Annotated in this window: 91 protein-coding genes and 1 tRNA gene (2 of these 92 only partly in view); 44 read left to right on the top strand and 48 right to left on the bottom strand. The window is 62.8% G+C overall.

Annotated features, from left to right (window positions below; genetic code table 11):
- The 6 genes from FHS49_RS09620 to FHS49_RS09595 all read left to right on the top strand — a co-directional run.
- A protein-coding gene (locus FHS49_RS09620) for a tannase/feruloyl esterase family alpha/beta hydrolase (protein WP_184017837.1) crosses the window boundary here: on the top strand, positions 1 to 548 show its 3' portion. Its footprint begins 1,120 nt before the window's first position; 548 of the gene's 1,668 nt are visible here — the last part of the coding sequence; the start codon falls outside the window, past its left edge; it ends in the stop codon at positions 546 to 548.
- A 28-nt stretch (positions 549 to 576) separates the two neighbouring features.
- Positions 577 to 1,542 carry an alpha/beta hydrolase gene (locus FHS49_RS09615; RefSeq protein WP_246350547.1) on the top strand — a complete coding sequence of 322 codons (966 nt, stop codon included), beginning with the start codon at positions 577 to 579 and terminating at the stop codon, positions 1,540 to 1,542.
- Between the two features lie 54 nt (positions 1,543 to 1,596).
- Positions 1,597 to 3,219, top strand: a complete 1,623-nt coding sequence (locus FHS49_RS09610) for a GH35 family beta-galactosidase (protein ID WP_246350546.1) — start codon at positions 1,597 to 1,599, stop codon at positions 3,217 to 3,219.
- A gap of 71 nt (positions 3,220 to 3,290) precedes the next feature.
- On the top strand, positions 3,291 to 3,791 hold the full coding sequence (locus tag FHS49_RS09605; protein WP_184017834.1) for a nuclear transport factor 2 family protein: 501 nt from the start codon (positions 3,291 to 3,293) through the stop codon (positions 3,789 to 3,791).
- Between the two features lie 105 nt (positions 3,792 to 3,896).
- Positions 3,897 to 4,685, top strand: a complete 789-nt coding sequence (locus FHS49_RS09600) for a FadR/GntR family transcriptional regulator (protein WP_184017832.1) — start codon at positions 3,897 to 3,899, stop codon at positions 4,683 to 4,685.
- A gap of 338 nt (positions 4,686 to 5,023) precedes the next feature.
- A complete protein-coding gene (locus FHS49_RS09595; protein ID WP_343052952.1) occupies positions 5,024 to 5,860 on the top strand; it encodes a LytTR family DNA-binding domain-containing protein in 837 nt (278 codons plus the stop codon).
- A gap of 245 nt (positions 5,861 to 6,105) precedes the next feature.
- Here the strand turns inward: FHS49_RS09595 and FHS49_RS09590 are convergent, their stop codons facing one another.
- The 5 genes from FHS49_RS09590 to FHS49_RS09570 form a co-directional block, all read right to left on the bottom strand.
- Complete coding sequence (locus tag FHS49_RS09590; RefSeq protein ID WP_184017831.1) at positions 6,106 to 6,429, bottom strand: hypothetical protein; 324 nt, start codon at positions 6,427 to 6,429, stop codon at positions 6,106 to 6,108.
- 237 nt (positions 6,430 to 6,666) lie between these two features.
- Positions 6,667 to 9,498, bottom strand: coding sequence for a xanthine dehydrogenase family protein molybdopterin-binding subunit (locus FHS49_RS09585; RefSeq protein WP_184017828.1), 2,832 nt, complete (start codon positions 9,496 to 9,498; stop codon positions 6,667 to 6,669).
- Positions 9,495 to 9,968 (bottom strand): (2Fe-2S)-binding protein, encoded by a 474-nt coding sequence (locus tag FHS49_RS09580; protein ID WP_184017826.1) that lies wholly within the window; start codon positions 9,966 to 9,968, stop codon positions 9,495 to 9,497. Before FHS49_RS09580 ends, FHS49_RS09585 begins: the two co-directional genes overlap by 4 nt.
- A complete protein-coding gene (locus FHS49_RS09575) occupies positions 9,965 to 10,834 on the bottom strand; it encodes an FAD binding domain-containing protein (protein ID WP_184017824.1) in 870 nt (289 codons plus the stop codon). The genes FHS49_RS09580 and FHS49_RS09575 overlap by 4 nt, the downstream gene beginning before the upstream one ends.
- On the bottom strand, positions 10,831 to 11,589 hold the full coding sequence (locus FHS49_RS09570) for an SRPBCC family protein (RefSeq protein ID WP_184017822.1): 759 nt from the start codon (positions 11,587 to 11,589) through the stop codon (positions 10,831 to 10,833). The genes FHS49_RS09575 and FHS49_RS09570 overlap by 4 nt, the downstream gene beginning before the upstream one ends.
- A 437-nt stretch (positions 11,590 to 12,026) precedes the next feature.
- Between FHS49_RS09570 and FHS49_RS09565 the strand changes: the two genes are divergently transcribed.
- From FHS49_RS09565 to FHS49_RS09555, 3 genes are read left to right on the top strand one after another with little or no spacing between them, the layout of a single operon-like run.
- The gene (locus FHS49_RS09565) at positions 12,027 to 12,680 is read left to right on the top strand and encodes a carboxymuconolactone decarboxylase family protein (protein WP_184017820.1); all 654 of its coding nucleotides are present in this window, start codon (positions 12,027 to 12,029) and stop codon (positions 12,678 to 12,680) included.
- A gap of 47 nt (positions 12,681 to 12,727) precedes the next feature.
- Positions 12,728 to 13,294, top strand: coding sequence for a nuclear transport factor 2 family protein (locus tag FHS49_RS09560; RefSeq protein WP_184017818.1), 567 nt, complete (start codon positions 12,728 to 12,730; stop codon positions 13,292 to 13,294).
- A complete protein-coding gene (locus tag FHS49_RS09555) occupies positions 13,291 to 14,073 on the top strand; it encodes a FadR/GntR family transcriptional regulator (protein WP_343052951.1) in 783 nt (260 codons plus the stop codon). Before FHS49_RS09560 ends, FHS49_RS09555 begins: the two co-directional genes overlap by 4 nt.
- Positions 14,074 to 14,131: 58 nt before the next feature.
- On the opposite strand, the gene FHS49_RS09550 is transcribed toward FHS49_RS09555, so the two are convergent.
- Positions 14,132 to 16,285 carry a PQQ-dependent dehydrogenase, methanol/ethanol family gene (locus FHS49_RS09550; protein ID WP_246350544.1) on the bottom strand — a complete coding sequence of 718 codons (2,154 nt, stop codon included), beginning with the start codon at positions 16,283 to 16,285 and terminating at the stop codon, positions 14,132 to 14,134.
- Between the two features lie 79 nt (positions 16,286 to 16,364).
- On the opposite strand from FHS49_RS09550, the gene FHS49_RS09545 reads away from it, so the two are divergent.
- Complete coding sequence (locus FHS49_RS09545; RefSeq protein WP_184017815.1) at positions 16,365 to 17,000, top strand: TetR/AcrR family transcriptional regulator; 636 nt, start codon at positions 16,365 to 16,367, stop codon at positions 16,998 to 17,000.
- Positions 17,001 to 17,048: 48 nt separating this feature from the next.
- On the opposite strand, the gene FHS49_RS09540 is transcribed toward FHS49_RS09545, so the two are convergent.
- On the bottom strand, positions 17,049 to 18,074 hold the full coding sequence (locus FHS49_RS09540) for an NAD(P)H-dependent amine dehydrogenase family protein (RefSeq protein ID WP_184017813.1): 1,026 nt from the start codon (positions 18,072 to 18,074) through the stop codon (positions 17,049 to 17,051).
- A gap of 164 nt (positions 18,075 to 18,238) precedes the next feature.
- Here FHS49_RS09540 and FHS49_RS09535 point away from each other — a divergent pair, with 164 nt between their 5' ends.
- Together FHS49_RS09535 and FHS49_RS09530 are read left to right on the top strand one after the other, a co-directional pair.
- A complete protein-coding gene (locus FHS49_RS09535; RefSeq protein ID WP_184017811.1) occupies positions 18,239 to 19,102 on the top strand; it encodes an SDR family NAD(P)-dependent oxidoreductase in 864 nt (287 codons plus the stop codon).
- A 321-nt stretch (positions 19,103 to 19,423) separates the two neighbouring features.
- Positions 19,424 to 20,533, top strand: coding sequence for a DUF1838 family protein (locus FHS49_RS09530; protein ID WP_184017809.1), 1,110 nt, complete (start codon positions 19,424 to 19,426; stop codon positions 20,531 to 20,533).
- 32 nt (positions 20,534 to 20,565) lie between these two features.
- On the opposite strand, the gene FHS49_RS09525 is transcribed toward FHS49_RS09530, so the two are convergent.
- Together FHS49_RS09525 and FHS49_RS09520 are read right to left on the bottom strand one after the other, a co-directional pair.
- A complete protein-coding gene (locus FHS49_RS09525) occupies positions 20,566 to 21,684 on the bottom strand; it encodes an NADH:flavin oxidoreductase/NADH oxidase (RefSeq protein ID WP_184017807.1) in 1,119 nt (372 codons plus the stop codon).
- Between the two features lie 51 nt (positions 21,685 to 21,735).
- The gene (locus tag FHS49_RS09520) at positions 21,736 to 22,236 is read right to left on the bottom strand and encodes a lactoylglutathione lyase family protein (protein ID WP_184017805.1); all 501 of its coding nucleotides are present in this window, start codon (positions 22,234 to 22,236) and stop codon (positions 21,736 to 21,738) included.
- A 92-nt stretch (positions 22,237 to 22,328) separates the two neighbouring features.
- Between FHS49_RS09520 and FHS49_RS09515 the strand changes: the two genes are divergently transcribed.
- A complete protein-coding gene (locus FHS49_RS09515; RefSeq protein WP_184017802.1) occupies positions 22,329 to 23,219 on the top strand; it encodes a LysR family transcriptional regulator in 891 nt (296 codons plus the stop codon).
- 25 nt (positions 23,220 to 23,244) lie between these two features.
- Here FHS49_RS09515 and FHS49_RS09510 read toward each other — a convergent pair whose 3' ends face one another.
- The 7 genes from FHS49_RS09510 to FHS49_RS09480 are packed head-to-tail and all read right to left on the bottom strand — an operon-like array spanning position 23,245 to position 29,144.
- Positions 23,245 to 23,631 (bottom strand): limonene-1,2-epoxide hydrolase family protein, encoded by a 387-nt coding sequence (locus tag FHS49_RS09510; RefSeq protein ID WP_184017800.1) that lies wholly within the window; start codon positions 23,629 to 23,631, stop codon positions 23,245 to 23,247.
- 8 nt (positions 23,632 to 23,639) lie between these two features.
- Positions 23,640 to 24,659, bottom strand: a complete 1,020-nt coding sequence (locus FHS49_RS09505; protein WP_184017797.1) for a zinc-dependent alcohol dehydrogenase family protein — start codon at positions 24,657 to 24,659, stop codon at positions 23,640 to 23,642.
- Positions 24,656 to 25,498, bottom strand: a complete 843-nt coding sequence (gene budC, locus FHS49_RS09500) for a meso-2,3-butanediol dehydrogenase (protein WP_184017795.1) — start codon at positions 25,496 to 25,498, stop codon at positions 24,656 to 24,658. Before budC (FHS49_RS09500) ends, FHS49_RS09505 begins: the two co-directional genes overlap by 4 nt.
- Positions 25,495 to 26,268 carry an SDR family NAD(P)-dependent oxidoreductase gene (locus tag FHS49_RS09495; RefSeq protein ID WP_184017793.1) on the bottom strand — a complete coding sequence of 258 codons (774 nt, stop codon included), beginning with the start codon at positions 26,266 to 26,268 and terminating at the stop codon, positions 25,495 to 25,497. Before FHS49_RS09495 ends, budC (FHS49_RS09500) begins: the two co-directional genes overlap by 4 nt.
- Positions 26,265 to 26,624 (bottom strand): nuclear transport factor 2 family protein, encoded by a 360-nt coding sequence (locus tag FHS49_RS09490; RefSeq protein WP_184017791.1) that lies wholly within the window; start codon positions 26,622 to 26,624, stop codon positions 26,265 to 26,267. Before FHS49_RS09490 ends, FHS49_RS09495 begins: the two co-directional genes overlap by 4 nt.
- A gap of 2 nt (positions 26,625 to 26,626) precedes the next feature.
- A complete protein-coding gene (locus tag FHS49_RS09485) occupies positions 26,627 to 28,045 on the bottom strand; it encodes an aldehyde dehydrogenase family protein (protein WP_184017789.1) in 1,419 nt (472 codons plus the stop codon).
- Between the two features lie 4 nt (positions 28,046 to 28,049).
- The gene (locus FHS49_RS09480) at positions 28,050 to 29,144 is read right to left on the bottom strand and encodes a phosphotransferase (protein ID WP_184017787.1); all 1,095 of its coding nucleotides are present in this window, start codon (positions 29,142 to 29,144) and stop codon (positions 28,050 to 28,052) included.
- Positions 29,145 to 29,334: 190 nt separating this feature from the next.
- On the opposite strand from FHS49_RS09480, the gene FHS49_RS09475 reads away from it, so the two are divergent.
- Positions 29,335 to 29,709 (top strand): nuclear transport factor 2 family protein, encoded by a 375-nt coding sequence (locus FHS49_RS09475; RefSeq protein ID WP_184017785.1) that lies wholly within the window; start codon positions 29,335 to 29,337, stop codon positions 29,707 to 29,709.
- A gap of 57 nt (positions 29,710 to 29,766) precedes the next feature.
- Here FHS49_RS09475 and FHS49_RS09470 read toward each other — a convergent pair whose 3' ends face one another.
- Positions 29,767 to 30,801: a LysR family transcriptional regulator gene (locus FHS49_RS09470; protein ID WP_184017783.1), complete on the bottom strand. Its 1,035-nt coding sequence runs from the start codon at positions 30,799 to 30,801 to the stop codon at positions 29,767 to 29,769.
- A gap of 141 nt (positions 30,802 to 30,942) precedes the next feature.
- On the opposite strand from FHS49_RS09470, the gene FHS49_RS09465 reads away from it, so the two are divergent.
- The 8 genes from FHS49_RS09465 to FHS49_RS09430 all read left to right on the top strand — a co-directional run bounded on the left by FHS49_RS09465 (position 30,943) and on the right by FHS49_RS09430 (position 41,531).
- Complete coding sequence (locus FHS49_RS09465; protein WP_184017781.1) at positions 30,943 to 32,190, top strand: cytochrome P450; 1,248 nt, start codon at positions 30,943 to 30,945, stop codon at positions 32,188 to 32,190.
- 13 nt (positions 32,191 to 32,203) lie between these two features.
- Positions 32,204 to 33,709 carry an acyl-CoA synthetase gene (locus FHS49_RS09460; protein ID WP_184017779.1) on the top strand — a complete coding sequence of 502 codons (1,506 nt, stop codon included), beginning with the start codon at positions 32,204 to 32,206 and terminating at the stop codon, positions 33,707 to 33,709.
- Between the two features lie 154 nt (positions 33,710 to 33,863).
- Positions 33,864 to 35,411 carry a hypothetical protein gene (locus FHS49_RS09455; protein WP_184017777.1) on the top strand — a complete coding sequence of 516 codons (1,548 nt, stop codon included), beginning with the start codon at positions 33,864 to 33,866 and terminating at the stop codon, positions 35,409 to 35,411.
- Positions 35,408 to 35,917 (top strand): acetyl-CoA carboxylase biotin carboxyl carrier protein, encoded by a 510-nt coding sequence (locus FHS49_RS09450; protein WP_343052950.1) that lies wholly within the window; start codon positions 35,408 to 35,410, stop codon positions 35,915 to 35,917. The genes FHS49_RS09455 and FHS49_RS09450 overlap by 4 nt, the downstream gene beginning before the upstream one ends.
- A gap of 4 nt (positions 35,918 to 35,921) precedes the next feature.
- Positions 35,922 to 37,289 carry an acetyl-CoA carboxylase biotin carboxylase subunit gene (locus FHS49_RS09445; RefSeq protein ID WP_184017775.1) on the top strand — a complete coding sequence of 456 codons (1,368 nt, stop codon included), beginning with the start codon at positions 35,922 to 35,924 and terminating at the stop codon, positions 37,287 to 37,289.
- 4 nt (positions 37,290 to 37,293) lie between these two features.
- Positions 37,294 to 38,751: a pyruvate carboxylase gene (locus tag FHS49_RS09440; RefSeq protein ID WP_184017773.1), complete on the top strand. Its 1,458-nt coding sequence runs from the start codon at positions 37,294 to 37,296 to the stop codon at positions 38,749 to 38,751.
- Positions 38,752 to 38,754: 3 nt separating this feature from the next.
- Positions 38,755 to 40,305 (top strand): class I adenylate-forming enzyme family protein, encoded by a 1,551-nt coding sequence (locus tag FHS49_RS09435; RefSeq protein WP_184017771.1) that lies wholly within the window; start codon positions 38,755 to 38,757, stop codon positions 40,303 to 40,305.
- Entirely contained in the window at positions 40,305 to 41,531 is a 1,227-nt protein-coding gene (locus FHS49_RS09430; protein WP_184017769.1) for a thiolase family protein, read from the top strand. The genes FHS49_RS09435 and FHS49_RS09430 overlap by 1 nt, the downstream gene beginning before the upstream one ends.
- A 124-nt stretch (positions 41,532 to 41,655) precedes the next feature.
- Here the strand turns inward: FHS49_RS09430 and surE are convergent, their stop codons facing one another.
- Positions 41,656 to 42,438, bottom strand: a complete 783-nt coding sequence (surE, locus tag FHS49_RS09425; protein ID WP_184017767.1) for a 5'/3'-nucleotidase SurE — start codon at positions 42,436 to 42,438, stop codon at positions 41,656 to 41,658.
- Between the two features lie 154 nt (positions 42,439 to 42,592).
- Between surE and FHS49_RS09420 the strand changes: the two genes are divergently transcribed.
- The 4 genes from FHS49_RS09420 to FHS49_RS09405 are packed head-to-tail and all read left to right on the top strand — an operon-like array spanning position 42,593 to position 46,083.
- The gene (locus tag FHS49_RS09420; RefSeq protein ID WP_184017765.1) at positions 42,593 to 43,348 is read left to right on the top strand and encodes a PEP-utilizing enzyme; all 756 of its coding nucleotides are present in this window, start codon (positions 42,593 to 42,595) and stop codon (positions 43,346 to 43,348) included.
- Entirely contained in the window at positions 43,345 to 43,950 is a 606-nt protein-coding gene (locus FHS49_RS09415) for a hypothetical protein (protein WP_184017763.1), read from the top strand. Before FHS49_RS09420 ends, FHS49_RS09415 begins: the two co-directional genes overlap by 4 nt.
- A 4-nt stretch (positions 43,951 to 43,954) precedes the next feature.
- Complete coding sequence (locus FHS49_RS09410) at positions 43,955 to 45,673, top strand: pyruvate, phosphate dikinase (RefSeq protein WP_184017761.1); 1,719 nt, start codon at positions 43,955 to 43,957, stop codon at positions 45,671 to 45,673.
- Positions 45,670 to 46,083, top strand: a complete 414-nt coding sequence (locus FHS49_RS09405; RefSeq protein ID WP_184017759.1) for a biotin/lipoyl-containing protein — start codon at positions 45,670 to 45,672, stop codon at positions 46,081 to 46,083. The genes FHS49_RS09410 and FHS49_RS09405 overlap by 4 nt, the downstream gene beginning before the upstream one ends.
- Before the next feature lie 154 nt (positions 46,084 to 46,237).
- On the opposite strand, the gene FHS49_RS09400 is transcribed toward FHS49_RS09405, so the two are convergent.
- From FHS49_RS09400 to FHS49_RS09385, 4 genes are all read right to left on the bottom strand, one after another.
- Positions 46,238 to 47,221, bottom strand: a complete 984-nt coding sequence (locus FHS49_RS09400; protein WP_184017757.1) for a phosphotransferase family protein — start codon at positions 47,219 to 47,221, stop codon at positions 46,238 to 46,240.
- A gap of 12 nt (positions 47,222 to 47,233) precedes the next feature.
- On the bottom strand, positions 47,234 to 48,418 hold the full coding sequence (locus FHS49_RS09395; RefSeq protein ID WP_221240457.1) for an Rv3169 family protein: 1,185 nt from the start codon (positions 48,416 to 48,418) through the stop codon (positions 47,234 to 47,236).
- A 17-nt stretch (positions 48,419 to 48,435) separates the two neighbouring features.
- Complete coding sequence (locus FHS49_RS09390) at positions 48,436 to 48,756, bottom strand: EthD family reductase (RefSeq protein WP_184017755.1); 321 nt, start codon at positions 48,754 to 48,756, stop codon at positions 48,436 to 48,438.
- A 100-nt stretch (positions 48,757 to 48,856) separates the two neighbouring features.
- Entirely contained in the window at positions 48,857 to 49,597 is a 741-nt protein-coding gene (locus tag FHS49_RS09385; protein WP_184017753.1) for a GntR family transcriptional regulator, read from the bottom strand.
- Between the two features lie 285 nt (positions 49,598 to 49,882).
- Here FHS49_RS09385 and FHS49_RS09380 point away from each other — a divergent pair, with 285 nt between their 5' ends.
- From FHS49_RS09380 to FHS49_RS09345, 8 genes are all read left to right on the top strand, one after another.
- Positions 49,883 to 52,120 carry a TonB-dependent receptor gene (locus tag FHS49_RS09380; RefSeq protein ID WP_184017751.1) on the top strand — a complete coding sequence of 746 codons (2,238 nt, stop codon included), beginning with the start codon at positions 49,883 to 49,885 and terminating at the stop codon, positions 52,118 to 52,120.
- 257 nt (positions 52,121 to 52,377) lie between these two features.
- Positions 52,378 to 54,639: a TonB-dependent receptor gene (locus tag FHS49_RS09375; RefSeq protein WP_184017749.1), complete on the top strand. Its 2,262-nt coding sequence runs from the start codon at positions 52,378 to 52,380 to the stop codon at positions 54,637 to 54,639.
- Positions 54,640 to 54,725: 86 nt separating this feature from the next.
- Positions 54,726 to 55,142 carry a GFA family protein gene (locus FHS49_RS09370; protein ID WP_184017747.1) on the top strand — a complete coding sequence of 139 codons (417 nt, stop codon included), beginning with the start codon at positions 54,726 to 54,728 and terminating at the stop codon, positions 55,140 to 55,142.
- Positions 55,142 to 55,936, top strand: a complete 795-nt coding sequence (locus FHS49_RS09365; RefSeq protein ID WP_184017745.1) for an SDR family NAD(P)-dependent oxidoreductase — start codon at positions 55,142 to 55,144, stop codon at positions 55,934 to 55,936. The genes FHS49_RS09370 and FHS49_RS09365 overlap by 1 nt, the downstream gene beginning before the upstream one ends.
- 23 nt (positions 55,937 to 55,959) lie before the next feature.
- A complete protein-coding gene (locus FHS49_RS09360; protein ID WP_184017743.1) occupies positions 55,960 to 57,063 on the top strand; it encodes an NAD(P)-dependent alcohol dehydrogenase in 1,104 nt (367 codons plus the stop codon).
- A 39-nt stretch (positions 57,064 to 57,102) separates the two neighbouring features.
- Positions 57,103 to 58,287, top strand: coding sequence for an acyl-CoA dehydrogenase family protein (locus FHS49_RS09355; RefSeq protein WP_184017742.1), 1,185 nt, complete (start codon positions 57,103 to 57,105; stop codon positions 58,285 to 58,287).
- Entirely contained in the window at positions 58,284 to 59,363 is a 1,080-nt protein-coding gene (locus FHS49_RS09350) for a phosphotransferase (RefSeq protein WP_246350542.1), read from the top strand. The genes FHS49_RS09355 and FHS49_RS09350 overlap by 4 nt, the downstream gene beginning before the upstream one ends.
- On the top strand, positions 59,354 to 60,154 hold the full coding sequence (locus FHS49_RS09345; protein WP_184017738.1) for an enoyl-CoA hydratase/isomerase family protein: 801 nt from the start codon (positions 59,354 to 59,356) through the stop codon (positions 60,152 to 60,154). Before FHS49_RS09350 ends, FHS49_RS09345 begins: the two co-directional genes overlap by 10 nt.
- A 57-nt stretch (positions 60,155 to 60,211) precedes the next feature.
- Here FHS49_RS09345 and budC (FHS49_RS09340) read toward each other — a convergent pair whose 3' ends face one another.
- The 10 genes from budC (FHS49_RS09340) to FHS49_RS09295 form a co-directional block, all read right to left on the bottom strand.
- Positions 60,212 to 60,997 (bottom strand): meso-2,3-butanediol dehydrogenase, encoded by a 786-nt coding sequence (gene budC, locus FHS49_RS09340; RefSeq protein WP_184017736.1) that lies wholly within the window; start codon positions 60,995 to 60,997, stop codon positions 60,212 to 60,214.
- Between the two features lie 2 nt (positions 60,998 to 60,999).
- Positions 61,000 to 62,121: an Rv3169 family protein gene (locus tag FHS49_RS09335; protein WP_184017734.1), complete on the bottom strand. Its 1,122-nt coding sequence runs from the start codon at positions 62,119 to 62,121 to the stop codon at positions 61,000 to 61,002.
- An 18-nt stretch (positions 62,122 to 62,139) separates the two neighbouring features.
- Positions 62,140 to 62,547 (bottom strand): hypothetical protein, encoded by a 408-nt coding sequence (locus FHS49_RS09330; RefSeq protein ID WP_184017732.1) that lies wholly within the window; start codon positions 62,545 to 62,547, stop codon positions 62,140 to 62,142.
- A complete protein-coding gene (locus FHS49_RS09325; protein WP_184017730.1) occupies positions 62,544 to 63,569 on the bottom strand; it encodes a phosphotransferase family protein in 1,026 nt (341 codons plus the stop codon). The genes FHS49_RS09330 and FHS49_RS09325 overlap by 4 nt, the downstream gene beginning before the upstream one ends.
- A gap of 43 nt (positions 63,570 to 63,612) precedes the next feature.
- Positions 63,613 to 64,674, bottom strand: a complete 1,062-nt coding sequence (locus FHS49_RS09320) for a zinc-binding dehydrogenase (protein ID WP_184017728.1) — start codon at positions 64,672 to 64,674, stop codon at positions 63,613 to 63,615.
- A gap of 106 nt (positions 64,675 to 64,780) precedes the next feature.
- Complete coding sequence (locus FHS49_RS09315; RefSeq protein ID WP_184017726.1) at positions 64,781 to 65,530, bottom strand: helix-turn-helix transcriptional regulator; 750 nt, start codon at positions 65,528 to 65,530, stop codon at positions 64,781 to 64,783.
- A gap of 213 nt (positions 65,531 to 65,743) precedes the next feature.
- Positions 65,744 to 66,154, bottom strand: coding sequence for a PRC-barrel domain-containing protein (locus tag FHS49_RS09310; protein WP_184017724.1), 411 nt, complete (start codon positions 66,152 to 66,154; stop codon positions 65,744 to 65,746).
- Between the two features lie 138 nt (positions 66,155 to 66,292).
- A complete protein-coding gene (locus FHS49_RS09305; RefSeq protein ID WP_246350540.1) occupies positions 66,293 to 68,914 on the bottom strand; it encodes a DUF3857 domain-containing protein in 2,622 nt (873 codons plus the stop codon).
- A gap of 482 nt (positions 68,915 to 69,396) precedes the next feature.
- Positions 69,397 to 69,759 (bottom strand): PRC-barrel domain-containing protein, encoded by a 363-nt coding sequence (locus FHS49_RS09300; protein ID WP_184017721.1) that lies wholly within the window; start codon positions 69,757 to 69,759, stop codon positions 69,397 to 69,399.
- Positions 69,760 to 69,840: 81 nt separating this feature from the next.
- A complete protein-coding gene (locus FHS49_RS09295) occupies positions 69,841 to 70,011 on the bottom strand; it encodes a hypothetical protein (protein ID WP_184017719.1) in 171 nt (56 codons plus the stop codon).
- 216 nt (positions 70,012 to 70,227) lie between these two features.
- Between FHS49_RS09295 and FHS49_RS09290 the strand changes: the two genes are divergently transcribed.
- Positions 70,228 to 72,663, top strand: coding sequence for a TonB-dependent receptor (locus FHS49_RS09290; RefSeq protein WP_184017717.1), 2,436 nt, complete (start codon positions 70,228 to 70,230; stop codon positions 72,661 to 72,663).
- Between the two features lie 140 nt (positions 72,664 to 72,803).
- On the opposite strand, the gene FHS49_RS09285 is transcribed toward FHS49_RS09290, so the two are convergent.
- On the bottom strand, positions 72,804 to 74,177 hold the full coding sequence (locus FHS49_RS09285) for a class II 3-deoxy-7-phosphoheptulonate synthase (RefSeq protein ID WP_184017715.1): 1,374 nt from the start codon (positions 74,175 to 74,177) through the stop codon (positions 72,804 to 72,806).
- A gap of 99 nt (positions 74,178 to 74,276) precedes the next feature.
- Positions 74,277 to 75,236: a tetratricopeptide repeat protein gene (locus FHS49_RS09280; RefSeq protein ID WP_184017713.1), complete on the bottom strand. Its 960-nt coding sequence runs from the start codon at positions 75,234 to 75,236 to the stop codon at positions 74,277 to 74,279.
- Between the two features lie 154 nt (positions 75,237 to 75,390).
- Between FHS49_RS09280 and FHS49_RS09275 the strand changes: the two genes are divergently transcribed.
- From FHS49_RS09275 to FHS49_RS09260, 4 genes are all read left to right on the top strand, one after another.
- Positions 75,391 to 77,892, top strand: coding sequence for a cyclic nucleotide-binding domain-containing protein (locus FHS49_RS09275; protein ID WP_184017711.1), 2,502 nt, complete (start codon positions 75,391 to 75,393; stop codon positions 77,890 to 77,892).
- A 169-nt stretch (positions 77,893 to 78,061) separates the two neighbouring features.
- Positions 78,062 to 78,943, top strand: coding sequence for a hypothetical protein (locus FHS49_RS09270; protein ID WP_184017709.1), 882 nt, complete (start codon positions 78,062 to 78,064; stop codon positions 78,941 to 78,943).
- A 7-nt stretch (positions 78,944 to 78,950) separates the two neighbouring features.
- Positions 78,951 to 80,792 carry a cytochrome c3 family protein gene (locus FHS49_RS09265; protein WP_184017707.1) on the top strand — a complete coding sequence of 614 codons (1,842 nt, stop codon included), beginning with the start codon at positions 78,951 to 78,953 and terminating at the stop codon, positions 80,790 to 80,792.
- Between the two features lie 20 nt (positions 80,793 to 80,812).
- Positions 80,813 to 81,661: a phosphodiesterase gene (locus FHS49_RS09260; RefSeq protein ID WP_184017705.1), complete on the top strand. Its 849-nt coding sequence runs from the start codon at positions 80,813 to 80,815 to the stop codon at positions 81,659 to 81,661.
- Positions 81,662 to 81,764: 103 nt separating this feature from the next.
- Here the strand turns inward: FHS49_RS09260 and FHS49_RS09255 are convergent, their stop codons facing one another.
- The 5 genes from FHS49_RS09255 to FHS49_RS09235 all read right to left on the bottom strand — a co-directional run bounded on the left by FHS49_RS09255 (position 81,765) and on the right by FHS49_RS09235 (position 91,838).
- Positions 81,765 to 81,893: an entericidin EcnA/B family protein gene (locus FHS49_RS09255; protein WP_221240456.1), complete on the bottom strand. Its 129-nt coding sequence runs from the start codon at positions 81,891 to 81,893 to the stop codon at positions 81,765 to 81,767.
- 177 nt (positions 81,894 to 82,070) lie between these two features.
- Positions 82,071 to 86,177 carry an LVIVD repeat-containing protein gene (locus FHS49_RS09250; RefSeq protein WP_425502679.1) on the bottom strand — a complete coding sequence of 1,369 codons (4,107 nt, stop codon included), beginning with the start codon at positions 86,175 to 86,177 and terminating at the stop codon, positions 82,071 to 82,073.
- Between the two features lie 128 nt (positions 86,178 to 86,305).
- Positions 86,306 to 88,264 (bottom strand): hypothetical protein, encoded by a 1,959-nt coding sequence (locus FHS49_RS09245; protein ID WP_184018571.1) that lies wholly within the window; start codon positions 88,262 to 88,264, stop codon positions 86,306 to 86,308.
- A 137-nt stretch (positions 88,265 to 88,401) separates the two neighbouring features.
- On the bottom strand, positions 88,402 to 90,318 hold the full coding sequence (locus FHS49_RS09240; RefSeq protein ID WP_425502686.1) for a heme-binding protein: 1,917 nt from the start codon (positions 90,316 to 90,318) through the stop codon (positions 88,402 to 88,404).
- 140 nt (positions 90,319 to 90,458) lie between these two features.
- The gene (locus tag FHS49_RS09235) at positions 90,459 to 91,838 is read right to left on the bottom strand and encodes a multiheme c-type cytochrome (RefSeq protein ID WP_184017701.1); all 1,380 of its coding nucleotides are present in this window, start codon (positions 91,836 to 91,838) and stop codon (positions 90,459 to 90,461) included.
- 285 nt (positions 91,839 to 92,123) lie between these two features.
- Here FHS49_RS09235 and FHS49_RS09230 point away from each other — a divergent pair, with 285 nt between their 5' ends.
- Positions 92,124 to 92,810, top strand: coding sequence for a Crp/Fnr family transcriptional regulator (locus FHS49_RS09230; protein ID WP_184017699.1), 687 nt, complete (start codon positions 92,124 to 92,126; stop codon positions 92,808 to 92,810).
- A gap of 215 nt (positions 92,811 to 93,025) precedes the next feature.
- Here FHS49_RS09230 and FHS49_RS09225 read toward each other — a convergent pair whose 3' ends face one another.
- The 9 genes from FHS49_RS09225 to FHS49_RS09185 all read right to left on the bottom strand — a co-directional run bounded on the left by FHS49_RS09225 (position 93,026) and on the right by FHS49_RS09185 (position 112,151).
- Positions 93,026 to 94,459, bottom strand: a complete 1,434-nt coding sequence (locus FHS49_RS09225; protein WP_184017697.1) for an aldehyde dehydrogenase family protein — start codon at positions 94,457 to 94,459, stop codon at positions 93,026 to 93,028.
- A 122-nt stretch (positions 94,460 to 94,581) separates the two neighbouring features.
- Positions 94,582 to 96,228: an acetolactate synthase large subunit gene (locus FHS49_RS09220; RefSeq protein ID WP_184017695.1), complete on the bottom strand. Its 1,647-nt coding sequence runs from the start codon at positions 96,226 to 96,228 to the stop codon at positions 94,582 to 94,584.
- A 163-nt stretch (positions 96,229 to 96,391) separates the two neighbouring features.
- Positions 96,392 to 97,921, bottom strand: coding sequence for a cysteine--tRNA ligase (gene cysS, locus FHS49_RS09215; protein WP_184017693.1), 1,530 nt, complete (start codon positions 97,919 to 97,921; stop codon positions 96,392 to 96,394).
- 55 nt (positions 97,922 to 97,976) lie between these two features.
- Positions 97,977 to 103,952, bottom strand: a complete 5,976-nt coding sequence (locus tag FHS49_RS09210; RefSeq protein WP_184017691.1) for a hypothetical protein — start codon at positions 103,950 to 103,952, stop codon at positions 97,977 to 97,979.
- The gene (locus FHS49_RS09205; RefSeq protein ID WP_184017689.1) at positions 103,952 to 105,727 is read right to left on the bottom strand and encodes a ShlB/FhaC/HecB family hemolysin secretion/activation protein; all 1,776 of its coding nucleotides are present in this window, start codon (positions 105,725 to 105,727) and stop codon (positions 103,952 to 103,954) included. The genes FHS49_RS09210 and FHS49_RS09205 overlap by 1 nt, the downstream gene beginning before the upstream one ends.
- A 280-nt stretch (positions 105,728 to 106,007) precedes the next feature.
- Positions 106,008 to 106,751 (bottom strand): hypothetical protein, encoded by a 744-nt coding sequence (locus FHS49_RS09200; RefSeq protein ID WP_184017687.1) that lies wholly within the window; start codon positions 106,749 to 106,751, stop codon positions 106,008 to 106,010.
- Positions 106,738 to 108,738, bottom strand: a complete 2,001-nt coding sequence (locus tag FHS49_RS09195) for a CHASE2 domain-containing protein (RefSeq protein ID WP_184018567.1) — start codon at positions 108,736 to 108,738, stop codon at positions 106,738 to 106,740. Before FHS49_RS09195 ends, FHS49_RS09200 begins: the two co-directional genes overlap by 14 nt.
- A gap of 28 nt (positions 108,739 to 108,766) precedes the next feature.
- Entirely contained in the window at positions 108,767 to 111,874 is a 3,108-nt protein-coding gene (locus FHS49_RS09190; RefSeq protein ID WP_343052946.1) for a CHAT domain-containing protein, read from the bottom strand.
- A gap of 203 nt (positions 111,875 to 112,077) precedes the next feature.
- Positions 112,078 to 112,151, bottom strand: a tRNA-Cys gene (locus FHS49_RS09185).
- A gap of 156 nt (positions 112,152 to 112,307) precedes the next feature.
- Here FHS49_RS09185 and FHS49_RS09180 point away from each other — a divergent pair.
- The 4 genes in view from FHS49_RS09180 to FHS49_RS09165 are tightly spaced (at most 50 nt apart) and all read left to right on the top strand, a layout consistent with a single transcriptional unit that may run on beyond the window.
- A complete protein-coding gene (locus FHS49_RS09180) occupies positions 112,308 to 112,964 on the top strand; it encodes a protein-L-isoaspartate O-methyltransferase family protein (protein ID WP_343052944.1) in 657 nt (218 codons plus the stop codon).
- A gap of 50 nt (positions 112,965 to 113,014) precedes the next feature.
- The gene (locus tag FHS49_RS09175) at positions 113,015 to 114,436 is read left to right on the top strand and encodes a TolC family outer membrane protein (protein WP_184018561.1); all 1,422 of its coding nucleotides are present in this window, start codon (positions 113,015 to 113,017) and stop codon (positions 114,434 to 114,436) included.
- An 11-nt stretch (positions 114,437 to 114,447) separates the two neighbouring features.
- Positions 114,448 to 114,903 carry a DUF2497 domain-containing protein gene (locus FHS49_RS09170; protein ID WP_184017685.1) on the top strand — a complete coding sequence of 152 codons (456 nt, stop codon included), beginning with the start codon at positions 114,448 to 114,450 and terminating at the stop codon, positions 114,901 to 114,903.
- Positions 114,904 to 114,943: 40 nt separating this feature from the next.
- On the top strand, positions 114,944 to 115,343 hold the 5' portion of the coding sequence (locus FHS49_RS09165) for an alpha/beta hydrolase family protein (protein WP_184017683.1). 1,658 nt of this gene lie beyond the right edge of the window; 400 of the gene's 2,058 nt are visible here — the first part of the coding sequence; it begins with the start codon at positions 114,944 to 114,946; the stop codon falls past the right edge of the window.

The following is a 115,343-nucleotide window of genomic DNA, read 5'->3' as shown; positions in this document are numbered from 1 at the left end:
GCGATCTGGTGCAGCGGCCTTTCGCGACGCCCGAAACCTTCGATTTCAACACGGATCCCGCGCGGTTGAGAGCGGCCTTGTCGGGCGATCTCGATACCCCGCCCAACCTGCGCCGCTATTTCGCCCGCGGCGGCAAACTCATCCTGTGGCACGGCTGGGCGGATGCAGCGATTCCGCCCGAGGCGACGATCCAGTATCGCGATGCGGTGCTGCGCGAATCCGGGGCTGCGGCGAAAGATTCGATGAGCCTGTTCATGGTGCCGGGTGTGCAGCATTGCATGGGTGGCACGGGCGCGGGTTCCTTCGGTCAGCTTCATCCGCCCCAGGCTGACGACACGCCGCAGCGCCATATCGTCGCAGCGTTGCAGCAATGGGTCGAAAAGGGCGCGGCACCCCAAGCGCTTGTCGGATCGCGCGGATTTGGCGGGCTGATGGGTATGCCGTTGAGCAAGCCGGACCGCCAGCGCCTGCTTTGCGCCTTTCCCAAGCGCAGCGTTCTGCAGCCCGGTGGCGACCCCGATCAGGCCGCCAGCTATGTCTGCCGTTGAAATTCGCCATCTTTGAAAGGGACATGACATGATAACCCGAATGCTGATCCTCTCGGCACTTGTTCTCACTCCGGTCCCTGTCGTCGCGCAATCGAGCGCTGCGCCGGCTGTGGATCCTGCGGAAGCCTATGCGCGTTCGGTGCCGCTGCCGAAGATCATTCCGGCTCCCGCCGATCCCGGTGCGATCCCGCTTTATGGCAACGGCACGCCGGGCAAGGCATCCACCGAGATTTGGACGCAGGACGGCGAGAATGTCATCGTGCGCAACGTCACCAGGCCGACATTGACCCCGGTGCTGCCGGATCCGGCCAAAGCCACGGGGGCGGCCGTCATCATCGCGCCCGGCGGCGGCTTCACGGCGCTCTCGATGGAGACCGAGGGCTTTCAGGTGGCGCGTGCGCTGGCGAGCCGTGGCATCGCCGCGTTCGTCCTCAAATACCGTCTGGTGGCCACCCCGGTCGATGAATATGAGTCCCGACTGTTCTCGATCCGGCGGCTGATGGCCGCGCTGGCCGCTCCCGCCTCGGGCGGGGAAGCGCTCCGCAATCGGGAATCGATGGAGGATGGACTGGCGGCGCTCAAGCTGGTTCGGAGCCAGGCGGCAAAGTGGGGACTGGATCCCGCCCGCGTGGGCATGATGGGCTTTTCGGCCGGTGCGATGACGTCGCTCGCCACGGGGCTCGCGCCTGATCCGGCGACGCGACCCGCGTTCATCGGATTTATATATGGGCCGCAAGTCGCCGTTTCGGTGCCTGCCGATGCACCGCCCTTGTTCAACGCCATCGCGCTGGATGATGAGATCTTCCGGTCCAACGGCTTCGCCATGGTCGAGGGCTGGCAACAAGCAAAACGCCCCGTGGAGCTTCATGCTTATGGCCGCGGTGGCCACGGCTTCGGCCTCGGCAAAGCCGGGACAACGCCGGCCTTGCTGATCGAGGAGTTCGTCGCCTGGCTTTCGATGCAAGGCTTTCTGAGCGCGCCTGCCGCGAAATGATCCCGGGTCGTTCATGAACTGCCCACACCGCCGCCTTTTGAAGGAAAGAATGCTATGAAGCCGGGCCGCATATTATTGGGCATATTGGCAGGGCTGTCGCTGCAGGCCGCATCCGCACGCGCACAGCGGGACCTTCCCTATCTGGAACCGCGCGGGGAGGCGGTGCAACTGATCGTGGATGGCGCGCCCTATCTCGCGCTCGCAGGGGAATTGCACAATTCCAGCCCCTCGAGCCCGGCCTATATGGCACCGATCTGGGATCGGCTGGCGAAAAATAACGTCAAGACGGTGATCGGTGCCGCAAGCTGGGAATTGGTCGAGCCCGAAGAGGGCCGTTATGATTTCACCGCGGTAGACGATCAGATCAAGCAGGCGCGGGCGCGGGGCATCCGCCTGGTGATGATCTGGTTCGGTGCCTATAAGAATGCGGAATCGAAATATGCGCCCTCCTGGGTGCGACGGGATGAGACCCGTTTTCCGCGGGCGGCGCGCACCGGTTCAAACGCGATGGGCGCTTTCTTCACCACGATGCTCAGCGCCTTTAACGATCGGCTGGCAGAGGCCGATGCCCGCGCCTTTGCAGCGCTGATGCGGCACATCAAGAAGGTCGATCGGGATCAGACGATCATCATGATGCAGGTGGAGAATGAGGTCGGCTTGCTGGGGGACAGTCGCGATCGCTCTGCGCAAGCCAATGCGGCCTGGAGCCAGCAGGTGCCGGCCGAATTGATGGCCTACCTGCGCACGCACCGCAATATGCTGAAACCATCGTTGGTGGAATTATGGGGCCGGCAGGGATTTCGCGAGACCGGAAGCTGGGCGGAGGTCTTCGGATCGGATCCGCTGGCGGAGGAGGTGTTCATGGCATGGGGCTTCGGCCGTTATGTGGACCGCGTCGCGAAGGCCGGCGCTGCGGAATATGCGCTGCCGATGTTTGCCAATGCGTGGCTCGGCCCGCAGCCGGGCGCACTGGTGCCCGGCCAATATCCCAGCGGCGGCCCCGTCGCGCGGATGATGGATGTTTGGAAGGCGGCCGCGCCGTCGCTGGCCCTGCTCGCGCCCGACATCTATGTGAAAGAGTTTGATGAGACGCTGGCGCTTTATCGCCGCGCCGACAATCCGATCTTCGTTCCGGAAGCCAAGCTGGACGCCGGCAATCTGTTCATCGCGCTGGGCAAGCACGCTGCCATCGGCTTTTCGCCCTTCGGCATCGAAGATGCGCCCGATGGGCATGATGTGTTCAACGCCTATCGCACGCTGAACGGCATGACCGGGCCGATCGCACGCGCGCAGGCCGAGGGCCGGATCCGCGGTTTCAAGCTGCCCGTGGGCGGCAAATGGGAAGAGCGGCTTGGCGGCTATGATATCAGCATCACCGGGCCTGGCAGCACGCTGGGCGCGTTTGGCGCGGGGACCGGGGCGGAGGCCGTGAAGACCAGCGGTTATGGCCTGATCATCCAGCAAAGCGACGATGAATATCTCGTCGTGGGCCGCGGCATCGCCATCAAATTCGCTGCGCCTGATCGTGAAGTCGAGATCGATTCCGCGCAGGAAGGCACATTCGAAAATGGCCGGTGGATCGCAGGCCGCACGCTGAATGGCGATGAGCGCTACGCCCTGTTTCCCACGGATGATCTGCGGATCGTTAGGATGAAATTGTTGCGCCGCAGATTGTAACGCGGTCGCGTCCGTTTCATACCGTGCGCATAAGCTGTCTAACCGGATCATGACCGAGCGAGAGAATGTCCATGCCTGATACCCTGTCTACAGACTATGCCATTCGCCAGCTTCATGCGCGTTTTGTCGATGCGGTGTGGCGCAAGGATGCGAACAGCTTCGCGCATTGCTTCGCCGAGGCTGGCACTTGGAAGATCGCCGGTATGCAGATCGGCGGGCGCACCGAGATCGAAACGCAATTTGTGCGGCTTCTCGGCGCTTGCGAGCGCGTTCAGCTCATCCTCGGCCCACCGCTGCTCGATCTGGGAGAGGGCACAGCCACCGGCAGAATTCAGGTGACGGAATTGGCGAAGATGGCGGATGGCAGTTCAGCCATGACATTGGGGGTCTATTTCGATCGTTATATCGAAGAAGGCGGGCAATGGTATTTCGCCTGGCGGCATTGGGCGCTGCATTATCGGGGGCCGACCGATCTGTCCGCGGCGTTCGTCGAATGCCCTGATTATGGTCCGCCGCCGCACCTGCCCGACGCCGCCGCGCCGACCTTCACGCGCAGGGTAATCGCCGATTGATGCCCTGTGCTTGACTAAGAAGGCGTCCGCCTTACCGTGCTAGCCTGACCAGTCACGGTCGGGTTTTCGGTTTTAATGCGGGCGCGCGATAGGGCATTTCGAAAAATGGAAGTTGGCGTTCGATCCCAAAATGCGCGGACAGCGCAGCCGGACAGTCACAGTCGCCTTTACAAGCAGCTTGCACGCCATCTGTTCGATGACATCGTGTCCGGGAAATATGGCGTGGGGGATCGATTGCCGGCGGAGCGCGAGCTGGCTGCGGAGCATAATGTCAGCCGGCCGACTGTGCGCGAAGCGATCATCGCGCTTGAGGTTCAGGGGCTGATCGAGGTGCGCGTGGGGTCGGGTGCCTATGTCTGCGAAAAGCCCGGATATGCCGATGCTCCCGGCTTCAACGTCACGGCGTTCGAATTGATCGAAGCGCGCCGGCTGATCGAGGCGGAAGCCGCCGCGCTCGCCGCAACCCAGATCACGGATGAGGAACTGGATCAGCTCGATGCGCTGGTCAAGCAGATCGCCGCGGAAAATAGTGCCGAGGGCGGCACCGAAGAGGCAGACCGCGCTTTCCATCTTCTTATCGCGCGCGCCACGCGCAACGCCGCGATCGTGGACGTGATCGAACATCTCTGGCGGATGCGGGCCTCTTCACCGGATATCGCGCTGTTGCTGGCCAAGGCGCGCGCTGCGCAGGTCAAGCCGGTGGTTCACGAGCATGAGATCATCGCCGCCGCCCTGCGTCGCCGCAATCCCGACGAGGCTCGCGCGGCGATGCGGGTTCATCTTGCCGCGGTGCTCGATCACCTTCTCTTCGCCACCGAGGAAGCGGCCGTCGAGCAGGTGCGCAACGCGGCGCGGGACAAGCGTGAGCGTTTCGCGGCCTTGCGTGCCGGTTGACGTCTTGATCGGTCCCGCATCCATGAGCCTTGTTCCCTTGCCGGCGTCCCTGTGATCCAGCGCGTTCGCCTCAAGGCTGAAGCGCCAGGGAAATCAGCGCGACATGGGTTGCCAAAGCGCAAGTCGCCGCGAACAGGATTTCCTTATAGTTCAGATAATGCGTCATCATTCTATCTCCAAAACCGCCCCGTCGTCGATCGACCGGATCAGGTGATTGTTGAATTAGGCCGTCGCGATTGGCGGGCAATGGCGATTACGTTACCCGTCGACAGCGCCGGTTTAGCCGCGGAAAACCGCGGATTTTGCGGTTCGCGCTTCGTGAATGGGCAGGCGTTTGCGTGAAACGGCTGCGGCGGCTCCTGCTGGAATTCTGGGCCATGGTGATGGTGGCTGGCGTGGTCGGCTTTCTCGGTCCCTTCGGCACCTATCTCGGAGGCGCTTTCCTCTCGCGATTCGCAACATGGGGAATCTTTTTCGGGGGCGCCTATCTTCTGGTTCGCCCCACGATTCAATTATTGCGCTGGATCGCGAAGGTGACCGGTCTTCCCAAGGGGGCTCTGGTATTCTGGGGCGTCATGCTGACCAGCCTTCCCATGGCCTTGATCTGGCGCTTGATGGGGGGCGAAGAGGTGCGTTTGCTGGGCGGATATCCCGGTATGCTTCCCTTCACCGTGCTGAGCGCGCTCGCGATCATGGCGGTGGTGTCCTGGGCCGAACGGGCGGACGCGCATTTGCTGCATTATTACGATGCCAGCCGCATTGGACAGTTCGGGTCCGGATATCCCGTCTACCCGGTGGCCGGGCAGGGCGAGGGGCGGTCATCGACCTTGACGGCGGACCCAGAGACCAAATCGCTGCGACCGCGCCTCCATCAGCGGCTCAGTCCGGCCTTTATCGGCGATATTCTCGCGCTTGAAAGCGAAGACCATTATGTCCGCGTCCATGGTGCCGATCGGAGCGAGCTGGTCTTTCTGAGGCTGCGCGATGCCATCGCCGAAATGGAGGGGCGTCCGGGCGCGCAGACGCATCGCAGTTGGTGGGTGGCGCAGGATGCCGTGGCGGAGGTGATCGGCAATGGTCGTCACAGGGAGGTGCGGCTGGTCAACGGCCTGCGGTCTCCGGTCGCGCGCGATTCGGTGGACAGGCTCAGACGGGCTGGTTTCCTGCCCGATTAAGGCATGATGACATGAGACGGACGCGTCGTTGCGAGAAGCGCGGCGACGCGGCAATCCACGGTGGCATCAACCGCTCCGGATGGCTTCGCTACGCTCGCAATCAGGGTGGTGGATCGACCCGAAGGCAAGCCGTGCGCCGTGCGGTCCAGGCCATGGCGCTGTTTCGACGCGGGCTGATGCCTCATCGCGAAAACAGAAAGCGCTGGAGACGTCACAGTGCGCGATCGTCTCCAGCACCGATCTTCTTATTTCTTGGCTGGCACCTTCGCCAGATCGGCATCGATCTTGGCCAGCACGTCGTCGGTCAGCGTCTCAGCGGAATATTGCTGAAGAGTCTTCAGCGTCATGCCGCGCGCCATGTCGATCTGCTCGTTGCTGATCATGGCCGCGATATATTTGTTGAGCACGGCTTTGGTGTCCGGATTATCAAGCAGCGTGCCGAGATCGGTTTCGCCGGTGGTGTAAGCCGGCGTGGCAGGTGCCGTCGCAGCAGCGGGCGCTGCCTGCGCGAACGCCGCGACGGGCGAAACGGCCACCAGAGCGGCGGCGAAATATTTCACATAACGCATCAGAATATCCTCATCCCATGGGTCTCGATTGTTCCGTTCGAATTGGGCTTCGAACGCCATACGCCTAAACGCACTGATCAGTTCTATAATGGTCTCCAGCCGCGATGCCACGAAAAAAGTGAACGGCTTTCCGCCGCAACGATCCCGTGGCTGCGGGATACATACCGCAACCCTGTTTTCGCATGAGCTGACTGAACACGCCGTTTCAAGGCATGTTTCCGGCCCGCCCGTGCGCCGCTATTCCGCCCGGCTTCCCTTAAGTTTAGCGGTCCCGAACAGCCCCATTTTCACCTTGCCCGCCAGCACGTCGCCCTCGATCGCAATGTCGTATTTCAGGGTGATTTTCATGGGTTTGGTCACTTTCAGATCGAATTTGATCTGATTGCCAAGCGCAATGCCGGTGAATTCGGCCGTGCCGTCGGGGCTGCTGGTGTATCCGGTCACGGCGTCGCCCTCGATATCGAAATGCAGCTTCATCGTTTGCGGCCCCATCGGCGTGGACATGACGCAATCCCAATCGCCTGCCGGGCTCGATGGTGGCGCTGCCTCCGTCGCTGATCCATCGGCGTGGACCTCGCTTTCGGTGCTTTCGGCTTCCAGCGCCGCGGCATCCGCGCCACCGGGCAGCATCGCGGCCGCCATGGGGGGCAGCCCTTCGCCATGGCTGCCGATGTGCACCTCCTTTTCGGCCACGGCCTTGGCGGCAGCAGCAGCGGCGGCGGCATCCGATTTCACCTGTCGCTGGGCCGCGCGGGAGATATCCTTGCCTTCCATAAGCTGCAGGATCTTGGACGGCGTCAGCGGGAGATCAAGGCACCGCGCGTTGAAGGGCGAAAGTGCATCGGCAATGGCATTGACCAGGGTCGGCGGGCCGATGATGCACCCGCCTTCGCCCACGCCGCGAAATCCGCCTTCCGCCTGGGAGGGTGTGTTGGCATGGACGAATTCGAAATCCGGGACGTCCGAAATCGCGGGCAGCATATAATCCTTGAAGGTCACGGTGGTGGGATTGCCGCGATCGTCATAGCCGAATTCTTCCAGCAACACCGTGCCGATGGCCTGCGCCAGCCCACCCGAAATCTGGCCCTCGACGATTGCGGGATTGATCATCACCCCGCAATCCTCGCTGGACACCCATCGCTTGATCTTCACGAAACCCGTCTCGGCATCGATCTCCACGATGCAGGCATGAGCGGCGCTGGTGAAGGTCATCGGCGGCGGATTGTAGCGATATTGCGCCTCCAATCCCGATTCCATGCCGGGTGGAAGGCGGTCGGGCTCGCCATAAGCGATCTCCGCGATCTGGCGCAGGCTGCGCGTCATTTCCTCGGCCCCCCGCACCCGGACCATGCCGCCTTCGATCGTGACATCGTCGGGATTGGCGTTGAGCAGATGCGCCGCCACCTTCTTGATCTTGTCCCGCAGCAACCCCGCCGCCTTGATGGACGCGCCGCCGCCGATGACGCCCTGGCGGCTGCCCGCCGCGCCCGGGCTAAAGCCACCGCGCGAGCTGTCGCCCTCATGCACGGTCACGTCTTCAAAGGGCACGCCGAGTTCTTCGGCGAAGATCTGCGCCATGGTGGTCTGCGTGCCATGGCCTTGCGAATGCGTGCTCATGATCGCTGTGACCTTGCCGGTCGGCTCGATCTGCACATGCGCCAGTTCGCCCGTCATCACGTTGATGCTGCCCGCCGCACCGGTCGGCTCGATATAGGTGGCAAAGCCGATGCCCAGATAGCGGCCTTCCTTGCGGGCGGCTTCCTGCTCGATGCGAAAGGCGGCCACGTCGACTACTTCGAGCAGCTTGTCGAGGCATTCCATCGGGCTGATATCGTCGATCGGAATGCCCATGGATGCCACCATCGGCTGATCGGCTCTGGTGATCAAATTGCGCCGGCGGATTTCGATCGGATCGATTCCGATCTTGCGGGCGGCCTCGTCCAGCAGCACTTCGCGCGCCAGCGTCTCGATCGCCCAGGGGCCGCGATAGGCCGCAAGCCCGGCGGTATTGGAGAACCATCCCTGCGTCTGAAAGCTGAATTCGGGTATCTTATAGGCCGACCAGAGGAACATCACGACCGCGATGTTGCAATCCGCGCCATGCGGATAGGCACCGTTGTTGAGGTGATAATCGGCGTGGGATGCCAGCAATTTTCCGTCATTGTCGAAGGCGATGCGAAGCGTCATTTCCTGCTCGCGCGCCTGATTGGCACCGGTCAAATTCTCCCAGCGGTCTTCGATCCATTTCAGCGGACGTCCCAGAAGGATGCCCGCCGCGATGACCGCCATCTCTTCCTTCCACGGCTGGTTCTTCAGGCCGAAGGATCCGCCGACATCCTTGGCGATCACGCGGAAATTGGTGTTCGGCAGATTGAACGCCATGCTCAGATTGCGTGCGATCAGATGCGGACTCGCGCAGGTGATATAGACGATGATCTCCTCGCTCCCCTGCGGCGAGACGATCACGCCGCGTGTTTCCATCGGGGATTGGGCGATGCGCTGATGAGTGATGGTGCCGCTGATCAGATGCGGTGCGTCGCGGAGCAGGGCTTCCAGCGGCTCGTTGATCTCGTCCTCGCCCATGGCGGCCGCCACGTTCGAATCCATGCCGGGGTGCACGGGCGCGCCCGTCCTGGCGTCGTCGATCGTGACGACGGGGTCTTCCTCGTCATAGTCGATCTCGATCAGGCTGGTGGCGTCCTCTGCCACATAGCGATCCACGGCGATGACCATGACGACGGGTTCGCCGACATAAGCCACGCGCCCGTCCGCCAGCGGCGTGATGGCGATCTCGGCCGGCGCGAGAAAGAAACTCAGCATGTCGATCTTGAGTGCCGAAAGGTCGGCCGCGGTGAGGATCGCATGGACGCCCGGCATCGCGCGCGCTGCGGCGGTGTCGAAGGACAGGATCCGCCCGCGCGCAATGGGGCTGCGCAGAAAGGCGACGTGCAACATGCCCGCCACGACGACATCGTCCACGAAGGTGCCGCGTCCCGTCAGCAGGCGGTGATCTTCCTTGCGCGGCACTCGCTGGCCAATGAAGCGGGCGGCGTTGATGGTCGGGTTCATACGTCTTCTCCCGCCAGCGCGCGCGCGGCTTTCCTGATGCCCTGATAGCCCGTGCAGCGGCAGATATGGCCGGACATCGCACCGAGCAGCGTCTCCGCGCCGGGCTTCTTTTCGTCGCTGGTGAGAGCGGCCAGGGTCATCACGATTCCTGGTGTGCAGAAACCGCATTGCAGGCCATGCGCGTCGCGCAAAGCCTGCTGCACGGGATGGAGCGTTCCGTCCGGCGCGGCCAGGCCTTCGACGGTCGTTACTGCAGCGCCATCCGCCTGCACGGCCAGCATCAGGCACGATCGCACCGCGCGCCCGTCCACGATCACGGTGCACGCACCGCATACGCCATGTTCGCAACCGACGTGAACGCCGGTATAGCCCGCGTCGATGCGCAGGAAATCGCTCAGCGTGCGGCGTCCTTCGACCGTGGCCGAACGCGTCTGCCCATTTACCGTCAATTCGATCCGATGGTCGCTCATGCTGCCTGCCTTATGCCGAGCGCTTCGCTCAGCGTTCGCGTGAAAATGCGTTGACCGACCGTGCGGCGATAATCGGCCGTCGCATGGTGATCGTCGAACGGATCGGTTTCGGCGATCGCCAGTTCCGCGATCAATGCCGGCTGGAGCGAGTCCGGAGACTGGCCGATCAGGGCGTCCTCGGCGCGCCGGGCCTTGATGGGGGTCGCCCCCATGCCGAACCAAGCGAGGCTGGCGCGCGCGATCTTGCCGCTTTCGAGGACGATCGAACCGATCAGCCCGACCAGAGCGAAATCGCCCGGTCGCAAGGCCACTTCCCGAAAGAGCGGCACCGAATCCGCAGGCCAGTCCGGCACGTCGATCGCGGTCAGCAACTCATCGGGCTCGATCACGGTGGCATAGGGGCCGAGATAGAATTCGTCCGCGGGCACCGTGCGCACGCCGCGGACCGAACGCAGCTCCAGCGTTGCGCCCAGCGCCACAGCGGCCGCCGGTGATTCCGCGGCGGGTTCCCCAAAGGCGATCGAGCCGCCGATGGTGCCGCGGTTGCGGGTCTGATGATGCCCGACATGGCGGAGCGCCTGGACCAGCAGCGGCAGGCGGCTTTGCAACGTCGCATCGGCGATCGCATCATTCTGCGTGGTCATCGGCCCGATCCGCGTCGCTTCCGCGATGCGGGTCACGCCGCGCAAGGCGGTGATGCGGCTGAGATCGACCAGGATGAACGGCTGGCTCATCCGCAGCGCCAGCAGCGGCATGAGCGTCTGTCCTCCCGCGATCACGGTCGCGCCGCCGCCGGCTTCCGCCAATATGGCACAGGCCTCTTCGATCGTGTCAGGCCGCATATAGTCAAAGGGCGCAGGTTTCATGGCCGGCGTCCGCCGGCCAGCCGCGCCAGCACGGCGTCATCCAGCATCACTATAGGCGCAGCGCTGCGCCGACCGAATTCGAAGCCCGCCGCGGCGACGATGATGACGAGCAGCCCGATCGCCAGCCCCATCCAGTCGGAGCCGTTGCCGCCGTCTCCGCGACCCACCAGGAAGCCGGTTAAGGCGGCCACCGCGAGCGCGAGGATCCAGGCGATCGGCAGCCCACGCTGGTCGCGGGGCGCGAAGGCCGGGGCAGGGCGTAACTCCGTCACGCCAGCCGCATTCGTGGGCTGCGTTTCCGACACGTCTGCTTTCGCGCCGGTGATCACTTCTTCGAACTTGCGGAAGAATTTGGCGGCGAGCTGCTTGGCCGTAGCGTCGATGATCGGGCCACCCAATTGGGCAAGGCGGCCGCCCACCTGCGCTTCGACCGTGTAGCTCAAAATGGTGGCACCATTGTCATCCGCCAGGGCAACCTTGGCATTGCCCTTGGCCGATCCCGCCATGCCGCCGCTGCCTTCGCCGACGATCGTATAGCCTTGCGGCGGATTGAGATCGGTGAGCGTGACGGCACCGGTGAAGCGGGCGCCGATGGGGCCGATCTTGATTTCCACCGTCGCCTTGAAGCGTTCCGCGCCATCCTGTTCGAGCGACTGGCAGCCGGGGATACATTGCCGCAGCACTTGCGGGTCGTTCAGCGCACGCCACACATCTTCGCGGCTTGCGGCAATCCTCTGTTTTCCGGCCATTTCCATCGCTTACTCTCCTATTGTCTCATGGCGACGCGCAGCCGTTCAGGCCGCGAGCGTCACCCTGTTTGATATGCCGGACCCGCGTGCCGCAGGGGCCGCCGGGGGGTAGTTCCTTTCACGAACGATGATCGCAGTGGCGTTATCTTCACATCTCATGAATATCCCAACCCGATATCGTGACGATCCTGGCCTTTTCGCGGGTTTCTGTCCCGGTCGATCGCCCTTGCTGATGCGTAAATCGGGCCATCAGGTCCAATCCCCTCCCGGATTCTTGTGTCTCTCGTTCACGGTAAACCGTGCAAAACTGGCCTAGCCGATTGCGCCGGACGGATTAAGGCGGCGGTTGCTAACGCTTGTAAGAGGATATAGCCCGGTTTGGAAAGATGTGGCCGGACCAATTTCGGATCATCAGACGAGAGCGATGCTGGAGCGATGCAATTATGACGACCGAAGTGACGATTCCCGAGGCGACGCTGGCGCACATTCAGGAGCGGGAGGGCGCGATCCTGGGCCATCCGCCCCGCATGGCAGCGCTGGATCGGGAATCGGTCGCGGAGCAGGTCCAAGCTACCACGAAAAAGCTTCGCGGCGCGATGTATGCCGATGCGCCGCCGTTGCCGCTGGAGATAATCCCCGAAATCATGTTCGTCTTGTGCAAGCATCAGGCCTTGTGGGACGCTGTGATGGCGCTTTCGATGGAGCTTTTCCAGAATGGCACGTTGCCGGTGCGCGATTGTGAACTCGCCGTGTTACGCACGGGATGGCTTCTGGGGGCACCCTATGAGTTTGGCGAACATGTGGCGCGTGCAAAAAAGGCAGGGGTGACCGCGCAGGAGATTGATCGGCTCGTGGAAGAGGGATCGGCCTGGGATGGCTGGAGCGTGCATGACCGCGCGATCCTGAAGGCGAGCGAGGAATTGCGCGCTGATGTGATGATCACCGACGAGACCTGGGCGGTGCTGGCGCAGAGCTATACCGAAGATCAGCTTTTCGAATTGTGCGTGCTGGTCGGTCAGTTCACCAATGTGGCCTATTTTCAGAATGCACTGAGATTGCGCCTTGAGCCACGCAACCCCGGCCTCTCGGCGCGTTGATCCGATAGACACGATTTGGTTTAGATATCAGACAAGGAGACAAAGACATGGATACTGTGGAAGCGCGCCTGGCGGCTATGGAGCAGCAAATCCGGTATCTGAGCGATCGCCAGGCGATCGAGGATGTCGTTCACAGCCATGCCCGTGGCCATGACCGCTTTGATTCCGATCTGATGACCGCCTGTTATCATCCGGACGGAATTGACGAACACGGAAGCTGGGCAGTGAATGCAGGGCCGGACTATGCGGATTGGGCCAATAAAGCGCATGATGGCGGATCGATCATGTCTATGCACAATATCACGACGCACACGTGCGAGATCGATGGCGACGAGGCCCATGCCGAAAGCTATGTGATCGGTGCGATGCTCAACAAGGACGGAGAGACCTGCCGGTTTCTCAACGGCCGCTATCTTGACCGGCTCGAAAAGCGGGATGGCGTCTGGCGGATCGCGCTTCGCCGCTGCACGGTGGACGTGGTGCTGAAGGGCGATTCTTCGATCATGAAGACCGAAGCCTTCCAGCGCTTCGGGATGATCAAGGGCACGAGAGACTCATCCGATCCTTCCTATAATCGCCCGCTGACGATGGACGATCCGGTCGATCGCTGGTGACCGGCCGGGCGGTGATCGATGGTGCCAGGCCCGATCAACCCGTGCGCCTTTACAAGAAGGTCGCGCGCCAGATCATCGAAGACATTCAGGCCGGCAAATATGCGGTGGGCGATCGGTTGCCGGCGGAACGCGATCTCGCCGCAACGCACGGCGTCAGCCGGCCGGCGATCCGGGAGGCGATATTGGCGCTCGAAGTGAGCGGTCTGGTCGAAGTCCGGATCGGATCGGGTGCCTATGTCGTGCGTGTTCCCGGCGACGATGCTGCCGAGCCGCAATTTGCGATCAGCGCTTTCGAGGCGATCGAGGCCCGGCTGTTGATCGATAGCGAGGCGGCCGCGCTTGCGGCCCTGCAAATCACCGATGGCGAGATTGCCGAGCTGGACCATCTGGTAAGCGTGATGGCCGCGGGCAATCAGCGGGGTGGCAGCGCCGAAGAAGCGGAGTCCGCGTTCAGCCTGGTGATCGCACGGGCCACGAGAAATGCCGCGATTGAAATGATGCACGCCGAACTCTGGAAACTGCGTTCCTCTTCGCCCGATTGCGCGCTGATCATGAAAAAGGCGCGATCGGCCAATATCCGGCCGGTGATCGAAGAATATAGCGCTATCGTGACGGCGCTGCGGGAGCGCAATCCCGCCAAGGCCCGCGAAGCCACGCGCGTGCATCTGACGGCGGTTATCGATCATCTCCTCTTCGCCATCGAAGAGGAGGCGGTCGCAGCCGCCAGGCAGTCGGTGCAGACGACCCGCAAGCGCTACGCCCAGATCGTCAGCCTTTAATCCCGAGCCGATCCGCCAATCGCAAGGCAGGGCACATGGCCCCGCCCTGCGACGCGGGTCACATGCCTTTGCTCGTTGCAGCAGACGGCGCGCCTGCCTGAGCGCCTGCCGGGCCAGCCGCCGCCTGCTTCGCCATGGCGCGCAGATAATAGCGGATGTCCTCAAGCTGCTGGTCGGTCACCTGCGGAAATGCCGGCATTCCGTTCAGCTTGAGTGCGCCATCCTTCACGATCGCCTTCATGGCATTTTGGTCCATGATCATCGGCGAATAGCGAAGATCCGGTGCGGCACCCCCGCCGATGGCATTCATGCCATGGCAGACGATGCACGCGTTCATCGCAAAGGCCATGCCGCCAGCCTGCGCCTTGGCCGCGTCAGGCCGGAAATCGGGATCGTCGACAGGCACGCGATCGGTCATGGTATAGCGCGGGAGCGGATCCTTGCCGCCGATGGCAAAGGTCAACACCTGGCGCGGAAGCGCATAATCGGTGCGGAACGCCGCATTGCCGGAGGCGAGAATGCCGCCCCCCTGCGATCCGCTGCCCGTCAGGACCGTGATATATTGCTTGCCCTTGACCCGATATGAAATCGGCGGCGCCACGATGGGTGAGGCGGTTTTATACGACCACACCTGTTTCCCGGTCTTTGCATCGTAAGCCACCAACTGGCCATCGATCCGGCCCTGGAAGATCAGATCGCCAGCCGTCGCCAGAACGCCGCCAGGCCATACGCCGGGCAATTCGATTTGCCAGGCGGCCTTTTGCTTGATCGGATCCCAGGCTTTGAGGAAGCTGCGACGGCTGCCCTTCAGCGGCGCGTCTGCCACGAGCATGGCACCCATGCCCGAGCCGATGCCGGTCATGCCCGCCGGGGCAGGGCCGATCAGCGCCCCCATCTCGATCACTGGAATATAGACCAGGCCGGTGCGCGGGCTATAGGCTTGGGGCAGCCAGCTATGCGCGCCCTGGGGGCCGGGCCACAATTCGAACATGCCGGGGCGATCCTGATAGCGGATGCCGGGATTTTCCACCGGGCGTCCGGTCTTCATGTCGATGCGATCCGCCCATGTGGCCTTGGCGAATTTTTCGGCCGACAGGAGCTCGCCGGTCTTGCGGTCTATCACGTAGAAAAAGCCGTTCTTGGGCGCTTGCATCAGCACCTGGCGCAGCTTGCCGTCGATCGTGATGTCCGCCAGCGTCATGTCCATTGTGGCGGTGCAATCCCAGCCTTCCTGTGGGCAGACCTGATAATGCCAGACATAGGCACCCGTATCGGCATTGACCGCCACGATCGAGGCGAGGAACAGATTGTCGCCGCCGCCCGGACTGCGCAATTTGGGGTTATAGGGAAAGCCGTTGCCCACGCCGATATACATCAGATTGAGCTTGGGATCGTAGCTGAAGGAATTCCATGCGGTGCCGCCGCCGCCCTTGCCAAACCAATCGCCCTTCCAGGTCGGCCGGCTGACCTGTTCGGCCTTGGTATCGGCGGGCTTGGATGGATCGCCCGGCACCGTGTAGAAACGCCACAGGCGCTTTCCGGTCATCGCGTCATAAGCGGTGACATAGCCGCGGATCGGGCTGATATCGGCGCCGCCGTGCCCGATGATCAGCTTGCCGCCGAAGATGCGGGGCGGGCCATTGGTATTGCGCATCTCGTCAAGGCTGTATTCGCGCTGCTCCCATACCGGCTTGCCATTATTGGCATCGAGCGCGATGACACGGCCATCGGTAGTCACCAGAAAAACCCGGCCTTTCCAATAAGCGATGCCCTTATTGCCGTAGTTCATCTGGAGCGGGCCTTTGGCCAACTCGCGCGTCTTGGCATCAAACTCCCACAGCAGCTTGCCCGTCACGGCATCGAAACCGCGGATATATGAATTGCCTGTGGTCGTGAACAATTTGCCATCGGCGGCGACAGGAGCAGAGACCGTAAATCCGGGCTCGAGATCAAAATGCCAGGCGAGCGAAAGCTGGCCGATATTCTCGGCAGTCACCTCGTTCAGGGGGCTGTAATGCTGCTCGCTGCCGGTGCGGCCATAATTGGGCCAGTCGCCGTCTTCGACGCTCGTATCGCTGTCAGTGATGCTCGGTGTCAGATTGCACGCGGCAACCGGCAGGAGTAGCGCCGCCAGAAGAAGCACCGGAAAATTAGTCAGTTTTTTCATCGCCTCGATCACGTCACGCCTCCCCGCGTTGGTCTGCCATGTCATCGTCCGCCCTTGTCAATCTCATGCGGCGATGATTATCTACCAACCATTCAGTAACACCGCTTATGCCTAAGGAAAGTGTATGAACGTGTCCAGCCGCATTCGCGTTCGCGAAGATCCGGTCGTCCGCCGCGCGCAGATCATCGAAGAAGGCATCCGGCTGATCGGCCTGCATGGCTATAACGGCTTCACGGTGCAGGCGCTGGCCACCCGCTGCGGCATATCGAATGCCGGTCTGCTCTATTATTTTGGTTCCAAGGATGCGCTGCTGTTGGCGTTTCTGGCCGAGCTGGAGCGGCAGGATCGCGAATTGCTGGAGCCGCTGGTCGCGCGTGCGATCGGGCGGGGGGATGCGCCATCCTCGCGGACGGTGGTGATCGCTCTGCTTCGCACCGTGGCGTCCCGATTCACCGAAAGCCCCGCTCTTGGTCGCTTCGCGGTGATGCTGCAGTGCGAATCGATCGATCCCTCGCATCCCGCGCATGACTGGTTTCTCAGCCGGGAGACCATGGCATTCGACATGTTCGTCTCGCTGGTCACCGGGCTGACACCCGATCCGCAATCCACCGCGCGGCAGCTTGTCGCCTTGATGAACGGCCTCGCGCAGCAATGGCTCCGGGCTGATCGGCCGTTCGATCTGGAGATCGAGTGGGAAAAGGCGGTCACTGCGATCCTGCCGGCGCTGTTCGAGGATGAGTCGGACAGCAACCGGATTTGAGCGCGCCGCTGCCGATGCCTTTGCTGCGATGGGCATGATAAGCGCGTCCTATCCCGCGCGTTTCACCGAGCGCGCGGTCACCAGCGGCAGATCGGCGATGGTCACAAGCCCCGGCTTGGCGGCGACAACCGCTTTGATGGCGTTCACAGGCGGATTGGCGGTGTGCGCGTCGAAATCATTGCGGTCTTCGGGATATTCAAGTTCGTAACGCAGCTTGACGTTGGGGATGCCGCGCACCTCCATCACATAGCCTTCGGTGATCGGCCAATCGGGTTCCATAGACTGGCCCAGGCGCCACAAGAGGCCGATCTCGATGAGCGGACGCCCCTCGAAAATGCCCTGCCACAGGCATTTGATGCCGCAGACCATGCCCTTGGGGATGTCCATATAGCCGAGGTGCAGATCCTGGGTGGCGGTGCCGAATTCGGTGGTGAAACGGACCTCCTCCAGCGTGACCGACAGGGCGTCCGCCATCATCTCCACCGCATCCTGAAAAACCAGTTGCCGCGATTTAGCGGCGTCGGCGATTCCCGGCGCATCGGGCGGCCCGCCAAAGCCCAGGGCGCGCCAGGTTTCGGCCGATTCATAGGAAGTCGAATCCGCGGCTTCATGGATCGTTATCCGCTCGATCTGCCGGCAGGCCGCCGCCGCGGTGAGCGCCATGGCGCTGGCCTGGCCCGGATTGACGCCCGATCCATAAAGCGAGGCACCGCCGCGCATGGCCGCGTCGATCAGCCGCTTTTGCTCGTCCTCGCCATAAGAGCGACCTGTGATGAAATTGGCGGTCGAGATCACATTGATGCCCGCCTCCAGCAGCCGGACCATATCATCCACGCTCCAGATAAGCGGCATATAAAGCACGACATCGGGGGCCAGGCGGAGGATATGCTCGATATCATTGGTGGCGTTGATGCCGAGGGGCGGCAGGTTGCAAAGCGTGCCGATATCCTGCCCCGCCTTGTCCGCGCTCCACACATGGCATCCCACCAGCTCTAGATCGGGCTGCGCGAGCACCCCGCGCACGGCGGCGCGGGCCACCCCGCCGCTCGTCCACTGCACAACCCGTATCGCCATGGTCTCTCTCCTTATTGGTCTGACCGATTCTATTTTATTATGCGTTCATCGCTAGCACGATTGGTAATGCCATTGCATTAGCGAAGATCGGGACGCACACCGATGGGCAACATTAGTATATCCGGCTTCCAAGCTGGAGTTGCAGTGAATTGGGAGATTTCAGGATGCAGGACAGGCCACCCGTCATATTGGTCACCGGTGCCAGCCGCGGCGCTGGTCGGGGGGTCGCGATCGGCTTGGGCAGTCATGGCTGCACGGTCTATGTGACCGGTCGCTCCGAAAAAGCCGGCGACACCAGCCTGCCGGGCACCATCTATGAAACGGCGGAGGCGGTGACGGCCGCGGGCGGCAAAGGCATCGCGGTCCGCTGCGATCATGCCAAGGATGACGATGTCGAAGCGCTGTTTGATCAGATCCGGCGTGAACAGGGGCGGCTCGATCTTTTGGTGAACAATGCGGCCGCCATTTATGACGAGCTCACCGCCGCGGGCAATTTCTGGGAAAAGCCGCTCAAGCTGGCCGATATCATCAACGTCGGGATTCGCAGCTCCTATGTGGCAAGCTGGTTTGCGGCCCCGTTGATGGTGGAGCAGGGCAAGGGGCTGATCGTCTTCACATCGGGTTCCGGTGCCGTCCATTATGTCTATGGCCCGGGCTATGGCGCTCACAAGGCCGGGGTGGACAAGCTCGCGGCGGATATGGCGGTCGATTTCAGGGGGACCGGCGTGAACACGCTGTCGGTCTGGATGGGTGCGTTGCTCACCGATCGGCTCAAGATGGTCATCGCATCCGATGTTGAGAAATATGGCTATCTGAACGACAGCGCCGAGACGCCCGAATTTACCGGCCACATCATCTGGGCCGCGCTCAATGATCCCGATATCGCGGCGCTCTCGGGCCAGACTCTGATCGGCGCGGAGATGGCGGTGACTTACGGATTGCTCGACGAGGGCGGTCGGCAGCCACCATCCTACCGGGACACCGCAGGCGTGGAGCCTCGGGTCCAATATCCCCGGATCATCCGCTGACCTGCTAGCGGCGCGGTCACGGCTTCGCAGCCCATCGCACACACCCGTCCTTTCCGGGCAGTCTGCGCGGGGGTGCCACTCCGGCTGCGCGCTACTTTAGGTCGATCCGACCGGTCATTGCGAGCGTAGCGAACCCATCCAGAGCGGTTTCGCCAGCTTGGATTGCCGCGTCGCTGCGCTCCTCGCAATGACGGAGCCATGTAATGGCATCACGCTCTAGGCGGGCGATCGCGCGGATGACCGACTGGCGAGCAGTTCGGCCAAGGCGGACGATGTTGAATCGGTTTTCCATAAGCTGCCGGCGCTAACAGGGGAAATCGGATGCAGTCTTTTCTGGTCAACGACATGATGATGGGGCGCCGGTCGTTCATGGCCGGCAGTGCCGCCCTGGCAGGAAGCGCGGCGCTGGCGGCAAATCCGGGGCGGGCGGCGGCCCCGGCCTTGAAAGGCGGCAACGGTATCGTGACGCCGCGCAAAGGCGGGCTGGATTTCCAGGATCCGTGGGACAATCTGTATATGTTCGGCAAGATCTGGTCGGGCTATGACGCGCCGGTTGTCGGTGCGTTTCACGGGATCATGTTTGCCCGTTTCCCGCAGCAGCGGATGGTGCCCTGTTTCAACTTCGTCGGCATCGGCGTGATGCAGGCGATGATCGACAAGGATGGCTATCTCCGCATGAAATCCCGCGAGGTGGGGCTGTTTACCGATTTGCGGACGGGCGACGTGCTGGAAACCTGGGACAATCCGTTTACCGGCGAAAAGAACGAGGTCTATCATTTCTACAATGTCGGCGGCGGCGGCCGGATCGGGCCGGAGATTCCGCAATTCGTGATCCCCGGCAATCCCGATACGCCCACGCGCATGAACGAAGGCTCGGTGTTTCCCGATGAAAACGGCAAATACCCCTTCATCCTGCCGTTCGAACAATATGGCGCAGATGATATGCTGCTGGCCTGGGACTATACCCATTATCACAAGAACCCGGTGACGCCGGCTGGCTGGCCCAAATCCTCCACCGGCGATTATGTGAGCCCGGCCGAGCATTTCACCTTCCGGGTGTCTCGCGACGAGCTGGAAGATCGCTCTCTGCCCGCGGTCCGCATGTATTCCGGCTTCTCGCGGTCTTCGCAATTCTGGCCGTTCATGCAGATGGGGGGCACACCCTATGCGGATGGCGTGCTGTCTGGCCGGCTCCATAGCCACAAGGGATTGAAGGGGTATGACGAGGTGCCGCGAAAGGCGCTCGACTATCTCGAGAAACATGCACCGGAATATCTGACGATCCACGACGGCTGGCCCACGTCCAGCCCGCGCCTCGACACCTGGACCGTCTATTCACAGGATATCGAGCCTGAGACGGCGGGCTATGCCTGGACGCCCTCAGATCCGGCCCTGCGCCCACTCACCGGCAAGGGGCGCGTTCGCCCATAGGATATGAAGTGGGTGGCACGAGGCCACCGCACTCAATCGATGGATTCGCCGTTTTGCGGGCCGGGATAGCGCGAAAGCCAATAGGCATATTGCTCGGGCAGCAAGGACGAGGATTTCGGCAGGTCCAACGCGCGCGCCGTGCGAAAGGGATAATGCGGATCGGCGAGATGGCCCCGGCCCACCATGACGATATCGAGCTGATCCTCGGCGATCGCACGTTCGGCATCGGCGGGGTCGTCCATGCCCCAGGCGGTGGCCACCGGGATGCCGCCTTCGCGCCGGACGCGTTCCGCGATCGGCACCATGAACGCAGGCGTCCAGGGAATATTCGCCGTCATGGTCGAAAAGCCCATGCTGACGCTCAGAAGATCGAGGCCAGTCTCACGGAATTTGCGCGTGAGCGCAATCGCCTCGTCCAGGGTTTCCTCGTCGCGACCATCGAATTCGATCACGCCGAACCGCGCGGTCAGCGGCAGATGCTCCGGCCAGATGGCGCGCACCGCCTGCAGCGTTTCGATCAGGAAACGACCGCGGTGTTCTGCATCGCCACCATATGCGTCGGTGCGGTGATTGGCGTGAACCGAGAAGAAGCTTTGCGCGAGATAGCCGTGCGCGAAATGCAGCTCCAGCCACTCGAACCCGGCATCGCGCGCGCGGATCGCTGCCGAGACGAAATCGGCCTTCACGCGGGCGATGTCGGCCGGCGTCATTTCAGCGGGGATCTGTGGCAGATTGGCACCGAAGGCGATCGCGGAGGGCGAGAGGGTTGGCCAGCCGCGCGGATCGCCATCAGCCATATGGTCGTCGCCTTCCCACGGCCTGTTGGCGCTCGCCTTGCGACCGGCATGGCCGATCTGAATTCCAGGGACAGCGCCAGCGCTTTTGATGGCGGCGGCCACGCGGGCCATGCCTTCGGCCTGCATGTCGTTCCAGAGGCCGGTACAGCCCGGCGTGATGCGCCCTTCCGGCGAAACGGCGGTCGCCTCCACGATCACCAGCCCGGCACCGCCGCGCGCCATCCCCAGATAATGGGGAAGATGCCAATCCGTGATGGCACCATCGACGGCGCTATATTGGCACATGGGAGGCACCGCGATGCGATTGCGCAGGGTGATACTTTTCAACGTGAAGGGCGTGAACAAGGCTGGCATGAAGGATCTCGATTCAACAGGATTTTGAAAAGCGGTCGGCGCGGTCGGTCGTCAGGAATAGGCTCCGGCCGAATAGGTCAGTTCGTAGCTGTGGCTGTAGATTTCGAGGATGTTGCCGAAAGGATCCTCCATATAGACCATCCGATACGGCTTTTCGCCCGGAAAATATTCGCGCACGGGCATCCGCTGCTTGCCGCCGGCCGCCACGATTTTGGCGGCCAGACCCTCGACATCAGGATCCTGCACGCAAAAGTGGAAGATGCCCGATTTCCAATATTCGAAATTATTCTCGCGTTTTTCGGCGTTGCGGAACTGGAACATCTCGACGCCGACCCGATCCGCAGTCGACATATGGGCGATCCGGAACGATGCCCAGCCCGGCCCGAAGACATCCGAACACATCACGCCGATTGCGCTGTCATCCTCCTCGATCAGTGTTGGCGGCATGATCAGATACCAGCCGAGCACCTCTGTGTAGAAGGAGACGGCGGCGTCCAGATCGGTGACCGACAGGCCGATATGGGAAAAGCTGCGCGGATAGGGCGATGACATGGCTGGGATCCTTCCAAAATATAGCGTGACGCTACCCCCGGAATGCTATAAGATAAAGGCGATGAAAATTATCAGATATATAAAATTCTGTTATGATTAATCCGCAATGGATCCGGTCCTTCGGCGTGCTGGCCGAACTCGGCAGCTTCACACGCGCGGCCGATCAACTGGGTGTGACCCAGGCGGCGGTAAGCCAGCATATCCGGCAGCTCGAACAGCGTCTCGGCTTGCTCCTGATCCGGCGATCGCGCGGGATCGAACTGACGCCGGCCGGCCGCGCGCTGCTCGATTACGGCACCGAAATTGATCAGGCGGATCGGCGGCTGAGAGCGCGTCTGGATGGAGCGGATGCCAAGGGCGGCGAGGTTGGGATCATTACGCCCGGCAGCCTCGGCCTGCTGCTTTATCCGCTGCTGCTCGATTTGCAGGAAGCCGATCGCGGGTTGGTGATCCGGCACCGCTTCGCGCCCGACCATGAGGTGCTCGACGCGATTTTGAAAACGCGCTTCGAACTGGGCATCGTCACCCTCAAGCCGGACGATCCGCGGATCACGGCCAGTCCGTTCACGCGGGAACCGCTCGAACTCGTCGTGCCTGCGGGCGAGGAAGTCAAACATTGGAGCGATCTGGAAAGGCTGGGATTCATTGACCATCCCGACGGGCAAGCGATGGCCATTCGCCTGTTGAGCCTTCGTTTTCCGCGCAATCCGGGCGTGCGCAGTCTGCCGATCCGCGGATTTACGAATCAGGTGGGGCTCATATTGGCACCGGTCGCGCGCGGCTTCGGTTTCACCGTGATACCCCGCTATGCGCGGCTGGCCTTTGCACAGCCTGACGCCATCCGAGTCGTTGATGGGGAGCACCCGATCGTCGACACGCTCTGGCTGATACACCGTGCCGAATGGCCGCTATCCGCCCATGCCGAACATGTGGTCGCCCGATTGCGCGGCTTGATCGCTGGAGACGGCGGGGCATTACTCTGAAGCGCTGCCGACCGATGTTCGAGGATCACGACGGCGGCGCGGCTCGGGGCATCGCCGCGATCAATTCGGCCATGTCGAAATAATCCCGCCAGGCGATGATCCGTCCATCATCATCAAGCTCGAAAATGCCGGCGGCGCGGACCTCTGTCCATCCCATGCCGGGAAAGCGGAAGCGATCGCGACGTTCGGTCATCACGATATTTCCGGATCCGGCGATTGCTGAAATCTGCCAGTCGATTTCTGCCGCCAGCAGGAATGGATCGAGCAGCGCCATCGCGGCCTCTCGCCCATAAGCCGGGGGCAGGGGGATGCCGGCGCACACCACATCTTCGTGCAAGGCCGCCCTGATCGCGGTCCGGTCGCGCTGGTTCCAAGCCTGGATGAAGGCCTGGATGATCGCGATCGGGTTCATCGGATCGCTCAAAGCGTGACCGCGATCTTGCCGAGATGCGCGCCGGTCAGTTGATAGCGAAAGGCTTCGGCGAGCTGGTCGATCGCGAACGCCCGATCGATGATGGGGTGGATCGCATGGGTTTCGACGAAGGAGACCAGATTGCGCAATTGGGATACGCTGCCCACTGCCATGCCGTTCACCCGGATATGGTGCATGACCACATCGCGCAGCGGCAGTTCGGGCGCGCCATTGGCGGTGCTGCCGACGACCATGATCCGCCCGCCCATGCGGCAGGCCGTCACCGATTGCGCGAAGGAGGATTGGCCGCCGATCTCGATGACCAGATCGGCCCCGATGCCCTTGGTGAGCGCACGGACGGCCTTGCCCCAAGCGGGATCGGTCCGGTAATTGATGCCTTGGTCCGCGCCCAGCGCGGCAAGGCGCTTCAATTTCTCGTCCGATGAGGATGTCACGATCGCGGTCAGGCCAAGCGCCTTTGCGATCTGCAGCGCATAGACCGAGAGACCGCCCGATCCGGGCAGCAGGACCGTATCCCCCGCCGCAAGGTCGCCTTCCACGACCAGGGCGCGCCATGCGGTCAGCCCGGCGCAGGGCAGGGTGGCTGCCTCGGCAAAGCTCCAGCCTTTTGGCATCGGCGTGAGCGAATGCGCCGGGATGACGACATGTTCGGCGGCAAAGCCGTCCGTGGTCTCGCCCGATATCCGGGCATTGTTGAGGTCGGTGGGGATGCCGTCCACCCAATCGGGAAAGAACGCGCCCATCACGCGGTCTCCCACCGCGAAACCCGTAACATGCGCGCCCAGCGCCACGATCTCACCTGCGCCATCGGACATGGGGACGCGCCCCGCGGGAACGGGAATAAACCCGCCCACCACCAGATAATCGTGAAAATTGAGCGAGGTCGCCCGCACGCGCATCAGCACGTCATCGGGGCCGGGCTGCGGGATCGGGACATGGCTCAACGCCATCGTGTCGAGCGTGGGCTGATCAGGCAGGCGGATGACGCGCGATATGTCTCCGGTCATGCAACGATCTCCCCGCTGGTATCGCGTTTCACCGCGCTCGCCATGCCATCGAGATGGCTGGCGCCGCCCAGGATGCGCGTGAAATTGGGCATTCCGGTATGCGCGATCCCGCCGCCATCCACGACCAGATTATGGCCGTTGATATAGCTCGCGTCGGGCGAGGCGAGGAAGGCGATAGCGGCGGCGACCTCCGCCGGCTCGGCCGGGCGTCCCATCGGCAGGCCATCCGTCCAGGCGGCCATGATCTCCGCATTGCCCGTCAATCCTTCCGCCAGCGGCGTGCGGGTGAGGCCCGGACTGACGACATTGACGCGGACCTGCGGGGCATGATCGAGCGCCATCGCGCGGGTGAGATTGATCACCGCGGCCTTGGCGGCATTATAGGCGGCGAAGCCATAGTCTCCGGCGATCCCGGCGACCGAGGCGACATTCACGATGCAGCCCTGCCGCGCTGCGAGGAAGGGCATCGCGGTGCGGCTGGCCCACATCACGGCTTCCACATCGATCGTCATCACCTCGCGCCAATGTGCCAGATCGATGTCGGTCACGCGCCCGAAGGATCCGATGCCGGCATTGTTCACCAAGATGTCGAGCCCGCCGCACCGGGCGACGGTCGCCGCGATCATCGCCTCAATCTCGGCGGTCTGCATCATATCCACCCGAAGCCCGATGATCCGATCGCTCTGCAGCGCATCGGACAAAGCCTCGATCGCCTCCGGGCGGACATCGGCCACCACCACGGCCGCCCCATCCGCATGGAGCCTGCGCACCGTCGCTTCGCCAATGCCTGATGCACCGCCAGTCACGATCGCGACCTTGCCGTTCAATCGTCCCGTCATCGCGCCGTATAACCCCCGTCCACCGTGAGCAGCGCGCCATTGATGAACGATGCGCGATCGGACAGCAGCCAGCAAGCCGCCTCCGCCACTTCTTCGGGTCGCCCGAAGCGTCCGATCGAATGGCGCTCCACCATCGGCGCGACCTGCGCCTCGAACGCAGGATTGCCAAAGAGGCTCTCCACCATGGGCGTGATGATGAGGCCGGGCAGGACGGCATTCACGCGCACCCCCGTATGTCGGGTTTCGCAGGCCGCGGCGCGCGTGAGGCCGACGACCCCGTGCTTGGCCGCCACATAGTCGCTCGCAAAGGGTGCGCCGATGATGCCGTCGCCCGATGACATGTTCACGATCGCGCCGCCCGTGCCCTTCATCGCGCGCATCTGATGCTTCATGCAGAGGAACACGCCGGTCAGATTGATGTCCATCATCCGGCTCCAGTCGCTGATCTCGAGATCCGGCACGAGCTTGTTGGCCATCTGGATGCCGGCATTGTTGAAAGCGCCATCCAGCGTTCCGAAACGGGCGACGATCTCGGTCACCGCGGTTTCGATATCGGATTCCTGCGATACATCCGTCGGCCAGGCGGCGGCTTTCAGGCCGGCCTCTTCGATCTGGGCGACGGCGGATCCGGCTGCTTCCTCATCCCGGTCGAGCACGCAGACCTGCGCGCCTTCCTGCGCAAACAATATCGCTGCGGCGCGGCCGATGCCCGATCCGCCGCCCGTGACGATCACCACCTTGCCGGCGAGCAATCCCGCCTGAGCGGTCATTCGCCCCAGGCTCCGTCCATATAGGTGGAGTTCCACACGTCAGTGATCCGGCCATCGGTCACGCGGAACACCTCGATCCCGCAGAGACCCCAGCCGGGAATCTTGCCGGTGGCGTTCCACACGGTGGTCACATGGGTGTCGTCACCGGAGAACACGACATCGGTGAAGATCGGGCGCAACTCTTCATATTGGCTCGATATCCTCGCGATCTGCTCTTCATGGCTGAGGCGGGTGACGCCATTGGCATCGTGGCGAACGATCGGATCGGCGCAATAGGTGCGCACCAGTTCGGCCTGGCCCTCATTCCAGATCGTGCGCAGATAGAGGTCCACGATTTCCAGCGCGGTATTGGCCATGGTCATGTGTCCTTTCGCACGAGATGGATCGTCTGGGGCACAGTGAATTCGAGCAGCCCTTCGAGGCCATTTTCCACGCCGAGACCCGATTGCTTGTGTCCGGCAAAGGCGGCGAAGGGGGTCAGTCCCTGCGCGGAATTGATCCAGACGGTGCCGGTTTCGAGCCGTGCCGCTATCTCCGCGGCATGATCGTGGTTGGACGACCAGACCGATCCGCCAAGGCCATATTCGCAGGCATTGGCGCGCGCCACGGCATCGTCCACATCGCTGTAGCGCAGCAGGGGCAGGACCGGCCCGAAGGCTTCCTCCTGCACCACGCGCGCGCTTTCGGGCGGATTGTCCACGATGGTGATGGGCACGAAATAGCCGGCTTCATCCGGCACATCGCCACCGGCAAGGAAGCGATGCCCCGCATCCTGCGAATCCTTGATCAGCCCTTTGACGCGCTCATATTGCGCGCGGTTCTGCACGGGGCCGAGGCGGGTGCCTTGCTCTGCGCCATCGCCCAGCTTCACATCCGCGGCGATCTTGGCGAGCGCGGCAGACAGTCGATCGTAAAGCGAGTCATGCACATAGATGCGCTTGGCCGCGACGCACACCTGTCCGCTATTCGCAAATGCCGCCCAGAAGAGTGGTTCGGCGATTGCATCCACATCGGCATCGGGCAGCACGATCGCTGCATCGTTGCCGCCCAGTTCCAGCGTCAGGCGCTTGAGATTGGCGGCGGCACTCGCCATCACGCGGCGGCCGGTGGCGGTGGAGCCGGTGAAGGAAATCTTGTCGATGCCCGGATGCTCGGTCATCCACGGGCCGAGCGCATCGCCACCGCAGACGATGTTGAGCACACCGGGCGGAAGGATAGGGCGTAGCAATTCGCCCAGCCGCAATATGGAGAGCGGCGTGAAGGGAGAGGGTTTCAGCACGAGCGTATTGCCTGCGAGCAGGGCAGGGCCGATCTTCCAGATCGCAAGCAGCACGGGGAAATTCCACGGCACGATCGCACCGACCACGCCGAGCGGCACATGTCTGGTCACGCTGCGCTGGCCGGGCATGGCGTCGTTTACAGTCTCGGGCAGTATCTGCTCTGCGACCACGCCGATCCACCATGCCGCCGCCTGGATCTCCCCCAGCGCGTCGCCGTGCGTCTTGCCCTGCTCCGATGTGAGGATCGCCTTGAGTTCCTCGGCATTGTCCATCAACACCCCGGCGATGGCGCGGAGCGCGGCCTGACGATCGGCATAGGGCGTGGCCTTCCACGCGGGGAAAGCCCTTCGCGCCGCGGTGACGGCCGCCTCCAATTGGTCGCGCGAGCAATCCGGAGCCTGGGCCACGACCTGCTCGGTGGCGGGATTGAGCACGGGGATCGTCTGGCTGGTCGGTGCCGCCTGTCCGTCGATCGTCATCAGATAGGATTGGGTCATCGGATCAATGTCTTTCGGTGAGAATGGAGAGCGCGCCCTGATCCAGCACATGCGAAACGTGGCGATCAAGCATGGTGAGGAACATCCTGTCCCCGCGCTCGGTGCGCTGCACGAGCATGGCGGCACCCACGGCCACGTTGATTCCGGCGAAGGTGAAGTGCCGGTAATCCGCGGCGAGCTCGTCGGGCGCGTAATCGGAAATGCCGAGGCGGCGGAGTTCATCGTGATAGGCGGTGATCAGAATAGGTTCGATCGCCAGCCGCTCCGCGCGCGAAAAAGCGCCGCCGATGAGATAGGCTATATCCACCGCATTCGATCCCAGCGCCGCCGATTGCCAATCGACCACCACCAGCCGGTCCGCATCGAACAGCATGTTATCCGGACGGAAGTCATTGTGGGTGACGCAGCGGGGGCGGGCGAGGGGGCGGCTATACGCCTCAAAATGTTCGGTGAGCGCATCGCAGACACGGCGCTGATCATCGGTCAGATGATCGGCATAGCGATCGCGAAAACCCGGCCAGGTCGCGCGCAGCACATCCGGACTGTAGAAGGGCTGGGCAAGAGGACCACTGTCCAGCCACGCCAGTTCGGGGCCTTCGCCTTCGCCCCAGAAAGCGGCATGAAGCCGGGCGGCCTGCTGCACCGCGCGGATGGCATTGACCTCGCTCAGTCCCTTGAACTGATCGCCGGGGGCTGCGGGCGCGAGATCCTCCAGCAACAAGGCGAAGGCACCATCCTCATCCATTTCCGCACCGAAATAGGCGGGCGTGGCAATCCCCGCGCGTGCGGCGAGATCATGATAGAAGCGCACTTCGCGTTCATAGAGCGACCAGGCTGAGGCGACCTGAAGCGAGGTGGGATCGGTCGATGCGAATTTGCCGATCAGCGTGCGTGGTCCAGCGCGTCCATCCGGCGCATAATCGATCGTGAAGCGGGCGGTCTCACCGATCTGGCCGGTGCCGACCGGCTCGGCGCGGACGTCGGCCACCTCATAGGCATGACCGGCGCGAGCCAGCATGGCTTGGATCCAATCGCTCCGAACATCTTGCGGGCGGGGTATCTTGCCCGGGCGGACCAGCGCGGGCGGGACGATCGGCATCACCTTTCCTTCCTCTCTCGCCTGCTCGTTGCGGCAGGTCGTCCATCATGAATGCTGTCCGGGTGGGCCGAAGTCCAATCGGCCTTTCCGGCGAAACCATAGACGGCCCCGATGAATGAGGCTGGGGAAACGATTGGTCTTTGCCGATGTTGCGCAGCATTTTCATCCGCCAAGGGATCGGAGAATGGTGATGACGAACGAATCCAGGCAGCGTGACGCGATGGCAATTCTGGCCGCGATCGGCACCGGCTCCATCCCGCTGCATTATTTCACGGCCGATGCGCGCTGGTGGTGGAATGGCGGTCTCGATCTGACAGTGCCGGAATTTCTGGACATTCTCGCGCAACTGCACGGGCAGATGACCGATGGCGTGCAGGTGATCCCAGGCCTTGTTCTCGCGCAGGGCGATCATCTGATGATCGAGGCAACGTCAGACAGTCCGCTCAAAGACGGGCGGCGCTATAACAATCGCTATATCTTCCTCTTCCGCTTTGCGGGTGGCCGGGTGGGAGAGGTGCGCGAATATAGCGATTCCGCGCACGTTCTCGCCACGTTCGAGCTTTGAGCGATCGGCTCCCTCAAGCAAGGGCTGGAGGGGAGAAGGCCATGCGTCCCAATGCGCTTATTGCAGCGTGGCGGCGCGGCATTCGCCCACCGGGGTGACGCTGAACCGATCGCCACTCATGCCCGCATCGCCCAGCGCGTCGCGCGCGATCTGCCACTGGCACGCGAAATCGAAGAAGCGGCGGGCGGCCTTGTTGGGCGCGCTGCCCAATACGACCGAGAAATCGAGATGGAAATCCATCCCCTCCACTGGTCGGCGCACGGCACCGGGCAGGCAGGGGAACCAGCCGATGCCGATGGCCGGCAGGCCGTTGCGCAGCGCATAGCGCTCGATTGCCAGCGCATTGCCCTCCGCCAGCGCAAGCGGCACCGCACCATTGTTGAGTAGGAAGCTCGCCAGCGGATTGATCAGCGCGTCGCCATGCTCGTTGCTGAGCATTGCCACGCGCAACCCTTCGAGCGCGGACCGGGGGATGACGTCCATCGACGCCAGTGCCGATTCTTCAGGCACCAGCAGACCGATCTTGCGGCGGCGCAAGATCACGCGCTTGAGCGAATCGGGATATTGCACCTCGTTGACGATCTCGCCGGGATGCGCATCGCGCGCGAAATCGGAGGCCGGCGTGGGAGCGGCGATGCCCAGCAACAAGGCGGCGTCCAGCCGTTCGCTCAGCAAATCCCTGACCTGATCGGACTGGAGCCGGTTGTCGATCGTCCAGCGCATATCGGGCCGCGCGACTGAAAACGCATCCAGCAATTCGAGCCGATCGGAGAAATCCATGCTATACATCGCAGCACCCAGGCGGAACCGCGTGACGGTATCATGCTGCATCGCTTCGGCCTCACGTCGCACCTCTTCCGCGCGGTGAAGCAGCGACTGGATCATGGGGAGCAGACGCTCGCCATGCTCGCTCAGCGTCACCTGCCGGGTGGTGCGGTGAAAGAGCACGAAACCGAGCGATTGTTCCAATTCCTTGATCTGCCCTGAGACGGTGGGCTGGGTCAGATGCAAGCGTTCAGCCGCGCGCGTCACCGAGCATTCGCTGGCCACGGCGGCGAAGCTGCGCAGGAGCTTGAGATCGAGGTGAAACATGGGGGACTCTCCTATGCGACCTTGGGGCCGTCAGGGCCGCAGCATATCACATTGATCGGAACGGTCTATTGATTCACGGCCAATGCCGATTGGACGCTCACCCACGCCGCTCATACCAATGATGGCGAGAGGAGACAAAGCGTGCCGACAGAGCTCGTTGACAATATCGATCACATCATCACCGATCCCGTGACCTATGGGGATGAACATCTCTATCATGAGGTGTTCGCCACCCTGAGACAAAGCGATCCCGTGCATTGGTGCGAGACCGCGAATTACCGGCCATTCTGGGCGGTCACGCGCCATGCCGACGTGACCCGCGTCGAACTGGATGCGAAGTCGTTCCACAATGCGCCGCGGCAATTCCTCGTCACGATCGATGACGAGAAGATGCTGCAGGAAACGACGGGCAGCAGCAATTTTGCACGCAATCTGGTGGCGATGGATGATCCCGATCATCGGGTTTTCCGTGCGATGACCGCCGCCTGGTTCGGCCAGAAGAGCATCCGCAGCATCGAGGATGAGATTGCGGCGCTGGCCCGTGAAACCGTCGACCGGATGGTGGCGATGGATGGGCATTGCGATTTCGCCAAGGATATCTCCGCCTGGTTTCCGCTGCGCACGATCATGATCGTGCTGGGCGTGCCGCGCGAGGATGAGCCGCTGATGCTCGAACTGTCCCAGAAATTGTTCGGCAATACCGATGCCGAAACCGGGGGCGGGGAGGGCATGGCCTCGATGCTCGACGCCTTCAACGCGTTCAACGCTTATTTCGCCGGGGTCACAGCCGATCGCCGCGCCAATCCGCGCGATGATGTCGCCACGATCCTGGCCAATGCGACGATCGACGGCGAGCCGATCGGCGAGGCCGAGCGCAATGCGTATTATCTGATCGTGGCCGCGGCCGGGCATGATACCACCAGCTCGGCGATCTCGGGCGGCCTTCTGGGCCTGATCCGCAATCCCGATCAGATGGAGAAATTGCGGGCCGATCCTTCGCTGATGCCCAAGGCGGTGGATGAATTCATCCGCTGGACATCGCCGGTGAAGCATTTCTTCCGCACGGCCGTCGCCGATTGCGAGGTGGGCGGCAAGGCCATCAAGGCGGGCGATAATCTGATGATGTGCTATCCGTCCGCCAATCGCGACGAGGCGGTGTTCGACGATCCCTTCGCCTTCCGCATCGATCGGTTTCCCAATCGCCATGTCGCCTTCGGCTATGGTCCGCATGTCTGCCTCGGCCAGTATCTGGCAAAGCTGGAGATGCGCTTGCTCTACACCGAATTGCTGAGCCGGGTTCACGATATCCGGCTGGATGGCGACCCTGCCTGGGTGGAGGCCAATTTCGTATCCGGCCTGAAGCGCTTGCCCATCGCCTATCGTACCTGAGAGCCATCCGACAATGCACCCTAGCGTTCACGCCGAAAATCGCGCCGGAAAGCCTGCCTTCATCATGGGGGCTACCGGCGAGACGGTGAATTATGCCCAGCTTGAGGCGCGCTCCAATCAGGGCGCGCATCTGTTCCGGTCCATGGGCCTGTCACGCGGCGATGGCTTGGCCGTGATGCTGGATAACAATCGCTTTTTCCTTGAAGTCATCTGGGCGGCGCAAAGGGCGGGGCTGTATTACACCTGCATCTCCACCCGCCTCGTGCCTGCCGAGGTTGCCTTCATTCTGGACGATAGCGGGGCCAAGGCGCTGGTCACGGCGGGCGCGATCGTGCCCGATATCGCGCAGGCGGCCCGCGATCTGGGGATTGCCATCCTCACGGTGGGTGGCGGCGAACGCGATTTCGAGGTTGAACGCGCAAAGTTTCCCGAAACGCCGATCGCGGATCAAAGCCCCGGCAATGACATGCTCTATTCTTCGGGCACCACAGGCCGACCCAAGGGCATCCGCCCGCCCTTGCCGGAGGGATCTCTGGCAGAGACCAATCCTCTGACCGAGCTTGGCCAGACGGTCTACGGGATGGATAGCGATACGGTGTTCCTGTCCCCGGCGCCGCTGTATCACGCCGCGCCGCTGCGCTGGTGCATGAGCGTCCAGAAGCTTGGCGGCACCGTGATCATCATGGAAAAATTCGATGCGGAGGAAGCGCTCGCGCTGATCGAACGCTATCGCGTCACCCATGCGCAATGGGTGCCCACGCATTTCATCCGGATGCTGAAGCTCGAACCGGACGTGCGTGCGCGTCATGACACGTCATCGCTCAAGACGGTATTTCATGCCGCTGCGCCATGCCCCGTGCCGGTAAAACAGGCGATGATGGACTGGTGGGGACCGATCATCCATGAATTTTACGGCGGCACCGAGGCGAACGGGCTGACGAGCATCGGGCCGGAAGAATGGCTGGCGCGGCCCGGCTCGGTCGGGCGACCGATGTGGGGGCGTCCGCGGATCTGCGATGATGATGGCCATGCGCTCCCCCCGCGCGAAACCGGCACAATCTTCTTCGCCGATGGCGCGCCGTTCAGCTATCACAATGACCCCGAAAAGACCGCCGCCAGCCGCAACCGTCATGGCTGGACCACGATCGGCGATGTCGGCTGGCTGGATGAGGAGGGCTATCTTTACCTCACCGATCGCAAGAGCTTCATGATCATTTCCGGCGGGGTGAATATCTATCCGCAGGAAATCGAGGATGCGCTGGTCATCCATCCCAAGGTGGCGGATGTGGCGGTGATCGGTGCGCCCGATCCGGACATGGGCGAAAAGGTGGTTGCGGTCGTGCAGCCGGCGGACTGGGCGGATGCGGGCGAGGCGCTGGCCGGGGAACTGATGGATTGGCTCCGTCCCCGGATCGGCAAGGTCAAGCTGCCGCGCCAGATCGATTTCGATCGCGAACTGCCGCGTAACCCGACCGGAAAGCTGGTAAAAAGACTGGTCAGAGACCGGTATTGGCCGTGAATTGTCCTCGAAAAATCGTCATTTTTCCCGAAATGCGGTTTAAGATTGTCAGACGATTTCGATCGACTATACTGCTCCGAAAGCGAATCATAACATAATGTGAGGGAGAGCGTGGATGGTCATGGAAACCGGTCTCGGACGGGTGCGATAGCCGATGCTGGATTATGCCCGCCTCCTTGAAGCCAATAATGCGATCCAGACGATTGGCGATGACACCTATTGGCTCTGCGTGACGCGCACGGTGCAGGAATCGAAGCTGTTTCCTGTCCCGTCCTATATGCTGCTCTCCTATCTCTGCTGCTTCTATCGCTACCCCGCATTGCTGCGCAAAATCGAAGCGAAGATGAGCGCGGAGGAAATTGGTGACCGGGCGCGGGCGATGGGCGGCAAGTTCGGCAATCTGCCGGGCTGGGGTCTGCCAACCTTCTTCCTGCTGGGCCGCGAGATATTGCTCAATATGGGTGCGCTGCACCCGGAAGACGCCGCCGAAGACGTGGCCTATGTCATGGATTTCTGGCGTCGCTTCAAGCTGGCGCAGCAGCGCGAAGACGGGCATCTGAACGCCCGCGAATTCGGCCAGCGCGTGCAATTGCTGCCCGAACGCCGCATCCAGCGCTTCCATGCCGATCTTCACCCTTGCGTGAATGGCGACCGGCTGCACCGCGCGGCGCAGACTTTCCTCGCCACCGTCTCCCAATATGGGTTCCTGGTCTCGTGCGAGAGCCGCTGCACGCTCAACAATTCCGGTCCCTACAAGCTCGGCGAAAATCGCGAGCTGATCATCCGCGATTTCACCGATCTGGCGCAGGGCGATTATCCCTGGCTGGATGGCGTGGCGGATGACATTCCCTATTCGAACCTCACCGTCACCATGGAGGCGACGGATTGCCATTTCTATCTGATGGACGATTGGGGCAGCTTTGAATCGCAGCCTGAATTTACCGCGGAAAAGCTGACCGGCGTCGGGCTCTATACCTCCGATGTGCTCACCGAAGGCCATGTGCCGGTCGGCATGGGATCGGCCGAAGAACTGGCCGAGACGTTCGAACGGCTGACCGAGGCCTTCCGCAAGGCGACGGTCGATCTGTGGAAGCGCGTCGCGGGCTGGTCGCGCGATGAGATGATGGATGCGGGCGCGATCGTCTATTTCTCTCTCATCAAGGATTTCGCGCATGTCGCGGGCGTCTATGATGTGGACGACTGGATGAAGATCGACGTCCGCGCCGATCGCTTCCGGCCGCTGCTGAATGACGAATTTGGCCGTGACTTCCTGGGGGAACTCGTCGGGCTGGTCGATCTGCCGACTCAGCAACTGCATGAATATGCGATGATGCAGCATAATGACCGGCCGTGCCGCTATATATCGCACATCCCCTATTCGGTGCTGAACGGGGAGGATCGCGAGAGCCTGGCACCGATCACACCCGGCGTGTCCCATTTTCCCGCAAAGCAGGATCGCTATGTCACCAGCGCGGGGCCGCTGACGCTGGCGGATTATAATGCGCGTGCTGCGGCGTTCCGGCCGGCGCAGATGCAGGCACCCTATCGCTTCCTCTGCGATTCAAGCATCCGCAACGATCCGGCGAGCGAGGCGGCAAACGCGCTGTACCGGATGGAACAGGAGCAATCGGCCCTGCTGAAGGGCAGGGGCGTGGGCCTGACGCGCGCCGCCATCGAGGCGCTTCGGGAGGGCAAATCGTGAGCAATTCCAAAGGCAAGAAACCAGATGATATCGAGGCGCTGATCGCGGATTTCCAGCGATCGGGGATGCACGAACTGCATGTGCGTGCGGCCGATTTCGAGATTTACCTGTCTGCCGATCCAGCCGCGCCGGGCCTCGATGCCCAGGTGATCGCGACCCCTGCGACTTCCTCTCCCAAGGCCGAGCCACAAAGGCCGGCCGCCGCCGCTTCGCATCCCCCCGTCGAAGCGGCGGCAAATTCCACAGTCAGCGAGGCGCCGGCAGGCGCGATCATCGTCAGCGCGCCGTATCTGGGCACCTTCTATCGCTCGCCCAAACCCGGATCGCCGGTCTATGTCGATGTGGGTTCCGTCGTAACCGCCGAGTCCGAATTGTGCCTGGTCGAGGTGATGAAATTGTTCACCGCGGTGCGCGCCGATGTGGCAGGCATTGTCCACGCCATCCTGGCCACCGACGGCCAGATGGTCGAGGCGGATCAGCCGCTCTTCATCATCGTGCCGGCCTGATCCGATGGCTGTATCGCGTCTTTTCATCGCCAATCGCGGGGAGATCGCCCTGCGGATCGTCCGCGCGGCGCAGGGGCTGAATGTCGAAACCGTCATCGGCGTGTCCGAGGCGGATCAGGATAGCGCGGCGGCGCGGCTGGCCGATCGCACCCTGGTGATCGGCCCCGGTCCTGCGGCGAAATCCTATCTCGACCCCCGGCTGGTGGTTCATGCCGCCAAGGCGAGCGGATGCGATGCGCTGCATCCGGGCTACGGTTTCCTCTCCGAACGCTCTATCCTGCCCCGGCTGTGCGCCGAACACGGCATCGCCTTTGTCGGCCCGGAGCCGGACATGATCGATGCGCTGGGCGACAAATTGCAGGCGCGCGCCATGGCCAAGGCGGCAGGCGTGCCGCTGGTGCCGGGCAGCGAGGAAATCGCCAGCGCAGCCGATGCACGGCGCGAGGGCGATCGCATCGGCTATCCGGTGTTGCTCAAGGCTTCGGCCGGCGGCGGCGGGCGTGGCATGGTGATCGCGAACAATGGCGACGAAGCGGAGGCCGGTTTTCACAAAGCCAGCGCCGAAGCGCAGGCGGCGTTCAACGATGGCCGGCTGTTCATGGAGCGCTTCGTGCCCGAGGCGCGGCATGTCGAGGTCCAGCTCATGGGCGACGGCACCGGCAAGGTCGTTCATTTCGGCGAACGCGATTGTTCGGTGCAGCGCCGCTATCAGAAGCTCGTCGAGGAAGCGCCGTGCACGGCAATGCCCGATCAAGTCCGCAAGCAACTGCATGAAGCCGCGGTCGCGCTGGCGTCCAGCGTCAATTATCGCAACGCGGGCACTGCCGAATTTCTTTACGATGTTGCGCGGCAGGAAGTCTATTTCATCGAGGTGAATGCCCGCATCCAGGTGGAGCATCCCGTTACCGAAATGGTGACCGGCTTCGATCTGGTGCAGGAGCAGATCCGCATCGCCGGCGGTGCGCCGCTCTCCGTGTCGCAAGACGATATCGCTATGACGGGTCATGCAATCGAATGCCGGATCAATGCCGAGGATGTGGGCAAGGGCTTCATCCCCGTGCCCGGCCGCATCACGGGCTGGCGACCACCCGAAGGCGACGGCGTCCGTCTCGACAGCCATATGAGCGAAGGCGCGGTGATCCCGCCTTTTTATGACAGCATGATCGGCAAATTGATCGTTCATGGCACGGATCGCGCCGACGCCGTGGCGAAGCTGACGACCGCGCTCGACAGTTTCAAGGTGGAGGGCGTGCCGACCACGATCGATCTTCACCGCGCGATCGTGCGCCACCCCGATTTCATCGCCAATCGCATCCACACACGCTGGCTGGAGCAAATTCTGCTCGCCGACGGCGTTCCCTCACCGGAGTAAGCCCATGGCTCATATCACCTTTCTCGATGAAACGATGCGCGATGGGCAGCAGAGCCTGTGGGGGATGCGGATGCAGGCGGGCATGGCGCTGCCGGTGTCCCCGATCATCGACAAGACGGGCTATAATATCATCAGCCTGGCAGGGTCTTCGCTGTTCGAAGTGCTGACCCGCCATTGCCAGGAAGATCCCTGGGCGGGGCTCGATCTGCTGATCGGCTCAATGCCCAATACGCCGCTGCGTGCAGGCTGTCGCTCCAATGGCTCGGTGACGTTCGGCTTCACGCCCGATGTGCTGATGGATCTGTGGGTGGATCGCCTGTGCGTGCACGGCATCCGCAGCTTCTGGCTGTATGACGTTCTGTTCAATATCGACAAGATGCACCGGCTGGCGAAGATCGCCAAGGGCCATGGCTGCCAGGTGGCGGGCACGATGCTCTTCACGCTCTCCCCGGTGCATGACGATGCCTATTATGCGGACAAGGCGGACAAGCTCTCCGCATTGCCCGAGGTAGACAGCTTGTTGCTCTATGATACCGGCGGCGTGCTCGATCGCGATCGCATCTCAACCCTGGTGCCGGCGATCGTCGCGAAAGCGCGCGGCAAGCCGATCGAGATGCACGCCAACAACATGCTCGGCCAATCCGCCAAATCCTATATGGACGCGATCGAATTCGGCGTGACCGTGTTGCACACCGCCGTTCGCCCGATGGCCAATGGCCCGTCCATCCCCTCGATCGAGATCATGACCAAGAATGTCGAGATCATGGGGCATACGCATAATATCGACACCAGCCTGTTGCCCCCCGTCGCTGAACATTTCGAGCGCGTGGGCAAGGCGGCGGGGTTCCTGGTCAACCAGCATTTCGAATATGACGTGACCGCGCTGAAGCACCAGATTCCGGGCGGCATGATGGGCACGTTGCGCGCTCAATTGGTGCAGCAGAATATGCTCGATAAATTGCCCGCGGTGCTGGCCGAAGTGGCCACGGTGCGGCGCGAGCTGGGTTATCCCGGCATGGCGACGCCCTTTGCGCAATTGGTTGGCACGCTGGCCGTGCTGAACATCGTCACGGGCAAGCGCTATTCGGTCGTGCCCGATGAAGTGATCCAATATGCCGCGGGCTATTATGGCGATCCTGTCGCGCCGATCGACGCGAATGTGATGGATCAGATCATGTCCAAGCCGCGCGCCAAGGAAATTCTGGCCTATCCGCCCGAACAGCCCGATCTGGCGGAGCTCCGCCGCCGCCATGGCACGGGGGAGGATGATGACGAACTGATCCTGCGCGCTTTGGTGCCCGCGTCCGATATCGATCGGATGCGGCTGGCCGGGCCGGTGCAGAAGGATTATCCAACCCTGTCCTCGCCCGAATTCGATCGTGTCCAGCGCCTGATCAAGATGGCGACCGCGCCGCTGGTGCAGGTCCGGTCGAGCGAGCTAGATTTCACGCTGCGGCGCTGACCCATGCGGATGATCGACTATTTCGACCGTGGCGCACGCATCGCGCACGATCGTCCGTGCATGATCGCGGGCGATGTTGAGAAAACATATGCCCATGTGGCCGCGCGCACCCACGCCATCGCCAATCTGCTGATCGCCGACGGCTTTGCCGCGGGCGCGCATGGTGCGGTGCTGAGCGGCAATGCGATGGTGGCCTTTGAAGCGGTGCTCGGAATCCTGCGCGCCGATGGCGTCTGGGCGATGGCGAACAACCGCGCGAGCGTGGCGGAAAATGCCGACCTGTTCGATCTGCTCGATGTGGATACGCTGTTTGTGCATTCCGAGGTGGCAGGCCGGATCGCGGCCTTCCGCGCGGGTTGCCCGCGCATCCGCCGCTATATCGCGCTCGATCGGCCCTTTCCCGAAGCGGATTTCTTCCTTGAGGACCGGGTGGTCGCCGATGGCGCGGCGGCACCGCAACGCCGCACCGGCGCGCCTGACGAACTCGGCTTCCTCGCCAATACGGGCGGCACCACCGGGCGATCCAAGGGCGTGATGCTGAGCAACGGAAACTGGCAGGCGCTGGTATCCAGCCTGGTCGCGTCGATGCCGATGAAGGTGCCGCCGGTCAATCTGGTCGCAGCGCCCATGACCCATGCGGCAGGGCCGCTGGCGCTCGCCAGCATGGCGCTGGGCGGCACGGTCGTCATCCTGCCCAAATTCGATCCCGCCGATGTGATCGCCGCGATCGAACGGCATCGCGTGACCTATATGTTCCTGCCGCCGACAGCGATCTACATGCTGCTCGCGCATCCCGGCGTGGAGCGTGCGGATTTCTCCAGTCTCGAATATATATCCTATGCCGGCGCGCCGATGTCGCTCGACCGGCTGAAGGAGGCGATCCGCATCTTCGGGCCGGTGATGAATGCCAGCTTCGGGCAGACCGAAGCGCCGATGTGCGTTACCGCGATGCCGCCGCACGAGCATCTGAATGCGGAAGGCGAACTGGCGCATCCGGGCAGTTGTGGACGACCCAATCTGCTCTCCATCGTCGAGATCATGGATGACGAAGGCCATATCCTGCCGCCCGGCGAACGCGGCGAGATCGTCGTGCGCGGGCCGCTGGTGATGGCGGGCTATTACAAGAACCGGCAAGCGACGGCGGAGGTGTCCACTTTCGGCTGGCACCATACCGGCGACATCGGCGTCCGAGATGAGCACGGCTGGTTCTACGTGGTCGATCGCAAGAAAGACATGATCATTTCGGGTGGGTTCAACGTCTATCCCGCCGAAGTGGAAAAGGCGCTGCTGGCGCATGAGGCCGTGCAGGATTGCGCGGTGATCGGCATTCCCGACGAGAAATGGGGCGAGGCGGTGATCGCGTTCGTGGAGCCGCGTGCGGGCGCGCAATGCGATCTGGCTGATCTGATGATGTTCGCGCGCGATGCGCTGGGTCCGGTCAAGACACCCAAAAGGATCGAGCAGGTCGAAAGCCTGCCGCGCACCAATGCGGGCAAGGTCTCCCGCGCGGAACTCCGCAAACCCTATTGGGTCCAAGCCGGGAAGGTGATCTGATGCGCGAAGCCTTTATCGCGGGTGTGGGCATGACGCCCTTCGGCCGTCATCTCGACAAGAACCACAGCGATCTTGCGCGGCTGGCGGTGACCGAGGCGCTGCAGGACGCGGGTGCCACGGCGAGCGATCTCGGCATGGCGATCTATGCCAATGTGATTCAGGGCTTTTTCGCGGGCGAAATGTCCATCCCCGGCGAATATGCTTTGCGCCCGATGGGGATTGAGGGCGTGCGGGTGATGAATGTGGAGGCCGCCTGCGCCAGCTCCACCGTGGGGCTGCATGTCGCGATCGATTATGTGCGCGCCGGGCTGGTGGATGTCGCGCTCGTGGTGGGGGTGGAGAAACTCTACAGCGATGATCGCGCCAAGAGGTTCGCGGTGTTCCAGCAGCCTCTGGATGCGCTGGTGGCGCAGGGCTATCTCGATCGCACGCAGGGGATGCTCGCCGCTGCCCCGGAAGGGATGGATGGCCCTGGACCCAATATCATGATGCAGGCCTATGCCGCGCAGGCCCGGCTGCACATGGCAACTTTTGGCACCACGCAGCAGCAGATCGCGGCGGTGGCATCGAAGAACCATAATCATTCGCGCTTCAATCCGCGCTCGCAATATCGCGAGGCGATGAGCGTAGCGCAGATCATGGCCGCGCCCGCTGTGGCCTGGCCGCTCACCGTGCCGATGTGCGCGCCGATCAGCGATGGAGCGTCCGCTGCGATCGTCTGTTCGGCCGAGATGCTGGCGCGTTTTTCAGGGGCGCGCGGCATCCGCGTGCTGGCCGCCGAACAGCAGAGCGGTCGCGACCGCGCACCTGATGCCTATGATTGCCATGTCACGAAAATCACTTCGGCGCGCGCCTTCGAGAAAGCGGGCGTCGGGCCGGAAGATATGGATCTGGCCGAAGTGCACGATGCCAGCTCCTCGGGCGAGATCATCCAGGTGGAAGCGCTCGGCCTGTGCGCGGCGGGCGAGGCGGGTCCGGCAGCGGAACGCGGCGAAACCGCGCTGGGCGGCCGCATCCCGGTGAATGTCTCGGGCGGGCTGGTGTCAAAGGGGCATCCGCTCGGCGCGACCGGCATCGGCCAGATCCACGAACTGGTCACCCAATTGCGCGGCGAGGCCGGGGCGCGTCAGGTGGACGGCGCGCGGCTGGCCGTGGCCGAAAATTCGGGCGGGTTTTACGGGGTCGAGGACGGGTTGTCCGCCGTGACGATTCTGGCGAAGGTCTAGGTCGCCGCGCCCACCGTCATCCTCGTGAAAGCGGGAATCCCGCTTCTTTGGCGGGCTGTCAGAAGAAAAGGTAGAAGCGGGATTCCCGCTTTCGCGAGGATGACGGTTTAGGGGCTTGTCTGAACTACCCCACTTCGTCGAATGCGCTGCGGAAATCGCTCATCAGATCATGCGCGGTCATGTCGAGCTGCATCGGCGTGATCGACACCGCATTGTCGCGCGCCGCCGCCAGATCATTGCCCTCCGCCGCGCCGCCATCGGGGAAAGCGATCTTGATCCAGTAGTAGGGCACATGGCGTTCATCGATGCGCGGGATCGGACGGAAGGATCCGGGCGGGCGCATTCCCTGCGTGGTGACGCGCACCCCGGTCACATCCTCCACCGGGCAATGCGGAAAATTGACGTTGACGAATGTGCCCTGCCGCCATTCCATAGCGAGCAGACGCGCGATCACGGGTGCGGCATATTGGCGCGCAGTGTCCCAATGCACCGGGGTCTGGTAGCTCCAGACCTGGCTCAAGGCGACGGACGGGATGCCCAGCATCGCACCCTCGATTGCGGCGGAGGCGGTGCCGGAATAGGTGATGTCCTCCGCGAGATTGGGGCCGCGATTGATACCCGAAAGCAAGATATCCGGCCGCTTGTCGCCGAGCAGTTCATAGACGCCGAGCAAGGCGCAATCGGTGGGCGTGCCTTTCACCGCGAAATGCCGCTCGTCACGTTGCTTGATGCGGATCGGGTGAGACAAGGACAGCGAATGCCCTGCGCCGGAACGCTCTTCATCGGGCGCGACCACCCAGATATCATCGGTGAAGCCGCGCACGATTTCTTCGAGCAGGACGATGCCGGGCGCGTCGATGCCATCATCATTGACGATCAGAACCCGGGGGGCAGGGTTGTGTTTCACGCATCTCTCCAAAGCCTGTTCTTATGCGGCTGATCCTAGGTGATCGCAGAATGCCCGTCAATATCGTCGGACGATTTCATCTAGCACATGCTTGACATGCGTGGCGCGCCGCGTCACATTCACGGACAATAAAAGCAGATTGGGAGAAGATGGGATGCGGGCACAATTGCCCATCGATGGCGCGCGGAAAGCCAATCCGCCGGCCTCGGCGCTGGTGGAGGCCACGCTCAGCCTGGTGCAGGAAATCATGCGCGCCCGCTTCGCCGATTCGGGCAAGCCCTGGCAGGATTTCCGCTTTGCGGATGCCGATGCGGCACTGACGCGGGATGATCTGGCTGCGGTGGAGCGGCGCATCCTGGCGACAGGGCATCGCTTCGACTGGTCCGCCAGCATTTCAGCCGACGAACGCCCAGACATCTACAAGCCGCGCGGCGATCAGGGCCAGCGCGACGAGAGCTTTTCGCACCCCGATGCGCCGCAGGGCGATCTGGATGGCGATGGGCGCGCGCTGGCGGGTGTGGGTGACAATGTGGTGCGCCATGATCGCGATATCAGCGGCACCGCGCATTTCATCCGGACCAACCAACGCGTGCTGGCCTATCTCACCGATGGCGTGCCCGAAGGCACGATCGCGATCATCGACGATTCCGGTGGCACGCTGACCGCGCCGATCATCGAGCAGTTCGCCGGCGTGATCTGCGCGGGCGGCACGGTGCGGTCGCATCTGGGCATCCTGACCCGCGAATATAACATTCCCTGCGTGATGAACGCCAAGATCGCGGGCATTCAGGAGGGCGACCGGGTGGTGATCGAATCCAGTGCGGCTGCAAAGACCACCGAGGATTATCAGCAGGGGATCGATCGGGTCGCCCGCGTCTGGCGGCTGCGCCGCGCGGGAGAAGCGGCATGATGGACGAACGCGATCTGGTGTTTCACGGCGCGGCGATCAAGCGTCATGCCGGGGCCGCGGCCATCGCCGAACTGATCGGCCTGCCCGAAGCGCGCGTCTCGGCGCAGTTGGCCGCTGCGGTGGCGACAGGGCGGGCGATCGAGGCCAAGGGTGCCTTTGCGCTGGGGCCGCTGACGCGCGTGGCGCTGGAAGCGCGCTATGGCCTGCATTTCGGCGGCCTGCGCGAGGATGCGGCGTTCGTTTCGGCCTATGAGGCGTTCGAGCGCATCAATCGCACGCTGAAACAGGTGATCACCGATTGGCAGACGATCACGATCGGCGGTGCGAAAGTGGCCAATGATCATAGCGATGCTGCGCATGACGACGCTGTGATCGACCGGCTGGGCGATGTGCATGAGCAGGTGGAGCCGATCCTGGCGGCGCTGGCCAAGGGGCTGCCGCGGCTGGCGATCTATAGCCAGAAGCTGCTCGCCGCGCTCGAATCCGCCGAGGATGGTGATCATGAATGGGTCAGCGATATCCGGCGCGAAAGCTATCACACAATGTGGTTCGAACTGCATGAAGATCTGCTCCGCATCATGGGGCAGGTGCGCGAGGAATAATGACATGACCGATACGCGCTGGACCATCCGGCTGGATGGCACCACTCTTCCCGAAAAGTCGCTGATCGGCGGCAAGGCTTGGTCGATCGCGCGTATGCGCGGGCTTGGTCTGCCTGTTCCGCCCGCCTTCGTGATCACCACCCAGGCGTGCCTTGCCTTCCTTGAACATGGCGCATTTCCCGAAGGGCTGGTCGAGGAAATCCATGCAGGCCTGCTCTGGCTGAACGAACAGACCGGTCGCGTTTTCGGCGGAAGCGAAAAGCCGCTCTTGCTGTCGGTGCGCTCGGGTGCTGCGATTTCGATGCCGGGCATGATGGATACGGTGCTCAATCTGGGCATGAACGATGCAGCGGAAGTTGCGCTCGCCGCCGAAACCGGTCTGCCCGATTTCGCGCATGATACGCACCGGCGCTTCCTCGAGCTTTATGCCGCCATCGTGCTGAAATCGCCGGTGGAGCTTGCGCCGGGCGACAAGGCGGCGGCATGGCGCGCGCATCTGGCTGTGCCGGAAACGCCGCGCGAATGCCTGACGGGTGCGGTGCGCGCGGTGTTCGAAAGCTGGAACACGCGCCGTGCCAAGCGCTACCGCGATCATAACAATATCGCGCATGATCTGGGCACGGCGGTCACGATCCAGGCCATGGTGTTCGGCAATCTCGATGAGCGCAGCGGCACCGGCGTGGTATTCAGCCGCAATCCGCTGACCGGCGCGCGCCTGCCCTATGGCGAATATCTGCCGCGTGCGCAGGGCGAGGATGTCGTCTCGGGCAAGTTCACGCCGCTCGCGCTGGAGGCGATGCACGATCTCGATCCCGCCGCTTATGAAGCGCTGATGCACGCCACCGAACAGCTCGAGCAGGAACATGGCGACATGCAGGATATCGAGTTCACCGTGCAATCCGGCACGCTCTATCTGCTGCAATCGCGCTCCGCCAAGCGCGCGCCCGATGCGGCGGTGCGCACGGCGGTGGAGATGGTGAACGAAGGCATGATCGATGTGGACAAGGCGCTGACACGGGTGAGCGCCGAGCAGGTCAAATCCCTGTTGCTGCCCCGCCTGGTCAATGGCGCGGCAGAGGCTGGCCAGATCGTGGCGCAGGGGGAGGGCGCTTGCCCCGGTGTCGCGACCGGCGTGGTCGTCACCGATCCGGATGAGGCGGAGCGCCGTGCGGCGCGCGGCGAAGCGATCATATTGCTGCGTGCCACCACCAGCCCGGATGATATTCACGGCATGATCGCGGCGCGCGCGGTCGTCACAGAACAGGGCGGATCGACCTCCCATGCCGCCGTGGTCAGCCGCGCGCTGGGCCGGCCCTGCGTGGTCGGCATCGGCGCAGGCACTGCATTGTTGCCCGGCGCGATCGCCACCGTGGATGGGGCGACGGGGATCGTCTATGCGGGTGCACTTGCGGTGGAGATCCCCGACGAGCGCGGCGATCCCTTGCTGTCCAAGCTGATCGCATGGGCGGGCGAACGCAGCCGCGTGCAGGTGATCCGGCCCGGCGATGCCGGCGGCATATCGGATTATGTGGATGTCGATGAGCCACTGGCGGCCGGCGATATGGATATCCTGCCGGGTCTGTTGAAAGGCGCGGGCGTTGCGCGCGGGCTGGCGCTTGCCAATCCGGAGACCGCACGGATCGCGCAGGCGCAGGGGGTGCACACCATCGTGACCGAACCCGTCTTGCCCGCCCTGCTGGCCGTATTGGGAGAGGCTGCATGAGCGATACGATCGATACCACGCGCGCGCTGCTGCGGATGTTCCAGCAATCGGGCTATGGCGATATCCATGTGCGCAGCGGCGATTTTGCGATCTTCATCGCGCGCCATGCGGGACAGGTGAATCCGTTGCGCGGGAGCGTGGTCCGGGCGGGCGTGGTGCCCGTGGCAGAAGCAGCGGGAATGCCAGGCGCGCGCACGATCATCGCCGCCCCGCACATCGCCTCCATGGTCTCGGCGATCGCGCCGGGCAGTGCGGTGGATGTGGGCGACCATGTGGCGCGCATCGAATTGCTGGGCGAGAGCATCGATCTGGTCGCCGAACAGCGCGGCTTCATCCAGGATGTCGCCGCGCAGCCGGGGCAATTGCTGGAATATGGCGCACCGATCGTGACGATTATTGCGACGCATTGATCGGGGGCGATCTTACGCCGCTCCTCCCACCAATTCATCGTCATGCTGAACTTGTTTCAGCATCCATTCGTCCACCCGCACATTGGCCGCGACTCTGAAATAGATGCTGAAACAAGTTCAGCATGACGGCGAGTGCGTGGTGATAGCAGTCCAATCAACCCGCCACCATCGCGCGCTTCACCAGCAGCTTGGTATAGGCCGGAAGCACCGCGCCGAACGCTTCGAACCGCGCATCATTGGTCTTGCCGCTGGTGAAGAGATAAGCGCCCAGCGCGATGATCGCGGCGACCTTCGCCTGACCCAATACGGCATAGCGATGCGCATCGATCGCGCTGCGCCCAACGCCCTTTTCCCATTCGCCGATCATCCGTTCGGGGGACCACCAGCCGGGGAGTTCGAACCCGGCATCGGCCAGAGAGGCGTCCCCCTGATCGTGGAACATCAGGATATAGCCCAGATCGAGCATAGGCTCTGATATGCGCGACATTTCCCAATCGAGAAAGGCGGTCAGCCGCCCCTCATGCCATAGACAATTCCCATGTTTGGGATCGCCATGCACCGGGGTCGGTGCGCCGGATGGGCGCGGCGGATGCTTGACCAGAGTGTCCAGAACCTCGATCAGATCCTGTGTGGCTTCGGCGGATTGCGCGACATCGAGCCAATGTTGCGCTTCCTCCTCCACGGTGCGGGAACCCGCGGGCATATGCGCGACGGGCATGGTGTGAAGCCCGATCAACGCGTCGAACCATTGGCGGCAGATGCTTTCGGGCACCGCGACGGGATCGGCCTTCACCCAGTCGGGCGTCACATATTCGAACGCTTCGCCGGCCACGCATTCCATCAGGAAGAAAGGATCGCCGATCACATCGGGATCCGTACATAATTCGAGCATCCCCGGCAGCGGAACGGCGGGCGCGTGCGCCTTCACCGCGGAGAGGATCGCGTGCTGCCGCGCCATGTCATAGGGCGGCAGCAATCCTTCTTCCGAAGGCGGCATCCGCAGGATTTCCTGCAACCCCTCGACCAGATAGGTTTCGTTCGAATGCCCGGCCGAGAGCGTCTTTACCCCGGTGATGCCGCGCCCCCGATCCAGATAGGCCCGCAGGCCCGATGCCAGTCTCTCCGTATCCCGCGCCATGCTTTGCGTCCTTCAGGTCAGGGAGTTTTCGGCCGTCAGGCCGAGTTCGGGATGCGCGCCATGGATGATCGTTTCCATGATGCCATAGCCGGTGGCATCGCCCTCGGTCACCCGGATCGGGCAATCGCGGAGCTGGCGGATGCGGCGCAAAGTCGGCACGTCCAGCGTGTCGGCAAAGCGTTCGCCTTCCACCTCCAGCGGCCCTTTCCACGATCCATGTTTCTTGCCATCGAAGCCCAGATACAGGCCCGGCCCCAGATGGACGCCGGACGTGCCCATCACCTCGACCTCGACGGTATGCGATCCGCCCTGCATCATGTCGAAATGGACGCGGCCTCCCAGCAGACGGCGGGTCTTGTCGTCATAGCGCAGTTCGGGGCGCACGCGGGCCACCTTTTCCTGACGGCCATCGGGATAATTGCGATAGCCCGACGAATAGAAAATGCGTCCCTGCTTGGCCATGTAATAGAAATGATAGGCGTGGCTCTCGCCATTGGGCGCGGTGAGCATGAACGGGCTCCAGACGAGCACGAATTCGCCTTCGCCGAATTTCACGTCGCCGAAATCGGAGCTGGGACGGACATCGGGATTATGCGCGCCCACGTCGAGGCGTGTGCCCCAGCTATGATCGCGATATTCGGTCCATTCCTCGGGCTTCACCTCGATCCGTTCGCCCTCGATCTCGACCCAGCCCGAAGGCGTGCCGATCTGATGATAACGGATGACATCGGATCCGATGCGGAATCCATCCTGCTCGCGCTGCTTGTGCCGGTCTTCGAAGAAGGGCGGCATGGCGGACGTGAAAGTGATGTCATAGGCGATCGGCTGATGCTCGTTCTTTGCCAGAACGTAGCGCACCTTGTGCAGCGGCTCGATGATCTCATAGGTGAGCGGGCCGACGCTGGTGATCGTGGGATCGTCCCGCAGTTCACGGTTCGCGCGCACGGTCCATTGTTCGCTGCCGCGCGACACAGCGGCCCAGCCATCCATCACGCCGCGATTGTGATAGCGGCCAAGGCCGAAATCGATCGAGAGCGTGCCATCCTTGCGGACCATCGCGGACCAGATCTTCTCGGTCCAGCTCTGCTCGGATGTTGCGGTGGACGCGAAGGTGTCGACGATCTGGTGGTTCAGCAATTCGTCCAGGCCGATCAACTGGCCAATATCATCCATCTGGTTGCGTGCGAAATTTCTCATCAGTCTCTCCAGGATCGTTATGCGGTGTCCCCGCCGAGCGTGCTGATCTGCAGCGCGGGCGTGGCATTGGTGTAATGGGGGGCATCTTCGAACAGCGCCGCGCCGCACGCGGCCATCGCGGCATCGAAATGCGCGCGGCTCTCGAACAGCATTTCGGCGATCGCCCAATAAGGCGGCGGCGCGCCGTCCAGGCTTTCAGCGCCCAGCGTGATGCGCAGCCCCCTCAAACCATGGGGGCGCAGCAGATTTTCGGCAAAGGGCGTGTGCGTGGCCACATAATAGCCGCCATCGAAATGGCTGCCGGACGTGTTCGGATAGACCGCCGATACGCGTAGCACATCACTCTCCCGCCAAGCCCCGATTCGTCGAGGTCTGATCAGCAGGCTAAATGTGTCGGACGATTTCGTCTAGCTAAATGATCGAGCCAGCAGGCCGGGATCAGAAATCCTCTTGAGGAAAGGCGTCCTCCGGCAATTCTTCCATCGTCTTTCGCGTGCCATCGAAATGGCGTTTCACCGCACGGTCGGCGGCGTCGGCATCCTGCCCGATGATGGCCTTGGCAATCTTGCCATAGCCCGACACATGACGCTGCCGCTGGGTTTCCGATTGGACGCGTTCAACCTGCGCGCGAAACAGATCGGTGCGCGAGAGGGGGATCACGCGCTCGAGTTCACGATTGCCGCCCAGATCGATCATCGTGTCGTAAAAATGACGACGGTCTTCCATATATTGCGCGCGATTGCCGCCGCGCCCGGCCGCTTCGATCATGTTGGCGGCGGTCTGCATCCGCTTTTGATCCGCGGGCGAGACGCAGTTTCCGGCGGCGAGGCGTGCCGCGAGGCGCGCCAGCGGCTCCAGCGTATCGAGCAGATCGAGCACCGATTTGCGGCCCAATATGCCGATATAGGCACCGCGATAGCGGTTGAGCGTCACGATGCCGGCGGCGGCCAGATGCTTCAGCGCTTCACGCAATGAACCACGGCTGATGCCGAGCCGCCGGGTAAGATCCGGCTCCAGAAGATGCTGGCCCGGCACGAATACGCCAGAACGGATGCCCTGGATGATTGCGTCCGTTACTTTGTCGATCGCGCTGTCTGCGGCCGTGGCGGCGCGCTTTTCACCCGAAACCGCAATCGGTTCTGCCGCTGATCCTGCCTTCGACACGCTCTTGGTTGCCATGATGTATCCCGCTCACATTTGATGTGCATTTAACCTGATCGAGCACGAACGTCTATGCGTTCGGCAATTTTCGCCCGATCGAATGATCGGGCGTTGTCATCACACGAAATCGTCAAACAATGTTGACGGGCATCGGGAATTGTGAGAGCACGGTGATGGGCGGGCCGTATCAAGCGGCCCGCACCGACGACACGACCTGCTCAAAGCGGGCGAAACCGGGAGAAGAGCATGTCCAGATCAGCATCCAGAATCCTTATCCGCCTTGCCGGCTGTTCCCTGTTGGCCATGGCCACACAAGCGGTCGCCGCTGAAGATCAGGAGGCCGCGACAGTCGCGGCGTCCGATACCGGCGTTGGCGATATCATCGTGACGGCGCAGAAGCGCGAGCAGTCGTTGAGCAAGGTCGGCCTGACCATTTCGGCGGTGACGTCGGATATGCTGAGCGAGCGCGCGATCCAGTCTCCCGCGGATATCGCGCAGGCCGTTCCGGGCCTCACCTTCACCAACAGCGCGAACAACACCCCGGTCTATACGCTGCGGGGCGTCGGCTTTTACGATACGTCGCTCGGCTCATACCCCACGACCAGCGTCTATATTGATCAGGTGCCTTTGCCCTTTCCGATCCTGACATCGCTCACCGCGTTCGATCTTGAACGGGTGGAGGTTTTGAAAGGGCCGCAGGGCACGCTCTTTGGCCAGAATTCCACCGGCGGCGCGATCAACTATATCGCCGCCAAGCCGACCTCCGATCTGTCGGCCGGGGTTGAAGCCAGCTACGGCCGCTTCAACACATTCACGGGCAGCGCCTTCATTAGTGGACCTTTGGGGCAGGATATCCGCGCCCGCCTCGCGGTCCGTGGCTCGCGGGGTGGCCCCTGGCAGAAGAGCTATACGCGCGATGACGAGAATGGCCGCACCCGCGAACTGGCCGGCCGTCTGCTGGTCGATTGGGATGCCAGCGATACGCTCAAATTCGAGCTCAATCTGAATGCCTGGCAGGATAAGAGCGATCCGCAGGCGGTCCAATATCTGGCGTTCAACGAACAGGCGATTTCCAATACCCAGCCGGTGCGCGATTATCCGCGCTCGCCGCTGACGCCGCGCGCGGCCGATTGGTCAGTGGAAAACGGCATGTATATGAACCGCAAGCTGGGTCAGGCATCGCTCCGCGCCGACTGGGAATTCGTGCCCGATATCTCGCTGACCTCCATCACATCCTACGTCTCGTTCAAGGAACGCGGCGCAATGGATCAGGATGGCATGAATCTGCAGGATATCGATCTGCCCTTGTTCATCGGCCGCATCGACAGCTTCTCGCAGGAATTGCGCCTGGCCAATAGCGCAAACAGCGGTTTCCGCTGGATCGTCGGCGCGAACTACAGTCGCGACAAGGTCTATTATCAGGAAAATCTCACCTATGACGATTCCTCGGCCTTCTTCAATTATGGCATCACGACCAGCGAGAATTACAGCGACCAGAAGATGCGCAACATCGCGGCCTTCGGCAATGGCGAGCTGGATCTCGGCGACAAGCTGACCGTCAAGGCCGGCCTGCGCTATACCGACAGCAGGCGCACGGCGGACATTTGCAATCATGATGGCGGCAACGGGCTGACCGCGGCTTTCTTCAACGCCGCTTTCGGGCTCAATCCGCCGCTTGGCATCAATGATTGCTTCGCGCTCGATGCGAACTTCCAGACCGGCCTGTTCACCGGCGAATTGAAGGAAGACAATCTTTCCTGGCGCGGCGGCCTGGATTTCAAGGCGAGTGACAATCTGCTGCTCTACGCCAATGTCGCCAAGGGCTATAAGGCCGGCGGCTATGGCAACATCAATGCCTCTGCCCAGGTGCAATATGCGCCCGCGGTGCAGGAATCGATCCTGAATTATGAAGCGGGTTTCAAGCTGCAGGCGGCCAATCGCCGCGTGTCGCTGAACGGTGCGGTCTTCTACATGGACTATAAGGACAAGCAGCTTCGTTCCAAGCTGATCGACGGCACCTTCGGCGTGCTCGATGCGATCATCAACATCCCGAAATCGCATCTTCAGGGCGCTGAAATCGAGCTGCAGGCGCGGCCCGTGACCGGCCTCAGCTTTGGCTTTGCAATGACCTATATCGATAGCAAAATCGATCGGTATATCGGCGTGAATGCGGGCGGCGTGACCGCCGATTTCGCCGGATCAAGCGTCCCCTTCACGCCGAAATGGCAGGGATCGGCCAACATGCGCTTCGATATTCCCATGTCGGATAGCGTGAACCTGTTCGGTGGCACCCAGCTCACCTATCGCAGCGCCACCAATGCGATCGTTGGCGAAACCCCGCTTTACGCGATTGACGATTATGCGCTGGTCGATCTCCAATTCGGTCTCGAAAGCGCGGACGATCGCTGGAAAGTGATGCTCTGGGGCAAGAACGTCACCAACGAATATTATTGGAATAACGTGGTCGCCGGCCAGGATACGGTGGTGCGCTATGCCGCGCGCCCGGCCACATATGGCATCACGCTGGGCTATAAATATTGATGAGCAGCGCGGCAGGAACGGCCGGCCCCGATGACGGGAGCCTGATGATCCCGACGCGACACGGGGCGTCCATTCCTGCCGCGAAAACCGGCGTTATATCCCAATTCCCTATGAATGCGCGGCCAGTCTCGATTGGACAGTTACGGGGCACCCAATACAATCCATTTTGACGGATTTTGGAGACCAAAAAGCACAATTCAACCGTCACGGAATTCTCGAAGATCATAAATGATCAGAATGATAAAGGAGGGGATATAATGACCAAGATCAAGCTCTTGACGGGCGTCTGCTTCAGTGCGGCCATGATGGGTTCCATGCCTGCCTATGCGCAGGATATGGCGGCGGCCGAAGAGACGGTGGCCGATACCGGCATCGCCGATATCGTCGTCACGGCGCAGCGCCGTTCGGAATCGCTGATGAGTGTTCCGGTCGCGGTTTCGGCGATCACGCCCGAAGATTTGTCACGCCAGGGGATCACGCAGGCGATCGGCCTCAGCGGTTCGGTTCCCTCGCTGCAGGTGACCAGCGCCTTTGGCGATGCCCAGCCCAATTTCACGATGCGCGGCATCGGCGTGGGCAACGAATATGGCGCGAACCAGGTGTCGCCCGTGGGCGTCTACACCGACGACAATTATCTCTCCGCGCGCACGATGCACGGGCTTCAACTGTTCGATCTGGAGCGTGTGGAAGCGGTGCGCGGTCCGCAGGGCACGCTCTATGGCCGCAACACCACGGGCGGCGCTATCAACTTCATTTCGGTCAAACCCAGCCTCGAAGGCGGGACGACCGGCTATGTCGAGGCGGGCTATGGCCGCTTTCAGGAAGTGCGCGGGCAGGGCGCGATCGAAGGCACGCTGATCGACGACAAGCTCGGCTTCCGCGCTTCGGTCAATTATGTCGAGGCCGATGGGTTCGTAAAGAATATCTTCCCCGGACAGCCCGATGCCAATTCCAAGGATTCGATCGCCGGACGCCTGATCATCCGCGCCAAACCGACGGACCGGCTGGACATGTTCCTGAAATTCACGGGCAGCAAGGGCAAGCCCACCCAGGCGGCGGCATTCCATCTTCAGCAGGTGGGCGGGCCATCGAATTACAACCGCGCGAACGACAACCTCAGCTTCTTCGAGACCAACCAGCCCGATCTCGGCTTTAACGACATCGCCAATGCCGGCGTGCAGTTCAACATCAATTACGAGCTGAGCGACACGCTCTCGATCCAGTCGCTATCGGCTTATGACTGGTCGAAGCAGAATCTGACGCAGGAAGGCTCGGGCACGCCAGTGGTCGGCTTTCTCCAGACCAATTACGGCGATGTCTACAAGCAGTTCAACCAGGAAGTGAAGCTGGCTTACGACGCCGAGAACACCAACATCCAGGCGGGCGTCTATTATGGCTGGGACACGATCAACAATGTCGATAAATACCGTCTCGTCAGCACGCTGTATTTCTATCAGCATTATAAGCAGGATCGGAATTCATACGCGGCGTTCGCACAGATCAACCAGAAGATCGGCGATCATCTGGGCGTGACGGCGGGCCTGCGCTATACCAAGGACACCAACGAGCATAGCGAAGCCTATTCGTTCCTGACGACCTTTGCCGATCCGGTGACATCGCCGACATTCTCGACCTACGATTTTAATCCAACCGATCCGAATGCGGCCTCGATCACCTTCACGCACGGTTCGATCTCGCCGGCTGGCGTGATCACCCCCGAAGCGTCGAAACGGCGCAAGAGCAGTCGTCTTACGGGGAAATTCGGGCTGGATTACACGTTCGACGGCGGCGCGATGCTGTTCGCCAACTACAGCCGCGGCTATCGCGCCGGATCCTTCGCCAGCCAATTCTATGCCGGCAATCCGATCGATTTCGTGGTGCCCGAAAAGGTGGATGCTTTCGAGGTCGGCGCAAAGACCAAATTCCTCGACGGCCGCGCCAACCTGACGGCTGCGGCGTTCTACACCAAATATAAGAACCAGCAGTTGAACGAGGTGATCGGCACCACGGGCTTTATCCGCACGGCGCCGGGATCGACGATCAAGGGCTTCGAGCTTGAAATCAACGCCCGCCTGATCCCGTCGCTCCGCACCAATGTCGCCTTCACCTATCTCGACGCCACTTATGACAAGCTCACGCTGTCCGGCGTCAATCTGGACGGCAACAATCTGCCCAACGCGCCCAAGGTGACGATCAATGCCGGTGCCGATTGGACGCTGGCCCAATTGGGGTCGGGCGAAATCATATTCTCCCCGAACGTGGTCTATACCAGCAAGCAGTTTTTCTCCCCGTTCAACGATGAAAACGGCAATTTCAATCTGAATGCGCCGGGCAATTTCAAGGTGAACGCCACCCTAGGCTGGGAGGGACAACAGCTTTCGATCCGTGCCTGGGCCACGAACCTGCTGAACAAGAAAATCTTCATGTATGGCCTCAATCTGCGGGATGCCTTTGGCTATGATTACATGCTGCATTCGCCGCCCCGGACCTATGGCGTGACGGCACGTTATAAATTCTGATCGGTCGCCCCCTGACTGGCCTGCGGAGAGATGATGCTCCGCAGGCCGGCTTTTTCTTCAGACAAACAGGCCGGAAAGCGAAAGCCATGCTCAATGAAGGCGGATGCCTTTGCGGCAACATCAGATACAGTTTCTCCGGCGAACCTCTGGTGACGGCGGTGTGCCATTGCCGCCATTGCCAGAAGCAGGGCGGTAGCGCCTTCTCGGTCGTATGCGCAGTTGCAGCGGACGGCTTTCAGCAACAGGGCGTCACCAGGGTTTTCGATGATATCGGCGATAGCGGCAAAAAGGTCGCGCGCCATTTCTGCCCCGATTGCGGTTCGCCGATCGTGTCGATTGCCGAAGCCATGCCGGATTTCATCATCGTTAAAGCGGGCACGCTCGACGGGTTCGCGCAATTCACCCCCGCGCTCGAAGCCTATTGCGACGGCAGGCTGCCATGGATCCCCGCACTCGTCGGTGCGCAGCAATTTTCCAGATCGAATATCGGAGACGACGGCTGATGGACTCGCTTTTCACCCTCAACGGCAAGGTCGCGATCGTGACCGGCGCGGCATCGGGCATCGGGCAGGAAACAGCCCGGCTGTTCCATTCGCTGGGCGCGCGGCTGATCGTGACCGATATCGATGAAACGGGTTTGAAAACCGCGGCGGCGGCCTGGGAAGGCGCGACCCCGCACCGTCATGATGTGGCGAGCGAGGCGGATTGGACGGCGGTGTTTGCGGCGGTCGAGCGTGACTATGGCCAGCTCGATATCCTGGTGAACAATGCCGGGATCATGATGGCCAAGCCCTTTGCCGATGCCGGGATCGAGATCCTCCGGCGGCAGATGCGCATCAATGTGGAGAGCGTCTATCTGGGGATGCAAGGTGCCTTGCCGCCGATGCGTGCTGCACTGTCCAAAGGCGCGGCCACGACATCCATCGTCAATATTGCGTCGGTTTACGGCAAGGTCGCGGGCGCTGAATATGCCGCTTACAGCGCGACCAAGGGCGCGGTGCGGGCTTTGTCCAAGGCGGTGGCGAGCGAGATGGCGTTGACCGGCGTCCGCGTGAACACCGTGATGCCCGGCCCGGTGGCAACCAATTTGGGCGCGCGCTGGGATCCGCCGCGCGATGCGGATGGCCATCTGATCCCGCCCGAAGAAGCGTTGGCGGCCTGGGCGCGGATGATCCCGATGGGGCGGCTGGGCGGCACGGCGGATATCGCGCCGCTGGTGGCGTTCCTGGCAAGCGATGCCGCATCGTTCATCACCGGATCGGAATTCATTGCGGACGGCGGATATACCGCGGTCTGAGCTGTTCGAAGGACGCCCTGTTTATGGATATCATCGCCGCGATCGCCCGCGCGCCTCATGCGGATTTCACGGTGGAGCCGGTGCAGATCGAAGCACCGCGCGGCCATGAAGTGCGCGTGAAGATTGCAGGCGTCGGGCTGTGCCATACTGATCTGGTGACGCGCGATCAGTTCATCCCGGTGCCATTGCCCGCCGTGCTGGGCCATGAGGGGGCTGGGATCGTCGAGGCGGTTGGCGCGGCCGTCACCAGCGTAAAGCCCGGCGACGCCGTGGTCATCGGCTTCAGCAGTTGCGGGCATTGCGCGCGCTGCGATGAAAATCTGCCTTCTTATTGCCGTGAATTTCCCGCGCTCAATTATGCCGGGGTGCGGCCGGACGGGAGTTCGGGGCTGAGCCTCGACGGCGCACCGCTCTCCGCCAATTTCTTCGGCCAATCCTCCTTCGCCAGCTTCGCGCTGGCGCATGAGCGCAATGTGGTGAAGATCGATCCGCATGGCATCCGGCTCGAGATATTGGGGCCGCTGGCCTGCGGACTGCAGACGGGGGCGGGGGGCGTGATGCGCTCGCTCGCCTGTCCCGCCGGCAGCAGCATCGCGATCTTCGGCGGCGGGCCGGTCGGGCTGGCCGCGGTCATGGGCGCGGTGATCCGGCAATGCGCGACGATCATGCTCGTGGAACCGGTGGAAGCCCGTCGCGCGATGGCATTGGAACTGGGTGCCACGCATGTGATCGATCCGGCAGCGGGCGATGTGACCGCGGCGATCCGCACGATCTTGCCCGATGGCGTGGACTTCGCTTTCGAGACGAGCGGGCGGGAAGCCGTGGTGGAATCGGCACTAGCTGCGCTGGCGAGCCATGGGATGCTCGGGCTGGTCGGCATTCCGCCCAGGCCGGAGAGCAGCGTGGCGATCAATCTCGCCTCGCTCATCACTTATGGCCATCGCATCATCGGGATCATCGAGGGGGATAGCGATGTGCACGGCTTCATTCCCGAATTGATCGCGCTGCACCGGGCGGGGCGTTTCCCGTTCGACAGGCTGATCGCGACGTTTTCGCTGACACAGATTAATCAGGCCGTCGCGGCGCAGCATCGCGGCGATTGCATCAAGGCGGTATTGATCCCATGAAATCGCTCCCATCAGGCGCAATCCGAGAAAGTCGTCACAATGAGCAATGAGAGTGGCATTGGCATGGAGGCCACATTGGCCATCGCAGACAAGGTCGAGCGCTTCGTGCGCGATGTGGTCGTCCCCTATGAACAGGATGATCGCCGCGATCATCATGATTGCCCAACCGATGCACTGGTGACCGAACTCCGCGAGAAAGCGCGGGCTGCCGGGGTGCTGACGCCGCATATTTTGCCCGATGGACGCCATCTCTCGCAGCGCGAGACCGCGATCGTCCTGGCGCGCACCGGCCTCTCGCCACTGGGGCCGCTCGCGTGCAACACCGCCGCACCCGACGAAGGCAATATGTATCTGCTCGGCAAGGTGGGCAGCGACGAGATCAAGGCGAAATTCCTCCAACCCCTGATCGAAGGCCAGGCGCGCTCGGCCTTCTTCATGACCGAACCGGCGGCGGAAGGCGGTGCTGGGTCTGACCCTTCGATGATGCAGACCATGTGCAAGCTCGACGGCAATCATTGGGTGATCAACGGGCGCAAGGCCTTCATCACCGGCGCGGCCGGCGCACACATGGGCATCGTGATGGCCAGGGCGGAGGAGGGGGCGTGCATGTTCCTCGTCGATCTGCCCGATCCCGCAATCACCATCGAGCATGTGCCCAATACGATCGACAGCTCCATGCCCGGCGGCCATGCGGTGGTCCGCATCGACAATCTCCGCGTGCCCGCCGATCAGATGCTGGGGCAGGCGGGGGAGGGCTTTCAATATGCGCAGGTACGCCTCGCCCCCGCGCGGCTCTCTCACTGTATGCGCTGGCTGGGCGCGTGCATCCGCGCGAACGAGATCGCGAACGATTATGCCAATCGGCGGCAGGCCTTCGGCAAGACGCTGATCGATCATGAGGGCGTCGGCTTCATGCTGGCGGAAAATATGATCGATCTGAAACAGGCCGAATTGATGATCGACTGGTGCGCCGATGTGCTCGATACCGGCGCGCTCGGCACGGCGGAAAGCTCGATGGCGAAAGTCGCGGTGAGCGAGGCGCTGATGCGCGTGGCGGACAAATGCGTTCAGGTGATGGGTGGCAGCGGGGTCACCAGCGATACGATCGTGGAGCAGGTGTTCCGCGAGATCCGCGCTTTCCGGATCTATGACGGCCCGACCGAGGTGCACAAATGGAGTCTGGCCAAGAAGATCAAGCGCGACTGGAAAAAGGCACACGCATGAGCGCAGAGACCAGCGCCCTCGGGCAGGACGCCAATGCGGGCACCACCGCAGTGCGCGAGGCTTACCGGTTCGACGAGGCCGCGCTCGCGGCCTGGATGACGACGCATGTCGCTGACTATGCCGGGCCGCTCAGCGTCGAGCAGTTCAAGGGCGGGCAATCCAACCCCACCTACAAGCTCGTGACGCCGGGACGCAGCTATGTGCTGCGCCGCAAGCCGCCGGGCGAAATATTGAAGGGTGCCCATGCCGTGGAGCGCGAGGCCCGCGTGCTGAGCGCGCTTGGCGAAACGGGCTTTCCGGTCGCAAAGATCTACGGCCTGTGCACCGACGACAGCGTGCTGGGAAGCTGGTTCTATGTGATGGAAATGGTGGAGGGGCGGATCTTCTGGGACGCGACCTTCCCCGGCGTCTCGCGGGATGAACGCCCCGCCTATTTCGATGCGATGAACGCCACGATCGCGCGGCTGCATGGTGTGGATTACAAGGCGATCGGGCTTGAAGATTATGGCAAGCCGGGCAATTATTTCGCACGCCAGATCGGGCGCTGGACGCGGCAATATCTGGAAGACGGAGATGCCGGCCGCAATCCTGATATGGACCGGCTGGTGAAATGGCTCCCTGCGCATATTCCCGATGGCGACGAGACCAGCATCGTGCACGGTGATTTCCGTTGCGACAATATGATCTTCCACCCCAGCGAACCGCGCGTGATCGCGGTGCTTGACTGGGAACTCTCCACATTGGGGCATCCGTTGGCGGATTTCGCCTATCACGCGATGATGTATCAGATGCCGCCGGCGATCGTGGCGGGGCTGGCGGGCGCTGATCTGGAGGCGCTCAATATCCCGTCCGAACAGGATTATGTCACCGCTTATTGCCAGCGCACCGGGCGGGATTCGATTCCCGGCTGGGGCTTTTACATCGCGTTCAACTATTTCCGGCTGGCCGCGATCTTTCACGGGATCAAGGGCCGCGTGGCGCGTGGCACCGCGGCGTCGGCTCATGCCCAGGAACGCGCTGCGAGCTTTCCCGTGCTGGCCGCTCTGGCGCGCAAGGCGATGGAGGATTGCCGGTGAGCGATGCGCCCGTTCTGGTCTCCGTCGATGGCGCGATCGCCACGCTGACGCTCAACCGCCCGGCCGCGGGCAATACGGTCGATCTGCCACTCGCGCAGGCGCTGCTGCAGGCGGCGATCCGCTGCGACACGGATGCCGCGATCCGTTGCGTCGTGCTGACCGGTGCGGGTAAGCTCTTTTGCGGTGGCGGGGATATCGGTGCCTTCGCCGGGGCGGGCGATCAAATGCCCGCTTTTCTCAGTGAACTTGCCGGCACGCTGCACATGGCGGTGGCGCGGCTGATGCGGATGCCGAAACCTTTGCTGGTGCTGGTCAATGGCCCGGCGGCGGGGGCAGGGCTGAGCCTTGCGATTGCAGGCGATATCGTCATCGCGGCGCGCACGGCGCATTTCACGGCGGCTTATGGCAGCGTCGGCCTGAGCCCCGATGGCGGCATGTCATGGCATCTGCCGCGGCTGGTGGGTATGCGCAAGGCGCAGGAGATGATCATCGCCAATCGCCGTGTCTCGGCCGAAGAGGGGGCTGCGATCGGGCTGGTCAGCCGGATGGTGGAGGATGCGGATCTGGCCGGCGAAGGCGCGAAACAGGCTGCGATCCTGACGGCCGCGCCCACCGCCGCGATCGGCGCGGCGCGCAGCCTGTTACTGGCCAGTTTCGACGGTCCGTTCGAAGGGCATCTTGAGCGCGAGACCCGTGCGATCACCGCCAGCGGCGGCACCGGCGAATGCCGCGAAGGCGTCACTGCCTTTCTCGCACGCCGTAAACCCGATTTCCAGAACGGACCGGCCTGAACAAGAAAAGGACCGGTGTCGCCATCGGTCCAGTCGGGAGAAACTTGTTGAGGGCGATCAGCCGAGCGGCACCTGCGTCGGCTGTCCGGTGGAGGCGGTCACCCCGCCATCCGCGACCATGATCGTGCCATGGACATAGCTGGCGTCGTCGGAGGCGAGGAAGGCGACGATCGCCGCCATCTCTTCCGGACGGCCGGGGCGCTGCGCCGGGATCGAGGCGAACCAGTCTTCCAGCAGGCCGGGCACGGCCTTGAACGCATCGGTCGCAGGGGTTTCGATAAAGCCGGGGCACAGCGCGTTGATGCGGATATTCTCGCGCGCATGATAGACCGCCATCGCGCGCGTGAGATTGATCACCGCGCCTTTCTGCGCGCAATAGGATGGATAGGCACCGTCGCCCGCCAATCCCGAGATGGAGGCGATGTTCACGATCGATCCGCCGCCATTGGCGCGCATATGCGGGATGGCGGCGCGCGAGGTGAAGAAGACGGAGTCGAGATTGACCGCGGTGCTGCGCCGCCAATCCTCGGTGCTGAGATCGGGGATCAGATCGACCGCAGCCTTGGCGGCGTTGTTGACGAGGATATCGAGCTTGCCGAAGCGTTCGACTGCCGCGGCGATCAGCGCCGCGACATCGGCTTCCTCGCCCACGTCTGCCCGCATGAAATGCGCGTCCGCGCTATCAAGGCCACGTTCGGCCTCGGCCCCGCTCTCGTCATTCTGTCCGCAAAACAGCACTTGCGCACCTTCGTCGATCAGGCGGCGGACGATGGCGAGGCCGATCCCCGCGGACCCGCCCGTGACGACACAGGCCTTGCCTTGAAGTCTCGTGGCATTCGCCATGCTCAATCCTCCCGATCCCAGCGCGCGATATCCATGTTGCTCTTGATCCCCATCGGTTCATAGGCACCCAGGATCGCCTGTTCGAACGCCCCGATCGATTGCTCCTGCGAACCATCGGGATTGGTCAGCGTCAGGCGCGAGAGGCGCTGCACATGGAAATTCTGCATTGCCATCGGATCCAGATCGTCCACCGTGAAATCCTCGCGCGCCACCTTGATCGGCACGCCATGATAGCGGCCGTGGAACCATTCGGGATGGAAATAGCCGATGCCCTTCATCTGCATCCGGTGGAACGGCTCAAGCTCGATCTTATATTCGCCGTCCCCGTAATCGACCTTCAGGATGCCATGTTCGGGCCAGAGCGTGCCATCGACCAGCGTGGTTTCCAGATGCGCGCTTTCGGTTTCCCTGAAATTAGCCGGACCGCCGGTGCCATCGGGGCAGAGCACCGATCTCTTGTTCCAGATATGGCCATTAGGTTCGGCCGCGATGTGAAAGAAAAGGCTCTTGTCCTTGAAATTGAGCGGGGTCCATTGCCAGAAATAGCCTTGCTCTCCCGCATTCACATTGGGCTGGGGATCGGAAAGGCCAATCGGGCGGATGCCCCATGACCGATCGCGCGTGCCCATCGCCTGCGGGCTGAGTTCGATCTTGCGGCCGTCGATGCTGATCCAGCCGGACCAATGCCCGTTTTGCGTGAGGCGGGTATAATCCATGAAGCCGCGCGTGCCGATCCGGCGGGTGAAGCGCGGTTCCTCGATCGGAAAGGCGCGCCCGGTGATGGTCAGATCAGCCGCGATCCCCTCCTGCTCCTCGCAGACGAAGCGCAGTTTCCACAGTGGCTTGACCACTTCGAGCCGCATCGGGCCAACCGAGATATCCATCCGGTCTTCCAAGATCCGCGATCCGCGCAATGAATATTGCTTGCCCTCGATCTGCACGGAAATGGCGCAGTCGATGATGTTCAGATGCGGATAGATGCCCATGCCGATCAGGAAGAAAAGCGACCCGTCCGGCTCGAACCCGTTGAACCAATAGCGGTCATAGAAATTGCGGTCGCTGCCCGCATAAGCGATCGGCTCGGGGGTCTGGTGGATGGGGAAATCGTCGGCTTGGGTCAGCATGAGTGTCTCCAATGGGGTTCAGAAATTGGCGGACGAGATTGTGCGGCGCTCGACCGAGCGGCGCAGTTCGTCCCAGATGGCGTCTTCGAGCGCGCGTGCGCCGGCATCGTCGCGCTGCTCGAGGGCGGCGTGCAGCGTGATCAGCGCCTGGCGCAGCGCATCATTGTTCGCGTCCAGCGCGGAAATGCGCAGATCATCATCCTGATCCTGCGGCGGACGGACGCCGCCACGCAGCAGCAAGGCGCGGATCGCGGCATTTTCCTCGAACAGGCGCGCGGCGGCGCGATCCCATTCCTCGCCGATCATATCGAACATGGCGGCGGTCATCGCGACATTGCCTGCGCGAAAGCCCGTCAGTTCGGGCAGGATCTCGCTGCGCAGACGCTCGGCGAGCGCGGCGGCGGCGACAGGCACGAACGGTCTCATAATTTCCCCATCAGTTCGAGGATGGCGCGGTCCTGCGCATTGCGCAGCCACCAGGCCGCATAGGCATGGATCACATCGCGATTGGTGCCTTCGCTCCACACATGGGCGCAGCTATTCCAGATGCCCTGGCCCTTGATGCAGTTGAGCAATTCCCACCAGTGCAGCGCGGCGGGGTCCACCTCCAGACCGCTCGCGGCCTGCCAGATCGCAATCGCCTCTTCGCGCAGCGCAATGCCGCTGCGGCGCTCATCCTTGCCGAAGCTGAAGACGCGCGCCAGGCTCCAGGCCAGATCCTCCAGCGGATCGCCCTGATGCGCCATTTCCCAATCGAGCACGGCGATCAGATGGCCTTCATCGTCATAAAGGAAATTGCCCGCGCGGAAATCGCCATGGACCATCGCCAGCTTTTGTGCGGGCGGCGGCGGATTGCGGCGCATCCAGCGGATCGCGGCGCGGGTGATCGGCTCGGCACCCACATCATTCTTGTCGAGCGTGGCTTCCCAGAAATCCAGCTCCTGCATCGCCGTGCCTTCGGGCGTGGCGGGTTTCATGAAGGAGAGATCGAGCGCGTCCACCGGCACCGCGGCGAGCGTGCCCATGCTCGTCCAGAATTGCTGCGCGATCCTGGGCAGGCGATCGCGCCAGGCGGCTTCCTGCAACTGATATTCGCTATTGTGATAGCCGCGCAGATCCTCGGCGAGCGAGATCGCGCCACCGAAATGTTCGGGATCCTCTTCCAGCAGGATCATGCGGGGGACCGGCACGCCATGGCCATGGATCGCGCGATAGGATTCATATTCGTGACGCCGGTCGCTATCCACATTGCTGGCGGGCGGATCGCGCCGCAGGATCAGGCGATCCTCGTGACGGCCATTGGCATCGGAATAAGACAGATCGAAGCGGAATGTCTCGCGCGAGGCTCCGAGCGGCAGGCGGTGCAGACCTTCGATGCGGATATCGCGCCAATCGGGCATCCGCTGTGCGAGATAGGTGATCAGGGCTTCTTCGGTCAGCGGTTTCATGAGGCGGATCGCAGATCGTTGATGGGAAGGGGCGGGAATGTCTTCATGTCGGGCTGACCATCAATTTCACGTCCGATCCGCCCGCGCTCAGCGCACCGAAAGCGCGCTCGACGCCGGCAAAGCCGACATGACCGGTCACCATCGGCGCCATGCGGGCCGGATCGGCGCAGATCATCGCAAAGGCATCCGCAAAATCGGTGGGCGTGTAGGCAAACACGAATTGCACGCGCAGACCCTTTTGCAGCAGGAATGCGGGCTCGATCGCATCGGTTTCCATGCAGGTGCCGATCACCACGATGGTCGCGCCGACGGGGGCCGCCTGGCCGATCGCCATCAACATGCCGGGCTTGCCCACGCAATCGAACAGGATCGCGCGTTTGCGTTGGCGCAACTCGGGTGCCTGCGCCATCGCGTCGGACAGGCCGAGCGGCAGACCGAGATCATTCCACCAGCCTTCGGATGCCACGTCACCGGGCGCGAGCACCGTGTCCGCACCCATTCGCGCCGCCATCGCCTGCCGCGCCGGATTGGGCTCGATCGCGAGAATGGGGCCAAGGCCAAGCGCGCGCAGCCGGGCGATCACGAAAAGGCCGACCGGCCCGCAGCCGATCACGGCAAAACCGCATTCCTTGTCAGCACCCGCCTCCGCCACCGCATGGACCGCCACGGAGAGCGGTTCGGTGAGCGCGGCGATCTCGGTCTCCACGGCGTCGGGCACGGCAAAGGCGGCGGCGGTCTGGAGCAGCATCTGCTCGGCAAAGGCACCGTTGAATCGATTGGAATAGCCGATCAGTTCGACGCCCTGTGCTCCCTGAATGAACGGCAGGGCCACGACCCGCTGGCCGCGCGCGAATATGCCGTCGCCCTCCAGCACTTCGCAGCAAAATTCATGGCCCATCACCACGGGCTGGCGGGGATCCATGAATCCGCGAAACCCGGCGCGGTGGAGCAGATCGCACAGATGATCGGCATGATCGCGCGCATGAAGATCGCTGCCGCAGACGCCGCAAGCCAGGGGACGCGTGAGGATCTGTCCCGCTTCACGCGCGGGATCGGGCACATCCTGCAATCGGAATGCGCCATCGCTGAGCATCATCGCCTTCATCGGCTGCAGACCCCTCCATCATCCTGAGCGGGCTGGATCACCCGTCTCCTTGAAGGGGGATGCTAGGCGATGCGGGGGCGACATCCCATTGACGGGATTCCGTCAATCAGCAGAGATGGGCGCCCGAAAGCCGTGCGACCATCGCCGCGCGATTGTGGATGCCCAGCTTGCGGTAAATCCGGCGCAGATGATTCTCCACGGTATATTCCGAAAGGCCGGTCAGCCAGGCGACCTCCTTATTCTGCTTGCCCCGGCAGATATGGGAAGCAATCTCTGCCTCGCGCTTCGATAGCCCGGTGGCCATGGCATTGCGGCACGGGATCACAGTGCGATCGAGCACCGCATCGAAGGCGCTGCGGCCGGTGGACCGCGTCAGGATTTCACCCAGCAATTGCAGCGCGACCATATGGGCGACCCCGGCGATCTCCTGTTCGAACAGCGTCTGGGCAACGTCTCCCTTGCGGTGCGCGCCGGGGCGGCAATGCGCGCCCACCAGCAGATACAGGCGGGGCACGAGCTGCTGCACATAAGCGCCGACCACATCGACCGAATAGTGATTGATGAACGCACGATAGGCGCTCGCATCATCCGCTACGGCTTCGAGCCTTTTATCCTCCCAGCGGATGAGCTGGCCGCCCGGCGCGGCGCTGCTGATCACGCGCGCGAAGGGATCATCCTCGAACACGCGGCCATCCTCATAGGCCGCCTGCGCTTCTTGCGTGACGCCGACATGATAAAGATAAGAAAGCGAGGAGGATGCGCCGGTCTTGTCGCACAAGAAGATGGAGGCGCTGTCCAGCCCGCAGACGCTTACCATATGGTCCGTGCGCCGGGCGATATCGGTGCTGACGTGCATGTCTTCTCCCGATGGGCCGATCTTTTGCGGTCGTGCCCTTATGGACGGATCGCTTTCGGATCCGCTAACCTAACAATTTGGTTGGACCATATCGCCAAACATCTTATGTTGTAACCGGGCTTCGCAAGGCTGTCGATTCAATCATCCGCTCATTCATTGGATTTCCCAATGAATGAGCGGATGATCGTAATGAATGCGGTGGGGCAGGCGCGTTCAGACGGGCGACACCGGCAGCGGCGAAGCGCCGGGCATCACCGCCAGATTAGCGGTCGGCACTTCATAATATTTGGCCACCCGGTCGGCATAGGCCTGGTCGAATATGGGCGCATGATTGGACCAGCTCGGGCCGCCTTCCAGCACGCGACGGTCCAGGGTCACCACATATTGATCCTGGCCGCCATCATAGTGCAGCAGTTCGAAGGGCAGGGGGTAATAGCTTTTGTTGATCCCCAGAAATCCGCCGAGGCTGAGGATGGCATAGGTCGACAGGCCGGTGCGCTTGTTGACCATGAAACAATGCACATGACCGATGGACTCGCCATCCCGGCTCTGGACCTTGATGGCGTCCGCCTTGTTCGAAGCGATCAAGAGCGTCGTGTCGGGAAGCTGATGGGTGTCGGTCATGCAAAGACTCCTTATCTTTGCAGCATAACTGCGGCTTTGTGCCGGAAGTTCCCGATGGAGACGATAGACCCCGGTGCGGAGGATCTATCGGCCCGGCTTCCCCAAGGCAGGGATCCGGCATCTCTTCCTATGCGGCCTTCAGAAGGCGATACCGTATTTTTCATAGTCCCGATCCACGCGGGGATAGGTGGTGCGTGCCGCCAGCATGTCGCTTTGACTCAACCCCGCCTGCCCCAAATGTTTGCGGATGATGCCGCGCAGAAACAGGCTGCTGCTGAGATTGGGATCGATTTGCAGGGCCGCCTCGAGATCGGCGAGCGCATCCTCATATCGCTCTAGGCGGTAATAGACCATCGCGCGGCTATCCAGAGGCTGGGTCGGCTCGTCGCTTAGTTCGATCGCTTTCGTGCAGTCCTTGAGTGCCGTGTCCAGGGCCATTTTTCGGGTGCCTTTCAGCCAGCAGCGACCATTGAGAAGCACCGCATTGCCGGGCATTTGCACGATCGCCGCATCGATTGTCGCCAAGGCGGCCTCCGTGTTCCCGCCATCTGCTTCAATTTGCGCCTTTGCCAGCAGGAGGCCGACTTCGCTTTTCCCGCCAATGTCTATCCGCTCCTGCAATAGGGCGATCGCACCGGCGCGATCGCCCTGCTCGGCCTGGATCGTGGCCAGTCGGGAAATGGCTTCAGTCGAGGCGGGGTCGATCGCATAGGCCGTCTTCGCATCGGCCATCGCCTTGGCATTCTCGCCGAGATCGAAATAGATGCCCGAGCGCTGGAGATAGGTTGCAACGGTCGGATCGATGTCCAGCGCGCGGGTCAGATCGGCAATCGCCTGTTTGCGCTCGAACACGCGGTCAAAAAACCAGGCCCGATCGGTATAGTGGCTGCTATTCTCTGGCTTATCCGCAATGCGCTTGGTGAATATGGCGATGATGGGGGCTAGGCGATTGGCCCGCTTTGCCTGCGCGACCTCATCCCACAAGGGGGGATAATCCGCGGGAGCGACGATGCTGAGTTGACGGCCCTGGACGGCGGCGATCCGCTTTCGCTCTTCCGGGATGGCGCTTGCGGCAATTTCCGCGGGCATGGAGCGAACGCGGATGTCGGTCATCACAATGCCATTCGCCAGATGGGCCTTCCGATCCACCGAAACGCCGGCAAAAACTCCTTGGAGCGCCTGATCGCCCTCGATCGCGAAACCCGCGGCTTGGCCGGGCAGGCGTATCTCCGTCTGGATGTCGCTCGTCGACGTCGAGCCGACCGAAACCGGGATTTCGCGCCATGCCGGTCGGGCGCGATCCGGCGCGAAAGCGATGCCCGGGGTTACCGTGTCGAGGGCTGATTTCAGCCGATCGCTGTCTTTCTTCCAGTCCAGATAAGCGAGGCCCGTGGCTTCCACGGTCGCGGTCCCGCCCGCATCATCGAATTTCAGTTGCTGCATGCCGATCGTGGCGTCGGGAATAAAGCCGGTGACGATCTTGCTCAAACCCTGCTCCAGATCCTCCTTGCTGCCCTGTGCAGACATGGCGCGGAGCATCCCCGTGGTTGCTCCACGCACCGTGGCGATCATGCGAAACGGCGTGGGCAAGTTGATCCCTGCAGACGCATCAAATGCGATCCGGGCGGTCACCATGGCGCGCGCATCCGCCCTGGGAACGATGCGGATCAAATCCGCACCCTGCGCGCGCACGGGCAGGACATAGCCGAAATTGGGGGTGTCATGAATATCGCCAAGTCTGGAGCCGCTCCCCGTGCCATCCAGCCAGAGCGTGTCGCTCCCGATGGTGGCGCGCACCAGAACGTGATCGAATGCAGCAGCGGAAGGCAGGCGATCCGGGACAAGGCCGCCGAGCGTGATATTGGCCAGGACAGGCTCTGCATCGATGTCCATCAGCTTCAACATCGCCAGCAGCAGCAGCGTCTTGGCCTTGCAATCGCCATATCGCAAATCCCAGGTCTGCACGGGCGTTTGCGGAACATAGTTTCCGGCATCCATCCCCATCAATTGGTAACGAATTTTTTCCTGAACGAGTTGCAGCGCGAGCGCGGCTCTTTTGAGCGGATCGCTTTCAGCGGCCATGATCCTGGCCACTTCTTTGGCGATGGTGCCGTCCGGCTGTATAAGGCCGTCGGTTTCATAAAGCGGGGCCATGACGGCTGCGACCTCGGCCCAGTTCCTGAAACTGGACGCCTCTATGATCGGCAAATGCTGAAAACGCAGGGGCGCATCGCCAGGAATTTCGCGCTGTTTGGCCAATGGCATCGTAAACGACAATTCGCTGAACCCGCCCGTGATCACCGGCTTGGGGGCCAATCCCTCCGCATGGGCTTTCCAGGCGATGTGCGTTTCTTCAGGCCAGAGAAAACGGGTTCGGGCAAATTGGGTGCGAAACGGATCGAACATCAATGCCGCCGCCGTCTGCATATTGCCGCCCAGTGTCGGATCCTTCAGCGTGACCGAAAAAGTAAGGTGCACGATGTCCCCGACGCGCAGACCCTCGACGGGCATGGTCGCCGTCAACATGCCGTCCAGAATACGGCGATCCATTTGCTGTTCACGCCGCAAGATGGAAAACGGCTTGCCATTCCCCAGCAAATCGATGTGATCCGCGCCGCGAATGATCTCGGCACCATGAACGATGAGTTGACCGTGCGCTGGCTGCCAGGGAAGCTGGATGGTGCCGATCGATCCCATGATTTCGGTCGAAGCGGCGCGTGTCGCCGTATCGAAATAGGACCAGACTTGCCCATTGTCCAAGCGCTGCTGGTTATCATAAAGCAGAAGGACGGGCGCGTCTGGCGCAAGCCTGGTGGCGTCGATGGCCGGTGCGGGCGTAACCCATTGGGGGACTTTTTCGTATAAGGGGGTGCTCTCCGCCCTGACGGCACACGCCGTGGACAAAAGCACAATAATCAGCGCAGCCTTCAACATAACACCCCCATACCCTTGGTCAGTTGTAGAGGTGACGAGCAAGTTGTTGCAAGCACGGAACATCCGAAGTGGCGACGATTTCATAACATTACAGAAAAATAATGAACGGGGTTCAACGACACAATCATCACACGCTCGCGCGTCTGTCGGCATCTGAAAACAGAAAAGGGTGCTTTCGGTTGAACTGCACCAAATAAGGGCGAGGCTACGGCCTCGCCTTTTTTGTTTGCGCACGGCGATCAATGCTTAGGACATGAAGAAAGCGGCCCTTCCATGGGAAAGGCCGCTGTCTCTTCATCTGTCATCGCTCAATAGGGGTACATCACCCCATAATAGCCATAGACCGACCGCCCATAATCGGGCGAGTAATCGGGTTCGGCATCATCGGCATAGCGCGGTGCGCCTTCGAGCAGTTTCTTGTCGAGATCGACGACATAGCCGCCTTGATCGACGTCATAATCCAGCACCTTCCAGGGCAAGGGATAATGCTCCTGCCCCAAGCCGAACAGGCCGCCGAACGATAGGACGGCATAATCGACCTGGCCTGAGCGCTTGTCGACCATGAAGCGGCTGACGGTGCCGAGCTTTTCGCCGGCGCGGTTATAGACGGCGGTGCCCTCCACGCGGTCTGAGGCGATCAGGGGGCGGGGGCTTTCAACGGTGTCGGACATGGGGGCTCTCCTTATTTCCTGCCCCTTCAACGCGCCGGGATCGGGAAAATGTCCGCATCGCGCGCCTCATTTCGTCGCGCATCAACCGCGGGTGAGCGCATACCAGGCGACGTAAAACCAGGAGAGGAAGCCGTGGATGATCGCCCACAGGATGGATTTGTTCACGCTCCACGAAATGGCGATCGCCAGGGCGGAACCGAAGCTGATCCCCGCGCGCACGGCGGTGTCGGTATAGCGGCGGACTGCGATCATCAGTGTCTCCTTCATCAAACATGCGCCAGTGCCTTGGCCGACTGTGTAGCGTGCGCGGCGCAAGGCCTCAAACGCGATCGGGCGGTGACCAAGGCGCGCCTTGTTTTCAACCGCTTCGCCCCCGGATTTCTTTCATATTGAGAATCATTCTTATTGACGTTGATAGTGGTTCGCAATATCGGGCCGGCATCCATTCACCAAAATCGGGGGAAAACGATGACGTCACCGAAAAATCGCAACGCCAAGACCCAGGCGTTTCTGGCACTATCCTGTGTAGGCTCCATGTTCGCGCCACTGTCTCATGCCAATGCGCAGCAGGCCGAGCAGGAAGAGCCCCAGGCGCTGGGCGGCGTGACGGTGCGGGACAGCGCGCTCGACGAATCTGCGATCAAGGTCGAAAAGGCCGAATCCCCGAAATACACGCGCCCGCTGCTCGATACGCCGCAGACAATCACGGTGATCGGCAAGGAAACCATCCAGCAGCAGAATCTGCTCACCCTGCGTGACGTGCTCTCAACCGTTCCGGGTATCACCTTCGGCGCGGGCGAGGGTGGCTTTGGTTATGGTGACCGCATCATCATGCGCGGGCAGGATGCCAAGAATGACGTGACCATCGATGGCGTGCGCTCCGGCGCATTCCTCAACCGCAACGAAGTCTATAATATCGAACAGGTGGAAGTCACCAACGGCGCGAACTCCGTGATGAACGGCGGCGGTTCTGTTGCCGGCACGATCAACCTCGTCACCAAGCGGCCGCTGGCGGATGATGCCATCATCCTGAACGCGGGCGTTGGCACCGACAATTATTATCGCGCAACGGTCGATGCCAACAAGCGGATCAACGATCTCATCGCCGTGCGTATCAACGCGGTCTATCATGAAAATGACGTGCCGGGCCGCGATGTCGAAGATTACAAGCGCTGGGGCATCGCGCCCGCCATCACGATCGGAATCGATGGCCCCACCAGCCTGACGCTTCAGGGCGAATATCTGGATGACAAGGCCATGCCGCAATATGGCATTCGCTATTATGCGAACAATGGCGGTTTCCTGTCCGATTTCGATCGCAGCGGTTATTATGGCTTCGCCAATCTGGATCAGCAGAACAGCAAGACGAAGTCGCTGCAGGCGATCTTTAGCCATGAGATCAGTGACCATGTTAAGGTGCGCAATCTCACGCGCTACGAGAAGATCAATCAGAATACCGTCACCAGCCAGCCGAACGGCACATTCTGCCTGGCTTCGACCGGCCTGCAGCCGATGGACATCAATGGCGTCAGCGCCGCCTGCCCGGCGACCGTGCCTGCGGGCTATTATCTGCCCACCGGCGGCCGCGGCGTGCAGCGCCTGATCACCAATGAAACGGCCTATAACCAGATTGATCTGAGCGCCGATTTCTCCACCGGCGGCATAGAGCATACGCTTGTGCTGGGCGTGTCGGCGCTTTGGGAGGATTACAGCCAGACCCAAGGCACGTTGCCGCGCAATGCGGACGGCTCCACGCCGGCGTTACCGCTGGTCAATATTTCCAATCCGGGTGAGATCGTGCCGGGGCCGGCTGGTTTTACTTATGGCAGCAACGTGTACACCGGTCCGGTCAATTTCATCCTCGCGAGCAAGACTTACGGGGATCAGACCAGCTATGCGGCCTATCTGTTCGACACGATGAAGTTCGCTGACTGGTTTGAACTGAACGGCGGCATTCGTTATGAGAATGTGAAGGGCGAAAACCGCACGCTGAGCTATGTGACAACGGCGGGCTCGCCGCTTCTGGGGCAACTCAGCGGCGCGACCGGCCCATTTGCGATCGACGACAACCTCTTCTCCTATCGTATCGGCGCGGTGCTGAAGCCCACGCCGAACACCAGCCTCTATGTGGCCTATGGCAATTCGAAATTGCCATCCAAGGCGTCGGTCGACGGTTCCTGTGCTGCGCTCACCTGCAACGTCAAACCCGAGACGACGGAGACTTACGAGATCGGGGCCAAGGCCGATCTGTTTGATGCCAAACTGCTGCTCACGGCTGCATTGTTCCGCAACGACCGTAACCAGATCAAGGTGATTTCGGGCGATCCGACCTTGCCTGATCAGGCGACTGACGGCTTCCAGAGGGTCGAGGGTCTTTCGCTGGGTGCGTCGGGCAATGTCACGAGCAACTGGACGATTTCGGCCAATTACATGTATCTGAAGAGCGACATCAAACGGGGTGTTTCCGATTATTGCCTGGCCAATCCCGGATCGGTCGATCCGACTGCGGGCACCTGTGCCAATAGCGTCGCTTTCCCCGATCCGACGCGCGGCTATGCGCTGACCAACACGCCCAAGCATTCGGGCAGCCTGTTCACCACCTATCGTTTCGGTTTCGGTCTCGAGCTGGGATATGGCCTGACCTATCAGGGCAAGTTCCTGCTCAACCAGCCGACGCTCGCGCAGCTTACGGCCGGCACCTATGTCGCATATAACGTGCCGAGCTATACCATCCATCGCTTCATGGTGAATTATCCGATCACGCCCAATCTGAAGGCGCAGGTTAACGTGCAGAATTTCACCAACGAGAAATATGTCACGACCGTGCGCAACGCGGTTGGCGGGAGCTGGGCACAGCCTGCGCCCACCCGCTCGGCGATGTTCAGCCTGAATTACACGTTTTAATTCGATACCGGCGGGATGAGGATGGCTGCGACGCCATTCCCATCCCGCTGTCGATTTAGGCCCACCGCACGAAAAAGCCCGCCAATCCCTTGGGAATGGCGGGCTTTTACTTTTTCAGGCGCTTGCGCGCGGCGGATGGATCAGGCGGCGGCCTTACGCCGCTCCGCCAGTTCCTGATTGAGCATTTCGGCCAGCAGGAACGCCAGTTCGAGCGACTGGCCGGCATTGAGGCGCGGATCGCAATGCGTGTGATAGCGGTCCGCCAGGCTCTGTTCGGTCACGTCCACGGCACCGCCGGTGCATTCGGTGACGTTCTGGCCGGTCATTTCTGCATGAATCCCGCCGGCGAACGTGCCCTCGGCGCGGTGGACGGCGAAGAAGCCGCGCACTTCGGCCAGGATGCGCTCGAACGGGCGCGTCTTATAGCCATTGGCGGCCTTCACGACATTGCCGTGCATCGGATCGCAGCTCCACACCACCGGCTGGCCCTCGCGCGTGACGGCGCGGACGAGCTTGGGCAGATGCGCCTCGATCTTGTCATGCCCATAGCGCGTGATCAGCGTGATCCGGCCGGGTTCGCGCGCGGGATTGAGCGTGTCGAGCATCCGGAGCAAGGCTTCCGGCTCAAGGCTGGGGCCGCATTTCAGGCCGATCGGATTGCCGATGCCGCGCAGATATTCGACATGCGCCGATCCCTCGAAGCGCGTGCGATCGCCGATCCACAGGAAATGCGCGCTGGTGTCATACCAGTCGCCGGTCAGGCTGTCCTGACGGGTGAGCGCCTGTTCATATTGCAGCAGCAGCGCTTCGTGGCTGGTATAGAATTGCGTGCCCGCAAGCTGGGGCACCGTTTCCGGATTGATCCCGCAGGCCGCCATGAAATCGAGCGCTTCGCCGATGCGATCCGCGGTTTCGCTATATTTCTTGGCCCAGGGGCTGCGGCCCATGAAATCATGCGTCCAGCTATGCACCTGATGCAGATTCGCATAGCCGCCCTGCGCGAAGGCGCGGAGCAGATTGAGCGTGGAAGCGGCCTGGTTATAGGCCTTGATCATCCGCTGCGGATCGGGATTGCGGCCCGCCGCCTCGAACGCGATGTCGTTGATGATGTCGCCGCGATAGGAGGGGAGCGACACGCCGTCGATATCCTCCATATCCGCAGAGCGCGGCTTGGCGAACTGGCCGGCCATGCGGCCGAGCTTGATCGTGGGCAGCTTGGACGCATAGGTGAGCACCACCGCCATCTGCAGGATGACGCGAAAGGTGTCCCGAATGTTATTCGGATGGAATTCCGCGAAGCTTTCCGCGCAATCGCCGCCCTGGAGCAGGAACGCCTTGCCTTCGGCCACCTTGGCGAGATCCGCCTTCAGATTGCGGGCTTCCCCTGCAAACACCAGCGGCGGGAAATTGCCGAGCGTGTTCGTGGCATCCTTCAGCGCTGCGGCGTCGGGATAATTGGGGAGCTGGCGGGCTTCGTGCTTGGTCCAGCTATCGGGAGCCCATTTCGCGGCCATTTTCGTGCGTCCAATTCAGTGAAAGAGCGTGGTTCCTTGCGCGAGCATAGACCCGAACGCAATGGGAGAAAAGCTATCCGGGGTGAAAGCGCGCCGCGATCAGGCGCCCGGAACGCCGAGTTCCTTCGCTGAAGCTGTGATCCGCGCCTTTTGCATGGCGTCAGACGCGAAGGCTTTGAGCGCTGATTGATAGGCGGTCGCGGCCTTGCTGCCTTCGCCCAATGAGGTGCGGCTGCGCATCAGCATGATCCAGCCATCCGCATTGTTCGGATTGGCCTTCAATTTGGCCTCCAGGCTGGCGATCATGCCTTCGATCATCGCATCCTGCTGCCCTTTGGGCAGGCTGCCGGCAGCGCGCATTTCCTGGGGTGTCGGGCCGGGGATACCGGCGGTGGCCACCGCCGGCACGCCGGGGGCGGCGGGCAGGGGCTTAAGCGATGCCAGGCGGGTGGCGACGTCGATCTTGTTCTTTTCGCCCACATTGCGGATCGCCGCGCGGACATTTTCTTCCCAGGGCGCGCCGGCCGGCGTGACTTCGAGCAATTGGAACCAATCGTCGATCGCGCCCTTGTGATCGCCCGCAATATCCTTGGCCACCGCGACGAAATAGCGCGCGCGCGGATTGTCCGGATTTTTGATCAGCGCCTTGCGGAAGGCGGCTGCGGCATCGGCCGGCACCGACATGCCATCGCCCGCCAGCGTCACCGCCTCGCCATAAGCCGAGAGGAATTCATCATTGTCGGGCTGAAGCTGGATCGCGCGCTTGTAAGCGGTGGCGGCCTCGGCAAAGCGCCCGGTTTCGAAAAAAGCCCAGCCCAGCATCTGCCAGCCCTGCGCGTCTTCCGGATTTGTTTTCAGCCTGGCTTCAAGCTGCGCAATCGCCTCTTCGGGGGTTTTGGGCGGCGCGGTCACCGCCGCCGGTTCGGGCTTCGAGTCGAACAGGCCGGTGGAGCGCGCGATCGAATAGCCAATCGCCGCAACCGCGATGATCGTCGTGATTATCAATAGGATACGACCGGTCTTTACCGTCTTGTCGTCAGTCTTTGCCGCCCCGGCCATGAATCCGCCTCGATATTCGATTGAAAACTTCCGATCACGTCTAGCGGTCTGCGTTCAGGATGATAGAGTGGAATCCGGGTTCGCATCTGAAGGGGGTTGCGCCACCGCTGCAAAGGGCGGGGCGACACCAGCGAAATTGGGGGAATGAGAACTCGTGGCCGAGAGCTACCGGATCGCTATAGTCGGCTCCGGCCCCGCGGGGCTCAGTGCGGCCGCGCGCGCGGCGCAGCTCGGGATCAGCCATGTGCTGCTCGAAAAGACGGATCATCTGTCCGATACGATCTACAAATATCAAAAGGGCAAGCATGTGATGGCCACGCCGAGCCAGCTCGTGCTGCGCTCGGACATGGATTTCGAAGCCGGCAAGCGCGAGAAGATCCTTGGCACCTGGGATGATCAGACCGCGGGCCACAAGGTCAACGTGAAATACAATGCCGAGGCCAAGGCGATTGCCGGTCAGGCGGGCGATTTCACGATCACCACCACCAAGGGCGAGACGATCAGGGCCGAGACAGTGGTGATGGCGATCGGCACGCAGGGCAATCCCAATCTGGTGCGTTGCCCGGTGGGCGAGGGCGCGACCGTTCAATATCAGCTCGATGATCCCGGCGAATATATCGACGAGCATATCACGGTCATCGGTGCTGGCGACGCTGGCATAGAGAATGCGCTCGGCCTCGCGGCCGATCCCGAACAGCGTAATACCGTGACCATCGTCAACCGTTCGGCGGAATTTTCCACCGCAAAGGACGCCAATATCAAGGCGCTGCTCGCTGCCGAGGCGATCGGCCGGATGCAGATCCTGCGCGAAACGACATCCTCCGCGATAGACAAGGGCATGATCACCTTCGACACGCGCGATGGCGAGGTGAAGGTGCGCTGTGATCGCGTGATTGCGCGCATGGGATCGGCCCCGCCGCGCGGCTTCGTCGAAAGCTGCGGCGCGAGCTTCGAGGACAAGGACGGCAAGAAAGTCCGCGTGGCGGGCACCGGGATCGAGTTCAGCAGCGCGGACCGCGTGTCCTATCCCGTGCTGTCCCCCACATTCGAGACGACCACGCCTGGCATCTTCGTGATCGGCGCGCTCGCGGGCTATCCGCTGATCAAGCATTGCATGAACCAGGGCCATGACGTGGTGGAGTTCATCAATGGCAATACCACGCTGAAACCGGCGGATGAGCCGATTTTGGTGGGCAAGTTCAAGGATCTGCCCGGCAAGAAGAGCGTGGATGAATGGCTGGAGTTCCTGCGCACCAACATCACGATCCTCGATGCGCTCTCCCCCTTGCAGATGCGCGAATTCATGCTGGACAGCGAAGCGCGCTTCTATCGCAAGGGGGAGACGATCTTCGAGCGCAACGCGCCGGGATCGTCGCTCTTTGCGATCGCCAGCGGATCGGTGCTGGTGCAGGTCAGCCCGGCGGATCCCGGCATCACCGTGCCGATCGGCAGCGGCCTGATCTTTGGCGAGGTCGGCCTGATCTCGGGCCGTCGGCGCGGGGCCACGATCATCGCGGCGGAAGATTCGGTCTGCGTCGAGATTTCGCGCACCGCAGCACTCCGCCTGCAAAGTCAGGTGCCAGCAGCCAAGGCGGCGATCACGCGCATCTCCACCGAACGGCAATTGCTCCAGATGTTCGGTTCCGGGCTGACCAGCGCCGATCTGGGCGGCGTGCTCGACGGCGCGACCATCATTCCGGTAAGCGCAGGCAAACCGGTCATCACCGAGGGCGAGGAGGGGGACGATATCTATGTCATCCGCTCGGGATCAATGGTGGTGGAAAAGACGGTGGGCGGGAAACCCGTCTTCCTCTCCTATCTTCCCGCGGGTTCCTATGTCGGCGAAATGACGCTGATCGCGGGCGGGCGGCGCACCGCGACCGTCCGCGCGGCTGTGAAATCCGAAGTCATCAAGCTCTCCGGCGCTGCGATGCGCGCGGTGATGGAGCAAAAGCCCGCGCTGCTCGAAAAGGTGCGGCGCGACATGGCCGGGCGGCAGGACGTGAACGCGTTCATTGAGGCCAAGAAGGACAGCTTTTCGGGCGTGGTCGACATGTATTCCAGCGTGGCCACCTTCCTGGTCGATCAGGGTGTGGGCGAGGCGACCGACGTGTTGCTGATCGACGAGAATCTCTGCGTCGGCTGCGACAATTGCGAAAAGGCCTGTGCGGACAGTCATGATGGCCTCTCCCGGCTGGATCGCGAGGCGGGCAAGACCTATGCGCACCTCCATGTGCCGACGAGCTGTCGCCATTGCGAGCATCCGCATTGCATGGCCGATTGCCCACCCAATGCCATTCACCGCGGACCGGATGGCGAAGTGTTCATCGACGATACCTGCATCGGCTGCGGCAATTGCCAGCGCAACTGCCCTTATGGCGTGATCCGGATGGATAGCGTGCCGCCCAAGAAGCCAGGGCTTTTGAGCTGGCTGTTCTTCGGGGCGGGGCCGGGGCCGGGCGAGCCGAGCAAGAAATGGTCCTATGCCCATGCCGAGCCGGGCGTGGAAAAGCCCAAGAAAGCGATCAAGTGCGACATGTGTTCGGGGATCGAAGGCGGCCCGGCGTGTGTCCGGGCATGTCCCACGGGTGCCGCAATCCGCGTCGCGCCGGAGGATTTCCTGAGCGTGTCGCGGCTGGAGCGCGAGGAATCGTGATGGGATCGGCAACCTTGGCGCCCTCTCCCCCTTCAGGGGGAGAGGGAAGAGCCGCGCCAGCGGCGAAGGGAGAGGGGGGAGTCCGGTATCGCGGACCGGGATATCCCCCCGCTCCCCGTCTCGCTTCGCTTGCCGACCCTCTCCCCCTGAGGGGGGGGAGGGTTAGATAATGGCCACCGCAACCAAACGCGCCACGCCCGGCCGGGTGAAGGGCGAAACCCTCCACGATGGCTTCCTGCGGCATCGCAATTTCCGCTGGATGAAGATCGCCACGCTGCTCTCGCTGATCGCGATCGCCGGCTATTTCCTGATCGACGTCCAGCCGCGGCATAATGGCGGGAGCTGGTATGGCTATGGGCTGGGCACGATCGGTGCGCTGCTTATCCTGTGGCTCACGCTGCTTGGCTTGCGCAAGAGATCGATGACGCGCGGGCGCTGGTCCTTGAAGGCCTGGACGTCGGCACATGTCTATCTCGGCCTCAGCCTGATCGTGATCGGCACGCTGCACACCGGTTTTCAGTTCGGCTGGAACGTGCACACCTTGGCCTATGCGCTGATGATGATCGTCATCCTGTCGGGTCTGTATGGCATCTTCGCTTATGCCACGCTCCCGGTCGCGCTCAGCAACAATCGCGAGGAAATGACCCAGCCGCAGATGCTGGATGCGCTGCGCTCTATCGACCGGCAATTGCATGATGCGGGGCAACCGCTTGAGCATCATCTGGCGGCGCTGGTGCAAAGTTCGCTCGATCAGGATCCGTTCGGCGGCGGGCTGATCCGCCGGCTTTCCGGGCGATACCCCAATTGCGCGACGCGCGCCGCGCAGGCGGCGATCCGGCGCGAGACCGCTTACAAGCCCAATCTGGGCGAGGATCCGCTGGAGAAAGTGGACGCCCTGCTGGTGCGCAAGGAGGCCATATTGGCGCGCGTGCGGCGTCATCTGAAGCTGAAGGCGATGCTCGAAGTGTGGCTTTATGTGCATGTGCCGATCACCTTCGCGCTGATAGCCGCGCTGTCGGCGCATATCGTCTCCGTGTTTTTCTACTGGTGAGGCGCGCATGACCTTCCTCATCAGGCAGATTTCGCGCACGTCGGACGGCCGCGAGATCATCCGTCCCACCGAGATCGACAGCACGCTGCTGAGCATCGGCCGCCTGAGCGAAAACCAGATCCATCTGCAGGATCTGGCGGTGATGCCGCGCCATGCCACGATCGAGCGGCTGGATAGGCACCGGATCATCGTGAAGGCCATGGGCACGCTCGGCTTCGACGTGGATGGTCGCCCGGTGATGGAGGTCGAGATCGACGCCTCCAAGGGCGCCGAACTGCGCTTTGGCAGCCACCGTCTCACCGTGGGTCAGGATCAGCAGGCGATCACCATCGCGGTCGAGCGCGTCGAGGCGCTCTCCGATGCTTCGCAGGATAAGGACGAGCAAAAGGTCTTTTCGCTCCGCGGCCTGATGCCGGGCAAGCGCGTCAGCGCGTGGAGCTTTGCCGCGCTGATGCTGCTCGCCTTCCTCGCCTTCCCGATCTGGAGCTGGTCAAGCTATCAGAGCGTGAAGGAGCGGCCGCAGGGTTTCCATGCGGACCAGAGCTGGAGCACTGGCAAATTGTCCCAGGCCCATGCGAGCCTGGAGAATAATTGCCAGGCCTGCCACACCGATGCCTTTGTGGCGGTGCGCGATGAAAGCTGCGCCACCTGTCACGCGGGCACGCATGATCATGCGCCCGCCAGCCGTCTCGCCGCGGCCAAGGCACCGCCGGGCGTGGGCGGTCGCATCCAGAATGCCTTTGCCGGCATGTTCAACGTGCCGCCCGGCCGCTGCGTCGAATGCCATACCGAGCATGAGGGCGAAGGCCGGATGCAACCCACCGCCCAGCAATTCTGCGCGGATTGCCACGCAGGGCTGAACACTCGGCTGAAGGATACCAAGCTGCTGAACGCGGGCGATTTCGGCATAGCGCATCCCGAGTTTCAGCCCGCCGTGATCACCGGCTTTACCGGCACCAAGCCCCAATATGCGCGCACCTCCTTCGCAAAGAAGCCGGTCGAGGACAGCGGCCTCAAATTCCCGCATGACCTCCATCTGTCCAAAACCAACGGCGTGGCGCAGATGGGGCGGCGGCTGGCGGCGGACAATGGCTTTGGCGATGCGCTGGCGTGCAAGGATTGCCACAAATCCGATCCCAGCGGCACGCGCTTTCAGCCCGTGGATATGGAGCGCGATTGTGCCATGTGTCACAGCCTGACATTCGATCAGATCGGCGGCACGATGCGCACGCTCCGCCATGGCGATCCTGCCCAGGTCATCGCCGATCTGCGGGCCTTCTATCGCGGCACCAGCCCTATGCGTCCGTCCAATCTGGGCGGCATGGCGCGGCGGAAGCCGGGTCTCTATGCCGAGGGTCAGGTGTATAATGCCTATTTCGGCGCGGTGCAGACGCGCTCGGGCGGGGCGGAAGCCGCGATCGCACAGGTGTTTTCGCCCGGCGGCGCGTGCTTCGATTGCCACCGCATCGATCCGCCCGGCGGCAAGAACGCAAGCTGGAGCGTGCAGCCCGTGGCGCAGACCGCGCGCTATTTCCAGAAGGGCTGGTTCGATCATGATGCGCACAGGACGGAGACGTGCGAAAGCTGCCATGCCGCGCCCGGCTCGAAATCAGCGACGGATCTGCTCATTCCCGATCTGGCGTCGTGCCGCACCTGTCATGTCGGCGGGACCGGCGCATCGCTCAAGAGCGTAGCCAAGCCGGTCGAGTCTACCTGTGCGCTGTGTCACAGCTTTCATGCCGATGATGGGGCACCATGGTCCACGCGACAACGAGTCGCTGCGCAAAAGGGTGGCACAAACCCCGTTAGCGGCAAGCCTGCTATAATGAACAAGCAGACCGGCCGTTAACGGGTGACAGGGGATCGCGGATGCTGATCGGGCAGATTACCGATATACACCTTGGGTTCGATCCCGATAATCCGGCCGAATTCAATCGGAAACGGCTTGATCAGGTGCTGCGCTATCTCGGCGAGCCCCATAACAAGCCCGATATGCTGCTGGCCACGGGCGATCTCGTCGATCGCGGCGATGGGGACAGTTACCGGCGTCTGCGCAACGCGCTCAGCATGTGCGATTATCCCGTTTGGCCGTGCCTGGGCAATCACGACATTCGTGAGAATTTCATCGCGCACTTCCCGGAAATCCCGGTGGTGGACGGCTTCATCCAATATGAAGTGGATACCGGGCCGCTTCGCCTGCTGTTTCTCGATACGCTGGAAGAGGGGCGGCACGGCGGCAGTTTCTGCGACATCCGCGCCTCATGGCTGCGCGATCGGCTGGTCGAAAAGCCGGGCAAGCCCGTCATCATCGTGATGCACCATCCGCCGGTGGAAGTGGGCATCGAATGGATGAACACCGCGCCCGATGAACCCTGGGTGCTGCTGTTCGCGGCGACGATCGCCGGGCATGGTCAGATCAAGAGCCTGATCTGCGGCCATCTGCACCGCCCGATCGTAGCCGCATGGAATGGTACGACGGTGGCCATCTGCCCCTCAACCGCGCCGCAGGTGGCGCTCGATCTGATGCCGATCGATCCCGATCGCCCCGATGGCCGCCCGATGATCATCGCCGATCCCCCCGCTTTCGCCCTGCATCGCTGGAACGGCCGCGAACTCGTCACCCATTTCGACAATGCGGACGAGCATGTGATGCTCGCCAAATATGACGAGAATATGCAGCCGCTGGTGAGGAGCCTGCTGGCGGAGCGGCCGGGCTGAAACTGCACGCCAAAACCCGTTCGGGCTGAGCCTGTCGAAGCCTTTTCCTCTTCGAGCTATGAAAGAAGGAAAGGCTTCGACAGGCTCAGCCCGAACGGAAACTCTATTCGTCCATCTTGTTCTCGACGGCATTGCTCGCCGATTGCAGATCCTCGCCGGCGCCGGATACGGTGTTGCACGCGGCCACGCTCAGCGAACCCAGGACGGCCAGGGCCAGAACGAACTTCTTCATGATGCACTCTCCTTGATGGAGATTAATCGCATGAACCGCGGTACGGTTCCCATCCAACTCCCTTCCCGCCCTTGCGGGAGGGGCCGGGCGTGGGTTCTTCTTCTTCGTAGCGAAATAGAAAAAGTAGAAGGCCCACCCCCAGCCCCTCCCGGAAGGCCGGGAGGGGGGGGTGGATACTTACTTCCGTGCCAGCATCGGGGGTGCTGACACCCAATTCGCCATGTTCACCTCGTCGCTCACCTTGAAGGGGCGGCGATCGGGGCCGAGGAACAGGCGCTCCATTTCCTTGCGGGTGAAGGGGCGCGATCCCAGTCGGCCGAACACCGCCATCTGCCCGCCGGTCTCGTCCACCGCACGATCGCGGTCCAGCCCCTTGGATAAAGCCAGCGCGGGGGAGGGCGTCTTGGCCCAGGCGATCAGTTCGGGCTTGGGCGCGGGGGAGAAGCCGTAGAAATTGGGCTGGCTGTCCGGGCTGGTCAATTGCACCACTTTCAGGCCGTTTCGCCCGTCCGCCACATAGGCAAAGAGCGAGGCATTGGTGGAGCCGATGATCACATCCTCGGCATCGTTCATCTGCCCGCCGAAGGTTTCGGCCATATACACAAGCGGCTTTTCGGGCCGGGTGATGTTGACGATCACCAGACCCTGACCCTTGGCCGCGACATAGGCATAGGTGCGCGCCAGATAGACGCGGCGCGCGTCCGCCAGCGGCACGGTGGCCTCGGGGATCAGGTGCGGCGCGGTCCAGTCATCGGGCGCGCAATTGGCGCCGGCATCGCCGCAAGGATCGGCCGCCGCGCTCAGGCCGGTGACGTCGATCAATTGCAGGCCGTCTGCGGTCGTCACCCAGAGATAGCGGAATTGCAGCGCGGAGGCGCGCGCGTCGCGCAGCGGGATCGTGGCGACGTGCACGGGTTTCAGCGGATTGCGCAGGTTCAAGATGACCATGCCCGCATCCGCGGCGATATAGGCATAACGGCCGCCAAGCGTGATATGCCGTGCGCCCTTGAGCACATTGGCTTCATTCCAGGTGACGGCGCGCTTCAGGAAATTATTGCGGAATTCGCCATCGGCAAAGGTGTTGATGTCGACCAGGATCAGGCCTTCCGCGCTATCGGTGATGAAGGCATAATTATAGATCGGATCGAAGGACTGCTCCTGATTGACCGTGCGCAATTCCTGCGTGCTGCGCGTGGGCGCGATCGGCTGGTTGGTGGCCAGCGCCATGCAGGTGGCGTTGGTGGATTTCACCTGGGTGTTCTGGCCCAGCTTGGAGAAGGGCGCGGTGGTGATCCGTTCCGAAAAGCCCTTATTGCCGATCGAGGCCACGTCATAGACGCGGAAGCCGCCCTTGCCCTGGGCGGCGAACATATATTCGCCGCGCAGTTGCAGGCAGCGCACCGCATCGGGCGTGCCCTGGGTGATATTGGCGAATTGCTCCAGCGCATGGGTTTCGCCCGAGAGCTTGGCATCGAAGGTCTTGCCGCGCGTCCAGTTCTTCAGCTCGCGCTTATTCTGGTCCACATGCAGGCCATAGAAATCGGGATAGGCATATTTCTGGAGATAGGAGCCGATCACCGCCTGTGGCTCGTCCCATTCGGTGACGCGCACCGCCTCGAACCCGTCCTGCAGCCCGGTCCAGGCGTGCAGGCCGACGAAATTCACGAAATTGGTGCCGAGCAGCAGGAGCTGCGACATGATGGCGTTATTGTCATCCTTCTCGCTCAGATGGCAGTCCGAGCAGGTCTTGGTCTCGGTGGCGCGCACGGTATGCGGGAAATGCGGCGCGAAGGCCTGTGACGAGAATCCGATCGCCGAAATGGGCGGCTGCTGCACATAGATGCGCTCGCGATTGATGTTGGTGGACGACAGGATCAGCGCGGAGGTGGAGCGCACCGGAGCGATGATATTGCCCTTGGTCGTCTGATGCTTGCCCAATTGATACATGTCGTCGCGCGCGACCTGCGGATTATAGGTCGCGAAATTGCGCGTCTCTATGCCCTCATATTTATGGCTCTTGGTCTTCCAATTCGCCTCGATCGGCAGGTGGCAGCCGCCGCATGACGTGGTCCAGCTCAGGTGGCAGGTGAAGCAGGCCATATTGTCTTCGCCATGCGCACGCTCCGATTTGGGCACGCCGGTGCCGAAGGCGAAGGTATCGCTATTGCGGCTCATCAATTTGGCGCGCGCCGCCTTGGCGTTGAAATGCGGATTGCCCTCGGTCACCGCATCCTTGACCAGCGACACCTGCCATTCCAGCTTGGGATCGACGATCGAACGCTGGATCAGCACGCGATTGCCGCTCGCATCGAAATACCATTCGAAGCGGCGCTTGCCATCGGCATTGCGCAGCAGCGCCAGATTATTGCCCTGCGGCCGCGCGGCGACGTTGGAGGTGAGCAGATTGGGGTAAGCGTCCGGCGTGCCGTGGCAATCCTTGCAGCCGATCTCCACCGCATTGGCCACTTCGCCATAGATCAGCCCATTGCCATGGCTATCCTGCGCAAAGTGGCAATCGGCGCACTGCATTCCCTTTTCGGCATGGATATCCATCATATGGACCGCCTTGCCCTTTTGCTCGCCCGGCTGGACGAATTCGGCGGCATCCTTCTTTTTGAACTTTTCGGGATCGTCATTGCTGACGATCTTCCCGTCCTTGTCGAGCAGATTGCCCTCGCGATCGCGCTTGTAGATCGCGCGGAAATTCCAGCCATGGCCGTGATAGTCCGCGAATTGCGTATCCTTGGCGAGCGGGTTCACATCGTCATAGACCCGGCGGAGGAAATCCACATCGCCCCACAGACCCTTTGGAGATGCGCCTTCCGGGTTGCGATCGAGGATCGCATGGGTTTCCGCCGCAGTGGGATAGCGCTGCTTCTTATACGCATCCTTGGCCAGATAGGGCGGCGGCGTCAGCGGATTGTCCTTGTTCGGCCACATCAATTTGGCGTCGGATTCATAGTCCCACATGGTATAGCCGAGGAAGCTGTTCAGGAAGATATTGGGCTGGTGCATGTGGCAGTTCATGCACTGTGCCGTCGGGATGGCGCGCGTGAAGACGTGGCTGATCGGATGGCCCTTTTCCTTTACCGCCGCCTTCTTCGGCTTATGATCGTCCTCATGATCGCCGGGCTTTTTCAACGCACCATGGCCGCCGTCATGCCCGGAACCGCCCTCCGGCTCCATCTTGTCGCTGATCGTGGGATCGACCGTCGCACTCTGCCCGTCGCGCCCGAATGGCGCATAGGTCAGGCTGTGGCGGGGTTCGCGATCATTGGCATAGATCACATGGCAGGACGCGCAACCCGAATGGCGATAGTCGCCCGGCTGATCATTGGTGCCCATGAACCAGGTGAAGGGATCGTTGAGCCGGGTCTTGTGGATGTTGAGCACGGGGATCGCGACGCGCAGCCCCGTGGCTGGCCCGCGGTTGGACTGTTTCAGATCCGGGCGACCGGGTTCCTCCAGTCGCTGGATGATCCCCGCCGGATTGGGCAGGCCGATTTCGGGGAATTGCGTTCCGATATTGCGCCCGCCGCGCTCGAACACGCGGAAGATATCGCCCGGCGGCGTCACCTGCCAGGTGGGCAAGGGATAGAGAACGCCGATTGCCCCGCGCGCCTTTTGTTCGGGCGTGACACTGCCGTGCGGCGATCCCGGCGACATGATCTTTGCGGCCTCGCCCTCACGCGTATAGGCCTCGCCCAGCAGGTAATTCTTGAACGGCAAAATGCCATTATTGTAGGATGCGCCGCCCCACAGCATCGCGCCCGACGCCATGATCGAACGCTCCGCCGCCTCGATCACCTCGATATGACAGGCGCCGCACGCCTCGCGCGCCACGCGGTAATCCGAAGGGTTGATGAAGCGCACGAACTCGGGCGACTCCTTATTGAGCAGCGTATAGGTCACCTTGGGATTGGCGGAGCTGGGAAAATGCCAGCTCTGCGGATATTTAGGCAGCACATGCGCCTTGTCCCGCGCCGACGCATAGACCGGATCATTATGCGCAAGCTCGGCATTGCCGCGCACCTTTGCGTCGCCGCCATGGCAATCGGTGCAGCCGAGCTGGACCGCGGGGCTGACGTGCATGGTCGGCGCGTCGGTCTTCACATGGCAGGTGGTGCAGCCATCGGATTTGGCATCGGCCTCGGCCGGCTCCTGCGTCTGCGGGGCAGGGGCGGAAAAGGCATAGATGCGCTTCACCGGCTTTTCCGCGTCGGACGCGAGGCTGATGCCTGCGGGCAAGATCAGGGCCAGCGCCAGCCCGGTCAGCGCCCACAAACGCCTCCACCCGCTCGGGCTGAGCCTGTCGAAGCCCTTTCCTTCTGCACCTAAAGAAGAAAGGGCTTCGACAGGCTCAGCCTGAACGGGTTTTGGGGCTTTGACCCATGAGGCGAAAAACCTGCGCATCAGAACGCCAAAATCCCGTTGAAGAGGACGGAGAGATATCTCTTGTCGCGATCATTGTTCGCGAACAGATCCTTAAAGCCCTTGCCCGGCTGAAGCACCGCGGCGGAAAGGCGCAGCACGATATTCTGCGTCGCCTTGGGCCGCCAGATCGCGGCGGTGGAGAGATCCCAGCCGATGTCCCTGGGGATGCTGCCCTCGGTGCGCAGCGCCTTCAGCGTGGCGGTATTGGCGAACCATAGATGATTGGCATTGGTTGAGATGCGAAACTCGGGCGTCAGATCGAAATCAGCGCCCGCGCCCAGCAGCATCGTGCCGGGATTGTTGAAATTGCTCTGCCCCTGTTCCTTGGAGGAGCGCAGCGAATTGAGGATGCCGTTGCGGCCGCTGATCGCGATCGCGCGCCCGCCGCCCGCAAAGGGGATCGTCTGGCGGATCCAATAGCTGGTGTCCGCCCCCGCGAAGATCGGATTTTCGAAGATCGCGTCGAATCCGCCCTCGACATTGTTATAGGGATTGCGATCGCCCGAGGCATAAAGGCCCGAGAGGCGGAAGCGCATCCAATCCACATCATAGCTCGCTTCGGCCGCGGCAAACCCTGCGCGGATCTGCGCGGGCCTGCTGGTGAAGAAACTGTTCCGGTCCTCGCCCAGCGCGACATAAAGCGATGTCGTCAGATTGATCCGCCCGATCCGGCCATCGCCGGCATAGCCGAGATAGACCACATCGTAATTCCGCCCGCGCAGATCGCCGAGCAGGCCGGGGCGCACCGGGAAACCGTTGGTATCCACCTCGATCCGGTTCTTCTCGCGGTTCATATTGTAGGTGACGGAAAGCTGGCTGGTGAAGCCGGGGAAGGGCAAATCCTGGCGATAGACGTTGGCGTGAAACACATAATCCGCGCGCGGCGTCTGGGTGACGTCGTTCAGCCCGGAATTGGTATCCTTCTCCAGCCGCCAGAAGGCCGCGAGGTTGAACTGGAAACGATTGTTGTCGCGATTGCCGAAGAAGCGCACGCCCAGTTGGTTATCCTGAAAGAGGAAGCCGCGGAAATCCGCCTGGAAGGGCTGGATGCCGACGCGGATGGATTCGAAATCATAGCGATCGGATGTGTTGCGCAGGTGATAATCGATAAAGGCTTCCTGCACGCCCAGGAAATGATCGAAGCGGCTGGTGCCCTTCGACGGCTCGACATACAGCACACGGCGCTCTGAAACGTCGACATAGTTCATATTGTAAGCGAGCGTCAGGCGATATTCGATCTCGGGCGGCATGAACGCCGTCGATCCCTTGATCAGCGCCGCACCGACGATGAAGGTCTGAGACAGCACCAGGCTGTCATTCTTGCCGAACACATCATTGTTGTCAGGATTGTTCGTCGTCTGCACGCCCACGGGGATCGGAAAGCTGCGCGGTTCGATCACCGTATCCGAAACGGCATTGGCCACGAAGAACCAGTGATCGCCCTTCAGCCCCAGGAATTTGGGCGTGCCGCATTTGAAATCGCGATTGTCCTTGGTCTCCGGCGTCACCGGATCGGGTTCACGACTGTGCTCATGCGTGCAGATCGGGCGATCGCCCTTATAGGTGTTCTGGTGATAGGGATCGAACCAGCGTTCCTTCACCAGCCCCAGCGATTCCACCAGGCGCCAGCGATCGGGCACGGGAAAGGCGTCGGTCGGGAAGGCCTCGGGCGGCGGCGCGCGCACCGCGCCGGGATTCTCCTGAGTCACGCGATCGGGCAGGCGGCGCTGATGGCCGGGGCGCTTGCGCCCGTCTATCAAACTGTCATCGGCTTCCACCTCCATGTCCGCCTGCGTTTTTTGCGGCGCGAGCGGAAGCTCAAGCTGGATCGGCTTTTCGGGCGGGGCTTGCACAACAGGCGGGGGTGCGGGCGCGGGCGGTGTGTCCGCTATCGCCAGATCCGCGGTCAGTTCAAGCGTGGGTGCCAGATCAGCCATCGCCAGCCGGTCTTCGCCTGCATAGCTCGCGCTCTGCCGGTGGTCGATCAGCCCCACGCCCATCTTGGGCGCAGGGGCAGTGCCGCCGGACATGGTGGCGATCAGCGTGGCAAAGGCGGGGGCGATCGCGGCCAAGATCAGAGTCCCTGACACACATTCTGTTGCGCGGTGTCGAGGAAGGGGGCGAAGGGGCAACTCACATAGCGCAGCCGCACCTTGGCATTGCCCAGATCGACCTCGATCCGATCGCTGCGCACGGCCATGGGCGCATTGCCCAGCCCGCCCGCGCGCTGCCCGCCATTATGCAGGCCAAGAAAGCTCACCATATCATCCTGATCGATGCCGTCGCCCGAAACGCCGATGCCGCCGATCAGCGTGTTGCCGCGATAGATGGGCACCGAACCGGGGAAGATCTGGATGCCATTCTCCAGCCGGTTCTGGCCGGGCACCACATCGGGGATCGCGGCGCAGCGTTGCGGCGTATCGGGATTGGCCCCCAGGATGAAGCCGACATGGGTCAGCACATTGTTCACGATCAGCGCGGATTGCAGGCCGGTGGAAAAGGGGTTGAAGCTCTGGATCGGGCGGGAGAAGGGGCCATTGGGACGACCGACTTCACCATCGGGAAAATAAGGGCGCGAGACATTGCCATTGCCGCGATCGGATAGGGCGAACTGGCCGGTCAGCGCCGTGGGATCCTTGAAGAACGCCCGCGCCTTGCCGACGAAGCCCTGCACGTCCGCACTGGGGTCAGCCAGCAATTGCGCGCCCGCCGCGGCGTTGGTGAAGAAGGCCGCCGTCCGCGCCTTTTGCAGCGCCACGTCCGTGCCGAAGATCGGCGCATCGGGCGAACGGACGATGCCCAGCACTTCGCCACGGGTGTCGACGATCGAGACCGTGGCCTGCATCCGGCTATCGAGCGGGCGGCGAATCTGCGCGCGCGCGCGGGAGAGCACGGCAAAGGCTTCTTCCAGAATGATGCGCACTTCGACGGCTGTGAGCGGCGTGGCGACCGCGCCGGCATCGGTGCCGCCCCGGATCGGATAGCGGTTTACCCCCGCGCCATCGGTGAGGATGAAGGCATCCGAATTGACGAACTCGGCCGCGCTCGCCCGGCGCACGCCCGAAGCTTCGGTGCCATAAGCGGTGCCGGCCAGCACGCCGCCGGCCGCATCGTAATAGCCGTTCACGCTGGTCAGCGCGCCGATCACGCCGTTGATCGCGGCAAAGCCGGGCGCGCTGGCGGGTGTGCTGCTGAGGCCCGAATCCAGCGCATCGGTGAAGCGCAGCGATGTGCCGTCCACGGTGATGCGATTGGCGCGGATATCCTCGGGCGCGGCGAAGCCGTTCGATCCCGCCAGCGCGATGAATTCCTCGGCATCGCTGTCCACGTCGAGAATGTTGGGATCGAAGCCGTAGACCCCGTCCGCCATGATGCCGATCCCGCCGACCACCACGCCATTCTTGTAGAGCGGGAAGCCGCCGGAATCCGCTGAAAGCCCCAGAGGCGAGCGTTTGGGGCCGATCAGCGCGCCCGTGCCGCCGCCCGGCAGAAACCGAGCGGAGAGATCGGAGCAGGGGAGCTGGCTGAACTGCACGCCGAACAACGGCCCCGATTCCAGCCCGATCGTGCTGGGGGCGGGCGGGAAATGCTGCTGCACGATCTGGCTGGCGGTGCGCGTGGAAAAGGCATTGCCGCTCGACGAGAGATAGGCGCCGGTAATGGCCTTGGCGATCGCGCCCGCCACCGCGCCGGGCACGTCTACGCCCTGGAGATCGAGCGTGCCGTTATCCGGGGGGCGGGGGACGGAAAGCCGCGGATTGGCCCCGTTCATCACGAACACCGCCAGCACATTGCCGACGCGATCGACCACCGCGATATTGGCCGGCAGATTGCGCGCCTGCGCTTCCGCCGCGGCCTGCGCGATCACCTTTTGCACATCGGCTGCAGTGAGCGATTCCTGTGCGGGCGCGGTGAAAAGGCCGCCGGGCGTGGGGGTGGGTGTCGGGGTCGGTGTCGGGGTGCCGTCTCCGCCGCCGCAGGACGAGAGTATCAGTGAGCACGCTATTATCGAACAGGTCGCACGCCATCCCCAAGACCGTCTGTCCCGAGCGAAGTCGAGGGACCTTTGGACCTTGCACCCACGTCCCTCGACTTCGCTCGGGACAAACGGATTTATCTGGGTTTGTCCCCTCACTTCAACGTCCTGATCGTCCGCACGGCGCTGCCCAGGGCGCGGCGGAATTCAAGCGGGCGATAGTCATTGGGATCGTTCACGGCTTCATAGGCCGTGTTGATATTGGCGCGGATGCCGCCGGCAGCGCCGGTCGAAATCTGCCCGGCGTTCACCAGCGCATTGAGCAAGGTATCCACCGCCATCACCGATTGCACGCTGCCTTCATAATCGGTGAAGCGTGGGGTGATCGCCTCGCTGGCGATGCTTTCGATGATCGCGAAGGTCTGGGCGCGGGTGAAGGCCGTATCGTTGAACGCCGTCGCCAGCGCATTCGCCGTGGTGCGCAGCCGGCCGGCCGCCGCCACCGAAGCGGCGCGATCAATCCCCAGAGACATGTGGAAAGCCCGGCTGTCCGCATCGAACTGCCGGGCCAGCCCCGGCGCGGCCACATGGGCGGCGGCCGAGAGCATGATCATATTCTCGTCGTTAAACGCGGGCATCCCTTCGGGAATGGGGCGTGCGGGATTGCGCACCACCGTGCTCACCGCATTTTCGCCATCATAGATGCGGCGGTGGCAGGTGTGGCAATCGAAGAAATAGAATTCGGGGAAGATGCCTTCCTGCCCGCGCTTGCTGTTTTGATAGAGGCTGAGCGCCCGCTCCAGCGCCATCGCCTGGCCCACCGCCCAGAAGCGGACGTTGTTGGTCTTGCCCTTGCGCGCCTGATAATCGGCATCCTCATCGTGATGCTGTTGCAGCGTTGAGAAGAGATCCAGCTCGAACGAAATGCGCGGATGGCCCGCGGCCATGATCCGGTGATTGACGAACTGGCCCTCGTCCGCGCTGCCGAAATGGCAATCGAGGCAGACCGCCGCGCGCGCCTTGGGCTGGTCGAGCGCGATCATGCCCTGGGAGATATTGCGCTGATGCGAGGCGCCCACGGCATAATGGCTGGCGAGCCACCCTGTCGCGCCGCCATGGCAGGTCTCGCAACCCACGCCGTCCGACGCCTGAAACCGCGGGCCGCGCTGCGATGCGGGGGCGGAATGGCAGCCCAGGCACATGGGCGCTGATGTGGCGCTTCCGATGCCGAGCCGGTTGGCGATCTGCGCGCTGCGGGCATTGGTCAGCACATTGAACGCACGGCTGTGCGCGCCGCCGGCGGAAGAGGGTTCCTGCCAGCGCATGAGTTCATCCTGGCGCACGATCTTGCCATCGGCTTCCTGCCGGCCATGGCAGGTGGAGCCGCTGCACGAAGCGACGCCCAGATGCGCTGAATCAGCGGGCGATGCCGCCGTGGCGGGCGGCGTCGCCGGTGACAGGCCCGCCAGCAAGGCAAGGCCAGCCATTGCCGCAATCAGCAGCAGCGCGGCCATTCCCGCGAACCGGTTTCCCATGGTCCCCCCAAGCGACATTCGCAAACGCACCCAGTTTCCGGCTTTTGCCGGTTTTTAATACAATCAACGCGATGCGACCCGTTTTGATACGGGTTTATGTCCTTTCACACCGCGATAGGCAAGCCGAACTCCTGTATATTATTGGCTAACAGACCGTTTTCGGGGGCTTTGCTTGCATGACTTTGTGGCTGCACATAATGATTGCGGATGCGTAACAGGAATTTACAATGATCTGTCGTATTTATGCCGATCGGCCTTTTTCGAGTCCATCAGAGCGGAGAGCCCATGGAACCAGCCATCCATAGCGGACTGACCGGCACCATGCTTGTGAACTATATCGGCATGGCGTTGATGATTGCGGGGCTCGCAAGCGGCCGGCTGCGCACGATCCGGATGGGCGCGGCCGCGGCGGGGCTGATCTGGTGCCTGGCGGCGCTGTTCGTCAGCGGGGATTGGGCGGCGGCGGCGCTCGCTGCGGCGCTGGCGTTTATCGGGGGGTATCAACTCGTCGGCGTTTACGCCGCGGACGGGCGCGCCAAATTGTCCGAAGAGGAACAGGCGCTCGGTGCCGCCATGCTGCCCGATCTGGGCAAGGCGCAATTGCGGCATCTGCTCGAACAGGGATTCTGGCTTACCGCAAAGCCGGGCGATGTGCTGACGCGCGAAGGGGAGGCCGTGCCGCATCTTTACTATCTCGCGAGCGGCGGGGCGACCGTTTATAGCGAGATGCTGCCCATCGCGCGCTGCGAAACGGGGAGCTTCGTGGGCGAGGTGACCGTGCTATCCGGCGATCCCGCCACCGGCACCGTCGAAGTGGACGAACCCTCGCGCTTGTGGTGCGTGCCCGCCCTCAAGCTCCGGCTCTACACCGACGAACATGACGAAATCCGCCGCGCGGTCGAAACCGCATTCCGGCGGACGCTGACGGCGAAACTGGTGGCCTCGAACCGGAGGCTGGCGGGGGGTGGTTGAAGCTGAAAGAGCCGTTTGTCCCGAGCGCAGTCGAGGGACGTTGGTGAAGCGACAAACATCCCTCGACTGCGTTGGAGCGCGATGACTTTAGGTCGATCCAACCTGTCATTGCGAGCGTAGCGAAGCAATCCAGAGCGGTTTATGCCACCTTGGATTGCCGCGTCGCTGCGCTCCTCGCAATGACGGAGCCATGTAATGTCATCACGCTGTAGGGATCAATTCCGCCGGATCACCAGATTCCGGATCTCGGTCATATCCTCCATCGCGAATTTGATGCCTTCGCGGCCCAGCCCTGAATCCTTCACGCCGCCATAGGGCATATTGTCCACGCGGTAGCTGGGCACATCGTTGATCACCACGCCGCCCACGTCCAGCCGGTCCCACGCATCGAACATCTTGAACAGATCGCGCGTGAAAATGCCCGCCTGAAGCCCGAATTTGCTGTCGTTGACGATATCCAGCGCCTCTTCGAAGCTGCTGAACTTGATCAGGAAGGCCACCGGGCCAAACGCTTCCTCCACATTCAATTTGGTCGAAGGATCGACATTTTCGAGCAGGGTGGCTTCCAGCATCGCGCCTTCGCGCTTGCCGCCGCACAGCAGTTTCGCGCCCTTGCCGATCGCTTCCTCGATCCAGTGATCGAGGCGTTTGGCTTCGCCTTCGGAAATCATAGGGCCGATGAAGGTGTTGCGATCATGCGGATTGCCCGAAACCAATGTCTTGGTCTTGGCCACCAGCATATCGCGGAATGCGTCATAGACGTCGGCATGGATCACGATGCGCTGCACGCCGATGCAGCTCTGGCCGCTCTGGTAGAAAGCGCCGAAAATCACGCGCTCCAGCGCATCCTTCAGATCGGCATCCTTGTCCACGATCACCGCGGCATTGCCGCCCAGTTCCAGCACGACCTTCTTCTTGCCGGCCTTGGCCTTCAGCGCCCAGCCCACATCGGGCGATCCGGTGAAGCTCAGCAGCTTCAGCCGGTCGTCTTCGGTAAACAGATCGGCGCCTTCGCGGTGCGCGGGCAGGATCGAGAAAGCGCCCTTGGGCAGATTGGTCTCGGCCAGAACCTCACCCATGATGATCGCGCCCAGCGGCGTGCGGCTGGCGGGCTTCATCACAAAGGGGCAGCCGACGGCGAGCGCGGGCGCGATCTTGTGCGCGGCCAGATTGAGCGGGAAATTGAAGGGCGAGATGAACGAGCAGGGGCCGATCGGCACGCGCTTCCAGATGCCCTGATAGCCTTTCGCGCGCGGACTGATATCGAGCGGCTGGACTTCGCCCGTCATCCGCACCGATTCCTCGGCGGCGATCCGGAAGGTGTCGATCAGGCGGCCGACCTCGCCCTCGCTATCCTTGATCGGCTTGCCCGCTTCCACGCAAAGCGCATAGGCCAGTTCTTCGGAGCGTTCCTTGAAACGGTCGACGCAATGCTGGAGCACGGCCTGGCGCTCGTAAGCCGCCATCTTGGCCATGGGTTCGGCGGCTTCCACCGCGCCCTGAATCCCCTTGTCGATCGTCGCGGCATCCGCCTGGGCGCAGCGGAAGGCCACTTCGCCGGTGAATTTGTCGGTCACCTCCAGATCGGTATTGGGCTGCTGCGCCTCATTGTTGAGATAGAGGGGGTAGACGGATTTGAGTTTGGTCATAGGTCTTCCTTTTGGCCCTCCCTCCTTCAGGGGGAAAGGGTTGGGAGAGGGCACATGTGGGATCGTGCGGAAGGTTTCAAACTTCCCCTTTTCCCGCGCTCTCCCCTGAAGGGGAGAGGGGGCTACAAGGCCGCGCTCAATTGCTTGATATCGTGGTTCAATATGCGATCATTGTCGGAATAGTCCACCGGGCAATCGATGAGATGAACACCCGGCGTGTCGAGCGTATGGGCGATCAGCTCGGCAAGATGATCCGCGCTTTCCACGCGATACCCGCTTGCGCCATAGGCCTCGGCATATTTGACGAAATCCGGGTTGCCATAGGTCAGTCCCCAATCCTTAAAGCCCATATTGGCCTGTTTCCAACGGATCATCCCATAGCTGCCATCGTTCAGAATGAGCACGGTGATATTGAGGCCTAACCGCACAGCGGTTTCCATCTCCTGGCTGTTCATCATGAACCCGCCATCGCCGCAGATCGCCATCACCTTGCGATCCGGATAGACCATCGCCGAGGCCATGGCGGAGGGCAGGCCAGCGCCCATGGTGGCCAGCGCGTTATCGAGCAGCACCGTATTCTGCTGGCGCGCGGCATAATTGCGCGCGAACCAGATCTTGTAGACGCCATTGTCCAGACAGATGATGCCGTCCGCTGGCATCGCCTCGCGCACCTTCTTCACCAGATGCGGCGGATAGATGGGGAAGCGCGCGTCATCCTCGATCGAGGCGGTATGCGCCACCTCCGCCTTGCGCGCGGCAAACATCTTGCCGAATTCCCAATGCGCGGCGGGCAAGATCTCTTCCTTGATCTGCCAGATGGCGTTGGCGATATCACCCAGCACTTCCACCTGCGGGAAATAGACCGGATCCACCTCGGCCGAGCGCGTGGAGATATGGATCACCTCGGTGCTGCCATTGGTCATGAAAAAGGGCGGTTTTTCTATGACATCGTGGCCGATGTTCACGATCAGATCGGCCGCGCCGATCGCCTTGTGCACGAAATCACCGGAGGAAAGCGCCGCGCAGCCGAGGAACATCGGATGCGTTTCGTCGATCACGCCCTTGCCAAGCTGGGTGGTGAGAAAGGGGATACCCGTCTTTTCCACGAATTCGCGCAACATCCGCCCGGTCATCTTGCGATTGGCACCGGCCCCGATCACCAGGATCGGGGATTTCGCATCCTGCAAGAGCTTCACCGCGGCGCTGACGGCCTTGGGTTCAGCCGAGGGACGCCGCGCGAGGCTTGGCTTGATCGGCGTGCTGTCCGTATCCTCGTCGGCCACATCCTCGGGAAATTCCAGATGCGTCGCGCCCGGCTTTTCCTCTTCGGCCAGGCGAAACGCCTCGCGGATGCGGCTGGGGATATTGTCGGCGCTCGCCAGTTGATGCGTATATTTGGTGATCGGCCCCATCATCGAGACGACATCGAGAATCTGGAACCGGCCCTGTTTCGATTTCTTGATCGGCTTCTGCCCGGTGACCATCAGGATCGGCATTCCGCCCAATTGCGCATAGGCCGCGGCGGTCACCAGATTGGTCGCGCCCGGCCCGAGTGTCGCCAGGCACACGCCGGTCTTGCCGGTGTGGCGGCCATAGGTGGCGGCCATGAAGCCTGCGCCCTGCTCATGGCGGGTGAGGATCAGCCGGATCGATTTGGACCGGCTGAGCGAATCCAGCATATCCAGATTTTCCTCGCCGGGCACGCCGAAGATATATTCCACGCCTTCCTGTTCGAGGCACTGGATGAATAGATCGGATGCTTTGGTCATGCCATTGGTCTCCCCTCGGCCGCCCCGGCAGGAACGGCTGAGCCCGTGTTGAACATGCGATCCCGTGATGCAGCGGATGATCCGGTCATGCGCCGGATTCTTCCCCCTTGGTGGCAGTGCTAACCCGGTTCAGGGGCCAAGTCACCCCTCGATGCAGCCGTCGTCAATCCAGCGAGATCTTCCAGTCCCAGCGCAGCGGATCGCCGTCCATGATCTCCACCCCATCCGCAATCAACGCATCGCGCAGCGCATCGGACGCGGCGAAATCCTTGGCGGCGCGGGCCTCCTGGCGCTGATCGAGCCGGGCTTCGATTTCGGCCTCGGTGATGCTGGCGGTTTTGGGGCGGATGCGGAGATCGGTGCGAGACAGGGTCGTCAAATTTAGGCCGAGGACCGCGTCCATTGCATCTGCCATCTTCAGTCTCGTCAATGGATCGACGCGCTTGGAACTCAGCATACCTTCCAATAGGCTCAATGCCATCGGCGTATTGAGATCTTTGGAAATGACTTCGTCAAATTCGTTCATAACAGCGCGATGCTGGGCATCCACGAATGATTCGTCACCCTGAACTTGTTTCAGGGTCCATTTCCGAGAGCTATCCGATGGCGACGAAATGGATGCTGAAACAAGTTCAGCATGACGGGATTTGAGGGTCTCTATGCCAATCACCATCCGCTTCAACCGCGTCAGCGCCGCCAGCAGATTTTCGCCCGAAAATTCCAGCTCGCTGCGGTAATGCGCGGACAGGCACATCAGGCGGTAGGCGAGGGGGTGGATGCCGCGGTCTATGATCGATTGGAGCGTGGTGAATCCGCCGCTCGATTTCGACATCTTCGCGCCGCGCCCATCGGTATTTCTGGCCACCAGGAAATTATTGTGCATCCAGAAGTTCGCACCCGTGTGCGGCGTGCAGCTATGCGCTTGATTCTGCGCGATTTCATTGGGATGATGGATCTCGCGATGATCGATCCCGCCGGTGTGGATATCGAACTGTTCGCCCAGATATTTGTGGCTCATCACCGAGCATTCGAGATGCCAGCCCGGCGCGCCCATGCCCCAGGGCGAATCCCATTCCATCTGGCGGCTTTCGCCCGGTCCGGACTTGCGCCAGATCGCGAAATCCGCGGCGTTGCGCTTGCCCGCCACGGGATCGATCCGGCTTTCGCCTTCATCCTCCACCGTGCGGGCGAGGCGGCCGTAATCGGGGACGGTGGTGACGTCGAAATAAAGGCCGCTGTCCAACTCATAGCAATGCTTGGGCGCGATCACCTCGGCGAATGCGATCATCTCGGCAATGTGATCGGTCGCGACCGACCAGCGGCTGGGCGTGCGGATGTTGAGATCCGACAGATTCTGTTTGAACGCCTCGGTATAATGCCGGGCGATATCCCAGATGCTCTTGGCCTGCGCGCGCGCCGCGGCCTCCATCTTGTCATCGCCCGCGTCGGCGTCGGAGGTGAGGTGGCCGACATCGGTGATGTTGATGATGTGGGTTAAGGGATAGCCTTTCCACGTCAGCACGCGGCTCAGCGTATCGGTGAAGACATAGGCGCGCAGATTGCCGAGATGCGCATAATTATACACCGTCGGCCCGCAGCTATAGACGCGCGTGTTTTCGGGATCGATCGGCTCGAACCGCCGGATCTCTCGCTTGAAGCTATCGTAAAGCTGGAGCGGTGCGCCTTGTGTCATGCGGCAAGCCAATCCCCGGAAAAGCGGGACGCGTCAACCGTCCCGCGCTTCCAGTTCACGGATCCTTGGGCGGCGGGGCGCAATTGCCATTGGCATCGGGTTCGCAATCGGGCGTCCAGAAATCGTCATTGCCGGCCCCCGTTACCGGTTCGTCGATCAATGGTTCAAAGCCGAAATTCTCGAAATCGCCCAATTCGATGATCGACGTCGGCAGATTGTTGCCAAAGCCATCCTCATCGGGATTGACGGGCTTTTCCACCACATCTCGCGTGGGAATGGGCAGCTCTTCCTGGAAGCTCACGCACGACCCGGTCGCGGTGATGATGCAGCCATTGATCGTGGAGGCCGCATCGAAGCCGGTCCGGCCCGTGATCTGATCGTTGATCGTCACGCGCGACACGAAATCGAGGCCCGTGAAGAAACCGCCATCTGCCGGATTGACCTGACGCCCGTTGATCACGATGCGGGAGGTCGCCCCCGCGGTGTCGATGCTCAGCCCGCCTGCGCCCACGGTGAAGCCGCGGCGGGAATCATATTGCGCCGCGCCGGTCGCGGTTGAGGTGGCCCCGGTGTTCTGCACATAGAATCCGCCCGTCACGCTGACGGCGATGCCGCCCGCGCGCAGCACGCCATCATCGCTGGTAAGGCCGTCATTCAGCGCCAGGCGCGTGTCGATCGCGCCGGTAGTGGTGGCCGCGCCGACATCGGTGATGGCGCCCTGCGTGGCGACGATGATATCATCCGACGACAATTCGAGCACACCCGCCAGCGCGTTGTTTGCGCCGCGCATGTCGATCGAGCCTGCGCCGTTGATCACCTCCAGCGCATCGTCCCCCGCGATTTCGAAGCGCGCGCCCGTGCCGAGGCCCGTGAGCGACACAGCGCCGTTTACGCGCAATTTGCCGGGGGTTTCGATCCGCAGCGTCCCGTTGGTGCCCAGATTGCCCGGCGCGCCGTTCGCATTTGTCCCCGCGTTCAGCGTGAAGGCGCCGACGATCACATCGGGCGGGCGGGTCGATCCGACCGATGTCTGCCCCTGGGCGGAAAAACTGGGCGCGCGCACCGTGATGTCGTTCGAGAAGAGCCGGGTCATCTCGTCGGCGGAGAGGCTATAGCCATTCGTCGTCGATGCGCCGCCGATATAGCTGCGGCGGCCCGCATCGCCATTTCTCAATTCCAGAAATTGTGTGGTGCCCGCGGTTCCGATCCGGCCCGCGGTGCCGATGACGATATCGCCGGATACCACGGAAACGCTCGCGCCCGATGCGATCCCCTGGAATGTGGCCGTGCCCTCCGCGGTGATGCCCAGCGCGCCATTGGTGGCGGTCGCCTGCGCGATGGTCACGTCGCCCAGCGTCGCGAGGGTGATGGTGCGGGCCAAAGCGGTCACCACGCCGCCGGTATCGATATCTCTCGAAACCACCACGCTGCCATTGGCCGCGCGCAGCGATGCGTCGCCCAGCGTCGTGAGATTGGTGATCGTGATATCGCCGGTGCTGGCGGGTGCGGCGCTGGTGTTGCCGGCGATCAGGGCCACCGCGCCGCCGCGCACGATCAGATCGTCGATCGTGATCGAATCGGCAATTTCCAGGGCGCTCGCATTGGTGATCGTGCCGTTGAAATCGACGGTCTGGAGCGCGCCGCCCACGTCCACGCTGCCGAGGTCCAGCGCGCCACCGCTGAACAGCGCCATATTGCCGGTGGAGCGCAGCGCCGCGCCCGGCCCGGTGATCGCGCCGCCGGCATAGAGATTGAAGACGTTGCCGCCATTGAGGATGGTGCCGTCCTCCAGAATGACATTCCCGGTCTGCGTGGCGATAAACAGCGTGTTGGCCCCGAAGATATTGACCGGCAGCGCGGACTGCCCTGCGAAGGTGATCGTATCGCGGGCGCGGATCGTGACGTCCGCCGCATTGATCTGGCCATTGAAGCGCACGGCATTGGGCAGGCCGAATGTGCCGCTGGCCGGGCCGATCCGCACGATATTGGTGGCGCTGAGCGTGCCGAGGCAGATATTGCCTGCCACGCAATCGCTGCGCAATTGCCCGCCATCGGCATTGGCAGCCGCCCCCGCGGCGGGCGCGTTCCGGATCGTGGCGTAGAAATTGCGCGAGGCGATCGGGTTGCTGTCCGCCTGAATCGCCCCGCCGTTCAATGTGACGGCGCGATTGGGCGCGGAAACCGATCCAGCGATGATGATCGCCGGGATATTGCCCGATATCGGCGCAAGCGTGGTGATTGCCCCCGCATCGAATATGAGCTGGCCCGGCGTACTTTGCGGCCCGGTGCTGCCATAGCCGAATTCGGGCAATGGATTGGAGGCCGCACCCACGCTGGCACCGGTTTCGACGATGATATCGTCCCCCGATTGGAAGCGGACGAGATTGTTGGAGACCAGATTGGCACCCGTCACCACGCGGATATCGCCGCCCGCCTGCACGTCTATGCTGCCAGTGGTATTGATCGCCCCGGTGAAGGTGACGTTGCCAGGCGCAAAGGCACCAAAGCCGCTGGACGGCCGCCCGGCGAACAGCTCCAGCCGCCCGCCCAGCGGATTGCCCGAAGACCCTGCGGATACTACGCCGCTCACCTGCGCATTGCCGAGCGTGATATCGCCCAGCGCGGTGAGCGACACCAGATTGGCACCGCGCAATTCACCGGCGGCGATATCGCCGTTCAGCGCCCGCACCACGATATTCCCTGTGGAGGAAAGAATGCTGCCCGGCGCGAAGGTCACGTCATCAAGCGCTTCGAACAGCATGTTGGGGGCGGTGATGGTCGCGGTGGCAACGCTGCCCGCGGGCACATTGGCATGGCGCACGATGATGTCGCCGCTGGCGGTGACAGACAGCGCGCCGCCCACGTTCAATGTGCCGCCGCCATCCACGTCCACGGTCGCATCGCTGCCGGTGCGCACGGTCAGCGCCCCGGTGATGTTGAGCGGCGCGCCCTGACTGGTGAGATGGAAGCCCTTGGCGGGATCGATCGCGCCGCCCAGATAACCTTCGCTGAGCGCCGTGACGCTGCCGATCGTCACTGATCCGCCGGGGCTGCTCGCCATGTCCGTGATCGCGGTCGTCCCGCCGAGAATGGTGCTGATCGTGCCGCCATTCCCGTTGATCAAATCACCATTGGCGTTCATCGCCAGCGTGTCGATGCTGCGGAAACCGGGGCCGGTGAGCCCGCCGCCGTCGGTGTTGAAGACAAGCGCGGTGCCGCCTCGGCCCTGTCCGTCGAGCGGGGCGGGCGGGGCCACAGCCCCTGCGCCGGCAAGCCCCGCCAACGTGCCGGAGCCACGGGCACCCAATGTGATCGCGCCCAGCCGGAAGTCGGCGCTGGTGGTGCGGATGGCCGCGGTGCCGCCCGTCGCCGATCCGCCCGTGCCTGCGATGCCGCCCGTCGCGCCGGCTGCCACACTGTCTCCGCCGTCGCCCGCAATGCCGCCCTGGGCGCGCGCCGAAACCGTCCAGTCCAGCGCTTCTACGGGATCATTGACGCTGGCGGGTGTCACCCGGTCCAGCCGCGCATTGACCAGCGCGAGTTCGGCCGTACCGCCGATCGCAGCCCCGGCGTTTCCGCCTGCGCCGCCGGTCGGCCCGGCTATGCCATCGGTCGCGCTGCCCCCGAAACCCTCTGCCACAAGGCCGACATTCGCGCCCGCAAAGGCCGCGCCATCGGTGATGCTGAAGCGCGCCGTGCCGCCGGTGCCGCTGCCGCCGTTGCCGCCACCCGGACCATTAAACGGGCCGCCGCTGGTCGCCTGGGCGCTGCTGCCGCCAGCGCCACCCAGGCCGGTGGCGGAGATCCTGGCATTGTTGGGCAATGAGGGGTTGAGAGAGGGCGGTGCCAGCGTGAGTGCCGCCGCCGCGCCCGTCACGACGATCCCGGCGCTGCCGCCGGTCGCATTGCCGCCATTGCCGCCGATGCCGACGAAGCCAGCGCCGCCATAGCCGGTGCCGCCATTGCCGCCCACGGCGTCGGCCGCAATCGTGGCGTTGGTCACCGTGAGCGCCGCGTCGTTCAATCGCAGGAAAGCGCCGCCCGATGCCCCGCTGCCGCCCAAACCGTTGCCGCCCAGCCCCGCGATCGCCCCGAACCCGCCCGTGCCGCCGAACCCATTGGCGTTGATCGTGAGATCGGAAAGGCTCTCGTCGGAATTGATCTCGACAAATGCCGTGCCGCCCGTGCCCGCGCCGCCCGATCCGCCCGCGCCGCCGCCGGGCGTGAAGATGCCATAGCCGAATTCATCGAACTCCCCGGCATGGCCGCCGATGCCGCCCGCGCCATCAGCGCCGATCAGCAGCGTGCCGAAGGTGAAATCGGAATCGGTGGAAACGAAGCGCGCGATGCCGCCGCGCCCCGCACCGCCATTGCCGCCATTGCCCGCCCCGGCATCATCCACGCCTGCGCCGCCAAGCCCGCCGGAATCCAGCGTGAGCGTCGCCGCGCTGAAAATGCCGTCGGTGGCGGCGAACGACGCCGTGCCGCCCGTGCCATCGCCGCCCCGGCCGACACCATCGCCGCCGATGCCATTGGAGCGGATCTCGACGTCTCCGGTTACCGTCACCGCGCCGCCTTCGATCACGAGCTGGGCGAGACCGCCGACCGCCGCGGTGCCGATACCGCCCGTGGCGAAATTGGGCGCGCCGGTGTTGCTGGCGTCGATGTTCAGATCGCCGCTTACGGCGATGGCACCCGCATTGGATCCATAGCCGAATTCGGTCGTGCTGGCGTCGGCAAAGACGGAGGCAATGCCGCCAGAACGCACGGTGAGCGATCCGAGCGCGGTCACGGTCTCGCCGAAATTGGCTTCCACCGTGGCGCTGACATCGCCGATCAGCGTGGCATTGGTGCGGAACAGGATATCGCTGGCCAGCGCCGGATCGCCGCTCTGGGGACGCGGCCCGGCGGCCAGTGCACCGGTGGTGTGCGCGATCACATCGGAGAAATAGTCGCCGCCGGCGAGACGCATATCGACGGCAATGGTGCTGTCCGGCGTATCGGTGATGATCCCGCCCGCAATGTCATAGCCGCCCGACAGGATCACCGCGCCATTGTCGACCAGAACGCCCGTCGCGCCATGCCCCAATGTGCCGCCCACCAGCATCGTGATCGCATCATTCTTGGGCACCGCGACCATATAGGTGCGCTGGATATCCGCAGCGTCGATCGGCGTGCCCGAACCACGGTTGCCCGTGTGGGACAAGGCGTTGGCGCCGGTCACGCTGGTGCCGCCGCCCGGCAGAACGCTGATATCGAACAGCCCCTGGTTGATCGTGATATCCACCTGTTCGGCGGCGACATAGGCGGTCGAACCGTTGACGAAAGCCCCGCCGGCCATCGACACCCGCGGCGCGACGAGCGCGAAATAGCTGTTCCGGTTGGTCAGATTGACTTGATAGGTGCCGCCGATCACGGGCTGCACGTCGATCGCCGCCTGGCTGTTTGCCGTCCCGCGAAAGCGGATTTCGCCGCCGGGGCCAAACAGGCCGCCCGTGGTATCGATATCATTGGCGCTCAGCAGCAGGCTGCCGACATTGAAACGGGCATTGCCCCCGATGATCATGCCGCCGGGGGTGTAGAACCAAATATTGCCGCCCGACCCGCTGACGATGGAGCTGGAGACGTTGCCGTCGATCCGGATCGGACGGCTGGTATCGGTCGGCAGGATTCGGTTGAGCACGGTGAAATCGGCCGAGCCATTGAAGCTCAGGCTGCTTCCGGCATTCAGGAAATCGATCGGCGCATTGGCGTTCGTGGCATTGTCCGTCGGCGTCCAGTTGATGATTGCGGTGGGCGCAGTGACGCTGACCGCGGTGCTGCTGCCGAAATTCGCGGGCGCACTGGCGCCGGACACGGGCACGCCTGTGCCCAGCACCTGCGCCTGAACCGCCTGCGCGCGCCCCATCGCGACCAGCGCGAGGCCGATCGCGCAGCTCGTCAGCAATCGCTGGCTCTGCCTTGCCTTCGCGGATGCGATCGGGGTGCGGTTCAACATGGCTTTGCCCTCCAACTCGGCAGCGTTACGCATCAGCGGTTCCATGGCAGCAATTTCATGGTGATCGAGGCGAGCAGCCGCACGTCACCGCGTTTCGTCTGGAAGCCGGCAGTGTTCAGCGGCACCGCGCCGACGATATCCAGGCGGCCATGATCGCCCCAGGCCGCCCGCAGACCGCCGCCCGCCGAATAGAGTTTCTGAGGATCGAGGCCGTCGAACTGGCTATCCTCATTCCATACCCAGGCCGCATCGAAGAATGCGAAAGGCTGGAAGGCGATGGCGTCTGCACGACGCGGAATCAGGCTGCCGAATTTCACTTCCGCGGCGAAGCCCACGCCCGTGTCGCCGATGATCGTGCCCGGATCGAAGCCGCGGCCCACCGTATAGGTGCCGGCCGAAAACTCCTCATAGCTCAGCAAGGCCTTGGGCGCATATTGCGCGCGGGGGGCCAGGCTGAACGCGATATTGGGCAGCGGGCGAAATTCGCCATAGCCCGAGAGCCGGGCCACGAAGGCCGTGGGATCGGCTTCCACCTTGCTGAGCGCGGTGAAGGGCGGGTTGCAGCGAACGAAGCCGGTGCCGCACGGTTTGCTGGCGCCGAACACCGAAAGCCCCTGTCTGGCCTCCGCTGAAAGGCCGAAGCGCCACCGCGGTTCGTTGGCTGAATAGCCCTGCGTGCTGGCGATGCTGTTGCCGTCCAAGCTGTCAAAATCGATCCGCGCAAAGGCCACGCGCAGATTGTCTTCCGTAATGGGCAAGCCGCCGAAGCGGACCTGCTGATCGACATAGTCGAAGCCGATCGATCCGAAGAGATTGCGCGCCTGGCTGCGGATGATGGGATAGCTGGCCCGCGCGCTGGCGGACAGCGTTTCGGAACGGAAGGGGGAGGGGCCGCCGACGTCCGGCTTGGTCCAGGCATAAGTGAAATCGCCCGAAAAGGTGAGCCCCTCACGCCCCACGCGAAACACATGGCCAAGCTGGAGCACCTGCTGCTCCTTGAAATCGGAGGTGCTGAACACGCTGACCGAAGTGCTGTCCCCCATGCCCGTCAGCCCGTTGAACTGCACGCGCGCCAGCCCGCCGAACCGGCCGACATCCTTCGAACCGTAATTCTGCACATTCACATCGATCTCGACGGGGGTGTGCAGCACCGCCACTTCGCCGATGACCTCACCGGGCACCGTGCCGGCGGGGCGCAGCGTCAACCGCACATCATAGCCGGGCAGATCGCGCGCGAGCAGCAGATAGCGCTCGGCATCCTTGATGTTGAAGACGTCCTGATCCTTGATCGCCTCCAGATAGCCGGCGATCAGTTGCTCGGAGCGGCCCGCATCGCCGCGCACCTGAATGCCCACCATCTTGGCCATCAGCACATCGAAGCGGACCACGCCATCGGCCTCGATCCGCTGCGGCGGCACCTGGACTGCGGCGAGATAGCCGGCCTGGCGCAGGATGGTGGCGGCGGAATCGCGAATTTCGCAGACCGTGGACACCGGAACGGAGCGCCCGGCATAGGGCGCCCAGGCGGCGCGAAGGTCTGCCGGGGCGAGGCCTTTCAGACCATCGAACTGCACATCGGCAATCGTGACATTGATAGCGGCGAAACGCGGATCGGCGAGCGGGCAGGGCGCGCGCTCGATGCCGCCTTCGACGCTCAGCCGCGTGCGCGGGCGGGGATCGTTGGGATTGATCCGGCCACGTTCGATCTCCTCGCGGGTCGGCGGGGTCTGGGCAGCAAGGATCGCAGGAGACGCCGTGGCGCACAAGGCGGCGAGAAGAGTGTAACGGCCAAAGCGCGGCGAAACCATATCATGTCCCCATTGGGCCACATGGCTTCGATGAAAGCTTAGTGGCCGTCCCTGTTTGCAACCGGCCCTTGCGGACCCGATGCACCGACGCGGGCACGGCGCTCAAGCCGCATTCCCGTCCGTTCTCCGGCGACCATCGGAGTATCATCGGGCCGCATTGTTTGCGGCTCTCGATCATGTGTTGCGCTATCAGCCAAATCCCTGAAACACAAGGATCAAAGCCATATTCTGAAAGTCTGAAGCCCGCCCTGGACCAACGCGGACCGAGGCTGAAGGCCGCTTAGCCGCCTTCGCCCAGCCGGGCTGCCAGCAGATCGAATTGCGGCGTGCAGCCCTTGGCATGAAGCGCCGCCGCCAGCGTGGCGGGATCGCCCGCAATGGCGGCATCGACGGTGGCCATCTTCAGCTTCACCGGCGCGGCCGCTCCGGCCCGGCTCAGCGAATAGCTCGCGCCGTCAGCCACGGGCAGCGCGGCAGGCCAGGGGGCTTCGGATCGACCGACGCCCCAAGTGACCGTGGCGGCCTTGCCCGTGGTGTCGTTCCGGATCGTCACGGTCTGCGCCTTTTCCATGTCGGGGCGCCAGAGCTGGACCTTCGCCGGATCGGCCAGGCACATGGTGGCGCTGGACTGCACATCCACCAGCCAGAGATTGGGCCGTTGCGCGATCACTTTCCCGGTGCCGACTTCGCGGACCGCGCCCGTGCGGGATTGTTTGCGGTTCTGGGTAGAGACCAGCGCGTTGAACGCCGTGCGCTTGTCGGGTGCCGCCGCGCCGCCATTGGCGCTGTATGTGCCGGGGCCACGCAGCGTGCGCGTGCCCTTGGCATCCAGGATCGTGAGCGAATCGCCCGCGACCAGCGCGATCTTGGCATTGGCCGCCAGGCTCTTGCCCGCCGGATAGCTCCGCGCCGAAGGCCCGCCCGCGCGCACGACCGTGCTCTGCGCCAGCGCCGTGCCGCCCAGTCCGAACAAGGCGACCGCCGCAATCGCGGCCTTCAATGCCGTTGTTTCAGTCGAGAACATAATTTCCTCCAACTTCCATATGCTGCAGACGATACACCAGATTGGCCAGCGCTTCATCCTTGGGATTGGCCCTGGCATAGGTCGCCAGTTGTTCGATCGCATTCTTGTGACCCTGCTCTAGCCGCCACATCATGTCTGTGAAGTGACCGAGATCACTTTTATCGAGATGGGGCACGGGTTCGAAGATTTCGACGGGCCGGGCGCGGCCGCGCAGGACGATGCGGCCCATCGGCCGCCACCAGTCCAGCCCCGAACGCTCCATCGCCTCGCGGCTGGCCATCACGCTGGATTTGAGCTGCTTATTGGCGGATTCCAGCCGGGCGGCGGTGTTCATGCTATCCCCCAGCGCGGTATATTGAATGCGGCCCTCACCGCCGAAATTGCCGACGATCGCCTCGCCGAAATGCAGGCCGACGCGGGTCTTGCCGATGGGAGGGACGCCTTCGGGCACGGTGCTGCGAAATTCTTCGCCCGCTTCCCACATGGCATAGGCGGCGCGCGCGGCGCGCTCGCCATCATCGGGCCGCGAGATGGGCGCGCCCCAGAAGGCGACCACGGCATCGCCCACGAATTTGTCGATCGTGCCGCCATATTCGAGCACCACATCGCTCAGCATATCAAGATAGCGATTGAGCAGCAGCGCCACCATTTCCGGCTCGATCGCATGGCTCAATTTGGTGAAACCCTCCAGATCGCTGAACACCACGAAGATTTCGCGCTTTTCGCCGTGCAGCGCGAGCTGGTCCGGGTCTGCCAGGATCTGCGTGGCGATGTCGCGCGGCAGATATTTGCCCAGCGCCGATTGCGCGAATTTGCGCTGTTCGGAGCCGACCGCGCGCGCCGCCGCGCCCGATGCGGCAAAGGCGATCATCCAGCCGAAGCCCATGCCGAAGGCGGGCAGATTCTGCGTGTCGGTCCCCTGATTTTGCAGGAGATAGGGCAGATAGCCCATGATCGCGAATTGCGCGATCATCGCGGGCACGGTGCGCCACAGCGCGCCGCTGATCAGGCTGGAGAGTGCGCCTGCGACCACCGCGGCGATCGCGATCGCCCAGCGCGCCCAATCCGCCAGCGCGGCGGGCCAGAGATCGTCCAGCGTCTGCGCCAGGATATGGGCATGGACCTCAAGCCCATACATCGCGCCGCCATAGAAGCCCCGCAGCGGCGTTTCATATTCGTCGGCGTCGATGATGTGGCCGCCGATCAGCACATATTTGCCGCGCACCTGATCGGCAAAGGCGGGAATGATCTCCTCGCCGGCGAACAGGTCGATCGGCAGTGCGGTAAACAGCGGGCGGTCCGCCGCGGGGGGCAGGCGCCAGCGGATCGATCCGGTGTAGGCTTTCGCCTCCGCGCTGCCGGGCACCAGGGCGCTGGCGAGCAGGGGCGGCAGCTTCCGGGGCTGGCTCGGCCAGTTGCGCGCCACATTGTCGCTATCCACCTCAAGCCGGATGCTGGCGGGCTTGACGTTCGGGCTGGCGATCAGCGCCTGGAATTCGTCCAGAAACTGCTGCTGGTTATACTGGATGTCATTCTCATTGGTCTCGTTATCGGCATAGGCCAGATAGGTCGGCGTCTTCATCGTCTTGAATGCGGCGATCAGGTCCGGGTCTTCGTCCTGCGGCTGATCGATCAGGATATCGATGCCGATCGCCTTGGCACCCATGGCGTCGATATTGCGGAGCGCGCGGGCGAGCGTCGCGCGATCGAGCGGAGAGCGTTTGCGCGTATTGAGCAGGGTATCGTCATTATAGACGATCATCACGATGCGATCATCCTGCTCCGCCACAGGCGCGGTCTGAATCGCGCGGAGATCGTAATAAGCACGCTCGGCCTGCGCGGCGAGCGGGATCTGCCAACTGAACCGCGCCACGCCCAGCGCGACGATCAGGAACAAGAGCGTGGCGATCAGGCGGACGATCCCGATGCGGCGCACGATCTTGAGCGCGCGTGCAAGGGGGGGCTTGCGCGGTGGCCCCGCGTTCATGGTGGCGTTCACAGGAGGGAGGCCTTGCTCAGCGCGCGGCTGTCAAAAGCTGTCGCGCACCATCGCCGACGATGGCAAAACCCGACCAGTAATAAGGATGCGATGTCTGCGCTTCGTCCATCAGGCGGACCTCGCTCTGCCGCATGGCCTGCGCGATATCGGTGGTCGATCCGCCTTCGAACAGACCCGAGATCAGCCGCTGGGTGGCGTTGAAATCATCGGGCGCGGGCCAGTGGCTGGCGACCACCGAACGCCCGCCCGCCCCGATGAACGCGCGGACCAGTCCGTCCAGCGCGGATCCGCCGCCGGTGGTGATGCCCGCAGCGCGCGTGGCCTCGGCGCTCGCCTGGCCTGCGGTGTCGCAGGCGGAGAGGATCACGAGATCGGCGTCGATCTTCAAATCGTAAATCTCGCTGAACGAGAGCAGCCCATCCGAATCCGTATCGCCGAAGGAGGTGAGCAGCGCCGGGCGCGCCGGGCATTCGGGGCGCGGCGCGGTGACCAGGCCGTGCGTGGCGAAATGGAGGATGCGGAAATCGTTGAGATCCGATCGCGTGCGGATCGCGCTGTCCGAAAACGCCCGTCCGGTGACGATCGCAGACGGATCGGCGCCGATGCGCGAGACGGTCTGCTGCAGTTCGACCGCGGAGATCGGCTTGTTCCATTCGGTCAGCGGCCAGTTGCAATCCACCGCGCCATCGCCCGATACGGCGCGGTTCGACGATGCGAACACCGCCGCCTGCGTGGCGGGCGCATTCTGGCCGAAGCCGATATATTCGCGCTTCGCCGCCGATGCCCGCGTCTGGCGTGCATCGCGGAAGCTGCGCGCGGAGACCGCGGTGCTGATCGCATGGTTGCGCCCGAGCCAGTCGATCTCGCGCATATCGAAGGCGTCGGCATTTTCGTCTGCCGTGCGGGCGACATAGCGGTCCACGCCCGCCTGGCTGGCGATGAGCAGATTGGGCGGCAGCGCCAGCATCGCGCCATCCGGCTCGAAGATCAGATGGTCGGTCGCGGCGACGCGGTCGGCCACGGGGGCGAAGAGATCGAGGTAGAGCGCGCGCGCCAGCGTCACATCGAAGGGATAGGTGACCAATTGGCCGCCTTCATCCTTGGAAATGCTGTCGCGCAGGGCCGCCACTTTTTCCGCCATCTGATCGGTGGTGATGGGAAGCTGATAGGCGGTGGCACCCGCGCCGTCCGCATAGACCGCGTAGACCGAGCGCCCGACCACGGCCAGCTTGTAATAGGCTTCGCCCGGTTTCAACGCGGCACGCAGATCGGCCAGGGTCATCGCATCGGTCGAAAGCGCGCGATATTGGGCATAGCCCGACAGGCTGGCCTGGGTGATCGCCTGTTCGGAGACCAGCGTCTCGATATCCGCCTGCTGCGCCGCGATCATCTGCGCGATGCCGGCATCGGGATTTTCGATCAGCTTCAGCCGTGCCAGCTCGATCCGGCCGCGTTCGATATCGCGCCCCAGCGTGATCGCCTGACGGAACAGGCGTGAGGCTTCGCTATCGCCCTGGCGCAATTCGCGCGACAGGATCGCCTGCGTATCGGACACGCCCGGTCGCACCAGCGTCTGCGTGGCGAGGAACATGTCGTCGGTGAGCGCCGGCCGGGTGGGGATCAGGCCGGAGAGCAGGCTGAAATAGGGGGCGAGCTGGTTGGTGAGGCCGGTGGTCGAACTGCGGTTTTCCGTCGCGCTCAGCACGACCTCGCGATAGAGGCCGAGCGCCGCATCGCGCTGGCCGCGCCGCACCAGATAGGCCGCCAGCCGCGCGCGCGCGCCGTTCATCGCGGTGGTTTCGGGATAATTGGTGGCGAGCAGATCGAGCGCGCCGCGCAGCAAGCCCTCCGCCGACGCGAAATCGCCTTCATCCTCATAAGCGAGCGCGGTTTCCGCCATGATCTGTGCACGCAGGCGGGTGATCGATGTCACACGCCCATCGCGGATCACCATCGCATCGGCCAGCGCGCGTTGCAGCAGGCCGCGGGCTTCGGCGGGCCGGCCCTGAAGCCGGGCGATCGTGCCGCGCAATTGCAGCGCCTGCGCATCGAGGATCGCGGCGCGCTCTTCGGGCGTCAGTGCATTGCGCTGCGTTGCGCCCAGCCCGCGCGCGGTGTTCAGGCCGCTGTTGATCTCGGCGGACACCTGCGGCCCCAATTCCACGGCATTGCCGCTGGCGATCGAGACGTCGGCAAGCGACACCACGGGGCGGTCCAGCACGGCGATCGCCGTGTCGAACTGCTGCTGGTTGAGCAGATGGAGCGCTTCATAATTGCGGCGCAGACGGGTCTGCACCTTGTCGAGCGTGGGAATCGCATCGGCTTCGGCGAACAGCGGATCGGCTTCCGCAAACTGGCCGAGATTGGATTTCTGCAAGCCCCGATTGACCACATATTCATTCAGCCGCTGTGCGCGGGTGGCCGCGTTGGCGCCCGGCGTATCCTTGTCGTCGATATTCTGCTGGAGCGTATCGAAGAATTCGGCGGCTTCCGCATAATTGCCGCTATTGTTGCGGCGATAGCCTTCGGCCAGCGTCTGCGCCGGATCGAGCGCACCGGCCTGCACGCGAGCGAAGGCCACGGGATCGTCGATCCCGGTGGTGGCCACGCTCACCTGACCCGGCACGATGCGATCCGCCACGATGCTGCGCAGGCCGAGCGTCAGAGCGCTGTCATACCCGGCAAGCCCTTGTGCGAAATAGGTGAATTTGCCCGTGCGATAGCGATAGGTGCGATAGCCGACGTTTGCGCTGGTATAGCTGCATTCGCTGATCGCGACATCGCCCAGCCCCTCGACCTTGCCCTGGGACTCCGCGCCGCAGCGGATCTCGGTGCCGCGCTGCGCGCCGACCATCGTCAGCGGATCGTTTGCGCCGTTGCGAAAGGCGTAAAGCTGGCCCACGGGCTTGGCGGCATCGCGGCAGACGATCGACCAGGCGCGATCGAACATGCCCTGCACCGCGGGATCGGCGGCCCGGTTCTGCACCTGGCACAAAACGCCGCCGCCGCTGCCGAGGCGAAAACTATCCTGAAGGCTGGGGCGGCTGCTTTGCGCAGTGGCCTGTTGCGGCAGGAGGCCCGAAGCCATGGCCAGGGTCGAGACGAGAATCAGGTGGGGACGCACGTATTTCCTCCATTCCGGTCTGCCGGGCGGCATTTGAACTGCCGGGCCTCTGACAACCGTATGACTTGCGACCGCTCGATTATGTCGAATCGCCCTCAGGATACAGCAGCAGGCCGCAATGTCTAACCTCTGATACGCAAGACTATTGTGCGCCCGATCACGCCGGAGCGTGTCGTGGATCAAGAGATTTAACAAAAAGGAAGTGGAGGCCCGAGCCGGAATCGAACCGGCGTGCAAGGATTTGCAGTCCTCTGCGTAACCACTCCGCCATCGGGCCGAGCGCGCCCATCTGCGCGGGGAGCGGGCATCTGTCAACACCATTACAATTTGCGACGCTCTTTCCCTTGGCGGCGCGGGCGGCAGACGATAGAAGCCGCGAGAAACTCCAATTACTGTATTGCATTGGTAATACAGTTGTGCGATCTGGATGATTATGATGAGCGAAGTTAATTTCGAAACGATGCGCCGGTCGATGGTGGATAGCCAGCTTCGAACCTCGGGCGTGACCGATCCTGCGGTGCTCGCCGCCATGGGCGCGGTGGCCCGCGAATCCTTCGTTCCCGATGATCGCGCCGGGATGGCCTATATCGATCGGCGCGTGCCGCTGGGCGCGGGCCGGGCGCTCAATCCGCCGGTGGCGACCGCACTTCTGCTCGAAGCGCTGGCGCCGCGATCGGATGACAAGATTCTCGTGATCGGTGCCGCCACCGGCTATGCCGCAGCGCTGCTGGGCCAGATCGGCGCGGCGGTGATCGCGCTTGAGGAAGACAAGACGCTGGCCGATTTCGCCGGCCAGGCGCTGGCGGGCCATGCGCATGTCTCGGTGGTCAATGCGCCGCTGGCCGAGGGCTGGGCGCGCGGCGGACTGTATGACGCGATCCTGATCGATGGCGCGGTGGCTCATGTGCCGGACGCGATCAAGGCGCAGCTCAAGGATGGCGGGCGTATCGCCGCCGGCATCATCGAACGCGGCGTGACGCGGCTGGCGTCGGGTCGCAAGGCAGGCGACGCTTTGGCGCTGACCGATTTTCTCGATGCCGATGCCGTTGTGCTGCCCGGCTTCGACAATCCCTCCGGCTTCGTTTTTTGAGAGGTCCAGGGGTGACGCGTATCCGTTCCACAGCGCTGGCGGGCGCGGCCATGATGGCGGGGCTGATCGCAGCCCCGGCATCGGCCGAGACGCTGCGCGAGGCGCTGATCAAGGCCTATGAAAGCAATCCGACGCTGACGGGCGCGCGGGCCGGGCAGCGCGCGAATGACGAAAATGTGCCGCTGGCGCGCGCTGGTGCCTTTCCCACGGTGACGCTTTCGCCCTCCTATAACGAGAATCTGATCATACCTGGCAACAGCTCGACCGCGCCATCGCGCAGCATCTCCGCCCAGGCGCAGGTGAGCGTGCCGCTTTACCGCGGCGGCCGGGTGAAGAATGCGATCCGCGCGGCGGACGTGCGGGTGGAAGCCGGACGCGCGGATCTGCGCGGCACCGAAGCCGCCATCTTCAGCGCGGTGGTCGGTGCCTATATGGATGTGATCCGCGATACTGCGATCGTCCAGCTCAACCAGGCCAATGTGAACGTGCTTGACGTCAATCTGCAGGCGACGCGGGACCGTTTCGAGGTGGGGGATCTGACCCGCACCGATATCGCGCAGTCCGAGGCGCGGCTGGCCACGTCACGCAGCACGCTTCAGAGCGCGCAGGCCACGCTGATCGCGAGCAAGGAGCGCTATATCCAGCTCGTCGGCGGGGTGCCCGGCGATCTGATGCCGCCGCCGCCGCTTCCCAATCTGCCCGCGTCGCCAGATACGGCCACCGATGTGGCGCTGGTCAACAATCCCGATCTGGAATCCGCCACCAAGGCGCGCGACGCTGCGCGTTATGACGTGAAGGTGGCGCGCGCGGCGCGGCTGCCCACGCTGTCGGCCACATCGGGCGGCAGTTATCAGAATTATCTCGGCTCGCTCAGCAGCAATGTGCCGACGATCCCGGCGGAGCAGGTCCAGAAATCGGCCGCAGTGGGCTTGAGCGCCAGCATTCCGCTCTATCAGGGCGGGGCACCCTCGGCGCAGGTGCGTCAGGCGCAAGCGCGCGAAAGTCAGGCGATCGAACAGCAGATCGCGGTCGAGCGCGATATCATCGCGCAGACCCGCGCGGCCTATGCAAGCTGGCAGGCGGCGCAAGAGGTGATCGCGAGCAGCCAGACCGCGGCGGACGCCAATAAGCTGTCGCTGGAAGGGGTGCGCGCCGAAAACAGCGTGGGGACGCGCACGATTCTCGATATCCTCAATGCCGAGCAGGAATTGCTCAATTCTCAGGTCCAGCTCGTCACGGCGCAACGCAATGCCTATGTCGCCGGCTTCACGCTGCTGGCGGCGATGGGGCAGGCCGAAGCGCAGGATCTGGGGCTGGATGGCGGCCCGCTTTACGATCCCGTGAGCAATTACAAACGCGTCCGCAACCGCATCTGGGATTGGGACAGCGACCCCAAGCCGGTGCCGGTTGCAACAAGAACCGTTGACACGCCGCCACAAAATCCCACAGTGGCACAGTTACCGGGGAATTAAGGCAGATGCGCATGGGGGATATCAGCAGCGAACCGTCGATGGAGGACATTCTGTCTTCGATCAAACGGATCATCGCGGACGAAGGCGATGCGGCGATCAGCGCGCGTGCACGTCCGCTGCCACGCCGCCTGCGCGAAGTGCCCAAGGCCGAATCGGAAGAGGTTCTCGAACTCACCGATGCCGTTGAAGCTCTGGCCGAAAGAGGTTCCATGACGACTCCTGCCGTGGATGAAGAACCCGAATTGGTGTCCGAAAACGCCGCGACCGCGAGTCGCACCGCGCTGGCGTCGCTCGCATCGCTGTCCGCCGTGACGGTGAAGCCGGAGGTCGAGGCCAATACGCTGGAGGGTCTGGTGCGCGAGATGCTGCGCCCGATGCTCAAGGAATGGCTGGATGCCAAGCTGCCCGAGCTGGTGGAAACTATGGTCGCGCGCGAAATCGCCAGGATCACCGGCAAGGGCGTCTGAACGCTTTCCGTGGCTGATCGCCGGTGCTAATCCGGTACCCATGAAAAAGATGATGTTCGCGAGCCTGGGTGCGCTCGCTGTTGCACTGACACCCGCCGCCGTTTCTGCCCGCCCGATGACCGCCGAGGATCTGGCGACGCTGCACCGCGTCTCTGCGCCCACGGTGTCGCCCGACGGCAAATCCCTAGTCTATCAGAAGCGGCATACGCTGCTGGCCGAAAATAAGGGGGAGACCGCGCTCTACTGGCTCGATCTGACCAGAAAGGGTGCCGAGCCTGTGATGCTGGCGGGGGCGCATGGCAAGAATCTGCATGATCCCCAATATGCCCCCGATGGACGCACGCTCTATTTCCTCAGCCGGGCTTCGGGCACGGATCAGGTGTGGCGCATGGCGATGACACCGATCGGGCAGCCCGAGCAGGTGACCACGCTGTCCGCTG

It is taken from the genome of Sphingobium boeckii (genome assembly GCF_014199215.1).
GTDB classification, from domain to species: Bacteria; Pseudomonadota; Alphaproteobacteria; order Sphingomonadales; family Sphingomonadaceae; genus Sphingobium_A; species Sphingobium_A boeckii.
Note: the sequence above shows the minus strand (reverse complement) of the source record. Positions and strands in the feature narration are given on the sequence as shown.

Excerpts from the sequence above, each read along its gene's own strand:
- FHS49_RS09615 (WP_246350547.1), top strand. The coding sequence starts at position 577 with ATGATAACCCGAATGCTGATCCTCTCGGCACTTGTTCTCACTCCGGTC.
- FHS49_RS09610 (WP_246350546.1), top strand. The coding sequence starts at position 1,597 with ATGAAGCCGGGCCGCATATTATTGGGCATATTGGCAGGGCTGTCGCTG.
- FHS49_RS09605 (WP_184017834.1), top strand. The coding sequence starts at position 3,291 with ATGCCTGATACCCTGTCTACAGACTATGCCATTCGCCAGCTTCATGCG.
- FHS49_RS09600 (WP_184017832.1), top strand. The coding sequence starts at position 3,897 with ATGGAAGTTGGCGTTCGATCCCAAAATGCGCGGACAGCGCAGCCGGAC.
- FHS49_RS09590 (WP_184017831.1), bottom strand. The coding sequence starts at position 6,429 with ATGCGTTATGTGAAATATTTCGCCGCCGCTCTGGTGGCCGTTTCGCCC.
- FHS49_RS09585 (WP_184017828.1), bottom strand. The coding sequence starts at position 9,498 with ATGAACCCGACCATCAACGCCGCCCGCTTCATTGGCCAGCGAGTGCCG.
- FHS49_RS09580 (WP_184017826.1), bottom strand. The coding sequence starts at position 9,968 with ATGAGCGACCATCGGATCGAATTGACGGTAAATGGGCAGACGCGTTCG.
- FHS49_RS09575 (WP_184017824.1), bottom strand. The coding sequence starts at position 10,834 with ATGAAACCTGCGCCCTTTGACTATATGCGGCCTGACACGATCGAAGAG.
- FHS49_RS09570 (WP_184017822.1), bottom strand. The coding sequence starts at position 11,589 with ATGGAAATGGCCGGAAAACAGAGGATTGCCGCAAGCCGCGAAGATGTG.
- FHS49_RS09565 (WP_184017820.1), top strand. The coding sequence starts at position 12,027 with ATGACGACCGAAGTGACGATTCCCGAGGCGACGCTGGCGCACATTCAG.
- FHS49_RS09560 (WP_184017818.1), top strand. The coding sequence starts at position 12,728 with ATGGATACTGTGGAAGCGCGCCTGGCGGCTATGGAGCAGCAAATCCGG.
- FHS49_RS09550 (WP_246350544.1), bottom strand. The coding sequence starts at position 16,285 with ATGACATGGCAGACCAACGCGGGGAGGCGTGACGTGATCGAGGCGATG.
- FHS49_RS09545 (WP_184017815.1), top strand. The coding sequence starts at position 16,365 with ATGAACGTGTCCAGCCGCATTCGCGTTCGCGAAGATCCGGTCGTCCGC.
- FHS49_RS09540 (WP_184017813.1), bottom strand. The coding sequence starts at position 18,074 with ATGGCGATACGGGTTGTGCAGTGGACGAGCGGCGGGGTGGCCCGCGCC.
- FHS49_RS09535 (WP_184017811.1), top strand. The coding sequence starts at position 18,239 with ATGCAGGACAGGCCACCCGTCATATTGGTCACCGGTGCCAGCCGCGGC.
- FHS49_RS09530 (WP_184017809.1), top strand. The coding sequence starts at position 19,424 with ATGCAGTCTTTTCTGGTCAACGACATGATGATGGGGCGCCGGTCGTTC.
- FHS49_RS09525 (WP_184017807.1), bottom strand. The coding sequence starts at position 21,684 with ATGCCAGCCTTGTTCACGCCCTTCACGTTGAAAAGTATCACCCTGCGC.
- FHS49_RS09520 (WP_184017805.1), bottom strand. The coding sequence starts at position 22,236 with ATGTCATCGCCCTATCCGCGCAGCTTTTCCCATATCGGCCTGTCGGTC.
- FHS49_RS09515 (WP_184017802.1), top strand. The coding sequence starts at position 22,329 with ATGATTAATCCGCAATGGATCCGGTCCTTCGGCGTGCTGGCCGAACTC.
- FHS49_RS09510 (WP_184017800.1), bottom strand. The coding sequence starts at position 23,631 with ATGAACCCGATCGCGATCATCCAGGCCTTCATCCAGGCTTGGAACCAG.
- FHS49_RS09505 (WP_184017797.1), bottom strand. The coding sequence starts at position 24,659 with ATGACCGGAGACATATCGCGCGTCATCCGCCTGCCTGATCAGCCCACG.
- budC (WP_184017795.1), bottom strand. The coding sequence starts at position 25,498 with ATGACGGGACGATTGAACGGCAAGGTCGCGATCGTGACTGGCGGTGCA.
- FHS49_RS09495 (WP_184017793.1), bottom strand. The coding sequence starts at position 26,268 with ATGACCGCTCAGGCGGGATTGCTCGCCGGCAAGGTGGTGATCGTCACG.
- FHS49_RS09490 (WP_184017791.1), bottom strand. The coding sequence starts at position 26,624 with ATGGCCAATACCGCGCTGGAAATCGTGGACCTCTATCTGCGCACGATC.
- FHS49_RS09485 (WP_184017789.1), bottom strand. The coding sequence starts at position 28,045 with ATGACCCAATCCTATCTGATGACGATCGACGGACAGGCGGCACCGACC.
- FHS49_RS09480 (WP_184017787.1), bottom strand. The coding sequence starts at position 29,144 with ATGCCGATCGTCCCGCCCGCGCTGGTCCGCCCGGGCAAGATACCCCGC.
- FHS49_RS09475 (WP_184017785.1), top strand. The coding sequence starts at position 29,335 with ATGACGAACGAATCCAGGCAGCGTGACGCGATGGCAATTCTGGCCGCG.
- FHS49_RS09470 (WP_184017783.1), bottom strand. The coding sequence starts at position 30,801 with ATGTTTCACCTCGATCTCAAGCTCCTGCGCAGCTTCGCCGCCGTGGCC.
- FHS49_RS09460 (WP_184017779.1), top strand. The coding sequence starts at position 32,204 with ATGCACCCTAGCGTTCACGCCGAAAATCGCGCCGGAAAGCCTGCCTTC.
- FHS49_RS09455 (WP_184017777.1), top strand. The coding sequence starts at position 33,864 with ATGCTGGATTATGCCCGCCTCCTTGAAGCCAATAATGCGATCCAGACG.
- FHS49_RS09445 (WP_184017775.1), top strand. The coding sequence starts at position 35,922 with ATGGCTGTATCGCGTCTTTTCATCGCCAATCGCGGGGAGATCGCCCTG.
- FHS49_RS09440 (WP_184017773.1), top strand. The coding sequence starts at position 37,294 with ATGGCTCATATCACCTTTCTCGATGAAACGATGCGCGATGGGCAGCAG.
- FHS49_RS09435 (WP_184017771.1), top strand. The coding sequence starts at position 38,755 with ATGCGGATGATCGACTATTTCGACCGTGGCGCACGCATCGCGCACGAT.
- FHS49_RS09430 (WP_184017769.1), top strand. The coding sequence starts at position 40,305 with ATGCGCGAAGCCTTTATCGCGGGTGTGGGCATGACGCCCTTCGGCCGT.
- FHS49_RS09420 (WP_184017765.1), top strand. The coding sequence starts at position 42,593 with ATGCGGGCACAATTGCCCATCGATGGCGCGCGGAAAGCCAATCCGCCG.
- FHS49_RS09415 (WP_184017763.1), top strand. The coding sequence starts at position 43,345 with ATGATGGACGAACGCGATCTGGTGTTTCACGGCGCGGCGATCAAGCGT.
- FHS49_RS09410 (WP_184017761.1), top strand. The coding sequence starts at position 43,955 with ATGACCGATACGCGCTGGACCATCCGGCTGGATGGCACCACTCTTCCC.
- FHS49_RS09405 (WP_184017759.1), top strand. The coding sequence starts at position 45,670 with ATGAGCGATACGATCGATACCACGCGCGCGCTGCTGCGGATGTTCCAG.
- FHS49_RS09400 (WP_184017757.1), bottom strand. The coding sequence starts at position 47,221 with ATGGCGCGGGATACGGAGAGACTGGCATCGGGCCTGCGGGCCTATCTG.
- FHS49_RS09395 (WP_221240457.1), bottom strand. The coding sequence starts at position 48,418 with ATGAGAAATTTCGCACGCAACCAGATGGATGATATTGGCCAGTTGATC.
- FHS49_RS09385 (WP_184017753.1), bottom strand. The coding sequence starts at position 49,597 with ATGGCAACCAAGAGCGTGTCGAAGGCAGGATCAGCGGCAGAACCGATT.
- FHS49_RS09380 (WP_184017751.1), top strand. The coding sequence starts at position 49,883 with ATGGCCACACAAGCGGTCGCCGCTGAAGATCAGGAGGCCGCGACAGTC.
- FHS49_RS09375 (WP_184017749.1), top strand. The coding sequence starts at position 52,378 with ATGACCAAGATCAAGCTCTTGACGGGCGTCTGCTTCAGTGCGGCCATG.
- FHS49_RS09370 (WP_184017747.1), top strand. The coding sequence starts at position 54,726 with ATGCTCAATGAAGGCGGATGCCTTTGCGGCAACATCAGATACAGTTTC.
- FHS49_RS09365 (WP_184017745.1), top strand. The coding sequence starts at position 55,142 with ATGGACTCGCTTTTCACCCTCAACGGCAAGGTCGCGATCGTGACCGGC.
- FHS49_RS09360 (WP_184017743.1), top strand. The coding sequence starts at position 55,960 with ATGGATATCATCGCCGCGATCGCCCGCGCGCCTCATGCGGATTTCACG.
- FHS49_RS09355 (WP_184017742.1), top strand. The coding sequence starts at position 57,103 with ATGAGCAATGAGAGTGGCATTGGCATGGAGGCCACATTGGCCATCGCA.
- FHS49_RS09350 (WP_246350542.1), top strand. The coding sequence starts at position 58,284 with ATGAGCGCAGAGACCAGCGCCCTCGGGCAGGACGCCAATGCGGGCACC.
- budC (WP_184017736.1), bottom strand. The coding sequence starts at position 60,997 with ATGGCGAATGCCACGAGACTTCAAGGCAAGGCCTGTGTCGTCACGGGC.
- FHS49_RS09335 (WP_184017734.1), bottom strand. The coding sequence starts at position 62,121 with ATGCTGACCCAAGCCGACGATTTCCCCATCCACCAGACCCCCGAGCCG.
- FHS49_RS09330 (WP_184017732.1), bottom strand. The coding sequence starts at position 62,547 with ATGAGACCGTTCGTGCCTGTCGCCGCCGCCGCGCTCGCCGAGCGTCTG.
- FHS49_RS09325 (WP_184017730.1), bottom strand. The coding sequence starts at position 63,569 with ATGAAACCGCTGACCGAAGAAGCCCTGATCACCTATCTCGCACAGCGG.
- FHS49_RS09320 (WP_184017728.1), bottom strand. The coding sequence starts at position 64,674 with ATGAAGGCGATGATGCTCAGCGATGGCGCATTCCGATTGCAGGATGTG.
- FHS49_RS09315 (WP_184017726.1), bottom strand. The coding sequence starts at position 65,530 with ATGCACGTCAGCACCGATATCGCCCGGCGCACGGACCATATGGTAAGC.
- FHS49_RS09310 (WP_184017724.1), bottom strand. The coding sequence starts at position 66,154 with ATGACCGACACCCATCAGCTTCCCGACACGACGCTCTTGATCGCTTCG.
- FHS49_RS09300 (WP_184017721.1), bottom strand. The coding sequence starts at position 69,759 with ATGTCCGACACCGTTGAAAGCCCCCGCCCCCTGATCGCCTCAGACCGC.
- FHS49_RS09295 (WP_184017719.1), bottom strand. The coding sequence starts at position 70,011 with ATGATCGCAGTCCGCCGCTATACCGACACCGCCGTGCGCGCGGGGATC.
- FHS49_RS09290 (WP_184017717.1), top strand. The coding sequence starts at position 70,228 with ATGACGTCACCGAAAAATCGCAACGCCAAGACCCAGGCGTTTCTGGCA.
- FHS49_RS09285 (WP_184017715.1), bottom strand. The coding sequence starts at position 74,177 with ATGGCCGCGAAATGGGCTCCCGATAGCTGGACCAAGCACGAAGCCCGC.
- FHS49_RS09280 (WP_184017713.1), bottom strand. The coding sequence starts at position 75,236 with ATGGCCGGGGCGGCAAAGACTGACGACAAGACGGTAAAGACCGGTCGT.
- FHS49_RS09270 (WP_184017709.1), top strand. The coding sequence starts at position 78,062 with ATGGCCACCGCAACCAAACGCGCCACGCCCGGCCGGGTGAAGGGCGAA.
- FHS49_RS09265 (WP_184017707.1), top strand. The coding sequence starts at position 78,951 with ATGACCTTCCTCATCAGGCAGATTTCGCGCACGTCGGACGGCCGCGAG.
- FHS49_RS09260 (WP_184017705.1), top strand. The coding sequence starts at position 80,813 with ATGCTGATCGGGCAGATTACCGATATACACCTTGGGTTCGATCCCGAT.
- FHS49_RS09255 (WP_221240456.1), bottom strand. The coding sequence starts at position 81,893 with ATGAAGAAGTTCGTTCTGGCCCTGGCCGTCCTGGGTTCGCTGAGCGTG.
- FHS49_RS09245 (WP_184018571.1), bottom strand. The coding sequence starts at position 88,264 with ATGGCTGATCTGGCACCCACGCTTGAACTGACCGCGGATCTGGCGATA.
- FHS49_RS09235 (WP_184017701.1), bottom strand. The coding sequence starts at position 91,838 with ATGGGAAACCGGTTCGCGGGAATGGCCGCGCTGCTGCTGATTGCGGCA.
- FHS49_RS09230 (WP_184017699.1), top strand. The coding sequence starts at position 92,124 with ATGGAACCAGCCATCCATAGCGGACTGACCGGCACCATGCTTGTGAAC.
- FHS49_RS09225 (WP_184017697.1), bottom strand. The coding sequence starts at position 94,459 with ATGACCAAACTCAAATCCGTCTACCCCCTCTATCTCAACAATGAGGCG.
- FHS49_RS09220 (WP_184017695.1), bottom strand. The coding sequence starts at position 96,228 with ATGACCAAAGCATCCGATCTATTCATCCAGTGCCTCGAACAGGAAGGC.
- cysS (WP_184017693.1), bottom strand. The coding sequence starts at position 97,921 with ATGACACAAGGCGCACCGCTCCAGCTTTACGATAGCTTCAAGCGAGAG.
- FHS49_RS09210 (WP_184017691.1), bottom strand. The coding sequence starts at position 103,952 with ATGCGTAACGCTGCCGAGTTGGAGGGCAAAGCCATGTTGAACCGCACC.
- FHS49_RS09205 (WP_184017689.1), bottom strand. The coding sequence starts at position 105,727 with ATGGTTTCGCCGCGCTTTGGCCGTTACACTCTTCTCGCCGCCTTGTGC.
- FHS49_RS09200 (WP_184017687.1), bottom strand. The coding sequence starts at position 106,751 with ATGTTCTCGACTGAAACAACGGCATTGAAGGCCGCGATTGCGGCGGTC.
- FHS49_RS09195 (WP_184018567.1), bottom strand. The coding sequence starts at position 108,738 with ATGAACGCGGGGCCACCGCGCAAGCCCCCCCTTGCACGCGCGCTCAAG.
- FHS49_RS09180 (WP_343052944.1), top strand. The coding sequence starts at position 112,308 with ATGATGAGCGAAGTTAATTTCGAAACGATGCGCCGGTCGATGGTGGAT.
- FHS49_RS09175 (WP_184018561.1), top strand. The coding sequence starts at position 113,015 with ATGATGGCGGGGCTGATCGCAGCCCCGGCATCGGCCGAGACGCTGCGC.
- FHS49_RS09170 (WP_184017685.1), top strand. The coding sequence starts at position 114,448 with ATGGGGGATATCAGCAGCGAACCGTCGATGGAGGACATTCTGTCTTCG.